This is a genomic window from Thermohalobaculum sediminis (assembly GCF_023487995.1).
Lineage (GTDB): Bacteria > Pseudomonadota > Alphaproteobacteria > Rhodobacterales > Rhodobacteraceae > Thermohalobaculum > Thermohalobaculum sediminis.
Genome location: NZ_JAMFKN010000003.1, coordinates 448,306 through 533,866 on the forward strand (window position 1 = coordinate 448,306; position 85,561 = coordinate 533,866).

Sequence of the window (85,561 nt, forward strand, 5' to 3'; positions counted from 1 at the left end):
GCAGCCGCGACGATGGCGGCGAGGTGCCCGGCCGGGTCGGGATGCGCGCCGAAGCCGATCACGAGATCGACCAGCACGACCGCCACCGCGGGATCGTTGAGCGCCGCGCGCAGCATGTCGTCGCGCACGGATGGGTCGATCATCGGATGCGGCCGGCCGCGGGTGTATTCGTCGTCGCCGAGGTCGATGATGCGGTCGTGCCCCGCATCGCCCTGCCCCGGCTCGCCCACGCCCGGCACGGGCGCGTTCGAGACGACCTGCCGCCCCGCCGCGCGCAGCACGAGCTGCGCCTCGGCCGCCAGCGTGCCGCCGGAAAAGAGGCCCTCGATCCTGCCCGCGCGCCGCGCGCCGCTCGCACCGCGCGCCGCTGCCGCGTTGTCGAACCCCGCGCCCACGGGCCGGCCCAGCGCGAGCTCGGCCGCATCGCGCAGGCTCGCCGCCTGCCGCGCGTTCGGGGGCAGCGCGAGTTTCCCTGCGCCGAGGAAGCAGACCACCCAAGGCTTGGCGCTCGCGGCGATGCGCGCGACCACCTTGCGCGCCACCTCCTCGTGAGGGGGTTTCGAGATCAGCACGACGGACGTGGTCGCGGGATCGGCGTCGAGCAGGTCCATCGCCGCCATCGTGGTGAGGCCGCCGATCTCGCGCTTGAGGTCCCGCCCGCCCACGCCGATCGCGTGGCTGATGCCGCCGCCCGCTTCCGAGATCAGGCACGACACCTCCTGCGTGCCGGTGCCCGAGGCGCCGATGATCCCGATCCCGCCGCGGCGCAGGCGGTTCGCGAAGGCGAGCGGCACGCCGCCGATGATTGCGGTGCCGCAGTCGGGCCCCATCATCAGGAGGCCGCGCTCGCGCGCCTCCCGCTTCAGCGACAGCTCGTCCGCAAGGCCGACATTGTCGCTGAACATCATGACGTTGAGCCCGCGGCGCAGCGCCTTGCGCGCCTCGGCCGCGGCGAAGTCGCCCGGCACCGAAATGAGCGCGAGATTGGCCGCGGGCAGCGCGCCCACCGCCGCCGCAATGCTGCGCGGGCGCCACGCGTCGGCGCCGCCAGCCGCGGCCTTCGGACGGTCGAGCCCCGCGAGCGCCGCGTCGCGCGCGGCCGCGGCGCTCGCCGCGTCACGGGCCTTGATCGCCAGCACGAGGTCGTTCGGACGCGCGTCGCAGTCGGGCCCGATCAGCCCGGCATCGCGCATGATGGCGAGGTTCGAGGGCGAGCCCATCATCAGCGCCGCCTCGACCACGCCCTCCATCGCCGCGACCTCGCGCGACAGGCGCATCAGCGCGACCGAGTCGAGGTAGAAGCCCCTTCGGATCTCCGTGACCACATGCCCGCTCATGCGACGCCCAGCTCCTCTGCGATGGCCATCACCGCCTGCTCGAAGCAGGCCATCGGCGCCTTGACGACGCCCGCGCCGACCTGCCCGATGCCGGGCTCGCGATGCGCGATGCCGGTGTTGATGGTCGGCGCGATGCCGGTCTCGACGACGCGGCGGATGTCGATGCCCGAGGGCACGCCGAGGTAGTCCGCCGCCGGAATGGTCCATTCCGGGTTCTGCGCCAACGTGATCTCGCCCATCGCCCGGGTGAAGGTCGCAGCCGACGACGGCGCGCCCGCTCCCACGAAGCCCGCGACCGCCGGCGCCGCCGCCATGGCAAAGCCGCCGAGGCCGATCGTTTCGACGATCGCGGAATCTCCCATGTCGGGGTTCGCGTCCGCCGCCGAGAAGCCGGGGAAATAGAGCCCCTCGGGCATCTCGACCGGGGCGGTAAACCACCGATCCCCGGTGCCGCTCACGCGGATGCCGAAATCGGTGCCGTTACGGGACATGGCGGTGACGACCGTCGAGCCCGCGATGCCGCGCACCGGGTCCATGATCGCCTTGCCCATCGCCATGGCGATGTTGAGGAAGAACTGGTCGTTCGCGGCGATGAAGGCCAGCGCGCGGGCCAGCGCCTCGCGGTCCCCGCAGGTGCGCGCAAGGCTCGGCGCGATCTCGCGCAGAAAGAGGCCCGAGCAGGCGACATTCCTCTGGTGCATCTCGTCGCCCATGCCGAGACCGCGGGCGATGATCGCCTTTAGCCCGACGCCGCCCTTCTCCCGGATCGCGGCGCCCAGCGCGGGACCGAAGGTGTCACGCAGCCAGCGCAGCCGGTCCAGCACCTCGGCGTCGTTGCCGCCAAAGCGCATGACCTTGCCCAAGCCCTCGTTGATCGCGCAGAAGGCCCGGTTCCCGAAGGCGCGGTTCTCGACGACCATGACGGGCTGCGAGACGGTGGTCATCCCGGTCATCGGGCCGACCGCGTCGAGGTGGTGGTTGGGATGGAACTCGACCCCGCCCGCGGCCGCGAGGCGCTCGGCCTCGGCAAGGTCCGCCGCCCAGCCCTCGAACACGATGATGCCGGCGACCGCGCCGCGCATCGGGCCGCACATCCGCTCCCAGCCGATCGGGGGGCCTGCGTGCAGGATCATCCGATCCTTCAGCCCCGGCATCGCCTCGCGCGCCGGGATCACGTCCGCCAGCACCGGCTCGGCCGCGAACATCCGCGCGAGCGCCTCGGCATTCGCCGTCTCGATCCGCTCCATCGCCCGCCTCACACGCCGAGTTTCGAGAGGATAGCCGCCATCTTCGGGTCGCCGCCGGCTGGGGGAGTCCAGTCGACATGGATCGCCTCGACGCCGTTCTGCCGCAGCTCGGCGGCGAAGCCCTCGAGCCCGACATTCACGACCGCGACCGGCCCGGACAGAAGGCGCTGCGCCCCCGTCATCGCCTCGTCCTGCGCTTCGCCCATCTCCGGCCTCCTGTTCCCGTCCCACGGCGTTGACAAATTAGTAAGTGAATTTTTACCTTGTCAATCGCTCCCGCGTCCGAGCGCTCCCAATTCTTCACCCGACCCATGACACGAACAGCCCGCGAGGGGTCCCGCGGGCTGCGCTTTCGCTCGTGGCGGTGCGATCGGGCGGGGTGGCGCCCCTCTCAGCGCGCGGCGACCGCGCCGTTGCTGCGCGGGTCGGTGGCGCCTTCGAGGAGGCCGCCGGGGTGACGCAGGATCGCCCCGGCATGGCCCATCATCTCGGCATAGGGGCCCACGACCTCGACATCGTGCCCGGCCGCGCGCAGGTGTGCGATCACCCCTTCGCCGATCCGGTCCTCTATCTTGAGGTTGGTGGTCGCGGCACCCCAGGTGCGCCCCAGCAGCCAGCGCGGCGCGGTCACCGCCTGCTGCAAGGGCATGCCATGCAGCACGTGCCGCGCGAACACCATCGCCTGGGTCTGCGGCTGTCCCTCGCCGCCCATCGTGCCATGGACCATCATCCGCCCGTCCGACAGCTCGGCCATTGCGGGCTGGATGGTGTGGAACGGCAGCCGCTTCGGATCGAGGCGGTTCGGATGCGCCTCGGCGAGGCTGAAGCTGGTGCCGCGGTTCTGCCAGGTGACGCCGCTCGTCGGCAGCACGATGCCCGAGCCGAACTCCCAGTAGACGCTCTGGATGTAGCTGACCGCCAGCCCGTCGCGGTCGATGGCGCCCAGCCACACCGTGTCGCCGGGCTGCGCCGGGTGCGGCCAGGGGGCGGCGCGCGTGGTCGAGACGCCGGCGGCCAGCCGCTCGAGACTGTCGGGCGCAAGGAAGCTGTCAGCGGTCACCGTCATGTAGGCGGGATCACCGACATGCCGGTCCCGCACCCGGAAAGCGGCCTTCGTGCATTCCACCAGCCGGTGGACGAAATCGAAACCCTCCGCCTGCTCCGGCAGGATCGGCGCATAAAGCGCAAGCAGGAGGAGCGAGGCCAGCCCCTGCGTCGGCGGCGGCATGTTGTAGACCCGGTGCCCCGCCACACCAGCCGAGAGCGGCACCACCAGTTCCGCCCGGTGGCCCTCAAGATCGCCGAGCCGAAGCGGGCTGCCCGCGGCCTCGAGCTCGGCCGCCATGCTGCGCGCGAGCTCGCCGCGGTAGAAATCGTCGAGCCCAGCCTCGGCGAGCCGTGCGAGCGTCTCCGCCACCCGCTCCTGCCGCAGCCGCGCGCCGATCGGCAGTGGCGTCCCGTCGCGCAGGTAGGCATCGGCAAAGCCCGGCACGTCGCGCAGCTCGGCAAGCTTGGCGGCCGCGTTCTCGTGCAGCGTGCGCGTGACCGCGACGCCCTCGCGCGCGTGGCGGATCGCCTCCTCCAGCAGGCGCGCAAGCGGCAGGCGCCCACCATGCCGCGACCGGCTCAGCTCGTGCGCCGCCTGCCAGCCGGACACCGCCCCCGCCACGGTGAGCGCCGCGAGCGGCCCGCGCCCGGGAATCGCTGCGAGGCCCTGCCCATGATACCAGTCGCGGGAGGCCAGCGCCGCCGAGCGGCCGCAGGCCTGAATCCCCTCGACGCCCTCGCCATGGCGACCGACCAGCCAGAAGCCGTCGCCGCCCAGCCCGTTCATGTGCGGATAGACCACCGCGATGGTGGACGCCGCCGCGATCATTGCCTCGATCGCGTTGCCGCCGTCGCGCATCACCTCGAGCCCCGCCTGCGCGGCGAGGTGATGTGGCGCCGTCACCATCCCGGCATAGGCGCGTGTCGTGTGCAGCATGGCGCGCGGGCTCCTCTTGCAATGCAGGAGTAAGTGTATTCTTACTTGTGGAAATGCCTGTCAAGGGGCCGACCCCGCGCGCGGGGCGGGCAGGCCGGGAGTGCTGGTCCATGGCGCAAGCATCGAACACCGGGCGGGCGGGCGCAACCGCATCGGGCGCCGCCCGCCCGGCGCGGCCACGCGACCCCGAGCGCACGCGGCGCGCGATCCTCGACGCGGCGCGGTCCGAGTTCTGCCAGCACGGCCTGACCGGCGCCCGGATCGAGCGCATCACCCGCCGCAGCCGCACCAACACGCGGATGATCTACCACTATTTCGGCAACAAGGAGGGGCTCTATCTCGCCGTCCTCGAATCGGTCTACGGCGAGATCCGCAAGCAGGAGCAGGCGCTCGACCTCGGACGGGCCGAGCCGGTCGAGGGGATCCGGCGGCTGGTCTTGTTCACCTTCGACTTCTTCGCCGCGCGCAGCGACTTCATCGCGCTGATCATGAACGAGAACATCCTGCGGGCGCGCTTCCTCAAACGCCTTCCCAGCATCCAGGCGATGACGGTGCCGCTGGTCGAGGCGATCCGCGACCTGCTGGCGCGGGGCGAGGCAGAGGGCGTGTTCCGCGGCGGCGTCGATCCGGTCCAGCTCTATGTCTCGATCGTGGCGCAGAGCCAGTTGCACATCTCGAACCGCTTTACCCTGTCGGTGCTCTTCAACGCCGATCTCGGCGATCCGGGCTGGCTCGCCGCGCGGCGAGCGCACGCGCTCGAGATGATCCTGAGCTACCTCGCCGTCCCCGGCGCGAGGCCGGGCCGGGTGGGCTGAGGCGGCGCTGCGGCGCCTTCCCTCAGGCCGCCGACACCGCGCCGCCCGCGCGCGCCGCGCCCGGCGCATGCAGGACCGCCGCCGGCCGGGTGAAGGTCCGCCGCCCCGCCTTCAGACCGAACAGCGGCGCCGCGAGTTCGGCCACCGCCATGCCTTCCGCGCGCGCGTCCAGCACCACGAGGTCGGCGGGGTTGCCAGGCTCGACGCCGTAGTCCGCGAGGTTCATCAGCCGCGCGGGCGCCGCCGTCACCATGTCGAGGCAGAGCCGCATCTCCTCGAGCGAGCCAAGCTGGGCCACGTTCGCATAGAGGTTCGCCATCCGGATCAGCGAGCAGTCGCCGAACGGCGTGAACGGGTTCAGCACGTTGTTGGTCGAGATCGAGCAGGTCACCCCCCGCCCGGCGAGCCGGTGCGCCGGGGCGACCCCGCGCGGCACGAGATGGGTGCTCGCGCGCCCCATCAGGAACAGGTCGGTCGAGGGCAGCACGGTCAGCGCGACGCCCGCATCCGCCATCATCCGCTCGGCGGCCGCAAGGGCCTCGGGCGCCAGCGCCGAGAGGGTGGTGACGTGGCCCACCGCGACCCGCCCGCCCCAGCCGCGCGCCCGCGCCTGCCGGCACACCTCGGCGAGGTCGCCACGCGCGGGGTCGAGATGGAAGTCGAGATGAAAGTCGATGTCGAGGTCGTGGCGCCCGGCGATGTCGAAGATGCGGGCGATATGCCCGTGCGGGTCCGAGTCGGTATAGGGGCAGCCGCCGATGAGGTCGGCGCCGCGCTCGATTGCCTCGATCAGCAGCTCCTCGGCGCCGGGGTCGTTCAGCAGGCCCTCCTGCGGAAAGACGCAGATCTGCAGCTCGATCGCCCAGGCGTAGTCGGCCTTGAGCCCGCGGACGGCCTCGAATCCTCGCAAGCCCACGCGGGGGTCGATCTCGACATGGGTGCGCATCCGCGTGGTGCCGTGCAGGATCGCCTTCTCGAGCGTGGCGCGGCCGCGGCTGTAGACATCCTCGACGGTGAAGCCGCGCTTGGCGGCGGCGACCGCGCCGATCGCCTCGGCCAGCGTCGGCGCATGGCCGCAGCGTTCCAGCAGGCAGGACTTGTCGAGATGGACATGGCTCTCGACGAAGCCCGGCACGACGATGCGGCCGTCGAGATCCTCGACCGGCGCGTCCGAGGCGATCACGGGCGAGATCGCCGCGATCCGCCCGGCTGCGATGCCGATGTCGGCCAGCGCGTCCCCGCGGCCGGCGATGCGCGCGCGCCGCAGGACGAGGTCGAGTCCGCTCATCGCGCGGCCGCCCGCGGGGTGGCCCCGTCGTCCTGCGCGGCGCCGCCGAGATAGGCCTCCTCGAGCGACGCGTCCTCCGCAAGCTCAGCGGCCGGGCCGGCCCTGACCACGCGCCCCTGCTCCAGCACATAGGCACGGTCGGCGACGCCCAGCGTCATCTTGGCCATCTGGTCCACGATCAGGATCGTCGTGCCCTCGTCGCGCAGGTCCGCGAGCACGGCGAACAGCTCCTCGATCATCGCCGGCGCAAGGCCCAGCGAGGGCTCGTCCAGCAGCAGCACCTCGGGCTTCGCCATCAACCCGCGCGCGACCGCCAGCATCTGCTGCTCGCCGCCCGACAGCAGCCCCGCGCGCGAGCCGATCCGATCCTTCAGCCGCGGGAAGCGTTCCAGCAGCCGCGCCACCTCGGCCGAATAGTCGCCCGCGCCCCGACGGCAGGCACCGATCAGGATGTTGTCGAGCACGGTCAGTTCCGGGAACACCTGCCGCCCCTCGGGCACGAGCGCGACGCCGCGGCGCGCGATCTGGTGCGCAGCCTCGCGCTGGATCTCGGCGCCCCCCAGCGCGATGCGCCCCTCCACAGGTCGCAGGAGACCCACGATCGCCCGCATCGTGGTCGACTTGCCCGCGCCGTTCGCGCCGAGGATGCCGACCATCTCGCCCCGCGCGACCGAAAGCCCGATCCGCTTGAGCACCGGCGCCGCGCTATAGCCCGCGGCGAGGTCCGCGACCTCGAGCACGGGTTCCCCGGACGCAGCCCATGCGCCCGCGCGGGGGCGGGCCTGCATCTCGCCCGCGCCGAGATAGGCCTCGATCACGGCGGGGTTCGTGCGCACGGCGTCGGGCGTGCCGGCGGCGATCGGGCGGCCGGCGTCGAGCACGACGATATGGTCCGAGATGCCCATCACCATGCCCATGTCGTGCTCGACGAGCACCACCGCGAGGCCGTGATCGGCGATGATGCGCACGAGGGCGGCGAGCTCCTTCTTCTCGCTCTCGGCAAGGCCAGCCGCGGGCTCGTCGAGCAGCAGAACCCGTGGGCGCAGCGCCAGCGCGCGGGCGATCTCGACCAGCCTGCGATCGACATGCGGCAGGTCGCCCGCGAGCGCCATGACCGAGCCGCGATATCCCACGAAATGCAGGAGCGCCGAGGCGAGACGCGCCTCCTCGGCGCTGCCAAGCCGCGCGGTCGGGTTGCCGAGCCGCCCGCGCCGCAGTCCGATCAGGATGTTGTCGAGCACGCTCAGCGTCTCGAACAGCCGCGTGGTCTGATAGGTGCGCGCGATGCCGGCGCGCGACACGTCGGTAGGCGTGCGGCCCGCAAGCTCGTCCTGCCCTAGCCGGATCGAGCCCTGCGAGGGGCGATAGAACGCGCCGATCATGTTCAGCACGGTCGTCTTGCCCGCGCCATTGGGGCCGATGATGCTGGTGATCCGTCCCGGCGGCGCCTCGAAGCTCACCTCGTCCGCCGCCCGGATGCCGCCGAACGAGATGCCGATCCGATCGGCCACCAGCGACAGCCCGTCGCGCGCGCGCTCGATGAAGGCAACCGCCTCGGCGGGCGCCGGCACGGGCGGAAGGGCCCGCGCCTCGCGCCGCAAGACCCGCGCAAGCGCGCCGACGATGCCCGACGGCGCGAGCCACAGCACCAGGATCAGCGTCACGCTGAAGAACAGCAGCCGGTATTCCGCAAGGTCGGCCAGCAGCTCCGGCAGCAGCACGGTCACGATGGCGCCCGCCAGCGGCCCCAGCGTCCAGCCGACGCCACCCACCATCACCGCGAACAGGAACAGGATCGACTGCGAGAACATGAAGGACGACGGCGCGATGAACATCATCAGCGGCGCGAACACCGCGCCCGCAAGCCCCGTCAGCGCCGCCGAGAGCGCGAAGGCCGAGGTCTTGACCAGGATGGGCGAGAGCGCGGTCGAGCGCGCCGCCGTCTCGCTGTCGCGCACCGCCAGCATCGCCCGGCCCCAGCCGCTATAAAGCAGCCGCTGGAACAGGACGAGCGCCGCCCCCGCCAGCAGAATGGCGAAGATCGCGATCTGCCGGTCGTCGAAGTCCGCGCCGCCCAGATGCGGCCCGGCGAAACCCATCAGCCCGTTCTGGCCGCCGGTGAGACCCCGCGCCTCGATGGTGCCATGCTCGACGATGAAGCCGAAGGCGATAGTGACCATCGCGAGGTAGGGCCCGCTGACCCTGAGCGCCGGCAGCGCCAGCAACCCGCCGACGCAGCCGGTGATCAGCCCAGCCAACACGAAGGCCACCCAGTAGTCGAGGCCCGCGAGCGTCAGGATCGCGACCGCATAGGCCCCGAGCGCGTAGAAGCCGACATGGCCCAGCGAGATCTGCCCGGTGAGCCCCACCAGCACGTTGAGGCCGACGCCCACCACCGTGGTGAGCGCCACCAGAGCCGCGACGAACGAGAAATAGCCGCCGACCGTCCAGGCGAAGGCGGCGCCCGCGGCCGTCAGCGCGACGATCCCCAGCGTGAGCGGAAGCTGCGAGGCGGAACCGGACTGGCGCATCCCCTGCCCCCCCTCAGACCTTGTTGACCGCGGCGCGGCCCAGAAGGCCGTTCGGCATCAGCGTGAGCGCGAGGATGATCACGGAAAAGACCACGATCTGCGTATAGGTCGAGCCCAGATAGGCGGTCACCAGCGCCTCGATGACGCCGTAGAGCAGACCCGCGATCACCACGCCCGGCGCCGAGGTGATGCCGCCGAGGATCGCGACCGCGAAAGCCTTGAGGCCGAACAGCATCCCCATCTCGGAATGCACCGAGTAGAGCGGCGCGATCAGCAGCCCCGCGATCCCCGCGAGCACCGCGGCAAGGGCGAAGGAGGTCGCGACCACCGCCTTCGCGTCGATCCCCATCAGCCGCGCGGCATCGCGGTTCTGCACCACCGCGAGCAGCACCTTGCCCAGCCGCGTGCGCCGGAACACGAGCTGCAACACCACCGCGATGGCGATGCCGACCACGGGGATGACCAGTTGCAGCGGATAGACCCCGGCGCCGAACAGCGACACCGGCTCGGAGGCGAGCGGCGAGGGCAGGCTGCGCGGCTCCTTGCCGAAGGTGAACAGCACGGTGTTGTCGAGCAGGATGCCACCCGCCACGGTCGCCATGAGCCACGAATCCGAGCCGCGGCTGACGAAGGGCCGCACCAGCGCCCGCTCGACGACGAGGCCGAGCAGTGCGCAGCCCGCAAGCGCCGCGGGCACGGCCGCCCAGAACGGCCAGCCCAGCGTCACCATGAAGGTGTAGCCCAGCACCGCGCCCAGCATCACGGCGCTGCCCTGCGCGAAGTTCACGGTGTTCGAGACCGAGTAGGTCACGTGGAAGCCGAGCGCGATCAGCCCGTACATCGCCCCGAGGCCGAGCCCCGATATCAGTGCCGAGGTCAGGAGCATGTGCGTCCCCTCCGGATCATCACGTCGGCCGTCATCGGGCCTTCGGCATCCGGGCCCCGCCGCGTGGCGGCGGGGCCATCCGTCAGCGTCGCGCCGCTCACTTGCCGAGCGGCAGGATCTTGCCCTCGACGAAGTGCGAGAAGACGTAGTCCTCCGGCCCCAGCGCATCCTGGTTCTCGGGCGAGAAGGGCTTGCGGTAGGTCTTGATCAGCCCCTCGTGCTCCTCGATCCCGTAGAGCGCCTGCCGGATCGCCGGACCGTCGGTCGAGCCGGCATTGCCGATCGCAACCGCCAGCAGGTGCATCGCGTCATAGGCGTTGGCGATACCTGTCGCGGGGGTGACATCCGCGATCGTCTTGATCTCGGGATACTTCGCCTTGAGCTTCGCCATCAACTCGGCCGACCTGCCGCTCATGTCCTCGGTGAACACGAAGGTCTGGATGAAGTGGACACGGCTGCCGCTCGGCCCCGCGAGCTCGGTGAAGCGCCCGCCGGCCGGGCCCCAGTGCGAGACGATCGGCACGTCCCAGCCCATCCGGTCGAGCGACTTGACGACCTGCGAGGACGGCGCGACGTTCGCGACCATGAACAGCGTGTCGGCCCCCGCCTCCTTCAGCCGGGTGAGCTGCGGCACGACATCGACATCGTTGGTCTCGAACTTCTCGACACCGGCAGTCGCCATGCCCCGCGTCTCGAGTGCATGGTGCAGCGCGTCCTCGTTCGACTCGCCCCAGGGGTTGTTGATGAGGATCATCCCCGGCTTCTTCGCGCCGTACTCGTCCACGGCATATTCGACCAGCGCCTCGCCCACATAGGCATCGACGGCCGAGACCCGGAAGATGTAGTTCTCGGCGGCGCCGTTGCGGGTGATCGGGGTCCCCGCGGCCCAGGGGCCGATGAAGGGCACCTTCGCGTCGTTCGCGAAGGGCACGATGGCCAGCGAGACCGGCGTGTCGAGCCCGCCGATCAGGGCGACCACGCCCTGGCGCTGCACAAGTTCGCGCGCGGCCAGAAGGCCCTTGCCCGGGTTGCTCTCGTCGTCGCGCGACACCAGCTCGAGCGGGCGCCCCAGAACGCCGCCGGCGGCGTTGATCTCGTCGATGGCGATGCTCAGACCCCGCGTGATCGCCTCGCCCGACTTCGCGGACTGGCCCGAAAGGGCCGCGACGAGGCCGATCCGGATCGGGTCGGCCGCCAGCGCCCCGCCGCCCGGGAGCCATGCGAGCCCCGCGGCAATGCCGGCGGCGAGGATCGACCGGCGCGTGAGAGAAGTCAGAATGCGTGTCATGTCGTGTCGGCCTCCGTGTCTGCGTCCGGCTTCGCGGCAGCGGGGCCCGGGGTCTCCCCTGCCGCGGCCGGGCACTGTTGCGATCCGGCTCGCGCGCGCCCCGTGAGCTCTGATTTTGAATGCAAAGATTGCATGCAATTTTGAGACTGTCTACTCTTTCATCGCGAGTCGGCGGTGGGTGCGTTCCGGCACTCCTCGCCGGCCCCGCGATGATCAAGGCAAGCAATCCGCGTGCCAGAACGGCCGGCCACCCGAGAGTCAACCCCGGCGGAGGAGCAGGAATGAACGATGCAAGCACGACGACGACCCCGGCGGCGGCCCGCGCCGAGGCCGACCGCGAGACCGTCCGCGAGTTCCTCGAGGCCTCGATGGTGCCGGACCCCGAGCGCGCGTTCACCTTCATGGCCCCGGGGGTCGAGATCACCTTCACCGGCGGCCGGCGCTTCGCCCATCCGGGCGAGAGCGCGGCGCTGAACGCGCGCCGCTACAAGTGGGTGAAGAAGAAGTTCGAGCGCTTCGACGTCGTGCCCGGCGCCGAGGAGACCATTGTCTACAGCCTGGGAACCCTCTATGGCGAGTGGCCGAACGGCGATCCCTTCGAGGGCAACCGCTATGTCGACCGCTTCGTGGTGCGTGGCGGCAAGATCGTGAAGATGGACGTCTGGAACGACAGCGCCGAGCGCCTGCTCGGGCGTCACGGCCTCGACGTCTGATCGCGGGCGCGGGCGCCGGGCGCCGCGCTTCACGCCCGCGCGTAGGACGCCAGAATCGCCGTGAGATCAGGCACGGCCTGCTCCGAGGGCTCGATCAGCGCGCGCTTGGCGACCGATTCGAGATGCTGCTCCATCGAGCGCGTCGCGGCCTCGGTCTTGCCTTCGCGAAGTGCATCGATGATTTCCAGATGCTCGTTGATCGCGCATTCCGACGAATGCGGGCGCCCGTGAAGCGCAAGCGTGAGCCCGCAGCGCAGGCAGAGCTCGCGGACATAGCGCACCAGCACCGGGCTCTCGGTCATCTCGGCCAGCAGCAGGTGGAACTCGGTCGCGAGGCGGATCGCGATCGGGTCGCTCTGCCCGCGCGCGGCTTCCTCGGTGCGGACATGTTCCTGGAGGCGACGGATCTGGGCAGCCGTCAGCCGCCCTGCGAGACGCGAAATCACGGTCCGCTCGAGCCCGATGCGCACGTCGAACAGGTCGCGCGCATCCTCCCAGCTCGGTCTCGCCACGGTTGCGCCCCGGTTGCGCCTGAGATCGACCAGCCCCTCGGCAGCGAGCTGCCCCAGCGCGTGGCGCGCGATCGTCCGGCTCACGCCGAAGCTCTCGCCAAGGGCGTCCTCGGGCAGCTTGGTCCCCGGCTTGAGGGCCTGTTCGAGGATCGCGCGCCGAAGGGCGTCGCAGATTTCGTCCGTGCGGCTCTGGCGCGGTGTCATCCCGGGTTCCCGATATTTCCCCCCGGCGTTCCCCGCGGGGGCGCATCGAAAGCGCATCCGATCCATCGGATAGCATGCATGCAGTGAACTCGGCCAGAGCCTCTCTCTCTGCGCGTGGCGCGCAATGCGGCTCAGGCGACCTGACGGTGCCGCGTCGCAGGGGCTCGCCTGCGGCGGCGGCGATCAATGCTTTTTCCCGGTGACGCGAGCCGGTAACGTGATGCCGTCGGGAATGAACGAGAGGGGGGCGACCGTGCAGCGTGCCATCTATCAGCACTACAGGAACAAGCACTATTACGAGGTGATCGCGGTCGCGCTCGACACGTCGACCCATGCCAAGACCGTCGTCTACCGCGCGCTCTACCCGAACGCGGACCTCGAGGCCGAGTATGGCGCCTTCGCATACTTCACGCGGCCCTATGACGTGTTCCACAGCGAGGTGGACTACGAAGGCGTCCGGCAGCCGATGTTCACCTTCGTGGGCTCGATGGACTGATCGCCGTCCGCCCGTGGCATCAATCCGCGGGCTGCAAGCTCCCGGCGAGACGGCACGCCATGCCAAGGCCCGCGCCCTTCGCCTTGTGGATTGCCGAGGCGAGCGCCGCCTCGCCGGCTTCGTCCCACCCCGACAACGCCCCGGTCGCCTGGCAGCGGGCGAGAGCGATGTAGACCTCGCACCAGCCAAGCGGCTCGGCCGCGGTGTAGGCCTCGAGCGCCGCGGCATGGCGCTGGGCCGCGTCCCAATCGCCGGCCAGCAGCGTGGCCTCGATCGCGTCGCGATGGAACCAGAGCGAGTTGTGGCTCACGCATCCGCCGGCGAGGATCGCCTCGCCCTCGGCCAAAGCACGCGCGCGCGTCGCGGCATCGGTCGCGACGACCGCGAGCGTCCCGAGCGCCCAGGGCCCGCTGAAGCTGCGCCCCGCGTCGCTCTCGAGGCTGATCGCTACGGCCTCCTCGGCGGTCTCGACCGCCTCGGCGCGACGGCCTTCGACCATCAGGATCTTGGCGAGGAAGATAAGGCATTCGGGCAGGAAGCGCCGCGCGCCAAGGTGCTCGACCAACTCTGTCGCACGCTGGCATTGCCGCCTTGCGCCGTCGAGGTCAACCATCTCGATCTGCGCATGAAGGGCGGCAGTGCGGGCCACCAGTTCGGCCCGCTGCTGCTTGGCGCGCACCGCGGCGTCGATCGCGGCGGTGCAGTCGTCGACGCAGGCGCGCGGATCGGGCGCGTAGAACCGCGTGAGGCCCCTCAGCGCAAGGTTAGGCGCCTCGATCCGCGCGAAATCATGCGCGCGGCAAAGTGCGACGCAGTCGGCGAAATGGCGATGCGCCGTCTGCATCCGTCCGCGGGCATACTCGGCATCGCCGAGCCCGCTGAGCGCCCGCGCTTCGAGCATCGGCGACGAGGCGCGCTTGGCATGTTCGAGCGACAGCTTCTGCTGCTCGAGGCACGCCTCGACCCGGCCCATGGGGAAGTAGAGATTGCCGCGCTGCCCGTGGATCTGGGCCAGTTCCTCGACGAGGCCGAGCTCGCGCGCGACCGCCTCGGCCTCGGCGAGGTAGTCGAGCGCCTCGGACAGCCTCTGGCCGTCGCGCATCCCCTCGACCATGCCGATGCGGGCGCGGCAGCGATCGGCGTCGGTCGGCGCGGTGTCGAGCGCGCGGCCATAGGCGGCGATCGACGCCTCGGACTCGCCCAGCGCCCGCAGCAACTCACCATGCGCGCTGTGCAGCGCATACCGGATCGTGGGGTCCTCGGCGATCTCGATCGCGCGCTCGATCAGCAGGCGCGCGTGCACGTAATGGTAGCTCGCCTGCTGGGCACGCGCGGCGCTCAGATAGGCCGCGGCCGCCTGCGGATCCCTTGCCTTGTCGAGGTGTTCGGCCCACAGCACCGGATCACGAGCGCGGTAATACTCGGCGGCGCTGAGATGCAGCTCGCGGGCGCGCGAGTGCAACAGCGAGGAATAGGCGCCCTCTCGGATCAGCGAATGCATGAAACGATAGCCGTCGCCATCGGCGCGGATCAGCTGGCTGTCGATCAGGCGCGCGCCGTCGAAGGCGGATCGGCCCAGCAGGTGACACAGCGCGGCCGCGCCGAAATGCTGGCCGATGACGCACGCCGCCTGCAGCGCCTCGCGGTCGGCGGGATCGAGGCGGTCCATGCGCGAGAGCACGAGGCTCTGGATCGTGGCGGGCAGGCTCTGGCCGCGCTGTTCCTCGGCATTGCGCAGGAGTTGCTCGAGAAACAGCGGGTTGCCGTCGGCACGGTCGATGCAGTCGAGGACGTACTGGCTCGATCGCTCGACGAACTGCGCGGCCAGCGCCTCGGAATCGGCGCGGCCCAGAGGCGTGAGGTTGATCGCGACCAGCGAGACGCCACGCAGCCCGCCGCGCCAGCTTCGGCTCATGGGGTCGCCCTCGGTGCGCGTCGTCATCACCAGAACCACCGGGCAGTCGGAGATGGCCTCGAGCAGCCCGCGGAGATAGTCGAGCGTCACGGTCTGCGCCCAGTGCAGATCCTCGACCGTCACGAGCAGCGGCGCCGCCATGCTCTGGCGGCGCAGAAGATGGGCCACCGCGGCCTTCTTGCCCTCGAACCGGGTGGCGTTGTCCATCGCTTCATAGGCACCGCGCAACCGCGCCGGCGCCGGCAGGTTCACCAGGTCGTAGAGAAAGACCTCGTGCTCGGGATGGACGAGGTTGCAGCCGATCGCCGTGGCGATCGCTTCGGCGCGGGCGTCGGGACCATCCGACATGGCGATACCGACGAGGCTGCGCACCAGCACGCGGATCGCGTCCTGCCCCTCGCCCGCGCCGAAGTCGAGCACATGCGCCGCGTGGTGACGGAATCCGTTCGCGCGCGCGATCGAGCCGAACTCCTCGACCAGCCGGGTCTTGCCGATCCCGGCCTCGCCGCGCAGCAGGATCGCCTCGCCGCGCCCGACGCGCTGCGACGCCTTGGCCACGGCGTCGAAGTGGCGCAGCTCCGACTCGCGCCCGACGATGGGCGAGCGCGGGCGGTCCGCGCGCAGCGCCTCGATCGCCAGCACGCGCCACGAGGTCATCTCGCGACCCGGCGCCGTCGGGTCGGGGACGGTGACCGGCTCGCAGGTCACGACCCCCGACACGGCCTTGAACACGGCGTCCGAGATCAGCGTCTCGCGGCTCTCGGCATGGGACTCGAGCTTGGCCGCGAGGTTCACCGAGTCGCCGATCACGGTGTATTCGTCGCGCCCCTCGGGGCCGAGGCCGCCGGCGACGACCTCGCCGCTGGCGATGCCGACATGCACGGTGAAGGCGTGCGGGCCGCGCTGGCTCAGCGCCTCGACCGCGCGATGGATCTCGACCGCGGCGCGGACCGCGCGCAAGGGGTCGTCGCCATGGGCGATCGGGGCGCCGAAAAGGCCCATGACCGCGTCGCCGATATGCTTGTCGACGGTGCCGCCAAAGCTCTCGATGATCCCATCGACGGTGTCGAAGAAGCTCTGGATGACGGCGTGGGTCTCCTCGGGGTCGAGACGTTGGGAGAGGCGGGTGAAGCCGGAGATGTCGGCAAACAGGATCGTGACCTGTCGCCGTTCGCGCAGGCTCGCCGCACGCCGGGTGTCGGGTGCAGCAGGAGGCGGCGGCGCCATGACGGGCGCCGGGCCGGATCCCAGCGCCGCGCCGCAGCCGCCGCAGAACCGGTCGCCGGGCTCGTTCGCGAAGCCGCAGGCCGCGCAGGGCGCGGGCAGCGCCGCGCCGCAGGCCGCGCAGAACTTGCGGCCCTCGCGGTTGTCGTGGTTGCAGCCTGCACACAGCATCAATCAAGCCTTCCAGAAAACGCCGCCGCGACCCGCGGCCGCGCGCGGGTCCCCTCGTGATCCGCGTCCCCGCTAGAGGACCGCGTAGACATCATAGATCGGCCCGGCCGCGACGCGATGATAGCCCGATGCGACCGCCACGACCCGGTTGAGGAAGTCGTATTTCGGGGCCGCGGTGCGGAAGCGGGGGGTGGTGCGGAAATAGTATCCGCCCGCGTCGCGCACCCCGTCCATGGCGGGACGTTCGGCGACGCCGGGATGGTTGAAGCCGACACCCGCATAGCGCATCTCGATCAGGCAGGCGGGGCTGTCGTCGGTCTCGATGATCACGCGGCAGTCGAGGTCGGTCACATCGAGCGCCGCGCCCTCGCCCTGCCGCGTGACCAGCCCCCAGTCGGCGCCGATGTTCAGAAGCACGCCGTTGATCTTCGGCCCGGTGACCGTGCCACCGGCGACGGCGACATCCATCGCCGTGCCCCACGGCGTCGCTTCGAGCTTCCGGATCCGGCTCCTGTCGGTCTGGATCACCACGCGGAACAGGAACTCGGTCTCGATCGGCAGGCGGGCGGGGTCCGGGGTCATGTCATCTCTCCCGTCGCGCGGAAACATGGGCCATAGGTGCCCGAAGCCGGGTTGCTCGGGTCGATCGGGATCCGCATCAGGGCGCGCGCGTCCGCCTCCAGCGAGAACATCGTCTCGATCGCCTGCACCAGCTTGCCCTGATCGCCCTCGGCCCAGACCGCGCCAAGCTGGGCGAGCAGCGTCGTGTAGCGTTCATCGAAGCGCGCCAGCATCGTCCCAACCTCGGGCGGCACCGTCCTGCCCGGCGCGGGATGGCCACCCGGGGGCACCGGTGCCATCGGCCGGATGGCGGGACGCTCGAGCGGCTCTGCGCCAAAGCCCCAGACGCGGCGCTCGGGGCAATAGGCGATCCGCCGCCCCGCGCGGATCTCGAGGAAGCGGTAGTAATGCGCAAGCTCGATGTCGCCGGGCCTTATAGGGTCGTGCTCGAGCGGCGCGAGCGCCGAACCCTCGCCCTGGTGCTTGATCAGCGTGATCGCCTCGTGGACGTCATCGAGATCGCGCACCGGGAACCAGGCGAGCGGCCCCGCGATCTGCCGGTCGGTAGAGAGCGCGGGGCGGAGGCACGTGAACGCCCGTTCGAGCCGGTCGTAGAACTGGCCGATGGTCTCGTGCCCGGCAAGATCGTGGTCGAGCCTGAGCGCCCAGGCGGCAAGCTCGTCGGTCTCGTGCGCCGCGGGTTTCTCGGGCAGCTCGATCACCATGAAGGCTTCGAGAACAGCATCGGAAAGGCCCGCCAGCCCGACCTCAAGCCCGGCATGCACGCCCCCCGCGAGCGGTCCCGGATAGACCGGCGCGAAGCCCGGCTCGGCGATGCGCGGCGTGCCGCCGATAGCGACCAGCATGTTGCAGGCCAGCGCCATGTGCAGCATCTCCTCCTGCACGATGCGCCGGATCGCGTCGGCCACGGGCGCCGACTGGTCCTCGATAGACCAGAGCGCGCAGAGATAGGGCGGGATGGTCGAGAACTCGAGCTTGATGGCCGCGTCGAGCGCGTCGTGCAGCCACGCCATCCCCTCGTCCCGGTCGGCCGCGAGGCGCGGCGCGAGCGCATCCCAGCGGGTGACCAGATCGCCGAAGTCCCGCCGCGCGGCGGTGTCGCCCAAGCCGGTCATGCCACGCCCTCCCGCGATGCGGCGACAGGCGCGGGGCGGCCACCCGCAAGATGATCCGCGAGGCGGAAGGCCAGCGCCGTAAGCGTGAGCGTGGGGTTCACCGCACCGACCGACGGGAAGACCGCATTCGAGCAGACATAGAGGTTGTCCATGCCATGCACCCGCAGGTCGCCGTCGGTCACGCCGTCCTCGGGCGTCCGCGACATCCGGCAGGTGCCCGAGGCGTGGAAGCCGGCCGCGCCCTCGAATTTCGAGCCTTTCTCGTCCAGTACGTAGTCGGGGATCGCGCGGAAGATCTCCTCCATCTCGGCCAGCCGCAGATGCGCGTTCTTCGTGACTTCGGTCGTCCGGTCGAAATGGATCTCCATCAGCGGCAGCCCGAACCGGTCGAAGCGCCCGGCGATCGGCCTGAGGTAGTTTCCGCATACGCCGAACTCCTCGTAGAAGGCGCTGATGCCGATGTGGCGCGGGCCGGTGGCGATGGCATCGATCTGGGCGCGCGTCTTGCCCGCCTGCATCAGCCGCGCCCAGTTCCCGCCGGGCGTGTTCTGGTTGCGGAACATGAAGATCTTGCCGGTCGCCTGCCGCGTCTCGTCGTCGAGGCTGCGCGACATGAGCGTGGGGAAGCCGTACTCCGAGGTCACGCGGTCGGGGTTCGACGGTGCGGTGCCGCTGACCGACAGGAACGAGTGCGAGACCAGGTAGCGCCCGACATTGCCGGCATCATTGCCGATGCCGTGATCGTAGAACGGCCTGCCCGACATCATCAGCAGCTTGGGCGACTCGAAGGCGCCAGCGCAGATGATCACCTTGGCCGCGTCGACCTGCCGGACCTCGCCATTGCCCCTCGCCGAGCGGTCAATATAGCTGACGCCGCGCGCACGCCTGCGGCTGTCGAGCCTGATCCCGGTCACCGTGGCCTGGGTGCGGATCTCGAAATTCGGATAGCCGCCCGCCCTGAGATCGTCGTTCACGTACTGGCCGGAAAAGCGCGCGCCCAGCGGGCAGTAGCGGCAGGTCCCCGTCGTCATGCACTTGCGAAACCGCGCGAGCGGCATCCGCGCCGGGGTTGCGCCGCTGGCCGCGAAGCCCTCGAACATCTCGAGATCGGCCGCAAGCCAGGGATAGGGCGGCAGCGGAAAGGGCTCGCTGCGCGGGACCGAAGTGTCGGCCGGATCGCCGCAGACCGAAAGATGCCGCTCGGCCTCGCAGTAATAGCCTTCGAGCTCGTCATAGCCGACCAGCCAGTCGCCGCCTTTCCCCGTGTTCGTGCGCAGGCGGAAATCCTCGGGCTTCATGCGCAGCGCCCAGCCGCCCCAGTGCATCGTCGTGCCGCCATAGGCAGTGACGCGCGAGCCGTTCATCCGCCAGGGCGTGTTGCCGGTGTAGGAGACCTGCGCATCGTCGTCATAGGTGTAATCGTAGGGCAGCGCGCCGGTGACGACGAAGTCCCACCAGGCCCGGCGGTCCTTGGAGGGGATCTCGTCGCCCGCCTCGAGCATCAGGATCGAGGTGTCGGGGTCATGCGCGAGCAGGCGCATGGCGACGGTCGAGGCCGCGACGCCCGAGCCGATCAGCAGGTATTCGACATCCGCGACCGCGCTCATGACCGCACCCCCGGGATCGGCAGGTCCACATGTGCTGCGATCTTCGTGACCCGGTTGAAGCGCGAGCCGCCGAGGAAGCCATTGTAGTTGCGCCCCCCGAATTCCTTGAACCCGCTTGCGATGACCATGACCGAGATGAACTCGTCGACGACGTAATCCTTGGCATGGGCCGCCCGCGTGCTCATCGGCGCGGCCTCGTGCGCGTTCGGGGACGCACCGACCAGGTCGCGGTCGAAGAACAGCCGCTCGAAGGGATCGCCATCCCCCTCGGCCCTGAGCGCGGCGACCACGCGGATCGCGTTCTCGTATTCGCCGACATAGCTTGGCTGCGAGGTGGATTCGGCACGCAGGCGCACGAATTCTAGCCAGGTCGAGCGCAGGTTCGACGCGTCGAGCACCGTGTGTGCCGGATCGCGGGTGTGAAACAGGCTCCACGCCCGGTTGATCGCCGTGAAGATCTCCCAAAGCGCGTCGATCTCGGAGGCGGCGAGGGCTCGCGGCTCACTGTAAATCAACGAAGCGGGCAATGGTTCCGTGTAATAGGCGCGCGAAATCAAGAACGATCCCCCCGGTCGCTTGACGATGGGTTAACCGTAGCGCATTCCCGGCCGATCGCTAAAAGATTCTGTTGAGGCCCTGGCGGATGCGGCGCAGGGCAAGAACGTTCCTGCCCTGATGCTCCTCGCGGACCTCCCGCTGCGAGATCAACCCGGCCCGAACCCGTTCGATCCTGATCGTCAGCCCCGGACTGATGCTCGCCCGGCGCGGCCGGACTTGCGGCACGCGACCCCTCGCTTGCGCCGTGGGGCCGCCCGGTGTGCGGGCCGAGACATCGGCGATGACCGGCCTCATGCCGGCGCGAAGCCGCTCGCGCCCTCGCGGGCCGGCACGCTCCCGAGTAGGTCGGACCCGGTGCGCTCCCGTCAGATCTCGCCGCGGCGGCGGCGCTCGGCGTCGTCCCAGGCGGTGAGCGCCTGATAGTCGGGGACGAAGCCGAGGCCCTTGCGCGCATCGGACGACACGGCATCCTGCGAGGTCACGACGTCCACAACGGCGGGCGCGTTCGCGATCGCGCGTCGCAGCGCGTCGGCGAGGTCGGCCGGGTCCTCGACCCGCTCGCCATGTGCGCCAAGAGCCCGCGCCATCGCGGCATAGTCCGAGTGGCGCAGGGTCGTGCCGACCACCCGGCCGCCATAGTTCGACTCCTGATCGAACCGCTCGATGTTCCACGCCGCGTTGTTCGAGACGATGAAGACCGCCTTCGCGCCGTGACGCACGGCCGTGTCGACCTCCATGGCGTTGAGCCCGTAGGCGCCGTCGCCATTGACCGAGATGACCTGCCGGCCTGGCTGCGCCAAGGCGGCTGCGATGGCGAAGGGCACGCCGACGCCGAGGCAGCCGAAGGCGCCCGCGTCCATGTAGCTGGTGGCCGCGAGGCCAACCCGCGCGAAGCTGAGGAGGTCGCCGCCATCGGCGACGGCGAAGTAGCCGGGATCGGCGACGTCGCGGATCGCATCGAAGATCGCCATCGGGTGGATGCGCCCGTCGCCACCTCTCACCGGCCCCCGGACGGCATCGCCTTTCGCCACCCGCTCGCGATGCTTGCGGCGCAGGCCGTCGAGCCACCCGGCGTCGCGCGCGCCCGCGTCGTTGCCAAGCGCCTCGGTCAGGGCGTCGAGGGCGAGGCTGACATCCGCGAGGATCTCGGGCTCGCCCCGTCGGTTGTCGATCAGCTCGCCCGCCGTGTCGGCAATGCGCACGAAGCGGGCCGCGGGGAAGACGGCCGGCGAGCCGAAGGCCAGCTGGTAGTCGAGCTTGCGCCCCAGCGTGATGACGAGATCGGCCTCGGCCATCGCCGCGGCGCGCACGGCGCCCACCACAGACGGGTGGCCGGCCGGGACGAGGCCCCGGCTCTCCTGCGTGTCGAGATAGAGCGCGTCGGCGGCATCGAGGAACCGCACCAGCGCTGCGCCCGCGCGCTGCGCCCCGCGCCCGCTGACCACGAGGGGCCGGCGCGCGGCACGGATCGCGGCCGCGCCCTCGGCGATTCGCTCGGGCGCCGGGACGGGGCGGCGCGGCGGCTTGGGCGCGAGCCAGTCCGAGGGCACGAGCGTCTCGGGCAAGTGCGCGCGCAGCACGTCGGTCGGCACCTCGAGATAGACCGGCCCCGGCTCGCCCATGTCGCCCATGGCGCGCGCGATCGCCTCGTCGAGCTCGCGCAGCACCTGTTCCGGCACCCGCGCGGTGCGGGAATGGCGTGTCACGGGGCGCATGATGTCGACATGGGGGATATCCTGCAGGGGCCCCATGTTGGCCTGCGGGCGCGAGGTGCAGCCGCCGATCAGCAGAACCGGCACGCGGGCGAGCGAGGCGTTCGCCATGGCGGTGACGGTGTTCGTGACGCCCGGCCCCGCCGTAACCATGGCGACGCCAAGACCGCCGGTGATTTCGGCATGGGCGTGGGCCATGTGCACGGCGGCACATTCGTGGCGCACGTCCACGATGCGGATCCCGTTGCGCGCCGCGTGGTCCCAGATCGGCTGAATATGCCCGCCCTGCAGGCCGAAGACGCGGTCGATCCCGCGCCGCGCCAGCGCCTTCGCGATCCAGGCGGCGACGCTGAGGGTGTCGGCGTTCAGGTCCTGTGTCTCGGTCATCGGGTTTCCTCGCGGATCGGTGGGTTTCTGGTCGGTCACGACGACGGCTCACGCCAGGCGATCAGGTCGCGCAGCAGGCCGTGCTGGATCTTGCCGGTGGCGGTGCGCGGCATCTCGTGGGCCTCGATGAAGGTGATCCCGCGCGGGCGCTTGTAGCCGGCAAGCCGGCCGCGCGACCACTCGATCAGCTCGGCCGCGGTCACGCTCGCACCCTCGCGCAGGACGACGGCGGCGATCACGCGCTCGCCCCAGCGGTCGTCGGGCCGGCCGACCACGGCGACATCGCGCACGTCCGGGTGGCGCGCCAGAACCGCCTCGACCTCGGTCGGGTAGACGTTCTCTCCGCCGGTGATGATCATGTTCTTCTTGCGGTCGATCAGGCGGATGAAGCCGTCCGCCTCGCGCACCGCGACGTCGCCCACGGTAAGGTAGTCACCCCGGAAGGCCTCGGCGGTCTTGTCCGGGCGGTTCCAGTAGCCGTCGAAGGCGTAGGGGCCGCAGCTGTAGAGCTCGCCGGGCGTGCCGTCCGGCACCTCGTTGCCGTCGTCGTCCAGCAGGCGGATCGGGAGCGACCCCGCCACCTCGCGCCCGACGCTGCCCAAATGGTCGAACTGTTCGTCGGGATGCAGCATCGTGACCCAACCGGCTTCCGTCGAGCCGTAAAGCTCGAAAAGCCCCGAATTCGGGAACATCTCCATGACGCGGCGCTTGGTCTCGACGCGCGCGGGAGCGGACGAGACCATCAGCTTCTCGACTCGGCCGAAGTCGCCGGGCGGACGTGGCGCGTCGAGCATCATCTCGTAATGCGTGGGCACCAGCGAGGTGAAGGTGGCCCCGGTTTCCGCGAAGCTGCGCAGGCAGAGCTCGGGATCGAAGCTCGCCCGCGAGAACACGCTGGTCGCGGCCCCGCAATAAAGGAAGGAGGTGAAGAAATTCAGCGAGTTCGCATGGCCGAGCGGCATCACCAGCAGCGCCTCGTCGCGCCGGCCGAGGCCAAGCTCGATCTCGGTCATCAGCGCCAGCATCCCCATGCCGGCATGCCCGCGGATCGCGCCCTTCGGGTTGCCGGTGGTGCCCGATGTGTACATCAGACACCACGCCTCGTCCGGCGAGACCCGCGTGCCGGGCTCCCGGTCGCCTGCCTCGGCGATCAGCGCCTCGTAGCCCCGCCAGCCAGCGGGCGTTCGCGCGCCACCCAGATGGATGAACCGGCCCTGCGGCAGGTCGAGATCGCCGCGGATTTCCTCGATCGCGCCGTGCAGGCCCTCCTCGGCGATCACGGCCGAGACCGCGCAATCAGTCAGGATGAACCGGATCTCGGGCGCCACCAGCCGGAAATTGACCGGCACCGCGACCAGCCCCGCCTTCGCCGCGGCCGTGTAGATCTCGAGCCATTCGACCCTGTTCCAGGCGAGCACACCGACCCGGTCGCCCCTTACGAGGCCAAGGCCAAGCAGCGCGTTGGCCAGCCGGCAGGCCCGCGCGTTCCAGGTGCGGAAGGTCATCGACCGCTCGAGATCGCGCGCGCCCACGCGATCGGGTTGCAGCCGCGCCTGGGTGGCGAGCATCTGCCCGGCGGTCGGAATCGGTGTCATCGCTCGCCTCCCCTGGGGCTCTGGTTCCGCAGGACCGCCGCGAGAAGGGCTGCCGCGCGTTCGACGTGGGTTACGGCCAGCCGCTCCGCCGCCTCGGCGTCACCGGCAGTGATCGCGGCGAAGATCTCGCCATGCTGGCGCCAGATCTCGGCCGGCGCCTCGGCCTCGCGTAGCACATCGACCATCGCGCGACGCAGGAACCGCCAGTGCGGCTCGGCCGTGGTCGCGACCATCGCGTTGCCGGACGCGCGGTAGACGAGGAAGTGGAACGCATCGTCGCAGCGCATGAGCGCCAGCACATCGCCCGCGGCAACGGCACGTCTTGCGGCCTCGAAGATATCCCGCCCCTCCTCGGCGAGAGCGCCCTTGAGGGCGGGTTCCGCAGCGATCCGCCGCGCCGCCGCGCGCGCCGCCCAGCCGTCGAGCGCCGCGCGGATCCCGTAATGCTCGCGCATCCGCGCGGGGTCGAGGGCCGTAACGAACAGGCCCCGCCGCCCGCATTCCTCGACAAGGCCATCCGCCCTGAGCCGCGCCATGGCCTGCTGGATCGGCTGGCGCGACACGCCGAAACGCTCGGCCAGCCGCTCCTGCACGAGATGCGTGCCCGGCGCGAGGCGTCCGTCGCAGATCTCCGCCACGATGGCGTCGTGGATCTGATCGGTGAGGCTGGGTGCGGTCTCCAACATCGCGCTTCTTTCGAACTCTGAATTCAGAGTTCAGTACATGGATTCGCGCCGCAAGACAACCCATGTCGTCGGAGCATGGCGCATCACCCGGCAACCAGGCGGCTCTGCGGGCTTCGGCCCACCGGCATCGCTCGGCATGTCCCCAAGCAGGCGGACGGTGCGGTGTATTCGGCGCTGTTCCGATGCTAGACTGGCATCCCGTGATGTCGCCCGAAGCAGAAGCAAGGAAGGCCAGCTTGGCCAGGGGTGTCGTTGTGCTCGCCATGATCGCCGCGATGCTCATGCCTCGCGGCGCCTTCAGTGCGGGCGAGCCACAGGCAAGCGACATCGTGGGTCGCATGGCCGTCCACGAGGTGCGCCACGAGGAAACCATTCCGCGGCTCGCGCAGCGATACGGGTTGGGCTTCGTCGAACTGATGGCGGCGAACCCCGGCGTCGATCCATGGCTGCCGGGCGAGGGCCGCAAGGTGATGCTGCCATCGGCTCACATCCTGCCCGACGCCCCGCGCGAGGGCATCGTCATCAACCTCGCCGAGCTCCGCCTCTACCATTTCCGGCGCGACGGCAGTGTCGCGACCTACCCTGTCGGGATCGGCCGGGATTACTGGGAAACGCCGCAGATCTCGACGGCCATAACCCTGAAACGAAAGAACCCGGTGTGGACCCCGCCGGCATCCATCCGGGCAGAGAAGCCCTACCTCCCCGCCCAGATCGGACCGGGGCCTGACAATCCACTCGGCGATTTCGCGATGAATCTCGGCTTCGATTCGTACGTCATCCACGGAACGAACAAGCCCCTCGGCGTTGGCCGACGGGTCAGCCACGGATGCATTCGCCTCTACCCCGAACACATCGCGATCCTGTTCGACGAGGTGAGCCCCGGCACGCCGGTGCGGATCATCAGCCAGGAGATAAAGTTCGGCTGGTCGGACGGCGCGCTCTTCCTCGAGGCGCATGCGAGCCAGGAGCATGCCGACGCGATCGAGACAGGCGCGATCGCGAACTACCCGATGGACGTGTCGAGCATCGCGGCACTGTTGGCGACCGTCCCGGGCGCCGCCGACGCCGACCTCGACTGGCCGCTGATCGAAATGACGGTGCGGGAACGGCGCGGCGTGCCGATCCAGATCTCACGCCGCCCCAGGCCCGAGTTCTGACAGCGACGGAGCGGCTACTTCCGCAGCGACTCGCGATAGATCCGGTCGGCGCGCTCCTGCGCCGCGAGCGCAGCCGCCTCGGCCGCGGCGGCGCGCTGCTTGGCCTCGGCCGCGTCCGCCTGCGCTTGCGCGACGTCCGCTCTCAGCGCCTCCACGTCGGATTTCGATGCGCAGGCGCCGACGAGGGTCAACGTCGCGATGGCAAGGACTTTCGGCAGCGCGCTCTGAAAGGTTCGCATTCCTTGTTCCTCCGGGGTCAGTTTCGCCGGTCACGCTGGTCCGCGCAGCAACGGCGACAGGCTACGACAGTCGGCGGCCAAGTTGAAGCCGGTCGGACCGCCACGGCAAAAATCCTTCAGGGCCGGATCTCGATCGGGGTGCCGTCCTGAACCATTGCCCAGATCTCGTCCATCTCGGCATTCGTCACGGCAATGCATCCCTCGGTCCAGTCGAAGCGGGCATGGTCGCTGCCGATCCACTCTCGACCGTTCGGCAGCCCATGGATCATGATATCGCCGCCCGGATCAACGCCCATCTGGCGCGCGCGCTCGCGGTCTGCCGGCCCCGGATACGAGATGTGAAGCGAGCGGTAGAAGCTGCTCTGCGGGTTCCTCCGGTCGATGACGAAGCGTCCTTCGGGCGTCCGCCCATCGCCGGCCTGACGCTTCGGCCCCTCGGGCTCGGAGCCGAGTGCGATCGTGTAGGTCCGAAGCGTCTGCGCCCCGGCGAGCAGATGCAGCTCCCGCTTGCCCTTCAGGACAAGAACCCGGTCGGCCGCGACCGGCTCTGGCACCAGCGGAGCGATGGGCACGGCGTCCGGCGGGGCGCAGCCTGCAAGAAGTATCAGCGCCGAAAGGCGAAGAACGAACTTCCGTCGTGACATGCGACGTCCCCAAGCGCCCTGCAATGCAGCGCAAGATTATCTTGGTTGAGGGCTCCAGTGAATGGAGCCGCCTTCCCCGAACCAGTGAGGCTGTCTTCCCGGTCACAGCCGAGGGGCTGCGATACCACTGGGAACAGGCTCTCGCTCGAGCTGGCATCACAGATCTGCGGTTCCATGACCTGCGCCACGAAGCTATCTCACGTCTGTTCGAACTGGGGCTTTCCGTTCCTGAGGTCGCCCTTATCTCAGGTCATAAGACGATCTCGGCCCTCCAGACCTACGCCAATATGAAGCCTATGCAGGTGGGTCAAAAGCTCAGGCGGTTAGTTCATACGGGCTAATTTTGGATCACAAGATGGCAGCGGCTCTCGCAAGTAAGTCGTCGAACTTACGCGGGAGCCGCTCCGAGCTAAAAGTAGAGCATCATCCGTGATCTAGGGCGTCAGCGACTTCCCGAAGCTTGGCCGCCGTGAACCTTCTAGGCGTGCCAAGACGATCCGCCTCTTCGGCGGACGCGATGGCAATGACACTGACAAGTTGGGTTGGGGAAAGTCTCTTGCCGACATCGGACCCGGCAAAGTCCTTGACCACCTCAAAGGCACTCAACACAGCGCGATCGATATCGCGCATCTCCACGCAAAGCATACGACACCTCCACGAACAAAGCCTGACACACACACTGGACTGACTCAGAATGGCACAGTCTTTGTGTTGTTTTTTTATGTCGGGAATGTGGCTTTATGACCGCTATGTCAGACCCCGATATATTCGGCCTCGGGATGTGAGTATATGGATATCTATGCTCGAATATCTACTAGATGCGGATTCCGACTCTCCCAGCACCGCGCGACCAACGTCGCATACATAATCCCGCACAAGTGAAAGCTCCCGAAGGCTGGTCTGGAACAACCTTCGAATCGCCGCATTCGAGTCGGAAGCTTTAATTTCGGACTCGACATGAGGGGGGGGGGCTTCACATGTCCACAGCCAGTTTCGATAGGCTAACTGACCTTTCCGTTCTCTTCGGCGACACCTTTTTGCTGGTGGATGCTCCCGAAGAAACTCCGATAGACGATGGGCAGGAATTCGGATTCGACTTAGCCCTCGATAAGGCCGTCGAGGGAGCGTTCGCTCTTGATTGGGCATCGAATGCGCCGAGCGGATCGGCGCCGGAGTTCGAACTACCAATTCAAGGGAACTCTGCGAGCAATACTCCCGACCTCATCATGCCGAACGAAATCGCTTACCTTGATGACTGGGGGCTCGCAAAGCCTGATGGCACCGGAGGCGGCGGTGGCGGTGGTGGAAAATCAGGCGGCGGTGGCGGTGGCGGTGGCGGTGGCGGGAAGAACAAAAACACCGATACGACGGATCCGGGAACCACCGACCCGACCCCATCGGACCCGCTCCTCAGCAGTTACACCAGCAAAGAGGGCAGCGCGGACTCAAGCTTCAACGTCACAGTCGATTTCCTCGGCGACGGTTGGACCGTCGCGCTTCAGGAAGACTTTGTGGCGGCGGCAGATTTTATCAGTTCGATCATTCTCGCTGACATCCCGAATGTCTTCGTGCCGGGGATCGGCACGGTAGATGACATTCTTATCCAGGCTCAGATCGTCGACATCGACGGAAGCGGCGGCGTCTTGGGGCGTGCCGGCCCCACAAGTTATCGGACGTCAAGTTATCTCCCCGCTACCGCAATCATGGAGTTTGACGTCGCTGACGCTGAGTACTTCGACAGCCTCGGCCTGTTCGACGACATCGTGTTGCACGAGATGATGCACTCCATCGGATTCGGGACCATGTGGAGCTACATGGGACTAACGTCGGGTTCGATTGCCGGAGGCAACCTGAGATTCACCGGGGATCTCGCGACGGCATATTACAACACGGAGTTATCGGACATCGCGACGAAAGACGCACTTTCGGACACAGGGGTCCCGGTCGAGACCGACGGTGGCTCTGGAACTGCGGGCGGACATTGGGACGAAACGACCTTCAAGAACGAGTTGATGACAGGGTACATCAACAGCTCGAACTACCTTTCAATGATGAGCGTGGCTGCGCTGGAGGACATGGGTTACGACACGATCATCGACGACCCGAATGATCCGAACGACCTCTCCGGGACCTTGCTACTCGCTTAATGTATGCGCCGAAGCGGCAACCGAGTCGTTGGCTTGGCAAGCCGATATGTAAATGAGAAGTGAGCGACATCGATGACGGGGCGAAGATCAATCTGCCCCGTCTTTCTCTTGGACGTCTCCGCCTCTGGCCGCCAAGACACACGCGGATGGCTGCAGGGGATTTGCCCCGATCTTCGGTCACAAGACGATCTCGGCGCTGCAGTTTTGCGCAGACATGAAGCCAGTGCAGGTGGGCCAGAACCAACGACTGCGCTAATCTGCCCATCGCGCCTCTTCACGCGAGCGGAGGTGTTGCAGTCGGACTGCCCCGTCCCGAGAGGAGCCGGGATCTACGCTTGGTACTTCGGAGCGATCCCACCGCGGGTACCGACAAAGGGCTGCCATTCCATCGACGCGCTGACCCTGCTCTACGTGGGTATCTCACCTGACGGTCTTCGCAAGCCAAGCAGCCGATCCAATCTGCGGGTGCGGATCAGGAACCACTACCAAGGCAATGCTGAGGGATCGACGCTGAGGCGGACGCTCGGGATCCTGTTGGCTGAGGTTTCAGGCTTTCCGCTGAGAAGGGTTGGATCGGGCAGACGGATGACGTTCACGCATCTGGGCGAGCAGTGGCTCGACAGTTGGATTGCAGAGAATGCCTTCGTAACGTGGCTTGAGCATCCTCACCCGTGGGAGCCAGAGAAAGAACTGATCCGGAAGCTGTCGCTGCCGCTCAACATCCAAGGCAACGCTGCACACCCGTTCTATCCGGTCTTGAAACGCCTTCGCGCAGAGGCGATAGCGACGGCTCGCGAGACGCCAATTGCATCAGAGAGCAACCAGCAACGCCGCATGCCTCTTGCTGGAGTGCCGCCTCAGTAGGCAGCCTTACCGGGGATGACGCCCCTCACACCGCCTCTTCACGCGCTACGGGGTGCCAATCCTCACGATCCACGACAGCTACGTGGTGCCGATACGGTATCGTCCGGTCTTGCTCAAGAGGATGGAACTGGCCTTCCAAAAGGTCATGGGGCTTGGTCGCCCGAGGGTTAAGACCGCCAGCTTCAATCTACAGGAGTTCGAGTTGCTACTCGACAGAGGCAACAGGGAAGCTCTGAGGATGATGTCTCCCGCTGAGTTCCAATCAGCGGATGAAGTCAAGCGGAGGCAGGATAAACGGACCAAGGGGTACGCTCGGAGATATGAACGCTTCTGCGCTTGGCGGAACGAGAATTCTCAGACGCTAGGTATTTCTGGCGATCAACGACTTTCGGCATGACAAGTCGTGAAGACGAGGTCGGATGATCGACGATCTCACATAATTGAACTACAACTTATCAGTCCATCTGTCTGTCCTGTCCATAACTGGTACCGGTTTAGACGGTGAGCCAATCAGCGGACGCGGTTGACGGCCTCGGTGGTTAACAAACATGACGGGAGAAATTATGTCGAGGCCAAGCACACATACCCCCATCGGTGCCGTGGTCCAGCCCCACCCCCCTCCGTGCTTGAATCGGGCTTGCTGCAATAATGCTGCAACTGTGCTTACGCGGACCGGCAATGAAACCCAGCTCCGTGATGCAGATTCTTGACGAAATGTGCGGTTTTCTGCATGGTTCAGATAGAGGGCTTTGGGACGGAAACCGTTCTCGATCATCGGCTTACGTGATCAGGCTTCGTTGGCGACCCCGGCAGGACTCGAACCTGCAGCCGTCGGATTAGAAGTCCGGTGCTCTATCCAGTTGAGCTACGGGGCCGTCGGCTTCCCGATTAGTCGCAGGCGCGACCGCGCGCAACATGTCTACGTGGGTGCGGCGTGCGACTGGCGCGGCGCCGCCACGGGCGGCCGGGTTCGGCTTGCGCGTGCCGGTCGCGGCCCGCGGCTTCACCCCGGGGGCGATCCGGCGCCTCGTCTGGCCGTCGGGGGGAACGATTCCCGACTGGCGGAGGCAGACCTGATGCCCGGCTAACGGGCCGGCGCGAGCCACGCGGCCAGCCGTCCGTCGATCGCGGCGAGACCTGCGAGGATCAGGCCAAAGCCCGCCAGGTGGTGCGGCTCGAGCCGCTCGCCCAGCACCAGCCAGCCGAGGCCGATCGCCGACGGCGGGATGAGGAAGATCACGAGCGAGATCGCCGTGGCACCCGCGGCCTGGAGTACGTTGAAGAACAGCACATAGGCGAGCGCGGTCGACAGAAGGCCCAGCGCGATCACCGCGCCAACGGCTTCCACCCCGGGGGCGGATAGCGTCCAGGGACGGTCCACCACCAGCGCAAGCGGCAGCAGGATCGCCGAGGAGGCCGTCACCTGCCCCGCCGCGGTCGCCAACGGATCGACGCCGAGCCGCCGGAAGCGCCGCCCGAACACGCTCGCGAACCCGTAGGAAAGTGCGGCGCCCACGATGGCGAGCTGGCCCAGCACCTGCCCGCCGATGCCGCCCAGCGCCTCCCACCCCACCATCACGACGACGCCCGCGAAGCCCAGCACCACGCCCGCCGCGCGCGCGGGGGTCAGCCGCTCGTCCGCGGTCAGGGCATTGGCCACCAGCACCGTGAAGATCGGCGTCATCGCGTTGAGGATCGAGGCGAGCCCGCCCGCGATCTGCGTCTGGCCGAAGGCGATCAGGCTGAAGGGGATCGCGTTGTTCAAGAGCCCCATGCCGAGGAACGAGGCCCAGACGGCCACCCCCAACGGCACCGCGCGCCGGCCGGCAAGAATGACGAGCCAGAGCGCCAGGGCCGCCATCACGACGCGCGTGGCCACCACCGTGAAGGGCGGCAGCGTCCTGACCGCGATGCCCACGAACAGGAACGACCCGCCCCATAGAATGGAAAGCACCCCCAGCAGCAGCCATTCGCGCCGCCCGATCGCTGTCACCTCCCGCCCTCCACAAGACGTGCTCGGCCCGATGCGCCGCGCCGGGCACGCTAGCCCAGGCCCCGGCGGGGGCGCAGCCCGTTTCTTGCGCGGCCGTCCTGCGCACCGCATGCGGCCCGCCCTCACTTGCGAATGGCGCCGCCGCGCCGTAGAACGCTCGCGCATTCCGCCAAACGCCGATGCGCACGCCCCCGAGGACCCCATGACCGAGCTTTCCTACCGCGAGCCCGAGCCGAAGATCATCGCCGGCGTCAAGGGCGACTGGGAGATCGTGATCGGAATGGAGGTCCATGCCCAGGTGCAGGCGAAGTCGAAGCTGTTCTCGGGTGCCTCGACCCAGTTCGGCGCCGAGCCCAACACCAATGTCAGCCTCGTGGACGCCGCCATGCCCGGCATGCTGCCGGTCATCAACGCCTTCTGCGTCGAGCAGGCGGTGCGCACCGGGCTGGGACTGAAGGCCGCCATCAACCTGCGTTCGGTTTTCGACCGCAAGAACTATTTCTACCCCGACCTGCCGCAGGGCTACCAGATCAGCCAGTACAAGCACCCCGTGGTGGGCGAGGGCGAGGTGCTGGTGGACATGGCGCCCGGCGTCGCCCGCAAGGTGCGGATCGAGCGCATCCATCTGGAGCAGGACGCCGGCAAGTCGGTGCACGACATGGATCCCGCCATGTCCTTCGTAGATCTCAACCGCACCGGCTGCGCGCTGATGGAGATCGTCTCGATGCCCGACATCCGGGGGCCCGAGGAGGCGGCGGAGTACGTCCGCAAGCTCAGGCAGATCATGCGCTACCTCGGCACCTGCGACGGCAACATGCAGGAGGGGTCGCTGCGCGCCGATGTGAACGTCTCGGTCCGGCCCAAGGGCTCGCGCGAGTTCGGCACGCGCTGCGAGATCAAGAACATGAACTCGATGCGCTTCATCCAGCAGGCCATCGACTACGAGGCGCGCCGCCAGATCGCCATCCTCGAGGACGGCGGGACGGTGGTGCAGGAGACGCGGCTCTATGACCCCAACCGGGGCGAGACCCGCTCGATGCGCTCGAAGGAGGAGGCGCACGACTACCGCTATTTCCCCGACCCCGACCTGCTACCGCTCGAGATCGAGCCCGCGCTGGTCGAGCGGGTGCGCGACAGCCTGCCGGAGCTGCCGGACGAGAAGAAGGCGCGCCTCGTCACCGCCTATGGCATCACCGAATACGACGCCGCGGTGCTGGTGGCCGAACGCGCGAACGCCGATTTCTTCGAGGCGGTCGCGAAGGGCCGCGACGGCAAGCAGGCGGCGAACTGGGTGATCAACGAGCTGTTCGGGCGGCTCAACAAGGAAGGCCACGGCATTGGCGAGAGCCCCGTGTCGGCCGTCCAGCTCGGCGCGATTCTCGACCTGATCGGCTCGGGCGAGATCTCGGGCAAGATCGCCAAGGACCTGTTCGAGATCGTCTACACCGAAGGCGGCGAGCCCCGCGCGATCGTCGAGGCGCGCGGCATGCGGCAGGTCACCGACACGGGCGCGATCGAGGCTGCGGTGGACGAGGTGATCGCCGCCAACCCCGACAAGGCCGAGCAGGCCATCGCCAAGCCCGCGCTGGCCGGCTGGTTCGTGGGCCAGGTGATGAAGGCGACCGGCGGAAAGGCCAACCCGCAGGCGGTGCAGGCGCTGGTCAAGGCGAAGCTGGGGGTCGAGTGACGACGCCTCGGCCGCGCCCGAGCTGGCGGTCGTAGTCGGCCGCGTCAAAGAAGCCAAGCGAGGCCTCCACCTCGGCGGCGTCCGTCAGGGTCCAGAACTCCCATCCGCTGATCCTGACGCGATTGCCCGAGCCGCCGGCGCCCGAATTTGTGCCCTCGAGCGTCCAGAGGAAGATTGCGGTGTTGCCGGACGACCGGACGCCATCGCAATGCACGACGAGGTCGGGGAAATCGCCGTAGAATGCACGCGCCACATCCGCGATCGCGGCCCGGCCGACGGTCGGCTCGCCATGGTTGATCGAGATGCGCCCGCCCGGCGCGTAGAAGGCGGCAACGCCGTCCGGGTCGTGGGCGCTCCATGCCGCGGCATAGCGCTCGGCCATGGCGCGGATCTCGGAAGGTGACGGTGGCATGGCGGCTCCTTTCGCCGGGATTTCTCGCCCCCTTCCACCCGACGATCACGCTAGACGACCGTCGCGGGCATTTCCACCCGTGGATGCAAGCGCCATGGCCATGCGCCAGCCGATGCGGCACCTGCGGACAAGGCCGCCATACGCGTCACAACGCCGGCACTGATGGCATCAAAAGACTGAAAGAATCCTCAGAATCGACCAATAACTTGACACAACAGGGCAATAAACGGCACCATTTCGACAACGTATAAGCTTAGAGACTGTCGCGTTCGCGCGTGAGGCACCTTCATCCCGGCATTTTGCCTGCGAGCTTCCTGAGCGGGGGGCGTGAAGATGGCAAAACCGGATCGTGCTGGCGGAGGAAATGGCGGCGGCGACACCGCGAGCGGCGACCTCGTGATCCTCGGTCTCGTGGACGAGACTGACATCACCGACGGACTCGATGACGACGGCATCACGCAACTGGCCAGCGGGTTCTCGGTAAAGGGCACGCTGTCGACATCCGTCAATACGATCACCTTCCTCGTCACCCTCAGCGACGGCAGCATCGCCCAGCTGACATTCGGCGACACCGATGCCGACATGCTCACGGCCGAGGCGACTCTCGCCGGCGGCACCTCCACCACGACGCTCGACAGCGATCCGCTTGCCGCGGGCGACGAATGGGAATTCACGGTGACGTCGGACGGTGACTGGACCCTGACCTACATTGGCGCCGACCTGCCGGACGGCACCGTGCAGATCGGCGCGGAATACACCGTGCAGAATGCGCGGAACGGCAAGCTCCAGACCAAGACGGCAACCGGCGTGAGCTTCGCGATCGATGCGCCCGCAGACCCCGATGTCAACGAACCCGTGGTGATCGGCACCGCCGACCTCGCGGGCGCTGCGACCGAGGATGGCATCCTCGCCGACAGCGGCACCATCGCCTTCTCCGATGCCGATGGCTCGGATCTCCACAGCGTCACCGTCTCGTTCGTCTCGAGCACGCACGCCACGCAGCTTGGCGCGCTCAGCGCCACGGTGAGCACGGCGACCGACGCGAGCGGCCAGGGCGGCGTCGTGACATGGGACTATGCGGTCGCGAACGAGGACGTACAGTTCCTCGGCGAAGGCGAAACGGTGACCGAGGTCTTCCGGGTCGAGGTTTCGGACGGCAACGGCTCGACCGAGATGCGCGATGTCACCGTGGTGCTGACCGGGACCAACGACGCCGCCCTCATCACGGGCACCGACAGCGGCGCCGTCACCGAGGATGCAACGCTGATCGCGAGCGGCACGCTCGCCGTCTCAGATGCCGATGCGGGCGAGGCCGCGCTGCAAGCGGTCGCGAACGCGGCCGGCACGTATGGCAGCTTCACCGTCGAGGCGGACGGCGACTGGACCTACACGCTCGACAACGGCAAACAGGCGGTGCAGGCACTCGGCGCGGGCGAGACACGCACCGACACGCTCGAGGTGCGCTCGCTGGACGGCAGCGCGACGCGGACGATCACCGTCACCGTCCACGGCGCCGACGAACCCACGCCGCCCGGCGGGTCGAACGACAGCACGCCGCTGGTCGGCGTCCCCGACCTTCTCGCCGCCTTCGACAGCGGCACCTCGGACACGGACGACATCACGGGGATCGGCGTGGTGTCGTTCTCGGTCGCGCTGGTCGCCGGGGTCGAGGCGGGCGACACAGTCACGCTGCGGATCGACGGCACTGAAGTCGCGAGCCACGCGGTCACGGCCTCCGATCTCGACGCCGGCGCGGTGGTGTTCAGCGACGTCTCGCTCGGTGCGACCGGCACCAAATCGGTTCGCGCCGCGGTGTCGGACGGCACGGGCACCGAGACGGTCTCGGGTGCGCGCGCGGTCACCTTCGACGCTGCGGCGGCCGGGCTCTCGACCATCGACCTTGCCGCGGCGTCGGACAGCGGCGCATCGGACAGCGACCACCTGACCAATTCGACGCGGCCGGTGCTTCGCGTCTACTTCGATCCCAACGTCGCCGCCGGCGAATATCTCGGCTTCTACATCGACGGCATCGAGGATACGGTGATCCACATCCTCGAGCAGTCCGACATCGACCTCGGATATGTCGATCTGCAACTGGGCCGGACGCTCGCGGATGGCGCCCACACCATCGAGGCGCGAATTGGCACTGTCGATCAGCTCTATGCGATGTTCGGGCTGATCCGATGGAAGAGCTTCGACACCAGTGCGACGCTTGCCCTTACCATCGACACCGTGGGCAACGGTCCGATCTCGATAGACGCGGTGACGGCTGGCGGCGCTGCAATGGTCTTTGGCGGCGTCACCGACGATGCGGCACCCGTGTTCAGCGGCACCGCGGGGGCCGGCGCGACGGTCACGCTGCGTCAAGCCGATACGGTCTTTGGCACCGCCACGGCCGACGCCTCGGGCAACTGGACCATCGCGCTCGAGACGCCGCTCCCCGACAAGCTCTACTACTTCTTCGCCGAGACATCGGACGAGGCTGGCAATGTCTCGCGCGACCGCTTCCTGCTGCGCGTGGACGCGGTGGCCGAGCCCGCGCCGGTCTTGACCCCCGAGAGCTATGCCGGAATGTGGCACCTCGCAGCGCTGGGCGGCGTAGCGGCGGACTGGACCGACTTCTCGGCCATCGAAGCGGTCTGGGTCGATTACAGCGGCGCGGGCGTCTCCTACGGCATCTTCGACGACGGGGTCGAATACGACCATATCGATCTGGACGACAATTACGACTGGCTCAAGCACCTGGTCATCGACGGAGCGGCGCTCGACGCCTACCCCGTGTTCACGCAGGAGGGCGTCCACGGCACCGCGGTCGCGGGCGTGATCGGGGCCGAGGCGAACGAGCTTGGCACCGTCGGCATCGCGAACGGCGCAACGCTGACCGGCGTCAATATCTTCAGCGGCCCGGCCTATGTGAACGCGGCCGGCACTGACCCCGATCACGGGTTCTACCAGGCGATCGACCAGCAATACCGGTTCGACATCGTCAACCACAGCTGGGGCGGCGCGCCGCTGTTCCTCGACGACGACCCCACGATCATCGGCAGCAATGTCGGCCTTGCGACGGTCGCGGGGTTCCAGAAGGCGGTCGAGACCGGGCGCGGCGGCCTCGGCACGCTGATCTTAAAGTCGGCCGGCAACTGGGCCGACAATTCCAACGGCAATGTCGCCGACGCGAGCCGCTATTCGATCACCGTTGCGGCCTTCGACAGCGACGGCGACGCCTCGTTCTACACCAGCCGCGGCGCGAACGTGCTGATCTCGGCTCCGTCGAGCGGATACACAGCCATGGGCGACCTGCGCATCCCGACGACCGACCGGCAGGGCCTGAACGGCTATGTGAGCGGCGACTGGTCGACCTCGGGCACGGGCGGCTTCGGGGGCACGTCATCGGCCGCCCCCACCGCCGCGGGCGTCGCGGGGCTGATGCTCGAGGCCGCGCCGACGCTGGGCTGGCGCGACGTGCAGGACATCCTCGCCTACTCCGCCAGCATGATCGGCAGCCCCGTGGGCGTGGACAACACGACCGAGGAGATCGTGCCGGTCGATGCCGACAACAACGGCTCGTACGAGTCGACCGACCTGCGGCGTATCGAGTACTTCGCCAGCACCTGGAACGGCGCGACCAACTGGAACGGCGGCGGGCTGCACCATTCCAACGACTACGGTTTTGGCGCCATCAACGTGCACGACGCCGTGCGCATGGCCGAGGTCTGGCACCTGTTCGGCCCGGCGCAGACCTCGGCCAACGAGGGCAGCGCGACGCATGCCTTCGCCAATGCCGACCCTGCCAACGATCCGCTCATCTCGGTCAGCGGCGACGGCTCGAGCATGACGGCGAGCTTCACCGTCTCGGGCGCGGCGATGGAGCTCGACACAATCGACATCCGCCTCACGCTCGCAGCAAAGCTGCTCCAGGAGGCCGAGATCACCATCACCTCGCCCTCGCAAACCACGGTGACGCTGATGCGGCCCGACATCGGGGACTATATCCCGGTGTTCACGCTCAATGGCTCGCCCCAGACAAACGTGCTGAGCTGGACCTTCGGGGCGCATGCCTTCAAGGGCGAGGACCCGAACGGCACATGGACGGTGACGCTGACCGAGCGCGACGTAACCTATGACGTCGACAATTTCGGGCAGGAGCTCGACGGCATCGCGCTCCGCGACATCGCCTTCACCTTCTACGGTACGATCGACGGGACGGCGGGCGTCTCGCTCGCGGACGATGTCTATCACTACACCGACGAGGTGTTCGCGGTCATCGGGGACGATGCGGGGCGAAGCGTTTTGAGCGATACCGACGGGACCGACTGGCTCGACATGGCGGCGATGACCCATGACGTGAGCCTCGACCTCGGCGCCGGAACAGCGCGCTCGCTGACGACCGGCGTAAGCTTCATCACCTCGGGCGCCGGCACAATCGAGAACGCGGTCACCGGCGACGGCGACGACGTGCTGACCGGCAATGCCTTCGACAACCACCTGATCGGGATGCGCGGCAACGACACCCTGAACGGCGGCGGCGGGACCGACATCCTCACCGGCGGCGAGGGCGTCGATACCTTCGTCTTCGAAGCGGGATTCGGCACGGTGACGATCACCGACTTCATCGGCGACCTTTTCGCCGGCGCGGGCTCGGGCGATGTGCTCGACTTTTCGGGGGTGGGCGAGGTGACGAGCTTCGCCGAGTTCTCGCTCTCTCTCACCAAGACCAGCGACGGGGTCGTCTACGACTACGGCGGCGACATGCTCGACATGGTGATCTTCGCAGGCCTCACCGACACGTCCCAGATCGGCGAGAGCGACGTGATCTTCGGCATGACGGCTTGACCCTCGGCGCGGCGGCGGGGGCTCAGGCCCCCAGCCGCTCGGCGTGCCAGGCGACATGGTCGCCCGCGAAGGTCTCGACGAAGAAATAGCTGTGGTCGTAGCCCGGCTGCATCCGGAACACGAACGGCGTGCGCCGCGCCGCAAGGGCTGCGGCAAGCGCCTCGGGCCGCAGCAGGTCGATGAACTGGTCGGCCGCCCCCTGGTCGATCAGGATGTCGGAATGCCAGCCATGCTCGGCGACAAGCAGGCTCGCGTCATACCCCGCCCAGGAGACGCGATCCTCGCCCAGATAGGCGTTGAACTGCTTGCGGCCCCAGTCCGACTCGGTCGGGTTCGCGATGGGCGCGAAGGCCGAGAGCGAGCGGAACCGCTCTGGGTGGCGCAGCGCCAGGGTCAGCGCCCCGTGCCCGCCCATGGAATGCCCGGTGATGCCCTGCCGCTCCATGTCGAGGGGGAAATGTCCGGCCAGCACCTCGGGCAGCTCGTCGAGCAGGTAGTCGAACATCCGGAAATGCGGCGCCCAAGGCGCGCGCGTGGCGTTCAGGTAGAAGCCTGCCCCCTGCCCCAGGTCATAGGCCTCGTCATCCGCCACGCCCGGTCCCCGGGGGCTGGTGTCTGGAAAAACCAGCGCGAGGCCCGCCAGCGCGGCATGCCCCTGCAGCCCTGCCTTCACCATCGCGTTCTCATGCGTGCAGGTCAGGCCCGAGAGATACCACAGCACCGGCACCCGCGCCGCGCGCGCCTGCGGCGGCAGATAGACGGCGAAGGTCATGTCGCAGGCGCAAACCGACGAGCGGTGCCGGTACACGCCCTGCACGCCACCATGGCTCGCATTCTCGGAAATCGTTTCCATCGACCGCTCCCTTGCCCGGGCCGGCGCCTCACCCGGCGCGCCCTTCCAGCGCGTTCTCCCCTCGGGCGCCCCTCAGCCGCCGAAGCGACCGGCCAGCGCCGCGAGGCCCGCATCATAGATCCCCGCGATGACCGCCTCGGCCCCCGGCTCGGTCGGCACGAAATGCGACGACCACACCAGCCGCGTACCCTCGGTGAGCTGATCTGCCTCGAACAGCGCATGGTAGCGCGCGACCGGCAGCGGCCCGCGCAGGATCGCGTAGCGGTAGAAATGCGTGCCCTCGGCTTCCAGGTGCTCGACGATCCGCCCCCCGTCCGCCAACGTGAGCAGGCGGAACACCTCGCTTCCCACCGCTTGCGGGGTCGAGGCGATTACACCGGGATGCCACTTGTGGAGCCCGTGAAACTCGCCCGCCACGCCCCAGGCGTCGTGGATCGGGGCCGAGAGCGTCACCGAGCGGGAAACCGAAACGATGTCGTGCTCCATGCGTGCCTCCCTTGCGTCACTGCGCCGCCGCCTGCGCGGACCGGGCGGCGGTGCCAACTCAGTAGGTGACGACCGCCCGGATCGACTTGCCCTCGTGCATCAGGTCGAAGCCGTGGTTGATCTGCTCGAGCGGCATGGTGTGGGTGATCATAGGGTCGATCTCGATCTTCCCGTCCATGTACCAGTCCACGATCTTCGGCACGTCGGTGCGCCCGCGCGCGCCCCCGAAGGCCGTGCCGCGCCAGACGCGGCCAGTCACCAGCTGGAAGGGGCGCGTGGCGATCTCGGCGCCCGCCGGGGCCACGCCGATGATGATCGACTCGCCCCAGCCCTTGTGCGCGCACTCCAGCGCCGTGCGCATGACCTTAACGTTGCCCGTGGCATCGAAGCTGTAGTCCGCGCCGCCCTTGGTGAGGTTCACGAGGTAGGGGACGAGATCGCCCTCGACCTCGGCGGGGTTCACGAAATGGGTCATGCCGAAGCGCTCGGCCATCGCCTTCTTGCCGGGGTTGACGTCGACGCCGACAATCTGGTCGGCTCCCGCCAGCCTCAGCCCCTGGATCACGTTGAGCCCGATACCGCCGAGCCCGAACACCACGCAGCGCGAGCCGATCTCGACCTTGGCGGTGTTGATCACCGCGCCGATCCCGGTCGTCACGCCGCAACCAATATAGCATATCTTGTCGAAGGGAGCGTCCTCGCGGACCTTGGCCACCGCGATCTCGGGAAGGACGGTGTAGTTCGAGAAGGTCGAGCAGCCCATGTAGTGCCGGATCGGCTCGCCATCGAGCGTGGTGAAGCGCGACGAGCCATCCGGCATCAGCCCCTGCCCCTGCGTCGAGCGGATCGCCTGACACAGGTTCGTCTTGGGATTGAGGCAGTAGTCGCATTCGCGGCACTCGGGCGTGTAGAGGGGGATCACGTGATCGCCCTTCTTCACCGACTTCACGCCGGGCCCGACCTCGACCACCACGCCCGCGCCCTCGTGACCAAGGATCGCCGGGAAGAGCCCCTCGGGGTCGGCGCCGGAGCGGGTGAACTCGTCGGTATGGCAGATGCCGGTGGCCCGGATCTCGACCATCACCTCGCCCGCCTTCGGGCCGTCGAGATTGACCTCGGTCACCTCCAGCGGCTTGCCCGCCTGGAACGCCACGGCTGCACGGGTTCTCATCGCACGGTCCTCCCCTTGTCGTCGGTGGCCAGCGCGCGTTGGGCGCGGAGCATCCACCCTGTCGCTGCGCAGTTGGCCGAGAGGGAGGGCCGATTTCAACCGCAAATTTCCGCCAGGCGGCAGAGGCACACCCGGCGCATCGAAAACCGCCGCGCGCGGCCCGCTGGTCGGGCCCGCGCGCCGAGAAAGGTATTGACGCCGGGCCGCGCTGCGTCATCCTGTCCGGCACGGCATCGGGCGAGTCTGCCGGATGCGACGACCGTGACAACCGGAGGAATCGAGAATGGCCTGGACCGCGCCGACCATCGAGGAAGTGACCTGCGGCATGGAAATCAACATGTATTTCCCGGCCGACGAGGACGGCACCCTCTTCTGAGACGAAGCGGAACCGGCGCGGAGGTCGCATGACCGCCCTTCGCGCTGTCATCCTCGGCGCCGCCGCGGGCGGGGGCCTTCCGCAGTGGAATTGCGGATGTACCAATTGCGCGGCTGCGCGGCGAGGAGAGATCCCGGCGCAGTCGCAATCATCCGTTGCCATTTCGGCCGACGGGGATGGCTGGGCCATCCTCAACGCCTCGCCCGACATCGGGCGGCAGCTGTTCGCGACGCCCGCGCTTCATCCCACGGGACCGCGCGACGTGCCGATCCGGTCGGTCGTGCTCACGAACGGCGATATCGACCATGTGGCAGGGCTGCTCACGCTGCGCGAGAAGCAGCCGTTCACGCTCTGGGCGACGCCGGACATTGTCGGGGTGATCGCCGCGAACCCGGTCTTCGACGCCTTGGACCGAGAGCTTGTCCCCCGGCACAGCGTGCGGCTCGGGGACGCGTTCGAGCCCGCGCCGGGCCTCGAGGCACGGCTGTTCGCCGTGCCGGGGAAGGTGCCGCTCTATCTCGAAGGCCCCGAGGCCGAGGTCATGACCGATCTCGAGGGCGAGCAGACCGTGGGGGTCGAGTTGCGCGCGGGCTCGCGCCGCGCCCTCTACATCCCGGGCTGCGCGCGGATGACGCCGGCGCTTCGCGGCCGGCTGGAGGGCGCCGATCTCGTCTTCTTCGACGGCACGCTCTGGCGCGACGACGAGATGATCCGGCTGGGCCTTGGGCGCAAGACCGGCGCGCGGATGGGGCACATGTCGATGGACGGCGAGGCGGGCTCGATTGCCGCATTTCGCGACATCCGCGTCGGGCGCAAGGTGTTCGTGCACATGAACAACACGAACCCGGTTCTCGACCCCCGCTCGGCCGAGCGGCGGGCGGCCGAGGCGGCGGGCTGGATCGTGGGACAGGACGGGATGGAGATCGTGACATGACCGCGCAACCGCTCTCGCGCGAGGCCTTCGAGGCACGGCTCCGCCGGATCGGCGCCGAGCGCTACCACGACAAGCACCCCTTCCATCATCGGCTGCACGGCGGACAGTGCACGCCCGACCAGGTGCGCGCCTGGGTGATCAATCGCTACTACTACCAGTCGCGCATCCCGATGAAGGACGCGGCCTTCATGTCCCGCGTCGAGGACCCGGCGTTGCGCCGCGCCTGGCGCTCGCGCATCGAGGACCATGACGGCGCCGAGGGGCGCGAGGGCGGCATCGCGCGCTGGCTGAAACTGGCCGAGGCCGTGGGGCTCGACCCTGCCTACGTCGCCTCGGCGCGCGGGGTGATGCCGGCCACCCGCTTCGCGGTCGATGCCTATGTTCGCTTCGTGCGGGAGAAGACGCTTCTCGAAGCGGTCGCATCCTCGCTGACGGAACTCTTCGCGCCCAAGATCCATTCCGATCGGATCGAGGGACTGCTGAAGCACTACGCCTTCGCCAATGACGTCTCGATGAGCTATTTTCGCAAGCGGCTCGACGAGGCGCCGAAGGACGTGGCCTTCGGCCTCGCCTGGGTGCTCGACCATGCCGACACGGCCGAGAAGCAGGACGCCGCCGCCGCCGCGCTCGAGTTCAAGACCGACGTGTTGTGGGCCCAGCTCGACGCCCTGTGGCATTCTTACGTCGAGCCCGCGCGCATCCCCCCCGGCGCCTGGCAGCCCGGGGAGGGGCTGCAGGCCGTGGCGGCATGACCGGGCTCGCGGAACAGGCGGTGCCGAGGCTTCTGCGCGGGGTGCGGACCAAGTTCGATGGGGTGCGCGGCATCTGGGTGCTGCTGGCGCCCGAGCGCACGCTCAAGCTCGATGCGGTGGGCGCAGCAATCCTTGCCGAGACCGACGGTACGCGGTCCTTCGGCGAAATCGTGGACCGGCTGGCGGCCAGGTACCAGGCGCCGCGCGAGCGGATCGCCGCCGATGCGGGGACCTTCCTCGCCTCGCTGATCCAGCGGCGGATGGCGGAGGCGGAATGAACACGCAAGCTCAGACCACAGCCGCCCGGCCCGTCGCGGTCCAGCCGCCGATGGCGATGCTGGCCGAACTCACTCATCGCTGCCCGCTCGCCTGCCCTTACTGCTCGAACCCGCTCGAGCTCGCGGCGAAGGCGTCCGAGCTCTCAGCCGCCGACTGGGCGCGGATCTTCGGGCAGGCAGCCGAGATCGGGGTCCTGCAACTGCACCTGTCGGGCGGCGAGCCCGCCTCGCGGCGCGATCTCGAGGAGATCGTGGCCTCGGCCCATGCGGTCGATCTCTATACCAACCTCATCACTTCCGGCGTTGGGCTGACCGAGCGGCGTCTCGACGCCCTCGTCACGGCCGGGCTCGAGCACATCCAGCTCTCGCTGCAAGGGGTGGATGCCGCGACGGCCGACCGGATCGGCGGCTATCGCGGCGGCTTTGCGCGCAAGATGCAGGTGGCCGGGTGGATCGGCACGCGCGGCATTCCGCTGACACTCAACGCCGTGATGCATCGCCAGAACCTCGACCGCCTGCCCGAGACGATCGAGATGGCGGTCGAGATGGGCGCCCGGCGGCTCGAAGTCGCGACCGTCCAGTTCCACGGCTGGGCCACGCTGAACCGCGCGGCCCTGATGCCCACCCGCGCGCAGGCGCGCGAGGCTAGCCGGATCGTGGCCGAGGCCCGCGAGCGGCTCAGTGGCGTTCTGGTGATCGACTACGTGACGGCCGACCATCATGCCGACTATCCCAAGCCCTGCATGGGCGGCTGGGGCTCGACCGGGCTCAACGTCACGCCGGACGGGCGGGTGATGCCCTGCCACGCGGCGCACACGATCCCCGGCCTCGACTTCCCGCGCGCGCCGGAGACCCACCTGGGCGAGATCTGGCGCGACTCGGCGGCCTTCAACGCCTTCCGCGGCTTCGACTGGATGCAGGAACCCTGCCGCTCCTGCGAGCGCAAGACGCGCGATTTTGGCGGCTGCCGCTGCCAGGCGATGGCTTTCGCAGGCGACGCGCGCGCGACCGACCCCGTCTGCATCAAGTCGCCGCTGCACGCGCGCCTGCAGGAATCGGCCGAGGCGGACGCGGCGGCCGAGGGGGTCGCGCTGGTCTACCGCGAGGGCCCCGCCTGACGCGGGCTGCGCTCAGGCCGGGCGCGAGCGCATCGCCATCGCGGCGCCCCAACCCAGCATCCCCGCGATCATCGAGGCCGCGAAGATCCATCCATTGGCGTCGGTGAGCCCGATGATCGCGAGCGCAGGACCCGGGCAGAGCCCGACCAGCCCCCAGCCCAGGCCGAACAGCGCCGCACCGCCGATCAGCCGCCCGTCGATCCGGCCCTTGGGCGGCCCCGGCATCTCGGCCCCGCAGAGCGCCCGGCCCCGCCGCGCCGCCACCCGCCAGGCGACTGCCATCGGGATGAGCGCCCCCGCCATGACGAAGGCGAGCGTCGGGTCCCAGTCCCCCGCCACGTCGAGGAAGGCCAGCACGCGGGCGGGGTTCACCATGTCCGAGACATAGAGGCCGAGGCCGAACAGGGCACCCGAAAGCCCCGCCGTCAGACCGCGCATCTCAAAGCCCCCCGATCACGTGCCGCGTCACGAACACGGTGAGCGCGGCAACGACCATGAATGTTCCCGTCGCCGCCATCGAGCGCGGCGACAGCCGCGACAGGCCGCAGACGCCATGCCCCGACGTGCAGCCGCTGCCGAGCCGCGTGCCGACCCCGACAACGAGTCCGCCCGCGATCACGAGGCCGAGCGGCGCCGCGGGTGCGATCACCGGAGCGCGGCTTGCGAGCCCGACGAGGCCGGGCGCCGCAATCAGCCCCGCGAGGAACGGAAGCCCCTCGTCCAGCCGGCGCCCCGCCAGCGCCTCGCCCAGAATGCCGCTGATCCCCGCGATGCGGCCATTCGCAAGCAGCAAGAGCGCTGCCGCACAGCCGATCATCAGCCCGCCGAGCAGGCCGAAACCCCAATCTGGCATGGTCGTCTCCGTTACAGCCGGTTGAGCGGGACCTTGAGATAGACGGTCCCGTTGTCCTCGGCGGGCGGCATCCGGCCCGCGCGCATGTTCACCTGGATCGAGGGGATGATCAGCCTCGGCATCCCCAGCGTCTCATCGCGCGCCTCGCGCATCGCCACGAAGTCTTCCTTGCTTCGGCCGGCGATGTGGACGTTGCGGGCACGCTCCTCCGCCACGGTGGACTCCCAGGCGTAGTCCTCGCGCCCCGGCGCCTTGTAGTCGTGGCACATGTAGAGCCGCGTCTCGTCGGGCAGGCTCAACAGCTTCTGGATCGAGTCCCACAACTGCGCGGCCGAGCCGCCAGGGAAGTCGCAGCGCGCCGTGCCGTAATCCGGCATGAACAGCGTGTCGCCCACGAAGGCCGCATCACCGATCACGTAGGTCAGGCAGGCGGGCGTGTGCCCAGGCGTGTGCAGCACGGAGCCGGTAAGGCCGCCGATCGCGAAGCGGTCCTGCTCGCGGAACAGCCGGTCGAACTGCGAGCCGTCGCGCTCGAACTCGGTCCCGGCGTTGAAGATCTTGCCGAAGGTGTCCTGAACGACGCGGATGTTCTCGCCGATGCCGATCTTGCCGCCCAGCTCGCGCTGCAGGTAGGGCGCGGCCGACAGATGGTCGGCATGGACATGCGTCTCGAGCAGCCATTCGACCTTCAGGCCATGCTTGCGGACATGGGCGATGATGCGGTCCGCCGAGGCCGTCGAGGTCCGCCCCGCGGCATTGTCGAAATCGAGCACCGAGTCGATCACGGCCGCCGCAGCGCCTCCGGGATCGCGCACGACATACGAGACCGTGTTGGTCGGCTCGTCGAAGAAGGCCGTCACGTCCGGCGTCATCGCGTCCTCCGCATCTGTCCTCCACTGGTCGAGATGGGCATGCGGTCAGCATACTACAACAGACGGCTGTGCAAAGTGCCGGGGTTTCAGGCACAGGCCCCAACCACGGACAGCCTCAAGCCGCGCGCGTGGCGCCGACGACGAAAGGCGCGAGCGCCGCGAAGTCATCGAAGCTCAGAACCGTCTCGAAGCTCTCGACGGGGCTCTTGCGATAGCCGCGGGTGAAGAGCGCGAACGGCAGCCCCGCGGCACGCGCGGTGGCCGCATCGGTCTCGCTGTCGCCGACATAGAGGCCGTCGGCCGGCGCCGCGCCGAGGCGTTCGAGGCAGAGCTCAAGCGGCGCGGGGTCGGGCTTCATCACCGCGAGCGTGTCGCCGCCCACCACCGCGCCGAAATGCCGCGCGAGGCCGAGCCCCTCGAGCACCTGCCGTGTCGGCCCTTCGGGCTTGTTGGTGCAGAGCCCGAGCGCGCATCCCGCCCCGGCGAGCGCGTCGAGCGCCCCCTCGACCCCCGGATAGGGGCGGGTGAGCACCGCGGGGGCCGCGTGATAGGCCTCGCGGAAGATCCCGAAGGCGCGAGCGCCCAGCGCCTCGTCTGCGCCTCCGGTCGCGGCCAGACAGCGCTCGACCAGCTTCGCCACGCCGTTGCCCACGAACGAGGTCACCTGCGAAAGGTCGAGCGGCGCGCGGCCGAGCGCGGCCAGCATCACGTTTGCCGCCGCGTGAATGTCCGGCGCGCTGTCGACCAGCGTCCCGTCGAGATCGAACACCACCGCACGGGGGCGCGCCGTCATACCAGCACTCATCAGCCTTGTTTCCACTTGATCGAGCAGCCCACCGACGCGACCTGCCCAGCAGGACCGCGTCCGGTCTCGGCGACCTGCTTCATGGCGAGGAACAGGTCGCGGCGCAAGCCGGGCGGCCCCGCCTCGCGCCGCGAGGCATCGAGCCTGCCCCGATACTGCAGCCCGAGGCCCGCGTCGAAGCCAAAGAAGTCCGGCGTGCAGACCGCGTCATAGGCGCGCGCAACCGACTGGTCGGCGTCCACGAGATAGGGGAAGCCGAAGCCGGCGCGCTGGGCCTGGGCGCGCAGGCCATCGGGGCCATCATCCAGGTAGGCGGCGGCGTCGTTCGAGCAGATCGCGACGGATCCGACGCCCAGCGCCGCAAGGTCGCGGGCGTCGCGCGCGATACGCGTCTCGACCGCGCGCACATAGGGGCAGTGATTGCAGAGGAACATCACCAGCAATCCCCTTGGGCCGGCGATCGCGTCACGGCGGTAGCTGCGGCCGTCGATGCCCGGCAGATCGAAATCCGGCGCGGGCCAGCCGAAGTCGCAAAGCGGTGTCTCGTTCGCCATGGTGCCCGCCCTCACTGGATCGGTCGCTCCGTTCGCCGTGACAGCTTGGCGCGGCGCGGCGCACCCCTGTCAACCCCGCAGCCGGTCCTTGCTCCACGCGCATGCCCCACGCGAAAGTCGCGAGACCGATGTTCGAGGCCCGCACGCGCGGCGCACGCGCGCATGCTCGTTTGCGCCGCCCTCGGTGCGGGCGCGCACCGCTTCCGCCCGCCGGAGGGGTGGCGTGGTCGCGCCATCCGCACACACCGCCACACGGCGCCGCGCTTCAGGCGCAAGGCCCTCACCGCCCGCCCTGCCAGGAGTCATCCGGGCGTGTCGAGCGGCGTCGCCGGCCGGACGCTTCCCTGTCACACCTCGCGCGGTATCCGGCGCCGGCAGGCACCCCCTCAGCCAAAGACGAAATCATCCGCGTCAAGCAAGCCCGGCGTCACTCCGGCGATGAACACCGTCACCGCCCCGGCAACGACCAGGCTGCCGAAATCCTGCTTGATGATCACGAGATCCGAGAAGCCCGAGACCCCCGTGATGCCGCTGAAATGGACGAGATCGATGCCCACCTCGAAGCGGTTGATCCGGTCGTTGCCGTCAAGATCCGAGGTGAAGAGGAACCGATCGACGCCAAGCCCACCGTCGAGCGTGTCGTCCCCGGCGCCGCCGATCATCAGGTCGTCGCCCTGCTGACCGAAGAGCATGTCGTTGCCCTCGCCGCCCTCGAGCCGATCGTCGCCGAGCCCGCCGCGAAGCTCGTCGTCTCCCGCATCGCCCATCAGGTGGTCATTGGCGGCATTGCCATGCAAGACATCGGCGCCATGACCACCCGAGAGCACATCGTCCCGCTCGCCCCCCTCGAGCCAGTCATCGCCGTCGCCGCCATAGAGCCGGTCAAACCCAAAGCCGCTGAGAAGCGTGTCGTTGCCCTCGCCGCCCTCGATGAGGTCGTTCCCGCCGATGCCCTCGAGCATGTCGTCGTCGGCGCCGCCCAGCAGCGTGTCGTGCCCGGGGCCGCCAAAGAAGCGGTCGTTGCCCGCGCCACCGTCGAGCAGGTCGGCGCCACCATTGCCGCGCAGAACGTCGTCACCGTCGTCGCCGAACATGGTGTCGTTGCCGAGCCCGCCCCAGATCACGTCGTTGCCGGCGCCGCCGTCGATCCAGTCGTGGCCCCTGTCGGCGAAGAACGTATCGTTCCCGTCATCGCCGAAGAGCCGATCGTTGCCGGCGCCAGCCCAGATCCGGTCATTCCCGCCGCCGCCGTGGATCTCATCGTCCCCTCCGGCCGCGACGACGGTATCGGCCCCGCCGCCCGCCTCGATCAGGTTGCCCGCCGACGCGAAATCCTCGGTCGCCGTGATCGTGTTCGCCCCGTTCGTGCCAATGACGCGCGCCGAACCCGAGACGGTGACGTTCTCGAAATTCCGGATCGCCTGCACAAGGCCCGTGCCCGACGACAGGCTCCCGAGAGCGAGGTCGAAGGTCGCGGCCGTGGTCCAGGCAGCGATAGCGATCAGCGTGTCGACGCCATCGCCCCCGTCGAGGCTGTCGGCGGCGCCGAGCACGCCGAGCCCGTCGCCGTCGATGACGATGTCGTCGCCCGCGCCCGCATCGACCGTGTCGCGACCGTCGCCCGCGTCGATCCGGTCGTTCCCGGCGCCCGCAAGGACGATGTCGTTGCCGCCGCCCGTCTCGATCGTATCGGCCTGCGACGAGCCGACCACGCTCTCGTCCGAGTCGTCGCCGACGATTTCGATCGCCTCGCCCTGGCCGCCCCAATCGACGAAGGTCCAGCCCGAGAGGTCGAGCGTCTGGTTCACGCCGAGCCGGATCACAATCCGCTCGGTCGCGCCGGCGGCGTCCTCTCCCCTCACGACCAGCTGCGGCGCGAACTCGCCCGGCGCGTCGAATTCCTGGCCCTCGAAGATCACGCTGCGCGGCTGGGCCGCGCCACCGGGGGCGAAATGCAGTTCCTCGATCGACAGCATGTCCGCGCCTGAGAGGTCAAACACAGCGCCGCCGGGAACAAGCTGGCCAGGCGCGTCGAGGACCAGCGCGTCCCTGCCCTCACCGCCGTCGAACAGCGCGCCCGACGCGGGCGCGAGCCCGGCAGCGACGATCAGCCGGTCATCACCCCGCCCGCCGCGCAGCACGTCCGCCCCGCCATTGCCGCGCAGGATGTCGTTGCCCCGTCCGCCCACCAGCGTCTCGGCGCCGGCCGTGCCGGCCAGGATGTCGGCGCCATCGCCGCCTAGAACCGCCTCGATCGACGACAGGGTGATCGCGACGCCGTCGATCACGCCGGTCCCGGCGGCGAGATCGATCGTGACGTCCGATCCCACCGCCGACGCGTTGATCGTGTCGTGGCCCGAGCCGCCCGCGAACACGGTCTGGTGCGCGCCATCCCCGGCGACCTCCGAGAACTCGCCGGTGAAGACCCAGAGGTCATCCTCGCCGGCGGCCGCGCCGGCCAGCCTCAGCACGATGTCGCTCAAGGTGATCGCGTCACCCATACCGGCATCCACCACCGTCACGGTCCAGGCGCCGGCCGACGCCTCGCCCATCAGCGCGGTGGTGCCGAAGACCCAGCGCCCCGCGAACATTCCCGCCCCGCCGGTGGCCGCGACGAGCTGCACCCGCGTTCCCGAGGGCGAGGTGAGGTAGACCTCGAGATCGGCGAAAAATCCCACCGTCATCGCAAGCTCGACCTCGGCATGCTCGACCCGGATCGTCCCGGTCTCGAGCGCAGTGAAGCTGCGCCCGGCAGCATTCCCGTCCGGGATCGTCTGCGTCGTGTTCAGCAGATCACGCGCGAGCACGGTGCGGTTGGCCGAGGTGGATTGCTGCGTCCAGCTCTCGGCCAGCCGGACGGCGGCCAGCGCGTCGACGAGGCCGAAGCCGTAATCGTTCGAGAAGTGCAGCCCGCCGCCGTTCCACTGCGTGCCGCCGTTCCAGAACCAGCTTGCGCCGTTCTCCTGGGTTGCCTGCTCGTAGCCGCCACCCGGCGGCGCACCGTCGTTCGCCGCCGCGCCGACGGCCGAGCCGACATGGCGCGCCGAAAGCGCGAGGATCTGCTGCACGTCGCGCCAGCCGAGGCCAGCGTTCGCCTCTAGCATGAGGGCGATCACGCCGCTCACCTGCGGCGCCGATGCCGAGGTGCCGCCAAAATCCTGGATGAAGTCGCCGCCTCCGAAGCCGAGGCTGCCGGTGCGATCGGTCGTGGTGATCGCCGTCGCGTTCGAGATGTCGTTCGAGAAGGCGCTGACCAGGAGGTTGGCGCCGGGCGTCGAGAAGTCGGTCACCCAGCCATCGGCGCGGACGGCGCCGACATTGATGGTGAAGGCGCTGGTGTCCATCACCTCGGCGGTGCCTTCGTCGCGGAAGGCGTTGCCGGGGACATCGCGCCCGTTGCCGGCGGACTTCACGAAGATCGTGCCGAGCCCATTGCGGCCCTGCGCCGCGGCGGCCTCCATCGCGTCGAGGATCAGGCCGAACGAGCTGTCGGTCAGAAACAGCGGGGCGAAGCCGAAGCTCATGTTGACGACGTCGGATCCGTTCCCGCCACCGGCCGTGTTGCCGATCCCGTCGCCCAGCCCCGCCGCGTCGAGAATGGCATCGTCCAGCGAGAGGTTGGAGGCGTTGCGATAGCCCACCAGGGTGGCGTCCCACGCGACGCCCACGCCGCCGACGCCATTGCCCGCGGCGGCCCCGATGATGCCGGCGACGGCCGTGCCGTGATGCTCGCCCGAGCCGGGCTGCGGCACCGTATCGAAATTGATGTAGTCGTAGTCGATGTCCGTGCGGAAATTCACCGCGAGATCGGCATGGCTCAGGTCGAAGCCGTCATCGATGATGGCGACCTGAACGCCTGCGCCGGTATAGTCGTCCCAGACGCCGGCAAGGTTGAGGTCGAGCCCGCCCGAGCCGTTCAACAGATACCACTGTTGCGCGAAGAGCGGATCCGTCGGGATCATCGCCATGCCCTCCCCGTCCCTGACCACGGGCGTCGCGCGCGAGGCGCCCTTTCGTTCACCTAGGGGGTCATGCTGAACGATTGGTTAAGGCCGGTGGCTCGACTTGCGTCGCGCCGTCATCTCCGGTCGGACTGTCAGCGCCGGGCCAGCGCGATGCCCTGCCCCGCCTGCTCGGGGGCCGGCAGGTCCGCCAACTCGGCTGCAAGCGCGTCCAGCCGCGCCTTGACTTCGGGTGCGAAGCGCTCGATCCGCCGGGCGCCAAGGTCGAAGGCGATGAGCTTCACCTCGTTGGTGGCCGACAGCACGGGGCCATCGGCATCGTCGCGCCAGACCCGATGGAAAATCACCGCGCGCTTGTCGTCATGCGCCACAAGCTGCGTGGTCACATGGATCGGCGCGTCCAGCGGCAGTTCCGAGATGTAGTGGACATGCGTTTCCAGAACGACGTACTCGTGCCCGCCGCGCGCCGCCATGTCGCGCCCGCCGTTCATCAGGTTCCAGAAGCCCCATGTGCCCTGGTCGCAGATGGTGATGTAGTGGGCGACGTTGACGTGCTCGAACTCGTCGATCCACTCGGGCTTGACGCGGGTCTCGTAGAGGCGGAGCGGCCCGGCCATTCTCAGCGCCCCTTCCAGACCGGCGCGCGGCGCTCGGCGAAGGCGGCCATGCCTTCGGCCGCGTCCTCGGAGGCATACACCCGCGAGTAGATGGGCAGGCCGCCGCGCATGACGCGGTAAGCCTCCTCGACCCCCAGCCCCTCGGTCGCGGCCACCACCTCCTTGGTCGCCATGAGCGACAGCGGCGCCGAGGCCGCCACCCGGTCGGCCAGCGCGCGCGCGGCGTCCATCAGGCGCTCGCCCGGCACCACCTCGTTGATCAGGCCCCAGCGGGAAAGCTCGGCCGCCCCCACGCGCCGGCACGTGAACATCATCTCCATCGCGATGGCGCGCGGCATGCGGCGCGGCAAGCGGATCATGCCGCCCGAATCCGCGACGATGCCGAGGCCGGGCTCGGGCAAGCCGAATTCGGCGTGTTCGGCCGCGACGATGAGGTCCGCGGCGAGCGCGAGCTCGAAGCCACCGCCCAGCGCCATCCCGTTGACGGCGGCGATCACCGGCTTCTTCAGGCCCCAGTATTCGGTGAGCCCGGCGAAGCCGCCGATGCCCTGATCGGCATCCGGCCCCTCGCCCGCCGCCGCGGCCTTCAGATCCCAGCCGGCCGAGAAGAACCGCTCACCGCCCCCGGTGACGATGGCGACCGAGAGGCCGTCATCCTCGGCAAGCTCGCGGAACGCCTCGCCCATCGCGCGGCTGGTGGCGGCGTCGATGGCGTTGGCCTTAGGGCGGTCGAGCGTGATCTCGAGCACGCGGCCTCGGCGGGCGCGCCTGACGGGTCCGGTCATGGGTTGTCTCCTCTGTCTCGGCCCCGTTCTGCCAAGGGCGCACGTGGCGGGGCAAGGGGTCAGGCGACCGCGGCCTCGGCGCGGGCGAGCGACATGACCGCATCGACCGCCAGCACCCCCTCGCGGCCCACCAGGATCGGGTTGATCTCGACCTCGGCCAGCCGCCCGGCCTCGGCTTCCGCAAAGCGCGCGAGCGCCATCAGCGCCTCGACCAGCGCCGAGCGGTCGCCGGCGGGCCGGCCGCGCCAGCCTGCGATGCGCTTCGCGACCTTGAGCCGGTCGAGCGCGCGCTCGACCTCGGGCCGCGTGACGGGGAAGGCGATCAGGGTCGTGTCGCCCCACAGTTCCGCCTCGACGCCGCCGCCCGCGATCATCATCAGGGGGCCGATCACCGGATCAATGCTGACCGAGGCCATGACCTCGGCCACCACCTCGCCAGCCATGCGCTCGACCAGCACCCGGGTCAGCGGCACCTCGGGCGCAAGCCGCGCCATGTCGAGGCGCATGGCCGCGACCGCCGCCTCGACCTCGGCCTCGGAGCGCAGGCCGAGCCGCACCGCACCGGCTTCGGTCTTGTGCAGGAGGCGCGCGTCGAGCGCCTTCACCGCCACCGGGAAGCCCAGCGCCGCTGCCGCCCGCCCCGCCCCCTCGGGCGTGGTGACGCGCGAGGCCGGCACCGGCACGCCCGCGCTTGCGATCAGCGCCTTGGCCTCGGCCTCGTCGAGCCGCACCGGCGCGGGCGGGACGGCGGCGGCGGATGCCGCCAGCGCGTCCGGCCCCTCGGCCATCAGCGCCGCATGCCGCTCGCGCCATGTCACGCCCGCATTCAGCGCCGCCATGCACTCCTCGAGCCCCTGCATCGCCGCAAGCCCGTGGCTTTCGGTCTGCGCGCGGGCATGGGCCGGGAAGCAGTCCGCGAGCGGCGCCACCTGCATCCCCGCCACGTCGCGCCCGCGGCAGGCGGCGGCGATGGCATCGACCTGGGCGGCGTATTCGGTGATGTCCCACATCCCCTCGCGCGGGTAGTTCTGCAGCAGCATGGCGACGTCGTAATCCTCCTCGAGCAGGGTCGAGTAGATCGCCCGCTGCCGCTCGAGATCGTTCCACGCGGCCATCGTGATGTCCTGCGGATTGCCGGGGGTCGCGATCCCCGGCAGGTGCTCGCGCAGGCGCGCGGCAACGGCGGGGCCGGGTTGCGGCATCTCGAAGCCCGCGGCCGCCAGATGGTCGGCCAGCATGATCCCCATCATGCCCGAGGCGGCCGTCACCATCACCCGCCGGCCCTTTGGAACCTGGCCGGAGTCGAACAGCTTCAACGTCTCGATGAAGGTCGATTCCGAGTTCGCCGTCACAATCCCCAGCCGGTCGAAGAGCGCGTCCCACGCCGCCCCCGCGCCGGTCATCGAGGCGGTGTGCGACGCGGAGGCCCGCGCGCCCGCCTCGCTGCGGCCCAGCTTGAAGGCGACGATGGGCTTGCCGAGGCGCAGAGCCTTCACCGCCGCGCGCCTCAGCGTCGCGGTCTCGGGCAGCCCCTCGAAGGTCAGGCCCACCGCCGTGACGCGCGGGTCGTCCAGCACGTAGTCGAGGCAGTCGGCCACCGTCGTCCTGGCCTGGTTGCCGCAGCCTACCAGATGCGTGACCCGCAGGCCCCGGTCGGCGAACACCACGTCGCAGAGCAGGCCCCCGCCCTGGCTCACCACCGCCACCCCGCGCTCGACATGTGCCACGCCGAAATGGTCCATCATCGCGGCCATGGGGTCGGCGAAGTTCGCAAGACCGATGGAATTGGGACCAAGCGCCGCCATATCGCCCACGGCGTCGAGATAGGCCGCCTGCAGGGCCGCCCCGACCTCGCCCAGTTCGGCAAAGCCCGCGGCGTTGCACACCACCGCCCGGCAGCCGCGCGCCCGAAGCGCCGCGATGGCCTCGATCGCCGCCTCGCGCCGGATGGCGACGAAGGCGAGATCCGGGGCCTCTGGCAGCGCCTCGATCGATGGCGTGCAGGCATAGCCGCCGAGGCTTTCGTTCTTCGCATTCACCACATAGGTGCGGCCCGCAAACCCCTGGTCGCGGTGATAGCGCAGCGCGGGCTTGAGATTCGAGCCGCCGACGAAGGCGATCGAGCGGGGATTGAACAGCGGCCTCAGCGGGTGGTCGGCGGTCATTCGGGCAGGCTCCGGCGATGGGAACTGGGGCGATGCTAGCGTGGGTCACGCGGGCTGACGCGCCGAAAACGGCCGCGACCTGCCGCGTTTGGACCTCGGTCGCGGCCGCGCCAAGGGGCTCAGGACGGGGTGGCAGCGCCTTCTCGCGGGGCATAGGCGGCGGGGTCCACCATGTCGGGCCGGCCGTCGAGCCTCAGCGCCGTGACCTTCGGCATGGTCTCGGCGATCACGCGTCCGCGGCGGATGACGGCAAGGCGCACCGGCTTCATGCGGATCGCCTCGATGGGGTCGGCCGCCTGCAGGATCACCATGTCGGAATGGCAGCCGGGCGCGAGGCCGTAATCCGCCAGCCCCAGGATCGCCGCGGGCACGGTGGTGACCGCCTCGAACGAAGCCCGCATCGCCTCGCGCGAGGTGAGATGCCCCACATGCACCGCCATCGAGGCCACTTCCAGCATGTCCGCCTGCCCCAGCGAATACCAGGGGTCCATCACGCAGTCGTGCCCGAAGGCCACCGGGATGCCCATGTCGCGCAGTTCCGCCACCCGCGTCATGCCGCGCCGCTTGGGATAGCTGTCGTGCCGGCCCTGGATGCAGATGTTGATCAGCGGGTTGGCAATGGCGGCCACCCCCGCCTCGACCATCAGCGGCATCAGCTTCGAGACATAGTAGTTGTCCATCGAGTGCATCGAGGTCAGGTGCGACCCCGCCACCCGCCCCTGCAGCCCCAGCCGCTGCGTCTCGAAGGCCAGCGTCTCGACGTGGCGCGAAAGGGGGTCGTCGGTCTCGTCGCAATGCATGTCGACCAACAGGCCCCGCTCGGCCGCGATCTCGCAGAGCGCCCGCACGCTGGCCGCCCCATCCGCCATGGTGCGCTCGAAATGCGGGATGCCGCCCACCACCTCGACGCCCATGTCGAGCGCGCGGGCAAGGTTCGCGGCCGCCGTGGGCGAGCGGTAATAGCCGTCCTGCGGGAAGGCCACCAGTTGCAGGTCGAGGTAGGGTCGGACCTTCGCCTGCACCTCCTTCAGCGCCTCGACCGCCAGCAGCCGGTCGTCGCAGATATCGACATGGCTGCGGATCGCGAGCAGACCCTGCGAGACCGCGAGATCGCAGTAGCGCAGCGCCCGCTCGATCACCGCCTCGTGCGTCAGCAGCGGCTTCAACTCGCCCCATAGCGCGATGCCTTCAAGCAGCGTGCCCGACACATTCATCCGCGGCAGCCCCAGCGAGAGCGTCGCGTCCATGTGGAAATGGCAATCGACGAAGGGGGGCGAGACAAGCTGCCCGCCCGCCTCGATCTCGCGCGCCGCCTGCGCCTCGATCCGTGGCTCGATGGCGGCGATCCGGCCGGCGGTGCAGGCGATGTCCTGCCCGGTGCGGCCATCGGGCAGGGTTGCGTTGCGCACGATCAGGTCGAAGCTCATCGGGGCTCTCCGCATCGGACCGGGGGGGCAGGCCCCGGCAAGGTGTGCAAAAAAACCCGATGGGGGCAAGGGGGTGTCAGCCGGGGATGACGAAGATCGTCGAGGCTCCGGCGCGGTTGCGCAACTCGTGCACCGCCGCAAGCTCGGCGTCCTCGCGCCATGCCCGCGCCGCCTCGACCGAGGGGAAGGCGAGCAGGGCCGCCACGGTCGGCGCGTCGTTCGCAGCCTCGAGGATGTCGGCCACAGGGCCGCCCGCGACGACGCTGCCACCGTGCCTGGCAAGGGCCGCGCCGGCCTCAGCGCGATAGGCCGCCAGCGCCTCGCGGTCTGTGACATGGATCTGGGCGATGACATGGACGCTCATTCTGTTCTCCTTCGGGGGTCTGGATGGCGCCTTGCCTAGCGGATCGCGGCCTTGTGGAAAATTGATGGAAGGCGCACGGCTGCCGTGCATATCTGCACAGATGACCGACTGGGACGATCTGCGCTTCGTTCTCGCCGCCGCGCGGGAGGGAGGCTTCAGCGGCGCGGCGCGGGCGCTCGGCGTCAACCACGCCACCGTCTCGCGCCGCATCGCGGGGCTCGAGGCGCGGCTGGGCGTGCGGCTGTTCGACCGGCTGCCGCGCGGCATCGTGCCCACGGCGGCGGGCGAGCGGGCGCTGGAAACCGCCCGGCGGGCCGAGGCCGAGATGCTCGGGCTCGCCCAGGACCTTGCCGGGCGCGACCGGGCGCTGGCGGGGCCGCTGACGGTGACCGCGCCGCAGCTTCTGATCGCCGTGCATCTGGCGGGGGTGTTTGCCGCCTATGGCGCCCGACACCCCGGCGTCGAATTGACGGTCAACGCCAGCAACGTGCCGCTCAACCTGCACCGGCGCGAGGCGGACGTGGCGATCCGGGTCTCGAACGCGCCCGAGGACACCCTGGTCGGCCGGCGCGCCAGTGGCCAGCGCCGCGCCTTCTACCTCGCGCGCGGCTATCTCGACGCGCATCGCGCCGCCATCGAGGCGCCGGGGGCCGAGACCGGGCTCGACTGCCTCGCCTTCCCAGTGATGGGAGGACGGGGTGCCAGAGGCATTGAGGGCGCTTCACCCGCGTTCGCGGGTGGCGATGCGCTTCGACGACATGGTGGCGCTTCACGCCGCGGTGCGGGCAGGGGCGGGCGTGGGCTTTTTGCCCTGCTTCCTCGGCGACAGCGACGCGGACCTTATCCGCCTGCCGGGGATCGAGCCCATTCCCTATCTGGACATCTGGGTGGTCACCCACCCCTCGCTGCGCCGAGTGCCGCGCGTGCGTGCCTGCATGGCCTTCGTGGGCGAGGCGATCCGGGCTCGCGCGGCGCTTTACACCGGCGAGAGCTTCACCGCTGCCCCTTGAACCACGGCGTCAGCATGGCGCGCGGGTAGTCGGCCTTGCGCGCCACCGCGACCAGCGCCGCGATCGACAGAAGATAAGGCAGCATCAGGAACACCTGGCTGGGCAGAAACGCCCCAACTTCGGTCTGGAGCCGCACCTGGAAGGCATCGAAGGCCCCGAACAGCAGCGCGCCAAGCAGCGCCTTGCCAGGCCGCCACGACGCGAACACCGTCAGCGCGATGCAGATCCAGCCCCGCCCGTTGACCATGCCGAAGAAGAAGGCGTCGAAGGCCGACATGGTGAGGAACGCGCCCCCCATCGCCATCAGGCCCGAGCCCGCGACGACGGCCCCCATCCGCAGCGCATGGACCGACAGCCCCTGCGCCTCGACCGAAGCGGGGTTGTCGCCCACCGCCCGGATCGCGAGGCCCAGCGGCGTGCGGTAGAGCACGAAGGCCACCACGCCCACCAGTACGAAGGCCAGCAGCGTAAGCGGCGTCTGCTGGAACAGAACGGGGCCAATGAACGGCAGGTCCGACAGCACCGGGATATCGACGGGACGGAACGGCGCGATCCGCGGCGGCGTGGTCACGTCGGGCAGCGCGGTGCGGTAGATGAAATAGCTCAGGCTCGACGCAAGCAGCGTCACGCCGATGCCCGAGACGTGCTGCGAGAGCCCCAGCGGCACGGTCAGAATGGCGTGGATCAGGCCGAACAGCCCCCCCGCCGCCGCGGCGACCGCGACCCCGGTCCAGAGATCCGCACCCGCCCAGACCGCCATCCACCCCGCCATGGCGCCCGCGGTGAAGATCCCCTCGATCCCGAGGTTCAGCACCCCCGCCCGCTCGCAGACCAGCGCGCCAAGCACGCCGAAGATCATGGGCGTCGCGATCCTGACCGACGCCGCCCAGAAATTGACGGTGAGAAGGATGTCGAGGACCTCCATCACCCCCTCCCCAGCCGGATGCGGAAGCGGGTGAGGAAGCCCCCCACCAGCACGCATAGGAGCGAGGTCGCGACCACCAGATCGGCGAGGTAGTTCGACACCCCCGTCGCCCGGCTCATGGAATCGGCGCCGACAAATACGCCCGCGATGAAGATGGCGGCCGCGATCACCCCCAGCGGCGAAAGCCCCGCCAGCATCGCCACCACGATCCCCGCATAGCCGAAGCCGGGCGAGAGGTCCGAGGTCAGATACCCCTTCAGCCCCGCCACCTCGCCCACGCCCGCGAGCCCCGCCAGCGCGCCCGAAATCAGTGCGACCCGCACCATCGTCGCCGTCACCGGCACGCCGGCATAGCGCGCCGCGGCCGCGTTCTCGCCCACCGCGCGGATCTCGAAACCCCAGACCGTGCGCCGCATGAGGATCGCCACGGCGACCGCCAGAACGAGGCCGATGATGAGCCCGGCATGCAGTCGCGTGCGCGCCATCAGCCTGGGCAGGCTCGCCTCGTCCGTCACGGGCATCGACTGCGGCCAGCCCAGCCCCATCGGGTCCTTCATCGGGCCTTCGAGCATCATCTGCACGAACAGGAGCACGACGAAGTTCAGCAGCAGCGTCGTCACCACCTCGTCCGCGCCGAACCTGAGCTTCATGAGCGCGGGGCCGATCATCAGCAGCGCCCCGGCCAGCGCTCCCGCCACCAGCACCATCGGCACCATCACCGCGGCAGGGGCCGAGATCGCACCGGACCCCACCGCCACGGCCGCCAGCGCCCCCGCGTAAAGCTGCCCCTCCCCCCCGATGTTCCAGAGCTTCGCGCGGAAGGCGACCGCCGCCGCCAGCCCCGTCAGGATCAGCGGCGTCGCCCGCGTCAGCGTCTCGGATGCCGCGAAAACCGAGCCGAAGGCGCCCTTCGCCATCAGCGCATAGGCATCGAGCACGCCGACGCCCGCCGCCGCGATCGGGATCGCCACCAGCACCAGCGCAGCCACGCCCGCGCCTGCTGTCGCGGCAAGCCTGAGCCAGCCCGGCACGGATTGGCGCGCCTCGAGCCGGATCATGCCGCGTCCTCCCGCCCATGGCCCGCCATCATCAGCCCGACCGTGCCGCGGTCGAGCGCCTCCGGCGGCCCGGCCTCGGCGAGCCGCCCGGCATGGATCACCACGATCCTGTCCGAGAGCGCGAACAGCTCGTCCAGATCCTCCGAGATCAGCACCACCCCGGCGCCGCGCTCGCGCGCCGCCAGCAGCCGGCGGTGCACCTCGGCTTGCGCGCCCACGTCGAGGCCGCGCGTCGGCTGGTTCGCGAGGATCAGCCGAGGGTCGCGTTCCAGCACGCGGGCGAGGATCAGCTTCTGGATGTTGCCGCCCGACAGGAGCCGCGCCGGCGCGTCTGGGCCGGGACAGCGCACGTCATAGTCCCGGATCGCGGCTTCGGCGCGCGAGCGGATCGCGGCGAAGTCGATGAAGCCCCAGTGCTGGAAGCCCTTCGCGCGGATGTCCTCGATCGCGACGTTCTCGGCCACGCTCATCGCGCCCACCACGCCGTCGTGGTGGCGGTCCTCGGGCACGCGCGCGACGCCCGCCTCGACGAAGGCGCGCGAGTCGTGGCGCGCGACCGGCCGGCCATTGAGCCGCATCCGGCCCCCGTCCGGCGCCGCGAGCCCCGCGATCAGCGCAGCCAGCGCCGCCTGGCCGTTGCCCGAGACGCCGGCGATGCCGACGATCTCGCGCGCCCGCACCAGAAGGCTCGCGCCGTGCAGCGAGCGGCGCGCGTCCTTACCCGCCACGTCCACGCCGTCGAGTTCCAGCACCGGCGCGCCGGGCTCGAGCGGCGAGCGCCGCGAAGCCGCCACCTCGCGGCCCACCATCAGGTCGGCAATGGCGCGGCGGTCGGCCTTCGCCGTTTCCAGCTCGCCCACCTTGCGCCCCGCACGCAACACGGCAATCCGGTGCGAGACCGCCAGCACCTCGCCCAGCTTGTGCGAGATGAACACCACCGCGAGGCCCTTCGCCGCCAGCAGCCGCAGCACAGCGAACAGCCCCTCGGCCTCCTGCGGCGTCAACACCGCCGTCGGCTCGTCCAGCACCAGCACCCGCACGTCGCGGTAGAGCGCCTTGAGGATCTCGACCCGCTGTCGCTCGCCCACCGTGAGCTGGTCGATCCGGGCGTCGAGATCGACCTCGAGCCCGGACTCGCGCATCAGTCGCGCGGCCTTGGCGCGCGCCTCGGCGCGCCCGCCCCAGACGCGCAGGACCGGCTCGGTGCCGAGCACGATGTTCTCGAGGCCGGTGAGGTTCTCGGCCAGCGTGAAGTGCTGGTGGACCATGCCGATCCCCGCTGCGAGCGCCGCACCCGGCGAGCCGGGCTCGAGATCGCTGAGCCCCCCCGCGCCGTCGGCCACCCGCACGCGGCCGGCATCGGCGGTGTAGTGGCCGAACAGGATGTTCATCAGCGTCGTCTTGCCCGCGCCGTTCTCGCCCAGGAGCGCCACGATCTCGCCCGGCGCGAGCGTGAGCTCGATGCAGTCATTCGCCACCAGCGGACCGAACCGCTTGGTGATGCCGTCGAGCACGAGAACGGGGGGGCGATCGGTCATGGGATGTCCGTCAAGGGCGCGACGCGCGGGCCGTGCGCCCCGGGCGAAGACCCGGGGCCACCTCAGGGCCGGCAAGCGAGAAGATGGTCCCGGCTCGGGGGCCGGGACCCGCGGCGCCGGCGCGCACGGGGGCCCGCGCGACTTCCGCTCACATCGTCGACTTGGGCTCGGCGTCGTTGACGTTGACGCGGAACAGCCCGCCGAGGATCTCGGCCTCCTTGGCCTTTGCCGCCTCGAGGGCCTCGGGCGAGACCAGCGCGGGATCCGCGACGAAGCTGCCGCCGCCATATGCCATGAAGGAATACTGGCCGTAGTCGGCAGGCTCGAAGGTCCCTTCCGTCACCGCCTTGATGGCCCGGTCGATGGTGGGCTCCATGTGCCAGAGCGCCGAGGCGAGGATCGTGCCCGCATAATCCGCCGAGGTGTCGATCACGTTGCCGATGGCCTTGACGCCGCGCTCCTTGGCCGCGTCCGAGACACCGAAGCGCTCGGCATACATGATGTCGGCGCCCTTATCGATCATTGCGAAGGCCGCTTCCTTGGCCTTGGGAGGGTCGTACCACGAGTTGATGAAGGTCACGAGGAACTTCACGTCCGGGTTGACCGACAGCGCCCCTTCCATGAAGGCGTTCATCAGCCGGTTGACCTCGGGGATCGCATAGCCGCCGACCATGCCGATCACGTTCGACTTGGTGGACATGCCGGCGATGATCCCGGTCAGGTAGCTCGGCTCGTGGATCCAGTTGTCGAAGACTGCGAAATTGGGCTGCGCAGGGCCGAAGGACGAGCCCATCAGGAAGGCGGTCTCGGGGTATTCGGCGGCCACGTTGCGCGCGGCGCGCTCGACGCCGAACACCTCGCCGACCACGAGGTCCATGCCTGCTTCGGCGTATTCGCGCATCACGCGCTCGTAGTCAGTGTTGGCGGTGTTTTCGGACCAGGTGTAGGTCACGTCGCCGCGCGCCTCGGCCGTCTTCAGCGCCTTGTGGATGCGGCTCACCCACTGCTGCTCGACGGGGACGGTGTAGATCGCGGCCACCTTGATGGGCTTTGCCTTCTGCGCTTCGGCGGTGCCGGTCGCCAGAGGCGCGGCCAGCGCGACCGCAGCCGCCGCGAGAACAGCGCGGCGGGTGAGAGTTGCTGCCTTCCTGATCATGTCGTCGTGCTCGCATGCTTGTCGTCGTTGCGGGAGGCGCGCCGGTCGAAGGGCGCCCGGGCGGGAAAGATCAGGCATCATGCCAGATCACGCCAGCGGGTCAATCGAGGCGCGGGCCTCCCTCGGCCCGCGACCTGCGGCCGGTGCCGAGGAGGTCTCAGGCCAGCACGACGGGGCCGTGACAAAGTCGGGCGAAGCCGGATGGACTCGCCGTGAAAGTCGTGTTCAGAATGAAGCGTTCTGCATCAAGCAAGAAAATCTCATAATCGAAATGATGGGGAGATCACGATGAAACATGTCACGATGCTTGCGGCGGCACTCGCACTTGGCCTCGGCGCGGCTGCGCAGGCGGAGGAGAAGTTCATCACCATCGGGACGGGCGGACAGACCGGCGTCTACTTCGTCGTCGGCCAGTCGATCTGCCGGCTGGTGAACCGCGGCACGGCCGAGCACAACCTGAAATGCACCGCGCCCTCGACCGGCGGGTCGATCGCCAACATCAACTCGATCCGTGCGGGCGACATGGACATGGGCGTAGCCCAGTCCGACTGGCAGTTCCATGCCTACAACGGCTCGTCGAAGTTCGAGGAGGGCGGCGCGTTCAGCGACCTGCGCGCCGTGTTCTCGGTACATCCCGAGCCGTTCACGGTGATCGCGCGCAAGGACGCCAACATCAAGACCTTCGACGACCTGAAGGGCAAGCGCGTGAATGTCGGCAATCCCGGCTCGGGGCAGCTCGCGACGATGGAGGTCGTGCTCGCGGCCAAGGGCTGGACGATGGCCGACTTCGCGCTCGCATCCGAGCTTAAGCCCGCCGAGCAGGCGCAGGCGCTTTGCGACAACAAGGTGGACGCGATCATCTACACGGTCGGCCATCCCAACGGCTCGATCCAGGAAGCCACCACGTCCTGCGAGTCGAACCTCGTCGCGGTGGATGGCCCGGCGATCGAGAAGCTGGTGAACGAGAACCCGTTCTATTCCTGGGCAACCGTCCCGGGCGGCATGTACACCGGCACCGACAGCGACACGGCGACCTTCGGCGTGCGGGCGACCTTCGTGTCGTCGGCCTCGGTCGACGACGAGACGGTCTATCAGGTCGTGAAGGCGGTGTTCGACAACTTCGACCGGTTCAAGAAGCTCCACCCCGCCTTCGAGATATTGAAGGAGGAGGAGATGGTCTCCGCCGGCCTGTCGGCGCCGCTGCATCCGGGCGCCGAGCGCTACTACAAGGAGCGCGGCTGGGTCCAGTAATCCGTGCCACCTGACATGCCCCGCCCGTCCGATGCCGGGCGGGGCGCTCCCCATCGCATCCGCCCGGCCCGCTTGCGGCGCGACGATGCCCCGCCATGCGGGTCCTCCCGGAGGGCCTGAGCCATGACCGATCAGCAGACGCCCGCAACCGGACGCGAGGGCCTGAGCCAGGCCGAGCTCGACGAGCTGGTCGCCGCGGCAGACACCGGCGCGCGCACGCCGGGGGGCGCGGTGGGGACGCTCATCCTCCTCACCGCGCTCGCCTGGTCGCTGTTCCAGCTCTGGTTCGCCTCGCCCCTGCCGTTCATGGTCAACTGGGGCGTGTTCAACGACACCGAGGCGCGCTCGATCCACCTCGCCTTCGCGCTGTTCCTCGCCTTCGCGGCCTATCCGGCGACGCGCACGCCGGTGCAGATGGCGCTCGGCCTCGGCGTGCCGGTCGTGCTGGGCCTGCTGTTCGCCTACGGCGCCGAGGGCAGCATTTCGACCGTCACGATCCTGGCGATCGTGGCGGTGTCGCTCGCTGCTATCGCGCTCGGCTCGCCGCGCGACCATGTGGCGCCGTGGGAATGGGCGCTCGCGCTCGCCGGGGCCGCGACCGCGCTTTATCTTTTCGTCTTCTACCGCGAGATCTCGGACCGCGTCGGCGCGCCGATCACGCAGGACTTCGTGGCCGGCATGATTGGCCTGATCATCCTGCTCGAGGCCACGCGCCGGTCGCTGGGCCCTGCCCTCATGATCGTGGCGACGCTGTTTCTGGCCTACACCTTCCTCGGGCCGCACATGCCGTCGATCATCGCGCACAAGGGCAACTCGCTGTCCGAGGTGATCAACCACCAGTGGATCACGACCGAGGGCGTGTTCGGTATCGCGCTGGGCGTGTCGACCTCGTTCGTATTCCTGTTCGTGCTGTTCGGCTCGCTTTTGGACAAGGCGGGCGCCGGCAACTACTTCATCCAGGTGGCTTTCTCGCTGATGGGCCACCTGCGGGGCGGCCCGGCCAAGGCGGCTGTGGTGTCGTCCGCGATGACCGGCCTCATCTCGGGCTCGTCGATCGCGAACGTGGTGACCACCGGCACCTTCACCATCCCGCTGATGAAGAAGGTCGGATTCTCGTCCGAGAAGGCGGGCGCGGTCGAGGTGGCAAGTTCTGTCAACGGCCAGATCATGCCGCCGGTGATGGGCGCCGCCGCCTTCCTCATGGTCGAGTATGTCGGCATCCCCTATTTCGACGTGGTCAAGCACGCCTTCCTGCCGGCGACGATCTCCTACATCGCACTGGTCTACATCGTGCACCTCGAGGCGATGAAGGCCGGCATGCAGGGCATGGAGCGTGCCTACGAGCCGAAGCCCATCGTCCAGCGCCTGATCGGCATGGCCTTCGGCATCATCGTTATCTGCGCGCTGAGCTTCGGCGTCTATTACGGCATGGGCTGGATCCGGCCCGCCTTCGGCGCCTCGGCGGGCTATGTGGTGTTCGGCCTGCTCACCGCGGTCTATCTGGGCCTGCTGTGGCTCTCGACCCGGCATCCCACGCCCGAGATGGCCGACCTCGACAAGCCGGGGGCGAAGCTGCCGCTGCCGGGGCCGACGGTGAAGTCGGGGCTGCACTTTATCCTGCCAGTGGTCGTGCTGGTCTGGGCGCTGATGGTGGACCGCCTCTCGCCCGGCCTTTCGGCCTTCTGGGCGTCTGCCTTCATGATCTTCATTCTGCTCACGCAACGGCCGCTCGCCGCACTGATGACCGGGCGCGCGGGGGATCTCGCGGCCGAGATCGGCGCAGGCCTGAGGGACCTGATCGACGGCCTCGTCGCCGGCGCGCGCAACATGATCGGCATCGGCATCGCCACAGCAACCGCAGGCATCATCGTGGGCGCGGTCAGCCAGACGGGCGTCGGCTCGGCGCTCGCTGACGTGGTCGAGGTGCTCTCGGGCGGCAACCTCATGGCGATCCTGCTGCTGACCGCGATCCTCAGCCTGATCCTGGGCATGGGGCTGCCGACGACCGCGAACTACATCGTCGTCTCGGCGCTGCTCGCGCCCGTGATCGTCACGCTGGGCCAGCAGAACGGGCTGATCGTGCCGCTGATCGCGGTGCATCTGTTCGTGTTCTACTTCGGCATCATGGCCGACGTGACGCCGCCCGTTGGCCTCGCCTCTTTCGCCGCGGCCGCGGTGTCGGGGGGCGACCCGATCCGCACCGGCGTGGTGGCGTTCTTCTACTCGCTGCGCACGGCGGCGCTGCCGTTCCTGTTCATCTTCAACACCGACCTACTGCTGATCAACGTGGACCTTGCGCATGGCGTGTTCATCTTCGTGATCGCGACCGTTGCGATGCTGCTGTTCGCGGCGGCCACGCAGGGCTGGTTCATCGCGCGCAACCGGGTCTGGGAGTCGGCGGCGCTGCTGCTGGTCGCCTTCACGCTGTTCCGCCCCGGCTTCTGGATGGACATGGTCTCCGCCCCCTACATCGAGCGCGAGCCCGCTGCGATCGTCGAGGCCGCCGCCAACACGCCATCGGGCGAGAAGCTGCGGCTGCGCGTGGCCGGCGTGAACGACCTGGGCGATCCCATCGAGTTCGTGGCCCTCGTGCCCATCGGCAACGAGGCGACGGGCGAGGAGCGCCTCGCCGCCGCAGGGATCACGGTGGCCGAGCGCGACGGCAAGATGTTCCTCGACGACGTGGCCTTCGGCAGCCCCGCGGCCGATGCCGGCCTCGACTGGGATCAGGAGGTGCTTCGCGTCCTGCGCCCGGCCGACCAGCCCAGCAAGTACCTGATGTTCATCCCCGCGCTTCTGCTGCTGGGGGGCGTCGTGATGCTCCAGCGCCGGCGCGCGGCGAACGGCGTGGCGACCCGCGCCGCGACCGCCTGAAGGGAGGCCACGCAGATGCCCGACATCCTGCTCGCCGTCGATCTCAACCACGACGCCTCGTGGACCCACGCGCTGCCCGAGGCGGTCTCGCAGGCCCGCCTGCGCGGCGCGGTGCTGCACCTGCTGGCCATCGTGCCGGATTTCGGCATGACCATGGTGCAGGACTACTTCCCGGCGGACTTCGAGAAGAAGGCGCTGGCCAAGGCGCATGAAGAGCTAACCGCCTTCGGGACCGCCCATGTGCCGGGCGACGTCGCGTGGAAGGCACATGTCGGCCATGGCGACATCGACCGCGAGATCCTTCGCGCGGCCGAGGCGACCCAGGCCTCGCTCATCGTGATGGCCTCGCATCCGCCGTCCGAGTTGCGAACCCTGCTGATCGGCAGCCATGCCGACCGGATCGTGCACCGCGCGCCGGTCTCGGTTCTGGTGGTCCGGGGATAGGCTCTGGTGCGGCGCAGCAAAGGGTATATGAAGGGAGCCCGAGTCCTGGCAGTTCCGGAGGCACCCGCCAAATGACCCCCTTCGCCATCGCCGGCGTGCAGATGCATGTCGCAGCCCTCCACGACAACGTGGAAGGGATGCGCCACCGGCTCGACATCCTGATGGCGCGATTCCCGTGGACGCAGATGGTGCTGTTCTCGGAGCTTGCGCCGTTCGGGCCGCTGCCGCGCTTCGCCCAGCCCTTCCCCAACGCCGTGCTCGACCAGTTCTGCGTCGATGCGCGCCGCCACGGCGTCTGGCTGATCCCCGGCTCGATGTTCGAGAAGACGCCCGACGGGCGGATCTACAACACCTCGGTCGTCATCAACCCCGAGGGCGAGATCGTCGCCAAATACCGCAAGATGTTCCCCTTCCGGCCCTACGAGACCGAGGTCGAGGCGGGGACCGAGTTCTGCCTGTTCGACGTGCCCGGTGTCGGCCGCTTCGGGCTATCGATCTGCTACGACATCTGGTTCCCCGAGACCACGCGCCAGCTCACCAGCCAGGGTGTCGAGGTGCTGCTGCACCCCGTGCTGACCGGCACCACCGACCGCGACGCCGAACTCGCGATCGCCCGCGCCACCGCCGCGCAGTTCCAGTGCTACGTGATCGACGTGAACGGCCTCGGCGCCGGCGGCGTCGGGCGTTCGCTGGTCGTGGACCCCTCGGCCACCGTGCTGCACCAGTCGGCCGGGCAGGAGGACATGTTCCCGATCGAGATCGACCTCGACCTCGTGCGGCGCCAGCGCGAGACCGGGATGCGGGGTCTGGGCCAGGTGCTGAAAAGCTTCCGCGACCGCGAGGCCGAGTTCACCGTCTATGACCGCGAGAGCGGGGCGGACGCCTATCTGCACGGTCTGGGCCCGCTCGAGATGCCCGGCAAGGGCAGCCGCGCGGGGCTGCGCCGCGCCGACCCGCGCCCGGCGCCGGAGCTGCGGCGCGCCGATTTCGACAAGGACGCGGGGGGCGACCATGCGCCCCCGCTGACCGGACGCATCGCCTCGGGCTGAGCGGCCCGTGGCCCGGCGACGCCGCCGGGCCCGGCCCCTCCCGTGGCGGCAGGACAGCGGCGATCGCGCCGCACTGGCAGGGAGGACGGCCCGATGACGGCAATCAGCGACTATTACAGCGCGGTGCAACTGCGCTTCGACCGCTGGAGCGCGCTGCGGCAGCTGACCTCGGAACTCGCCCGCACCGGCCGCTCGGCCCGCGGCGCGGCGGGGCTGGCGAAGAAGATCGGCGCCGTCTTCGACCAGCTCGCGCCGATCGAGACCTACTGGGCGTTCCCCGGTTCCTCGGCCTTCGACTTCCTGCGCCGCCAGTTCGAGCATGGCAACGACGAGGACCTCGCCTTCTCGGTGCGCCGGGTCGCGCGGGCGCTCACCTCGGGCGCCTATCGCCGCCGGCGCATCACGCTGGCGCGCGAGGACGCCGACATCGAGGAGGTCGAGGACGAGCAGACCCAGCCGATCGAGGCCCGCGCCCTCTCGCGCCCCTATTTCGAGGTGCTGATCGTCGATGACCTGACCGAGGCGCAGGACCGCTTCCTGCGCCACAGCCTCGAGCGGATGCGCCGTCCCGAGGACGCCTTCATCTACGAATCCGTCGTGGTTCCCAGCCTCGAGGACGCGCTGATCGCGATCCTGTTCAACCACAACATCCAGGCCGTGGTGGTCCGACCCGGTCTTACGCTCAAGTCCGAGAATACGCTGCCGATCCTCACGCGCTACCTCAACCGCGTGGGCGAGGAGGACGTCGATACCCTCTCGCCCGAGGACTACGGGCCCGAGCTTTGTCGCCTCATCGCCAAGGTGCGGCCCGAGCTCGACGCGTATCTGGTGACCGACCGCTCGGTCGAGGAGATCGCCGGGCGCGACCTCGGCGGCTGCCGGCGGGTGTTCTACAACCAAGAGGACTTCCTCGAACTCCACCTCAACATCCTGCGCGGCATCAGCACCCGCTACAGGACACCCTTCTTCACCGCGCTGAAGGAGTATTCCAAGCAGCCCACCGGCGTCTTCCACGCCATGCCGATCAGCCGCGGCAAGTCGATCTCGCGCTCGCACTGGATCCAGGACATGGGCGCGTTCTACGGCTCGAACATCTTCCTCGCCGAGACCTCGGCCACCTCCGGCGGGCTCGACAGCCTGCTCGAGCCCCACGGACCGATCAAGGAGGCGCAGGAGAAGGCGGCCCGGGCCTTCGGCTCCAAGCAGACCTTCTTCGCCACGAACGGCACCTCGACCTGCAACAAGATCGTCGTGCAGGCGCTGGTTCGGCCCGGCGACATCGTGCTGGTCGACCGCGACTGCCACAAGTCGCACCATTACGGCATGGTGCTGGCCGGGGCCGAGGTGGTCTATCTCGACAGCTATCCGCTCGATGCCTGGTCGATGTACGGCGCGGTGCCGCTGCGCGAGATCAAGCACATGCTGCTGACGCTCAAGGCCGCGGGCAAGCTCGACCGGGTGCGGATGCTGCTGCTGACGAACTGCACCTTCGACGGCATCGTCTACAACGTCGAGCGGGTGATGGAGGAATGCCTCGCCATCAAGCCCGACCTCGTGTTCCTGTGGGACGAGGCGTGGTTCGCCTTCGCGCGCTTCGGCCCCACCTACCGCCAGCGCACCGGGATGAATGCCGCCAATGTCCTGCGCGAGCGGCTGCGCAGCCCCGAGCATCGCATCGCGTGGGAAAAACAGCAGGCCAAGCTCCAGGACGCGGACGACGAGGCGCTTCTCAAGGCCCGGCTTATCCCGCCGCCCGACGCGCGGGTGCGGGTCTACACCACGCAATCGACCCACAAGACGCTGACGGCGCTGAGGCAGGGCTCGATGATCCATGTCAACGATCAGGACTTCAAGGGCGAGGTCGAGCAGGCCTTCCATGAGGCCTACATGACCCACACCTCGACCTCGCCCAACTACCAGATCATCGCCTCGCTCGACGTGGGCCGCCGGCAGGTCGAGCTCGAAGGCTTCGAATTCGTCCAGCGCCAGGTCGAGGCGGCGATGTCGATGCGGCGTGCGATCGCGACCCACCCGCTGCTGAAGAAATACTTCAAGGTCCTGACCGCCGGCGACATGATCCCCGAGCGCTACCGCGAGAGCGGCGTCAGTTCCTACTACGACCCCGACCAGGGCTGGGCGGACATCTGGGAGTCGTGGGCGCGCGACGAGTTCGTGCTCGACGCCACGCGAGTGACACTGGCGGTCGGCGGCACCGGCTGGGACGGCGACACCTTCAAGACCCGGATCCTGATGGACAAGTACGGGATCCAGATCAACAAGACCTCGCGCAACACCGTGCTGTTCATGACGAACATCGGCACGACGCGCTCGTCGGTCGCCTACCTCATCGAGGTACTGGTGGGCATCGCGCGAGAGCTCGACGACCTGCTCGACGACGCCTCGCGGATGGAGCGGCTGAGCTTCGAGAACCGCGTCAAAAGCCTCACGGTGGACCTGCCGCCACTGCCGGACTTCAGCCGCTTCCACACCGCGTTCCGCGCCCGCGACAACAGCGGCACGCCCGAGGGCGACATGCGCTCGGCCTTCTTCCTCGCCTATGACGAGGCGAACTGCGACTACATCGACCTGCACGGCGCGCTGTCCGAGGAGATCCGGCACCGCGAGGTGGTCTCGGCAAGCTTCATCATCCCCTACCCGCCGGGGTTCCCGATCCTGGTGCCGGGGCAGGTCATCAGCGAGGAGATCCTCGCCTTCATGCGCGCGCTAGACGTCAACGAGATCCACGGCTACCGGCCGGATCTGGGCCTGCGCGTGTTCACCGACGAGGCGCTCTCGCGCCATGCATCCAAGGCCATGCCGCGCGCGGCGGAATGAACGACAGGGAGGGACACATGCCGAAGAAGACGCTCAAGAACATCTCCGAGATCCGCCGCTACTTCCACCGCAACGAGGAGCCGATCTATTTCGTCTCGGCCACCAACTTCAACCTGCTCGGGCTCGACGAATGGGTGAAGAACTTCAAGTATATCAACTATCTAGACTGCTATGACGGCCGCCATCCCAACGTCTTCGTGCCGCCCGAGATGCCGCATGACGAGTTCCAGTCGATCGAGGATATCAACAACTACCTGCTCAGCCACAAGCAGGTGATCGACTTTCTCAAGCGCCGTGGCGGCAAGCCGAAATTCGTGTTCCTGATGTTCGACCAGACGACCGAGAAGCTGGCCAAGGAGCTTGGCGCCGAGGTCTGGTTCCCCAAGGCCAAGCTGCGCGAGAAATGCGACAACAAGATCGAGACCGTGCGCATCGGCAACAAGGCCGGCGTGCCTTCGGTGCCGAACACGCTGTCGGAGGTGAAGGACTACAAGCACCTCCAGACGGTCTGCGAGAAGGCCGGGCTCGGCCACGACCTCGTGCTGCAATCGGCCTTCGGGGACAGCGGCCACACCACCTTCTTCATCAAGTCCGAAGCCGATTTCCGCCGCCACGAGCACGAGATCGTGGGCCAGGGCGAGATCAAGATCATGAAGCGCATCGACTGCCGCGGCTCGGCGATCGAGGCTTGCGCCACCAAGAAGGGCACGATCGTGGGCCCGCTGATGACCGAGCTCGTGGGCTTCAAGGAGCTCACCCCCTATCGCGGCGGCTGGTGCGGCAACGAGATCTTCCCGACCGCCTTCGCCCCCAAGGTCCGCCAGCAGGCCCGGGATCTCACCTTCAAGTTCGGCGAGCAGCTCAAGAAGGAAGGCTATCGCGGCTACTTCGAGCTCGACTTCCTGATCGACAAGAAGACGGGCGATCTGTGGCTGGGCGAGCTGAACCCGCGCATCACGGGCGCAAGCTCGATGACCAACCACGCGGCCTTCGCCCATGCGGACGCGCCCTTGTTCCTCTTCCATCTGCTCGAATTCTCGGGCAAGGACTTCGATCTCGATGTCGAGGAGCTGAACGCCCGCTGGGCCGACCCCGACATGATCGATTCCTGGTCGCAGATGGTCATCAAGCACACCGACGACAGCGTGGACATCCTGACCGGCGCGCCCGAGAGCGGCATCTACCGCATGCTCGACGACGGCCGCGTGGTGTTCGACCGCTTCGACTATCACCGCCGCGCGGTCGAGTCGGAGCGCGAGGCGTTCTTCCTGCGCATCCTCAAGCCCGGCGATTACCGCTACGAGGGCGCCGATCTCGGCATCCTCGTCACGCGGGGCCGGTCGATGACCAACAACTTCAAGCTGACCGACCGCGCGCAGAAGTGGATCCACGGCATCAAGCAGGCCTTCTCGGCCCGCCCGCTGCCGTCAGCCGCGGCGCTGACCGACCCGGCCTTCAAGATCCTCTGAGGCGATGGAGCTGCTGTTTCGCGCGATCGACGACGGGGGCCGCCGCGATGGCGGCCCTCATGACGCATGGGCCGCGCAGTTCCGGGCGCACTGGCCGGGCTATCGCGCCTGGTGGACGCGCGAGGGCGTGAAGGCGCGGCCCACCTATCTCGCGAGCCGCACCGCCATTGCCACCCACATGCCCGAGATCCTGGGTCTCTACGACGAGATGGCCGAGCGCGCGGGCGGTGGCGACACGGAGGCACGCTTTCTCAGCTTCTGGTGCCCGCCGCCCTATCTCTCGGGCTGCTCACAGGCGATCTGGCCGGGGCCCGAGCCGATGCTGGTGCGCAACTACGACTACAATCCCCATGCCTTCGACGCCGTGGTGCTGCGCACGGACTGGCAGGGGCGGCGGGTGATCGGCACCTCGGACGGCATGTTCGGGCTGGTGGACGGGATGAACGATGCGGGGCTCGCGGTCTCACTCACCTTCGGCGGGCGGCGCGTGGTGGGGACCGGATTCGGCGTGCCGCTGATCCTGCGCTACGTGCTCCAGACCTGCGAGACGGCCGAGGAAGCGGGCCGCGCGCTCGCGCGGCTGCCCACCCACATGAGCTACAACGTGACCGTCGTGGATGCCGAGCGGCGCTATCTGACCGCCTTCCTCTCGCCCGACCGGGGCACCACGATCACCCATGCGGCGGTCGCGACCAACCATCAGGAGCGGGTCGAGTGGTCGAGCCATGCCCGCTTCACCGCGACCGTCGAGCGCGAGCGCTTCCTGCTGCACCGCCTGACGCTGCATGTCGAGCCGGCCGAGAAGTTCATCGCGGCCTTCCTCAAGCCGCCGCTCTACTCGCTCGCCTATGGCGCGGGATTCGGCACGCTCTACACGGCGGTCTATCAAGTGGCCGGGCGGGAGATGGCGCTGCACTGGCCCGGCACCTCGTGGCGACTGCCGCTCGACGGCCCGGTCGAGGGCGCGCGCGCCGTCGCCTATCCCGAGGCCGCCTGACCGCGGAACGGAGAGTTGGACCCATGCGCATCCTCGAGACCGCGATCTACGCCGCGAACCTCGCCGAGACCGCCGCCTTCTACGAGACGGTGCTGGGGCTCGAGCGCTTCTCCGAGGTTCCGGGCCGCCACGTGTTCTTCCGCGTCGAGGGGGCCGTGCTGCTGATCTTCCGGCCCGAGGCGACCCGGCAGCCGCCCGCACCGGGCGCCCTGCCCGTGCCGCCGCACGGACCCGAGGGTCCGGGCCATGTCTGCTTTGCCGCGAGCCTTGCCGAGATCGGCCGCTGGCGCGATCGGCTCGAGGCCGCGGGGGTCGGGATCGAGAGCGACTTCCAGTGGCCGCAGGGCGGGCGCTCGATCTATTTCCGCGATCCCGCCGGCAATTCGGTCGAGCTCGCCGAGCCGCGGATCTGGGGGCTTTGACGCGAGCCCCGTGAATTTCTCCTGATCCCCGGGCTCGCGCCCCGGGGTCTCGCGATCCTCTGCCGGCGCCGCAGTCCCGCGCTTCCCCGGCCCTCGAGCCGGGGCCTCCTTCACGAAGGCCCCCGAGGCCCCGGGGCGCGACCCCGGGGCAGCGGCAAGCGCCGCCGTACGCACTCGCCCCCCGATTTCCGTTGCACACCCCCTGCCCGCCGGGGCAATCAGGGCGGGCCGAACAGCCGAGGGAGGAGATGAGATGACCGGCAGGATCGAGACGCGCCTCGCGGAGATGGGGCTGACGCTGCCCGCACCGGCCAAGCCCGTGGCGTCCTATGTGCCTTACGTCCAGACCGGGAACCTCCTGTTCATGTCGGGGCAGGTCCCGTTCGGCATCGATCCCCTGCCCACCGGCACGCTGACGGCCGCCGACCACGCGCAGGGCGCGCCGGCCGAGGGCTCGCGGCTTGCGGCGGCGCAGGCAGCGGCCCGGCAGTGCGGGCTCAACCTGCTCGCGCAGGCAAAGGCAGCGACGGGCGATCTCGACCGCATCCGGCGGGTGGTCAAGCTCGTGGGCTTCGTGAACTGTGATGCCAGCTTCACGCAGCAGCCGGTGGTGGTGAACGGCGCCTCGGACCTGATGAAAGCGGTGTTCGGCGAGGCGGGCGAGCACGCCCGCTCGGCCGTGGGCTCGTCCTCGCTGCCCTTGGGCGTCATGGTCGAAGTCGAGGCGGTGTTCGAGATCGGGTGACCGGGGCGGCCTCGGGTCGATCTTCGGGGCACCGGCTCGAAGGCCAGGGCTGCGGTGACAGGTGCTGGTCGAAGCGGTGAAGCGCCGCTGTCCCGGGCCTGATCCGGAGCCTCACTGATCTCGCGTCGCTCCGCGAGGTCCCGGCTCGGAGGCCGGGGCTGCGAGGCGAGATGCGAGCGGACCGCACGTCCCTCGCTGTCCCGGGCTTGACCCGGGACCCAGCTCAGCCCGAGCCCTTCAGCGCGCCGCCGCCTCGGCCCCGAAATAGCTCTCGGCCGGCAGGAACTTGGCCATCCGCGCGGCGTCGGCCCAGGCCCGTTCAGCGCCGCGGGTGCCGATCATCACCACCGCGTCCGAGGGCAGCTTCAAGGGATCGAGCACAGCACGGATCGCGGCGCGCCCCTCGGGCAGGGGCGCGCGCGGCATCGGCGCGCGCCCCGCCGCGGCGAAGCCCAGCCGCACCTCGGCGGTCAGGGCGGCGCGCAGCGCCTCGGGGTCGCCGTCCGGCTCGGCCAGCAGGAGCCGCTCGCAGCGCGCGAGATCCCGCAGCTTGGCGGCGGTTCGATCCGGCAGCTCGACGGTGCGCGCAAGCCTCAGCCCGATCGCCTCGCAGGTGAACAGGAACCCCACGATGTCGCGCCCCGAGCCGAGCAGGATCGAGGCATAGGCGGGATAGGCGAGCCCCAGTTCGCGCGCCCGTGCCACCCGGCGGCGGATGATCTCGAGCGGCAGTTTCGGCAAGAGCTCCTTGCGCGCCACCGTCCAGGCGTGGCGGCGGAACCTGCGCCCGGCCTCGATCGGCGGACCCTGGTTGTGGCCAATGCCGGCGATCCGCTCGCCCGCGAAGCTGGAAAAGGGTGAATGCATCATCGCCCCTATGCGCTGCCGATCAGGATGCCCGCGGCGAACACCAGCGAGCCGCCCACGATCACCTGAAACGCCGCGCGAAGGAAGGGTGTCTCCATGTAGCGATTCTGGATCCAGGCGATCGCCCAGAGCTCGAACACCACGACGATCATGGCGATGATCGTGGCCGTCCAGAAGTCGGGGATAAGATAAGGCAGCGCGTGGCCCAGCCCCCCGACCGTGGTCATCACCCCGCAAGCGATCCCGCGCTTCACCGGCGAGCCGCGGCCCGAGATCTTGCCGTCGTCCGACACCGCCTCGGTGAAGCCCATCGAGATGCCAGCCCCCACCGACGCTGCGAGCCCCACGAGGAATGTCGAATGCGTGTCCATGGTCGCGAAGGCCGCGGCGAAGATCGGCGCGAGCGTCGAGACCGATCCGTCCATCAACCCCGCAAGCCCGGGCTGCACATAGGTCAGCACGAACTGTCGATGCGCGGCGCGGCCCTCCTCCTCGGCCACCTCGCCGGGGACGTGGCGCTCCTCGAGCCTGGCGGCCGTGCGCTCGTGTCCGGCCTCGGCGGCGGCGAGGTCGCCCAGCAGCTTGCGCGTCTCGGCGTCTGTGGCCTGCTTGGCGGCGGCGACGTAGAAGTCATGCGCCTCGCGCTCCATGTTCCCGGCTTCCTCGCGCATCCGCTCGACGCCGAGGTTCTCGACCAGCCAGACCGGGCGGCGCGTGTAGTAGCCCGAGACGTGCTCGCGCCTCAGCGGCAGGATCACCTCGCCGAAGCGCTTGCGATAGACCTCGATCAGGCGCTGGCGATGGCGGTCTTCCTCGGCCGCCATCTCCTCGAACATCGTCGCCGAGGCGGGAAAGGTTTCGCGCAGGCGCTCGGCGTAGAGCCGGTAGATGCGCGCATCGTCCTCCTCGGCCGAGATCGCGAGCGCGAGAATCTCGCGCTCGCCCAGCTCCGAGAAGCGGCGGCGGTTGGTGAAGCGAGTGAGAATCATCGGAACCCGAGTTTAGAACAATTCTAAGCGAGAATTGTCCGTTGCGGCTCCGCGCGCAACCCCCTGCGTCGCTCGGGCCGCTCAGCCCTGATACCCGCCCATCGCGCAGATGATGCGCCATTCCTCGTCCGAGACCGGCACCACCGACAGGCGCGACTGGCGCACCAGCGCGAAGTCCGAAAGACGCGGCTCGGCCTTGATCTCGGCCAGCGTGACCGGCCGGGGCATCGGCGCGACCGCCCGGATGTCCACGCATTCCCAGCGCGGATCGTCGGTGGTGGTGTCGGGATGCGCGAGCGCGCAGACCTCGACGATGCCGACGATGCGTTTCTCGTCCACCGAGTGGTAGAAGAAGCCGAGGTCACCCAGCTTCATCGCCTTCATGTTGTTGCGCGCCTGGTAGTTGCGCACGCCGTCCCACTGCTCGCCGGCGGCGCCCTTCGCGAGCTGATCGTCCCAGCCCCACGTGCCGGGTTCGGATTTGAACAGCCAGTAGGCCATGGATCGCTCCCTGATGTGGTCAATCGTTCCGGGATATGGCGGTGCGCGCCGTCTCGGCCACCCGGGCGGGGCCGTCATCTGCCCCAAGCCGCGTCCAGCAGATCTTGCCAAGGTCGTAGCCGGCCTGCATCGCCACCACGCGGGCATCGGCGTCCGACACGTCGCCCGCCCGCGCTTCGACCCGCGCCGTCAGCGTGGCCTTCGGCGCGTCGAGCCAGAGGCCGGTGAAGGCCGCCCCCGCCTCGGCCGCCAACGCCGCCACCGCCTCGCGCTCGGCCTCGCGCAGATGGGCTGCGTCGAGGATCACCGTGGCGCCCCCCGCCAGCGCCATGCGCGCGCGCCGGGCCATCGTGGCGTAGACTTCGGTCGAGACTTCCGGCGCATAGGCGTCTTTCGGCAGGCGCTCGGCCTCCTCCGCCCCCCACATTGCCTTGCGGATCGCGTCAGAGCGCAGCACCACGGCGTCGAGGGGCCCTGCGAGCGCGCGCGCCAGCGTCGACTTGCCCGAGCCCGAGAGGCCCCCGACCGCGATCAGCCGTGGCCGGCGGGGCGCTTCCAGATAGCCGCGCGCCAGCTCGGCATAGGCCCGGGCTTCGTCCGCCGCGCCCTCGCCGCCGCAGGTCTCGACGGTCAGTCCCGCCACCTTCGCCCGGATCGCGGCGCGGCAGGCGCGGTAGAGGGGCAAGAGGCCGAGCCCGCCATATGCGACCTGCTCGCCCTCCCCGTCCGCGGCCATCCGCTCGGCCCAGGCATTGAAGGTGACGCTGGCCAGATCGCGCCGCCCGCGATGATCGAGGTCCATCATCAGGAAGGCCAGATCATAGAGCGGGTCGATGTCGGTCAGTTCGTCGTTGAAATCGATGCAGTCGAAGGGCGCGGGGCGGCCCTGCCACAGCACGATGTTGCGCAGGTGCAGATCGCCATGGCAGCGCCGGGCCGGGCGGGCCGCGGCCGCGGGCGCGAGCCGCCGGCCATGCTCGCGCAGGAGCCGGGCGACGGGGGCGGCGGCATCGCCGATGACCGACGCAAGGCGGTCGATCGCGCTCACCTCGGCCAGCGCAAGCTCGGGCAGCGGGCGCAGGCAGGGGCGGGCGGGGGCGCTGCGGTGCATGTCGGCCACGGCCTTGCCCGTCGCGTGCATCAGCCCCGCGTCGAGCCGCCCCTGGGCCGCCATGCGGTCGAAGAGGCCCGCGGCGTCGAAGCGGCGCATCAGCACCACGGGCTCGGCGCTTTCGGGCGCGGGCGGCGGGATCAGGCGCGGCGGCGCGTCCCCGATCCCGGCGAGCCCGAGATAGAGCCCCGGTGCGGTGCGCGAATTCTCGGCGATCTCGCGCAGGGCCGAGGCGCGGCGGCGGGCCCGCGTCGAGTAATCGAGAAAGCCGTAATCGACCGGGCGGCGCAGCTTGAAGGCGCGCTCGCCGGCGAGGAACACGGCCGCGGTGTGGGTGTCGATCCGCTCGGGGCGGGTGCCCCCATGGGTGGCGGGGTCGGCGAGGAATGCGGCGAACCGCTCGAACTCCGCGCTGTCCCCCTCACCGGCCATGGTTTCAGCCGACCACCCGCTTCCAGTCGCGGATCTCGACCGACTGGAACAGGCCCGCCGTGGCGTAAGGATCGGCCGCGCACCAGGCCTCGACGGTCGCGCGGTCGGGGGCCTCGAAGATCAGGAGAGAGCCGCACATCTCGCCTGCCGCGTCGAGGAAGGGTCCGGCCTGCTGGATCGCGCCGTCGGTCCCGCGGATATGCGCGAGATGCGCCTCGCGGTTGGACTTGCGGATCTCGATGGACCCAGGCTTGTCGATGCAGATGACGGCATAGAGCATGGCGTTCCTCCCTCGCGTGCGGGGCTCTCAATGCGCGATCGGCGCGCGGCCCGCAAGCCCGGACGTCAGGCCTTGGCGCCCTTCCTGCCCGAGCCGATGACGGGCGCGGCACTTTCGTCCAGCGGCCAGCGCGGGCGGGCGCGGACCTCGCCCGGCGCCTCGCCCGCGATCAGCCGCTCGGCACCCGCCCAGGCGATCATCGCGGCGTTGTCGGTGCAGAGCGCGAGTGGCGGGGCGACGGCCCGGAACCCCTCGGCGCGCGCCGCATCCTCGAGCGCGCCGCGCAAGGCCCGATTGGCGGCGACGCCGCCCGCGACCGCGATCACCGGCGCCTCGAGCCCCGGATGCCGCGCCCGGAAGGCGCGCATGGCGCGGGCGGTCTTGGCGCCCAGCACCTCGGCCACCGCCGCCTGGAACGAGGCGCAGAGGTCGGCCACGTCGCGCAGGAAAAGCCCACCCTGCGCCGCCACCAGCCGGTCGCGCGCCCGTACCACGGCGGTCTTGAGGCCCGAGAAGCTCATATCCGCACCCGGGCGGTCCATCAGCGGGCGGGGCAGGTCGAAGCGGGCAGGGTCGCCCGATGCCGCCCGGCGCTCGACCTCGGGGCCACCGGGAAAACCCAGGCCCAGCATCTTCGCCACCTTGTCGAACGCCTCGCCCGGCGCGTCGTCGATGGTCGAGCCGAGGCGGTGATACCGCCCGAGCCCCTCGACCGCGATCAGCTGGCAATGCCCGCCCGAGGCGAGCAGCAGCAGGTAAGGATAATCCACTCCGTCCGTCAGCCGCGGCGTGAGCGCGTGGCCCTCGAGATGGTTCACCCCGATCAGCGCCTTGCCCGCGCCCGCGGCGATGCCCCTCGCGGCCATCACCCCCGTCAGCACCCCGCCGATCAGCCCCGGCCCTGCCGTCACCGCGATGGCGTCGATGGCGTCGAGGCCGAGCCCCGCCTCGGCCAGCGCGCGGCGCACCACCAGATCCAGCCGCTCGGCATGGGCGCGGGCGGCGATCTCGGGCACCACGCCGCCAAAGGCCGCGTGCAGGTCCTCCTGCCCGAACACGGCGCTCGACAGGATCGCGCCCGGCCCCTGCGCCACGCCGACCTTGCCGCGCGCGCGCACCACCGCGGCCGCGGTCTCGTCGCAGCTCGATTCGATGCCAAGGATGGTCAGTTCCGTCGTCATGCGCTCTCCGCGCCCGCGCGGGCGTTGCGCGCCCGGGTCCCGCCTCTTACTAAGGTGCCGATGCCGCCACAGAAAGAGCCAAGATGACCGCAGGCCTGCCCAGCCCCGACCGACCCTTGCGCATCGGCACGCGCGGCTCGCCGCTGGCGCTGGCGCAGGCGCACGAGACGCGCGACCGGCTGATGGCGGCGCATGGCCTGCCCGAAGCGGCGTTCGAGATCGTCGTCGTCTCGGTGATGGGCGACCGGGTGCAGGACCGGGCGCTGTCCGAGATCGGCGGCAAGGGCCTGTTCACCAAGGAGATCGAGGACGGGCTTGCGGATGGCAGCCTCGACATCGCGGTCCATTCGATGAAGGACATGCCGACGGTGCTGCCCGACGGGCTCGCCATAACGGCGCTCCTGCCGCGCGAGGACGTGCGCGACGCCTTCATCAGCCACCGTCATGGCGGCATCGCCGACCTGCCCGCGGGCGCGGTGGTCGGCACTTCGTCGCTCAGGCGCCGGGCGCAGTTGCTGCATCGCAGGCCCGACCTTCGGGTAGTCGAGTTTCGCGGCAACGTGCAGACCCGGATGCGCAAGCTGGCTGAGGGCGTGGCCGAGGCGACATTCCTCGCCTGCGCGGGACTGCGGCGCCTGGGCCTCGAGCACGAGATCCGCGCCGCCATCGAACCCGACGCGATGCTGCCAGCGGTCGCGCAAGGCGCCATCGGGATCGAGAGCCGCGCCGATGACGCGCGTGTGCTCGGCCTGCTCGATGCCATCCACGACCGCCCAACGGGCACTTGCCTTGCCGCCGAGCGCGCCTTCCTCGGCGCCCTTGACGGCTCGTGCCGCACCCCGATCGGCGGTCTTGCGATGATCGAAGGCGCGGACCTCTGGTTCCGCGGCGAGATCATCCGCCCCGACGGCGCCATCCGCCACGCCACCGAGCGGCGCGGGCCGCTCTCGGACGCCGCCGCCATGGGCCGCAACGCGGCCGGCGAGTTGCGCGCGCTGGGCGGCGCCGGCTTCTTCGACATTTGATGGTCGACCCGGTCGTCCTCGTCACGCGGCCCGAGGCGGAAGCGGCCCGCGTGGTCGCCCGGCTTGCGGCGCTCGGGATCGCCGCGCTCGCCTGGCCGCTGACCGCGATCCGCTTTCTGCCGGGGCCCGTCGCGATCCCGGACGGAACGGGCGCGCTCCTGTTCACCTCGGCAAACGGCGTGGCGGCCTTTGCCCGCGCCTCGGCCCGGCGCGATCTGCCCGCGCTTTGCGTGGGCGAGCGGACCGCCGAGGCCGCGCGTCAGGCCGGATTTACGGATGCCGAATCAGCTGATGGCGACGTCCGTTCGCTTGCCCGCCTCGCCGCGTGCCACGGCGCGCGGGCCATGCTGCACCCGCGTGGCGAGGATGCGGCGGGGGATCTTGCGGGGCATCTGGCGCGGCACGGCATCGCGGTCGCCGAGGCAATTCTCTACGCTGCCGAGGAAACCGGCGCCGTGCCTCCGCCCATTTGCCAGGCGCTGGAGAGCGGCCGCCCCTGCGTCGTCACTGCCTGGTCGCCGCGGAATGCGGCGATCCTGGCGCGCCGATTCGCCGCGAATCCCGCATGGAGGCGCGAAAACCTGCATGCGGCGGCCATTTCCGACCGCGCTGCCGGTCCGTTGCGCGACGGGGGCCTCGGCGCCGTGACGGTGGCCGCACGCCCCGACGGCGACGCCATGCTCGACGCCATCGTGGCGGCGTGGCACGCCGCGGGGGACGTACAGGCACGGGACGGTGACAATCGGTCCTGACTTGGCACGTTGCCCCGAGGCGCCGGGGTTCCTAGTCTATAGAACACCTCTCCCGCTCGCGGGGGACGGGCTGCCACCGGACCGGGATTCGACAGGAAGGGGCCAAGAGCAATGAACCGCCCAAAGGACGACCAGAGGCCCTCGGACCCGAAGGACGACACGGCCGCGGCACAACCAAAGAACGAGTCCGACGCACTCGCTTCGCCCGAAGCGGCGGCGCCGCGTGAAACGGACAAGCCCACGGCCAACAGCGACCCCGCCGTCGAGCCGGCCACCGCCGAGGCGGACGAGGGCACCGGCGACGGCCGCCCGGCACCCGGCGACGATCCGGGCGTGAACGACGAGTGGCGAGAGGACACCGAGCCCGCAGCCGAGGTCCGAGGCGAGCCCGAACCCGAGCCCGAGCCCGAGCCCGAGCGCCCTGCCCCGGCGCGTGACGAGCGCGACGAGCGCGAGGTCCCCGACGAGGAGGAGGAGCACGGCATGGGCGTGGCTGCACGCATGCTGGTGCTGCTGCTGGTCTCCATCATCGGCGGGGTCGGCGCGCTCTACGCGGCGCCGAAGCTCGCGCCGCATGTGCCCGCAGGGGTCGCGAGATACCTCGTGCCCGGCGAGGCGGATGCGCAGGCCCGGATCGACGCGCTGGGCGAGGATCTCGCCGCCACGCGCGCCCGGCTCGATGCAGTCGAGGCCGCGCTGTCCGAACGCGCCGCGCAGGAGGCCGTCGTCGGCGTGGCCGAGGCGGTGACCGCGCTGGAGGCCCGGATCTCGGATCTCGAGACAGCGACGGCGACGCTGGGCAACGGGCTCGCGGCGCTGCGCGATGCGCCGCCCGCCGCCGCACCCTCGGTCGTTGCAGGCGAGACGCCCGAGGCGGTCGCGGACGCGCTTGCGGCGCTCACGGCCCGGCTCGACGCGGTGGCCGCCACCGCAGGGGCCGCCGCCCCCGCCGAGGCGCTGGCCGGGCTGCGGGCCGAGCTCGATGCGCTGGCCGGGCGCGTGGCAGCCGTCGAGACCAGCCGCGACGGCGAGCTCGCGCAGCTCGAGCAGGCCGTGCGTGCCTCGGCGCTCGAACGCGCGATCGGCGCCCTGGCCGAGCGGGCCCGGACCGGCCAGCCCTTCGAGGCCCAGCTTTCCGAGGTCGAGGCGATCTCGGGCGAGACGGCGCCCGCGCCGCTGGCCGGCGCGGCCGCGGGCGGCGTGCCGTCCACGCTCGAACTTGGCCGCACGATGCCGGATGCCGCGCGCGCCGCGCTGGCGGCCGACATCCGAGCGTCGGCCGAGCCGGGCCTGCTCGGCCAGCTCGGCGCCTGGGCGCGCAGCCAGGTGATCATGCGCCCGACGGTGGCGCGAGAGGGCGAGGACGTGGCCTCGGTGCTGAGCCGCGTCGGCGCGAAGCTCGAGGCCGGCGACGCCGGCGCGGCCGAGGCCGAGGTCGCGGCGCTGCCCGAACATGCCCGCGCGGCTATGGGCGGCTGGCTCGAGATGCTCGCCGCGCGCGCGGCGGCGGACAAGGCGCTGGCCGACTGGCTCGGCGCGCTGGGCGCCAGGGGCTGAGGTTAGGGGAGAGACGCATCATGCTGGGTTCGGTCATCAGGATCTCCCTCTTCATCGCGGTCGTGGCCGCGATCACCTTCGGCGTGAACCACCTGATGCAGACGCCGGGCGGCATCAGCATCCGCTTCGGCGAGTGGGAATTCGCGCTGACGCCGCTGATGTTCGTGGCGATGACGCTCGCGGGCTTTCTGGGCCTGTGGCTGCTGTTCAAGGTCGTGGGCCTCGCCATCGCGCTCCTGCGCTTCGTGATGGGCGACGAGACCGCCATCAGCCGCTTCTTCGACCGCAAGAACGAGCGCAGCGGCCTGCGCGCGTTGACGCAGGCGCTGGTCGCGCTGCAGAGCGGCGACGCGCGGCGCGCGAAGGCCAAGGCGCAGAAGGCCGAGCGCCTGCTGCAGAAGCCCGAGCTCACGCGCCTCGTCAGCGCCCAGGCGGCCGAGTTGGCCGGCGACCGCGACCGGGCGCGGATCTACTACAAGGCGCTCGCGGACGGAGAGGGCACCGAGTTCGTCGGCGTCCGCGGCCTGCTGCGCCTCGCCATGGAGGACGGCGACAGCGAGAAGGCGCTGGTGCTCGCGCGAACCGCGGCCGGGCTGAACGGCTCGGACGCCGAGGTGCTCGACGCGCTCTACACCCTGCAGAGCCGCAAGTTCGACTGGGCCGCCGCGCGCACCACGCTCGCCGCCCAGCGCCGCGCCAAGGCCCTGCCCGAGCCCGAGGCACGGCGCCGGGATGCCATGCTCGCGCTGGCGCAGTCCGAGGACGCCGAGGCGGCGGGGAATGCCGAGGCCGCGATGCGCTTTGCCGTCGAGGCGGCCAAGACCGATCCCGCGAACCCCGAGGCCGTGGGCTCGGCAGCGCGGCTGCTCGCGGCGGCAGGACAGGCGCGAACCGCCGCCAAGCTGATCACGGATGGCTGGAAGGTCGCGCCCTCGCCTGGCCTCGCCGCCGCCTTCGCCGCGCTTGAGCCCGACGAGGCGCCCGCCGCCCGGCGCCGCCGCTTCGAACGCCTGCTCGAGTCGAACCGCGACCATCCCGAGGGGCATTTCATCCGTGCCGAACTTGCGCTTCTGAACCGCGACTGGGCCGAGGCTCGATCGCAGATCCAGCGCATCGACGCCAACGAGCCGACCGCACGCTACTGCGCCATCATGGCCGCCATCGCGCGCGGCGAGGGGCGGCCCGAGAACGAGGTTCGCGCTTGGCTCGCCCGCGCGGTGGGCGCCCCGCGCGACGACGGCGCCGACGCGATCCTCGCCAACGCCGCCATGCTGCCGCTGATCATCGGCGACGATCCCGCGCCCCACGACACGGCGCCACGGCAGGGAACGAACGGCAGCGGCACCAAGGGCAGCGGCGACGGCGCAGCCGCCTCGACGGCCGAGGGCAATGGCGGCGACGCCGCCCGCGCGACCGTCCTCTGACCCCGCTTGCCAAACGGCGGGCCAGACACTATGGTCCGCCGCGTCCGGGGCGAGGGCTGCCGGTCAGCGTCGGGAGATGCACGTTCCGCGTGGTGCTCCGGAGGGTTGACGGGCAAAGCCGAGACCGCCTCCGTGACAGGCTGTTGAGACCGAAGACGACGGAGTTGCCGCAGTAGCTCAGCTGGTAGAGCAACGCATTCGTAATTAGCGGGTCCGCTCGCAAACTACGTTTGAGACCAGTTGGTTAGGCGCGGCGCGCTGTAACTAGTAGGGCCATAGTAGGGCCACGACAGAGAAGGATGCCGGTGTAGCTCAGCTGGTAGAGCACGTCATTCGTAATGATGGGGTCGGGGGTTCGAGTCCCTTCACCGGCACCATCCTTCTCAAGAAATGAGCCTCCCCAGACGATTTGGTCCACCTCTATGATGAAGCAGAGGAGGATCGAGAATGGCGAACAAGCACCACAAG

The 85,561-nt window shown here is 69.5% G+C and carries 74 protein-coding genes, 2 tRNA genes and 1 pseudogene (1 of these 77 cut by a window edge); 30 read left to right on the forward strand and 47 right to left on the reverse strand.

Annotation, left to right across the window (positions count from 1 at the left end; genetic code table 11):
• The 4 genes from fdrA to M1105_RS09355 all read right to left on the reverse strand — a co-directional run.
• Positions 1-1,337, reverse strand: the 5' portion of a protein-coding gene (gene fdrA, locus M1105_RS09340; protein ID WP_249580079.1) for an acyl-CoA synthetase FdrA. It extends 163 nt beyond the left edge of the window; the window shows 1,337 of its 1,500 coding nt (coding positions 1-1,337); the start codon lies at positions 1,335-1,337; its stop codon lies off the left edge, out of view.
• Positions 1,334-2,584, reverse strand: coding sequence for a YlbE family protein (locus M1105_RS09345; RefSeq protein ID WP_249580080.1), 1,251 nt, complete (start codon positions 2,582-2,584; stop codon positions 1,334-1,336). The genes fdrA and M1105_RS09345 overlap by 4 nt, the downstream gene beginning before the upstream one ends.
• A gap of 8 nt (positions 2,585-2,592) precedes the next feature.
• Entirely contained in the window at positions 2,593-2,790 is a 198-nt protein-coding gene (locus tag M1105_RS09350) for a hypothetical protein (RefSeq protein ID WP_249580081.1), read from the reverse strand.
• A 185-nt stretch (positions 2,791-2,975) separates the two neighbouring features.
• Positions 2,976-4,568, reverse strand: coding sequence for a gamma-glutamyltransferase family protein (locus M1105_RS09355; protein ID WP_249580082.1), 1,593 nt, complete (start codon positions 4,566-4,568; stop codon positions 2,976-2,978).
• A gap of 110 nt (positions 4,569-4,678) precedes the next feature.
• On the opposite strand from M1105_RS09355, the gene M1105_RS09360 reads away from it, so the two are divergent.
• Complete coding sequence (locus M1105_RS09360) at positions 4,679-5,383, forward strand: TetR/AcrR family transcriptional regulator (protein WP_249580083.1); 705 nt, start codon at positions 4,679-4,681, stop codon at positions 5,381-5,383.
• Positions 5,384-5,405: 22 nt separating this feature from the next.
• Here M1105_RS09360 and M1105_RS09365 read toward each other — a convergent pair whose 3' ends face one another.
• The 4 genes from M1105_RS09365 to M1105_RS09380 all read right to left on the reverse strand — a co-directional run bounded on the left by M1105_RS09365 (position 5,406) and on the right by M1105_RS09380 (position 11,376).
• Positions 5,406-6,671, reverse strand: coding sequence for an amidohydrolase family protein (locus M1105_RS09365; RefSeq protein WP_249580084.1), 1,266 nt, complete (start codon positions 6,669-6,671; stop codon positions 5,406-5,408).
• A complete protein-coding gene (locus M1105_RS09370; RefSeq protein ID WP_249580085.1) occupies positions 6,668-9,202 on the reverse strand; it encodes a branched-chain amino acid ABC transporter ATP-binding protein/permease in 2,535 nt (844 codons plus the stop codon). Before M1105_RS09370 ends, M1105_RS09365 begins: the two co-directional genes overlap by 4 nt.
• Positions 9,203-9,215: 13 nt before the next feature.
• Positions 9,216-10,088, reverse strand: a complete 873-nt coding sequence (locus M1105_RS09375; RefSeq protein ID WP_249580086.1) for a branched-chain amino acid ABC transporter permease — start codon at positions 10,086-10,088, stop codon at positions 9,216-9,218.
• Between the two features lie 97 nt (positions 10,089-10,185).
• Entirely contained in the window at positions 10,186-11,376 is a 1,191-nt protein-coding gene (locus M1105_RS09380) for an ABC transporter substrate-binding protein (protein WP_249580087.1), read from the reverse strand.
• Positions 11,377-11,657: 281 nt separating this feature from the next.
• Between M1105_RS09380 and M1105_RS09385 the strand changes: the two genes are divergently transcribed.
• A complete protein-coding gene (locus M1105_RS09385; RefSeq protein WP_249580088.1) occupies positions 11,658-12,089 on the forward strand; it encodes a nuclear transport factor 2-like protein in 432 nt (143 codons plus the stop codon).
• 29 nt (positions 12,090-12,118) lie between these two features.
• Here M1105_RS09385 and M1105_RS09390 read toward each other — a convergent pair whose 3' ends face one another.
• Positions 12,119-12,805, reverse strand: coding sequence for a GntR family transcriptional regulator (locus M1105_RS09390; protein WP_249580089.1), 687 nt, complete (start codon positions 12,803-12,805; stop codon positions 12,119-12,121).
• A gap of 232 nt (positions 12,806-13,037) precedes the next feature.
• Here M1105_RS09390 and M1105_RS09395 point away from each other — a divergent pair, with 232 nt between their 5' ends.
• Positions 13,038-13,301, forward strand: coding sequence for a DUF1653 domain-containing protein (locus tag M1105_RS09395; protein ID WP_249580090.1), 264 nt, complete (start codon positions 13,038-13,040; stop codon positions 13,299-13,301).
• 19 nt (positions 13,302-13,320) lie between these two features.
• On the opposite strand, the gene M1105_RS09400 is transcribed toward M1105_RS09395, so the two are convergent.
• From M1105_RS09400 to M1105_RS09435, 8 genes are all read right to left on the reverse strand, one after another.
• The gene (locus tag M1105_RS09400) at positions 13,321-16,611 is read right to left on the reverse strand and encodes an adenylate/guanylate cyclase domain-containing protein (protein ID WP_249580091.1); all 3,291 of its coding nucleotides are present in this window, start codon (positions 16,609-16,611) and stop codon (positions 13,321-13,323) included.
• Positions 16,612-16,683: 72 nt separating this feature from the next.
• Positions 16,684-17,193: a DUF3237 domain-containing protein gene (locus M1105_RS09405; protein ID WP_249580092.1), complete on the reverse strand. Its 510-nt coding sequence runs from the start codon at positions 17,191-17,193 to the stop codon at positions 16,684-16,686.
• Entirely contained in the window at positions 17,190-18,308 is a 1,119-nt protein-coding gene (locus tag M1105_RS09410) for a ferritin-like domain-containing protein (protein ID WP_249580093.1), read from the reverse strand. Before M1105_RS09410 ends, M1105_RS09405 begins: the two co-directional genes overlap by 4 nt.
• The gene (locus M1105_RS09415) at positions 18,305-19,915 is read right to left on the reverse strand and encodes a GMC family oxidoreductase (protein WP_249580094.1); all 1,611 of its coding nucleotides are present in this window, start codon (positions 19,913-19,915) and stop codon (positions 18,305-18,307) included. Before M1105_RS09415 ends, M1105_RS09410 begins: the two co-directional genes overlap by 4 nt.
• Positions 19,912-20,430: a hypothetical protein gene (locus M1105_RS09420; protein WP_249580095.1), complete on the reverse strand. Its 519-nt coding sequence runs from the start codon at positions 20,428-20,430 to the stop codon at positions 19,912-19,914. The genes M1105_RS09415 and M1105_RS09420 overlap by 4 nt, the downstream gene beginning before the upstream one ends.
• A 408-nt stretch (positions 20,431-20,838) precedes the next feature.
• Positions 20,839-22,572 carry a thiamine pyrophosphate-binding protein gene (locus M1105_RS09425; protein WP_249580096.1) on the reverse strand — a complete coding sequence of 578 codons (1,734 nt, stop codon included), beginning with the start codon at positions 22,570-22,572 and terminating at the stop codon, positions 20,839-20,841.
• A gap of 35 nt (positions 22,573-22,607) precedes the next feature.
• Positions 22,608-24,167: a class I adenylate-forming enzyme family protein gene (locus M1105_RS09430; RefSeq protein ID WP_249580097.1), complete on the reverse strand. Its 1,560-nt coding sequence runs from the start codon at positions 24,165-24,167 to the stop codon at positions 22,608-22,610.
• Entirely contained in the window at positions 24,164-24,853 is a 690-nt protein-coding gene (locus M1105_RS09435) for a GntR family transcriptional regulator (protein ID WP_249580098.1), read from the reverse strand. Before M1105_RS09435 ends, M1105_RS09430 begins: the two co-directional genes overlap by 4 nt.
• A gap of 263 nt (positions 24,854-25,116) precedes the next feature.
• Between M1105_RS09435 and M1105_RS09440 the strand changes: the two genes are divergently transcribed.
• Entirely contained in the window at positions 25,117-26,010 is an 894-nt protein-coding gene (locus M1105_RS09440; protein ID WP_249580099.1) for a L,D-transpeptidase family protein, read from the forward strand.
• A gap of 14 nt (positions 26,011-26,024) precedes the next feature.
• On the opposite strand, the gene M1105_RS09445 is transcribed toward M1105_RS09440, so the two are convergent.
• Together M1105_RS09445 and M1105_RS09450 are read right to left on the reverse strand one after the other, a co-directional pair.
• Positions 26,025-26,249 (reverse strand): hypothetical protein, encoded by a 225-nt coding sequence (locus M1105_RS09445; RefSeq protein WP_249580100.1) that lies wholly within the window; start codon positions 26,247-26,249, stop codon positions 26,025-26,027.
• 116 nt (positions 26,250-26,365) lie between these two features.
• Entirely contained in the window at positions 26,366-26,893 is a 528-nt protein-coding gene (locus tag M1105_RS09450) for a L,D-transpeptidase family protein (protein WP_249580101.1), read from the reverse strand.
• A gap of 23 nt (positions 26,894-26,916) precedes the next feature.
• Here M1105_RS09450 and M1105_RS09455 point away from each other — a divergent pair, with 23 nt between their 5' ends.
• Positions 26,917-27,234: a tyrosine-type recombinase/integrase gene (locus M1105_RS09455; RefSeq protein WP_249580102.1), complete on the forward strand. Its 318-nt coding sequence runs from the start codon at positions 26,917-26,919 to the stop codon at positions 27,232-27,234.
• 82 nt (positions 27,235-27,316) lie between these two features.
• Here M1105_RS09455 and M1105_RS09460 read toward each other — a convergent pair whose 3' ends face one another.
• On the reverse strand, positions 27,317-27,538 hold the full coding sequence (locus tag M1105_RS09460; protein ID WP_249580103.1) for a hypothetical protein: 222 nt from the start codon (positions 27,536-27,538) through the stop codon (positions 27,317-27,319).
• A gap of 332 nt (positions 27,539-27,870) precedes the next feature.
• On the opposite strand from M1105_RS09460, the gene M1105_RS09465 reads away from it, so the two are divergent.
• Both M1105_RS09465 and M1105_RS20940 read left to right on the forward strand, forming a co-directional pair.
• Positions 27,871-29,040, forward strand: a complete 1,170-nt coding sequence (locus M1105_RS09465; protein WP_249580104.1) for a leishmanolysin — start codon at positions 27,871-27,873, stop codon at positions 29,038-29,040.
• A 72-nt stretch (positions 29,041-29,112) separates the two neighbouring features.
• Positions 29,113-29,904, forward strand: coding sequence for a GIY-YIG nuclease family protein (locus tag M1105_RS20940; protein ID WP_406600610.1), 792 nt, complete (start codon positions 29,113-29,115; stop codon positions 29,902-29,904).
• Between the two features lie 798 nt (positions 29,905-30,702).
• Here the strand turns inward: M1105_RS20940 and M1105_RS09475 are convergent.
• Both M1105_RS09475 and M1105_RS09480 read right to left on the reverse strand, forming a co-directional pair.
• Positions 30,703-30,779, reverse strand: a tRNA-Arg gene (locus M1105_RS09475).
• A gap of 209 nt (positions 30,780-30,988) precedes the next feature.
• Positions 30,989-31,897 carry a DMT family transporter gene (locus M1105_RS09480; RefSeq protein WP_249580106.1) on the reverse strand — a complete coding sequence of 303 codons (909 nt, stop codon included), beginning with the start codon at positions 31,895-31,897 and terminating at the stop codon, positions 30,989-30,991.
• Positions 31,898-32,099: 202 nt separating this feature from the next.
• Between M1105_RS09480 and gatB the strand changes: the two genes are divergently transcribed.
• Positions 32,100-33,584 (forward strand): Asp-tRNA(Asn)/Glu-tRNA(Gln) amidotransferase subunit GatB, encoded by a 1,485-nt coding sequence (gatB, locus tag M1105_RS09485; protein ID WP_249580107.1) that lies wholly within the window; start codon positions 32,100-32,102, stop codon positions 33,582-33,584.
• Here the strand turns inward: gatB and M1105_RS09490 are convergent.
• A complete protein-coding gene (locus M1105_RS09490; RefSeq protein ID WP_249580108.1) occupies positions 33,559-33,996 on the reverse strand; it encodes an ester cyclase in 438 nt (145 codons plus the stop codon). The two genes, gatB and M1105_RS09490, sit on opposite strands and share 26 nt — an antisense overlap.
• Positions 33,997-34,329: 333 nt before the next feature.
• Between M1105_RS09490 and M1105_RS09495 the strand changes: the two genes are divergently transcribed.
• Entirely contained in the window at positions 34,330-38,829 is a 4,500-nt protein-coding gene (locus tag M1105_RS09495) for a VCBS domain-containing protein (protein ID WP_249580109.1), read from the forward strand.
• Between the two features lie 22 nt (positions 38,830-38,851).
• On the opposite strand, the gene fghA is transcribed toward M1105_RS09495, so the two are convergent.
• From fghA to M1105_RS09510, 3 genes are all read right to left on the reverse strand, one after another.
• Positions 38,852-39,682, reverse strand: coding sequence for an S-formylglutathione hydrolase (gene fghA / locus M1105_RS09500; protein ID WP_249580110.1), 831 nt, complete (start codon positions 39,680-39,682; stop codon positions 38,852-38,854).
• A gap of 72 nt (positions 39,683-39,754) precedes the next feature.
• Positions 39,755-40,168, reverse strand: coding sequence for an SRPBCC family protein (locus tag M1105_RS09505; protein WP_249580111.1), 414 nt, complete (start codon positions 40,166-40,168; stop codon positions 39,755-39,757).
• 58 nt (positions 40,169-40,226) lie between these two features.
• Entirely contained in the window at positions 40,227-41,339 is a 1,113-nt protein-coding gene (locus M1105_RS09510) for an S-(hydroxymethyl)glutathione dehydrogenase/class III alcohol dehydrogenase (RefSeq protein WP_249580112.1), read from the reverse strand.
• A 283-nt stretch (positions 41,340-41,622) separates the two neighbouring features.
• Here M1105_RS09510 and pqqA point away from each other — a divergent pair, with 283 nt between their 5' ends.
• The 5 genes from pqqA to pqqE are packed head-to-tail and all read left to right on the forward strand — an operon-like array spanning position 41,623 to position 44,797.
• The gene (gene pqqA / locus M1105_RS09515) at positions 41,623-41,715 is read left to right on the forward strand and encodes a pyrroloquinoline quinone precursor peptide PqqA (protein ID WP_249580113.1); all 93 of its coding nucleotides are present in this window, start codon (positions 41,623-41,625) and stop codon (positions 41,713-41,715) included.
• Positions 41,716-41,743: 28 nt separating this feature from the next.
• A complete protein-coding gene (pqqB, locus tag M1105_RS09520; RefSeq protein ID WP_249580114.1) occupies positions 41,744-42,649 on the forward strand; it encodes a pyrroloquinoline quinone biosynthesis protein PqqB in 906 nt (301 codons plus the stop codon).
• Positions 42,646-43,401 (forward strand): pyrroloquinoline-quinone synthase PqqC, encoded by a 756-nt coding sequence (gene pqqC / locus M1105_RS09525; RefSeq protein WP_249580115.1) that lies wholly within the window; start codon positions 42,646-42,648, stop codon positions 43,399-43,401. Before pqqB ends, pqqC begins: the two co-directional genes overlap by 4 nt.
• Positions 43,398-43,679, forward strand: coding sequence for a pyrroloquinoline quinone biosynthesis peptide chaperone PqqD (gene pqqD / locus M1105_RS09530; protein WP_249580116.1), 282 nt, complete (start codon positions 43,398-43,400; stop codon positions 43,677-43,679). Before pqqC ends, pqqD begins: the two co-directional genes overlap by 4 nt.
• On the forward strand, positions 43,676-44,797 hold the full coding sequence (gene pqqE / locus M1105_RS09535; protein ID WP_249580117.1) for a pyrroloquinoline quinone biosynthesis protein PqqE: 1,122 nt from the start codon (positions 43,676-43,678) through the stop codon (positions 44,795-44,797). Before pqqD ends, pqqE begins: the two co-directional genes overlap by 4 nt.
• 12 nt (positions 44,798-44,809) lie before the next feature.
• Here pqqE and M1105_RS09540 read toward each other — a convergent pair whose 3' ends face one another.
• The 11 genes from M1105_RS09540 to M1105_RS09590 form a co-directional block, all read right to left on the reverse strand.
• Entirely contained in the window at positions 44,810-45,235 is a 426-nt protein-coding gene (locus M1105_RS09540; protein WP_249580118.1) for a DUF6691 family protein, read from the reverse strand.
• Between the two features lies 1 nt (position 45,236).
• A complete protein-coding gene (locus M1105_RS09545; RefSeq protein WP_249580119.1) occupies positions 45,237-45,650 on the reverse strand; it encodes a YeeE/YedE family protein in 414 nt (137 codons plus the stop codon).
• Between the two features lie 11 nt (positions 45,651-45,661).
• Positions 45,662-46,522 carry an MBL fold metallo-hydrolase gene (locus M1105_RS09550; RefSeq protein ID WP_249580120.1) on the reverse strand — a complete coding sequence of 287 codons (861 nt, stop codon included), beginning with the start codon at positions 46,520-46,522 and terminating at the stop codon, positions 45,662-45,664.
• A 115-nt stretch (positions 46,523-46,637) separates the two neighbouring features.
• Entirely contained in the window at positions 46,638-47,327 is a 690-nt protein-coding gene (gene gph / locus M1105_RS09555; protein ID WP_249580121.1) for a phosphoglycolate phosphatase, read from the reverse strand.
• Positions 47,327-47,881, reverse strand: a complete 555-nt coding sequence (locus tag M1105_RS09560) for a thioredoxin family protein (RefSeq protein WP_249580122.1) — start codon at positions 47,879-47,881, stop codon at positions 47,327-47,329. The genes gph and M1105_RS09560 overlap by 1 nt, the downstream gene beginning before the upstream one ends.
• Before the next feature lie 386 nt (positions 47,882-48,267).
• Positions 48,268-51,843: a S8 family serine peptidase gene (locus M1105_RS09565; RefSeq protein ID WP_249580123.1), complete on the reverse strand. Its 3,576-nt coding sequence runs from the start codon at positions 51,841-51,843 to the stop codon at positions 48,268-48,270.
• Positions 51,844-51,977: 134 nt separating this feature from the next.
• Entirely contained in the window at positions 51,978-52,460 is a 483-nt protein-coding gene (locus tag M1105_RS09570; protein WP_249580124.1) for a thioesterase family protein, read from the reverse strand.
• Between the two features lie 2 nt (positions 52,461-52,462).
• Positions 52,463-53,245 (reverse strand): enoyl-CoA hydratase-related protein, encoded by a 783-nt coding sequence (locus tag M1105_RS09575; protein ID WP_249580125.1) that lies wholly within the window; start codon positions 53,243-53,245, stop codon positions 52,463-52,465.
• A 59-nt stretch (positions 53,246-53,304) separates the two neighbouring features.
• The gene (locus M1105_RS09580) at positions 53,305-55,410 is read right to left on the reverse strand and encodes an acetate--CoA ligase family protein (protein ID WP_249580126.1); all 2,106 of its coding nucleotides are present in this window, start codon (positions 55,408-55,410) and stop codon (positions 53,305-53,307) included.
• Between the two features lie 119 nt (positions 55,411-55,529).
• Positions 55,530-56,837: an amidohydrolase family protein gene (locus M1105_RS09585; RefSeq protein ID WP_249580127.1), complete on the reverse strand. Its 1,308-nt coding sequence runs from the start codon at positions 56,835-56,837 to the stop codon at positions 55,530-55,532.
• Positions 56,838-56,913: 76 nt separating this feature from the next.
• Positions 56,914-57,201 (reverse strand): DUF1330 domain-containing protein, encoded by a 288-nt coding sequence (locus tag M1105_RS09590; protein ID WP_249580128.1) that lies wholly within the window; start codon positions 57,199-57,201, stop codon positions 56,914-56,916.
• A 100-nt stretch (positions 57,202-57,301) separates the two neighbouring features.
• Between M1105_RS09590 and M1105_RS20945 the strand changes: the two are divergent.
• Both M1105_RS20945 and M1105_RS20950 read left to right on the forward strand, forming a co-directional pair.
• A pseudogene (locus M1105_RS20945) lies at positions 57,302-57,835 on the forward strand (LysR family transcriptional regulator); the annotation flags it as partial.
• Between the two features lie 124 nt (positions 57,836-57,959).
• Entirely contained in the window at positions 57,960-58,211 is a 252-nt protein-coding gene (locus tag M1105_RS20950; protein ID WP_406600613.1) for a LysR substrate-binding domain-containing protein, read from the forward strand.
• On the opposite strand, the gene M1105_RS09600 is transcribed toward M1105_RS20950, so the two are convergent.
• The 4 genes from M1105_RS09600 to M1105_RS09615 all read right to left on the reverse strand — a co-directional run bounded on the left by M1105_RS09600 (position 58,195) and on the right by M1105_RS09615 (position 62,888).
• A complete protein-coding gene (locus tag M1105_RS09600) occupies positions 58,195-59,136 on the reverse strand; it encodes an ABC transporter permease (RefSeq protein ID WP_249580130.1) in 942 nt (313 codons plus the stop codon). The two genes, M1105_RS20950 and M1105_RS09600, sit on opposite strands and share 17 nt — an antisense overlap.
• Positions 59,136-60,191: an ABC transporter permease gene (locus M1105_RS09605; protein WP_406600614.1), complete on the reverse strand. Its 1,056-nt coding sequence runs from the start codon at positions 60,189-60,191 to the stop codon at positions 59,136-59,138. The genes M1105_RS09600 and M1105_RS09605 overlap by 1 nt, the downstream gene beginning before the upstream one ends.
• Positions 60,191-61,732: an ABC transporter ATP-binding protein gene (locus M1105_RS09610; protein WP_249580132.1), complete on the reverse strand. Its 1,542-nt coding sequence runs from the start codon at positions 61,730-61,732 to the stop codon at positions 60,191-60,193. Before M1105_RS09610 ends, M1105_RS09605 begins: the two co-directional genes overlap by 1 nt.
• 148 nt (positions 61,733-61,880) lie before the next feature.
• Entirely contained in the window at positions 61,881-62,888 is a 1,008-nt protein-coding gene (locus M1105_RS09615; protein WP_249580133.1) for a BMP family protein, read from the reverse strand.
• A gap of 288 nt (positions 62,889-63,176) precedes the next feature.
• Here M1105_RS09615 and M1105_RS09620 point away from each other — a divergent pair, with 288 nt between their 5' ends.
• The 9 genes from M1105_RS09620 to M1105_RS09660 all read left to right on the forward strand — a co-directional run bounded on the left by M1105_RS09620 (position 63,177) and on the right by M1105_RS09660 (position 74,974).
• Positions 63,177-64,139, forward strand: a complete 963-nt coding sequence (locus M1105_RS09620; RefSeq protein ID WP_249580134.1) for a TAXI family TRAP transporter solute-binding subunit — start codon at positions 63,177-63,179, stop codon at positions 64,137-64,139.
• A gap of 123 nt (positions 64,140-64,262) precedes the next feature.
• Complete coding sequence (locus M1105_RS09625; protein WP_249580135.1) at positions 64,263-67,013, forward strand: TRAP transporter permease; 2,751 nt, start codon at positions 64,263-64,265, stop codon at positions 67,011-67,013.
• 15 nt (positions 67,014-67,028) lie between these two features.
• A complete protein-coding gene (locus tag M1105_RS09630; RefSeq protein ID WP_249580136.1) occupies positions 67,029-67,457 on the forward strand; it encodes a universal stress protein in 429 nt (142 codons plus the stop codon).
• Positions 67,458-67,528: 71 nt separating this feature from the next.
• Positions 67,529-68,506: a carbon-nitrogen hydrolase family protein gene (locus M1105_RS09635; protein WP_249580137.1), complete on the forward strand. Its 978-nt coding sequence runs from the start codon at positions 67,529-67,531 to the stop codon at positions 68,504-68,506.
• A 93-nt stretch (positions 68,507-68,599) separates the two neighbouring features.
• Positions 68,600-71,341 carry an aminotransferase class I/II-fold pyridoxal phosphate-dependent enzyme gene (locus M1105_RS09640; RefSeq protein WP_249580138.1) on the forward strand — a complete coding sequence of 914 codons (2,742 nt, stop codon included), beginning with the start codon at positions 68,600-68,602 and terminating at the stop codon, positions 71,339-71,341.
• 17 nt (positions 71,342-71,358) lie between these two features.
• On the forward strand, positions 71,359-72,810 hold the full coding sequence (locus M1105_RS09645) for a biotin carboxylase (protein WP_249580139.1): 1,452 nt from the start codon (positions 71,359-71,361) through the stop codon (positions 72,808-72,810).
• A 4-nt stretch (positions 72,811-72,814) separates the two neighbouring features.
• Positions 72,815-73,807 carry a C45 family autoproteolytic acyltransferase/hydolase gene (locus tag M1105_RS09650; RefSeq protein WP_249580140.1) on the forward strand — a complete coding sequence of 331 codons (993 nt, stop codon included), beginning with the start codon at positions 72,815-72,817 and terminating at the stop codon, positions 73,805-73,807.
• Between the two features lie 23 nt (positions 73,808-73,830).
• Positions 73,831-74,229 carry a VOC family protein gene (locus M1105_RS09655; RefSeq protein WP_249580141.1) on the forward strand — a complete coding sequence of 133 codons (399 nt, stop codon included), beginning with the start codon at positions 73,831-73,833 and terminating at the stop codon, positions 74,227-74,229.
• 253 nt (positions 74,230-74,482) lie between these two features.
• Positions 74,483-74,974, forward strand: a complete 492-nt coding sequence (locus M1105_RS09660) for a RidA family protein (protein ID WP_249580142.1) — start codon at positions 74,483-74,485, stop codon at positions 74,972-74,974.
• A 237-nt stretch (positions 74,975-75,211) separates the two neighbouring features.
• Here M1105_RS09660 and M1105_RS09665 read toward each other — a convergent pair whose 3' ends face one another.
• From M1105_RS09665 to tsaD, 6 genes are all read right to left on the reverse strand, one after another.
• Positions 75,212-75,844, reverse strand: a complete 633-nt coding sequence (locus tag M1105_RS09665; protein ID WP_249580143.1) for a hypothetical protein — start codon at positions 75,842-75,844, stop codon at positions 75,212-75,214.
• A 5-nt stretch (positions 75,845-75,849) separates the two neighbouring features.
• Complete coding sequence (gene mbfA / locus M1105_RS09670) at positions 75,850-76,830, reverse strand: iron exporter MbfA (RefSeq protein ID WP_249580144.1); 981 nt, start codon at positions 76,828-76,830, stop codon at positions 75,850-75,852.
• Between the two features lie 81 nt (positions 76,831-76,911).
• Positions 76,912-77,331, reverse strand: coding sequence for an EVE domain-containing protein (locus tag M1105_RS09675; RefSeq protein ID WP_249580145.1), 420 nt, complete (start codon positions 77,329-77,331; stop codon positions 76,912-76,914).
• Between the two features lie 19 nt (positions 77,332-77,350).
• Positions 77,351-78,874, reverse strand: a complete 1,524-nt coding sequence (locus M1105_RS09680; protein WP_249580146.1) for a bifunctional aminoglycoside phosphotransferase/ATP-binding protein — start codon at positions 78,872-78,874, stop codon at positions 77,351-77,353.
• A gap of 4 nt (positions 78,875-78,878) precedes the next feature.
• The gene (locus M1105_RS09685) at positions 78,879-79,154 is read right to left on the reverse strand and encodes a YciI family protein (protein WP_249580147.1); all 276 of its coding nucleotides are present in this window, start codon (positions 79,152-79,154) and stop codon (positions 78,879-78,881) included.
• 65 nt (positions 79,155-79,219) lie between these two features.
• A complete protein-coding gene (tsaD, locus tag M1105_RS09690) occupies positions 79,220-80,335 on the reverse strand; it encodes a tRNA (adenosine(37)-N6)-threonylcarbamoyltransferase complex transferase subunit TsaD (RefSeq protein ID WP_249580148.1) in 1,116 nt (371 codons plus the stop codon).
• An 83-nt stretch (positions 80,336-80,418) separates the two neighbouring features.
• On the opposite strand from tsaD, the gene hemC reads away from it, so the two are divergent.
• The 5 genes from hemC (at position 80,419) to M1105_RS09715 (ending at position 85,470) form a co-directional block, all read left to right on the forward strand.
• The gene (gene hemC / locus M1105_RS09695) at positions 80,419-81,360 is read left to right on the forward strand and encodes a hydroxymethylbilane synthase (RefSeq protein WP_249580149.1); all 942 of its coding nucleotides are present in this window, start codon (positions 80,419-80,421) and stop codon (positions 81,358-81,360) included.
• A complete protein-coding gene (locus M1105_RS09700; RefSeq protein WP_249580150.1) occupies positions 81,360-82,112 on the forward strand; it encodes a uroporphyrinogen-III synthase in 753 nt (250 codons plus the stop codon). Before hemC ends, M1105_RS09700 begins: the two co-directional genes overlap by 1 nt.
• Positions 82,113-82,223: 111 nt before the next feature.
• Positions 82,224-83,669, forward strand: coding sequence for a hypothetical protein (locus M1105_RS09705; protein ID WP_249580151.1), 1,446 nt, complete (start codon positions 82,224-82,226; stop codon positions 83,667-83,669).
• 20 nt (positions 83,670-83,689) lie between these two features.
• On the forward strand, positions 83,690-85,093 hold the full coding sequence (locus M1105_RS09710; RefSeq protein ID WP_249580152.1) for a heme biosynthesis protein HemY: 1,404 nt from the start codon (positions 83,690-83,692) through the stop codon (positions 85,091-85,093).
• A gap of 301 nt (positions 85,094-85,394) precedes the next feature.
• A tRNA-Thr gene (locus M1105_RS09715) sits at positions 85,395-85,470 on the forward strand.
• Positions 85,471-85,561: the final 91 nt, after the last annotated feature.

Excerpts from the sequence above, each read along its gene's own strand:
- M1105_RS09680 (WP_249580146.1), bottom strand. The coding sequence starts at position 78,874 with ATGGCCGGTGAGGGGGACAGCGCGGAGTTCGAGCGGTTCGCCGCATTC.
- M1105_RS09710 (WP_249580152.1), top strand. The coding sequence starts at position 83,690 with ATGCTGGGTTCGGTCATCAGGATCTCCCTCTTCATCGCGGTCGTGGCC.
- pqqC (WP_249580115.1), top strand. The coding sequence starts at position 42,646 with ATGACCGCGCAACCGCTCTCGCGCGAGGCCTTCGAGGCACGGCTCCGC.
- M1105_RS20940 (WP_406600610.1), top strand. The coding sequence starts at position 29,113 with ATGACGGGGCGAAGATCAATCTGCCCCGTCTTTCTCTTGGACGTCTCC.
- M1105_RS09390 (WP_249580089.1), bottom strand. The coding sequence starts at position 12,805 with ATGACACCGCGCCAGAGCCGCACGGACGAAATCTGCGACGCCCTTCGG.
- M1105_RS09350 (WP_249580081.1), bottom strand. The coding sequence starts at position 2,790 with ATGGGCGAAGCGCAGGACGAGGCGATGACGGGGGCGCAGCGCCTTCTG.
- M1105_RS09395 (WP_249580090.1), top strand. The coding sequence starts at position 13,038 with ATGAACGAGAGGGGGGCGACCGTGCAGCGTGCCATCTATCAGCACTAC.
- M1105_RS09465 (WP_249580104.1), top strand. The coding sequence starts at position 27,871 with ATGTCCACAGCCAGTTTCGATAGGCTAACTGACCTTTCCGTTCTCTTC.
- M1105_RS09430 (WP_249580097.1), bottom strand. The coding sequence starts at position 24,167 with ATGACACCGATTCCGACCGCCGGGCAGATGCTCGCCACCCAGGCGCGG.
- M1105_RS09650 (WP_249580140.1), top strand. The coding sequence starts at position 72,815 with ATGGAGCTGCTGTTTCGCGCGATCGACGACGGGGGCCGCCGCGATGGC.
- M1105_RS09560 (WP_249580122.1), bottom strand. The coding sequence starts at position 47,881 with ATGGCGAACGAGACACCGCTTTGCGACTTCGGCTGGCCCGCGCCGGAT.
- M1105_RS09365 (WP_249580084.1), bottom strand. The coding sequence starts at position 6,671 with ATGAGCGGACTCGACCTCGTCCTGCGGCGCGCGCGCATCGCCGGCCGC.
- M1105_RS09435 (WP_249580098.1), bottom strand. The coding sequence starts at position 24,853 with ATGTTGGAGACCGCACCCAGCCTCACCGATCAGATCCACGACGCCATC.
- M1105_RS09400 (WP_249580091.1), bottom strand. The coding sequence starts at position 16,611 with ATGCTGTGTGCAGGCTGCAACCACGACAACCGCGAGGGCCGCAAGTTC.
- M1105_RS09665 (WP_249580143.1), bottom strand. The coding sequence starts at position 75,844 with ATGATGCATTCACCCTTTTCCAGCTTCGCGGGCGAGCGGATCGCCGGC.
- M1105_RS09575 (WP_249580125.1), bottom strand. The coding sequence starts at position 53,245 with ATGACCGGACCCGTCAGGCGCGCCCGCCGAGGCCGCGTGCTCGAGATC.
- M1105_RS09585 (WP_249580127.1), bottom strand. The coding sequence starts at position 56,837 with ATGAGCTTCGACCTGATCGTGCGCAACGCAACCCTGCCCGATGGCCGC.
- M1105_RS09645 (WP_249580139.1), top strand. The coding sequence starts at position 71,359 with ATGCCGAAGAAGACGCTCAAGAACATCTCCGAGATCCGCCGCTACTTC.
- M1105_RS09700 (WP_249580150.1), top strand. The coding sequence starts at position 81,360 with ATGGTCGACCCGGTCGTCCTCGTCACGCGGCCCGAGGCGGAAGCGGCC.
- M1105_RS09505 (WP_249580111.1), bottom strand. The coding sequence starts at position 40,168 with ATGGAGCACGACATCGTTTCGGTTTCCCGCTCGGTGACGCTCTCGGCC.
- pqqE (WP_249580117.1), top strand. The coding sequence starts at position 43,676 with ATGAACACGCAAGCTCAGACCACAGCCGCCCGGCCCGTCGCGGTCCAG.
- M1105_RS09450 (WP_249580101.1), bottom strand. The coding sequence starts at position 26,893 with ATGTCACGACGGAAGTTCGTTCTTCGCCTTTCGGCGCTGATACTTCTT.
- M1105_RS09590 (WP_249580128.1), bottom strand. The coding sequence starts at position 57,201 with ATGAGCGTCCATGTCATCGCCCAGATCCATGTCACAGACCGCGAGGCG.
- M1105_RS09460 (WP_249580103.1), bottom strand. The coding sequence starts at position 27,538 with ATGCTTTGCGTGGAGATGCGCGATATCGATCGCGCTGTGTTGAGTGCC.
- M1105_RS09355 (WP_249580082.1), bottom strand. The coding sequence starts at position 4,568 with ATGCTGCACACGACACGCGCCTATGCCGGGATGGTGACGGCGCCACAT.
- M1105_RS09620 (WP_249580134.1), top strand. The coding sequence starts at position 63,177 with ATGAAACATGTCACGATGCTTGCGGCGGCACTCGCACTTGGCCTCGGC.
- M1105_RS09375 (WP_249580086.1), bottom strand. The coding sequence starts at position 10,088 with ATGCTCCTGACCTCGGCACTGATATCGGGGCTCGGCCTCGGGGCGATG.
- mbfA (WP_249580144.1), bottom strand. The coding sequence starts at position 76,830 with ATGATTCTCACTCGCTTCACCAACCGCCGCCGCTTCTCGGAGCTGGGC.
- M1105_RS09455 (WP_249580102.1), top strand. The coding sequence starts at position 26,917 with ATGCAGCGCAAGATTATCTTGGTTGAGGGCTCCAGTGAATGGAGCCGC.
- M1105_RS09425 (WP_249580096.1), bottom strand. The coding sequence starts at position 22,572 with ATGACCGAGACACAGGACCTGAACGCCGACACCCTCAGCGTCGCCGCC.
- M1105_RS09495 (WP_249580109.1), top strand. The coding sequence starts at position 34,330 with ATGGCAAAACCGGATCGTGCTGGCGGAGGAAATGGCGGCGGCGACACC.
- gph (WP_249580121.1), bottom strand. The coding sequence starts at position 47,327 with ATGAGTGCTGGTATGACGGCGCGCCCCCGTGCGGTGGTGTTCGATCTC.
- M1105_RS09345 (WP_249580080.1), bottom strand. The coding sequence starts at position 2,584 with ATGGAGCGGATCGAGACGGCGAATGCCGAGGCGCTCGCGCGGATGTTC.
- M1105_RS09615 (WP_249580133.1), bottom strand. The coding sequence starts at position 62,888 with ATGATCAGGAAGGCAGCAACTCTCACCCGCCGCGCTGTTCTCGCGGCG.
- gatB (WP_249580107.1), top strand. The coding sequence starts at position 32,100 with ATGACCGAGCTTTCCTACCGCGAGCCCGAGCCGAAGATCATCGCCGGC.
- M1105_RS09565 (WP_249580123.1), bottom strand. The coding sequence starts at position 51,843 with ATGATCCCGACGGATCCGCTCTTCGCGCAACAGTGGTATCTGTTGAAC.
- tsaD (WP_249580148.1), bottom strand. The coding sequence starts at position 80,335 with ATGACGACGGAACTGACCATCCTTGGCATCGAATCGAGCTGCGACGAG.
- M1105_RS09550 (WP_249580120.1), bottom strand. The coding sequence starts at position 46,522 with ATGACGCCGGACGTGACGGCCTTCTTCGACGAGCCGACCAACACGGTC.
- M1105_RS09580 (WP_249580126.1), bottom strand. The coding sequence starts at position 55,410 with ATGACCGCCGACCACCCGCTGAGGCCGCTGTTCAATCCCCGCTCGATC.
- M1105_RS09445 (WP_249580100.1), bottom strand. The coding sequence starts at position 26,249 with ATGCGAACCTTTCAGAGCGCGCTGCCGAAAGTCCTTGCCATCGCGACG.
- M1105_RS09610 (WP_249580132.1), bottom strand. The coding sequence starts at position 61,732 with ATGACCGATCGCCCCCCCGTTCTCGTGCTCGACGGCATCACCAAGCGG.
- M1105_RS09360 (WP_249580083.1), top strand. The coding sequence starts at position 4,679 with ATGGCGCAAGCATCGAACACCGGGCGGGCGGGCGCAACCGCATCGGGC.
- M1105_RS09490 (WP_249580108.1), bottom strand. The coding sequence starts at position 33,996 with ATGCCACCGTCACCTTCCGAGATCCGCGCCATGGCCGAGCGCTATGCC.
- M1105_RS09640 (WP_249580138.1), top strand. The coding sequence starts at position 68,600 with ATGACGGCAATCAGCGACTATTACAGCGCGGTGCAACTGCGCTTCGAC.
- M1105_RS09675 (WP_249580145.1), bottom strand. The coding sequence starts at position 77,331 with ATGGCCTACTGGCTGTTCAAATCCGAACCCGGCACGTGGGGCTGGGAC.
- M1105_RS09600 (WP_249580130.1), bottom strand. The coding sequence starts at position 59,136 with ATGGAGGTCCTCGACATCCTTCTCACCGTCAATTTCTGGGCGGCGTCG.
- hemC (WP_249580149.1), top strand. The coding sequence starts at position 80,419 with ATGACCGCAGGCCTGCCCAGCCCCGACCGACCCTTGCGCATCGGCACG.
- M1105_RS09630 (WP_249580136.1), top strand. The coding sequence starts at position 67,029 with ATGCCCGACATCCTGCTCGCCGTCGATCTCAACCACGACGCCTCGTGG.
- M1105_RS09635 (WP_249580137.1), top strand. The coding sequence starts at position 67,529 with ATGACCCCCTTCGCCATCGCCGGCGTGCAGATGCATGTCGCAGCCCTC.
- M1105_RS09625 (WP_249580135.1), top strand. The coding sequence starts at position 64,263 with ATGACCGATCAGCAGACGCCCGCAACCGGACGCGAGGGCCTGAGCCAG.
- M1105_RS09380 (WP_249580087.1), bottom strand. The coding sequence starts at position 11,376 with ATGACACGCATTCTGACTTCTCTCACGCGCCGGTCGATCCTCGCCGCC.
- M1105_RS09660 (WP_249580142.1), top strand. The coding sequence starts at position 74,483 with ATGACCGGCAGGATCGAGACGCGCCTCGCGGAGATGGGGCTGACGCTG.
- M1105_RS09510 (WP_249580112.1), bottom strand. The coding sequence starts at position 41,339 with ATGAGAACCCGTGCAGCCGTGGCGTTCCAGGCGGGCAAGCCGCTGGAG.
- M1105_RS09370 (WP_249580085.1), bottom strand. The coding sequence starts at position 9,202 with ATGCGCCAGTCCGGTTCCGCCTCGCAGCTTCCGCTCACGCTGGGGATC.
- M1105_RS09415 (WP_249580094.1), bottom strand. The coding sequence starts at position 19,915 with ATGAGCGCGGTCGCGGATGTCGAATACCTGCTGATCGGCTCGGGCGTC.
- M1105_RS09410 (WP_249580093.1), bottom strand. The coding sequence starts at position 18,308 with ATGACCGGCTTGGGCGACACCGCCGCGCGGCGGGACTTCGGCGATCTG.
- M1105_RS20950 (WP_406600613.1), top strand. The coding sequence starts at position 57,960 with ATGGTGGCGCTTCACGCCGCGGTGCGGGCAGGGGCGGGCGTGGGCTTT.
- M1105_RS09385 (WP_249580088.1), top strand. The coding sequence starts at position 11,658 with ATGAACGATGCAAGCACGACGACGACCCCGGCGGCGGCCCGCGCCGAG.
- fghA (WP_249580110.1), bottom strand. The coding sequence starts at position 39,682 with ATGGAAACGATTTCCGAGAATGCGAGCCATGGTGGCGTGCAGGGCGTG.
- M1105_RS09655 (WP_249580141.1), top strand. The coding sequence starts at position 73,831 with ATGCGCATCCTCGAGACCGCGATCTACGCCGCGAACCTCGCCGAGACC.
- M1105_RS09405 (WP_249580092.1), bottom strand. The coding sequence starts at position 17,193 with ATGACCCCGGACCCCGCCCGCCTGCCGATCGAGACCGAGTTCCTGTTC.
- M1105_RS09685 (WP_249580147.1), bottom strand. The coding sequence starts at position 79,154 with ATGCTCTATGCCGTCATCTGCATCGACAAGCCTGGGTCCATCGAGATC.
- pqqB (WP_249580114.1), top strand. The coding sequence starts at position 41,744 with ATGACCGCCCTTCGCGCTGTCATCCTCGGCGCCGCCGCGGGCGGGGGC.
- pqqD (WP_249580116.1), top strand. The coding sequence starts at position 43,398 with ATGACCGGGCTCGCGGAACAGGCGGTGCCGAGGCTTCTGCGCGGGGTG.
- pqqA (WP_249580113.1), top strand. The coding sequence starts at position 41,623 with ATGGCCTGGACCGCGCCGACCATCGAGGAAGTGACCTGCGGCATGGAA.
- M1105_RS09570 (WP_249580124.1), bottom strand. The coding sequence starts at position 52,460 with ATGGCCGGGCCGCTCCGCCTCTACGAGACCCGCGTCAAGCCCGAGTGG.
- M1105_RS09705 (WP_249580151.1), top strand. The coding sequence starts at position 82,224 with ATGAACCGCCCAAAGGACGACCAGAGGCCCTCGGACCCGAAGGACGAC.
- M1105_RS09545 (WP_249580119.1), bottom strand. The coding sequence starts at position 45,650 with ATGCCAGATTGGGGTTTCGGCCTGCTCGGCGGGCTGATGATCGGCTGT.
- M1105_RS09440 (WP_249580099.1), top strand. The coding sequence starts at position 25,117 with ATGATCGCCGCGATGCTCATGCCTCGCGGCGCCTTCAGTGCGGGCGAG.
- M1105_RS09540 (WP_249580118.1), bottom strand. The coding sequence starts at position 45,235 with ATGCGCGGTCTGACGGCGGGGCTTTCGGGTGCCCTGTTCGGCCTCGGC.